Here is a 115,343-nt window from a genome sequence, read left to right on the forward strand (position 1 = left end):
TAAAAGTCTGAGAATTAAGAACTAACAAAGATGTTTTTGTATATTCTGTTTTTCCTACAATGGGATAAATTATTCCATTCTTTTCCTTATAGCCACTACATGTAGAATCTATTGTATCTGATAATAATAATTCATAAAATAGAGGTAAGATCACTCTAACACCATGTCTATATGAATTTTGAGTATCTTTTAAGTAACTGTTTATGTTGTTATTCTCACATTTGTATCTTGTTTCTCTAAATAAATATAATGGAATATCTATCTGTAATAAATCAGATAATATATCTCTACTTGTTCCTCTAGCTCCAAGATCAAATATAGCTACTTTTTTATTTTTAATGATATTTTTGAAATATCTTTCTATATTTTCTTTTTCTGAGTTTTCTTTATATCTTTCATAAAATTTTTGAATAAAAATTGATATTTTTTGTTTATTTTTATTACTATCTTCCCAGAGGTTTAAATTAATCTCTTTTATTAAATTCATAGTGTCTTTGTTATCAACATCAATATCAAATAGATATTTCAAATAGTCTTTTGTGCTTAACTTAGAATTATATAAAGATAACAAAGTCATCCTATGGGCTTGATTCGTATATGCAGGAAGGGTTGATGTTCTAGATAAATATATATATTCTTCTTCTGGTAAATTATGATTATAAATAGTTTGATTAATATATTTATAAACATCAAAAACTACCCTTGCATCTCTTGATGAGAATAGCAGTTTATCAATATTATCTTTTTTAGAATTAGAAATTAGCCATTCAGTTAAGCTCAATGCTAGTGGGCCAAATATAAAGTAACCAAATAGAGATGAAGAATTATTTATTGATGTATTATAATCAAATTCAACAAATGGATTATCAAAGATTTTATTTGCTATCAATCCTATATGGAATGAGAAATTATTACTAATAATATTACCAAGAATATCCATTCTGAATAGAGTTGTTTTTTTCAATTGTTCTATTGCTCTAGGATAATGAAATGCTATTAAGTTAGAGTTAGTTGCTTGAATTACATCTGATTTTTCATTGTCTCCGATAAATACAGTTTGGTTAGGAGTATATTTTTCCTTATGTAAAATGTATTTAAAAAGAGAACCATTATATTTTACCTTATTTACCTCAGAGGATATATAGACTTTTACATTACTAAGATCAAATCCTTTCTCTGTAAGAATGTCACATAAAATATTTTTAGATAAATACATATCAGATGCAATAAAAATATTTTTCTCAAAGTATTTTGTTAAATTAAAATATTCTAATAAAGTTTCTCTAGCACAAAGAATTTGTTTCTCTATATTACATTCTATATGTTTAATTTTATTGATAATTTCTTTACTAAATCCAGTATTTCTCTCTAGTTCATTATATATATCATCTAAGGTAACTTCTATTTTTCCATATCTTGCTAACATTTCAGCTGCAATTCTACTCTTTGAGAAATTAAAACTTCTTAATTTAGTTAATTTAAATACATCTTCCTCGATAAGATCAAATACATCTGTTGGTTTAAGCGTTGGGCGGTATAGCAATGTATCAAAAATATCAAATCCAATATTTTTAATGTCATTGTTTAGCAGATGCCCAATCATTATTTCTAATTTTGTTTGAGTATAGCTAGTATTAACACTATTATTTAGTAATCGTTGATTAAAAAATCTATTAGTATACCCTCTGATTGTACCTAATAAAGGTAGGTAATCTAGATATGACTTTCCTTGATTAATATTATTTTTAATATTTTTTAAATATAAATAACTATTTCTGGAATTACGTAATAACCTTGTATTAATTTTATGTGTTAAAACATATTTTAATGTTTTATTACATAAATCTAAGTAATGAGACGGTAGTTTATTTTCTCCTTGTAGCCATTCACTAATATTTTCTAGATTTCCTAGTGCAAATTTTGCATTAGGGCTAGTACCAAAACTAAAAATTGGAGTTTTTGTTAACATAGTAGGCATAAAAATATTTGAATAAATATTTACTACAGCATCTACATATGGGAGTATTTTAATTGACAGATCAGCATCTACTTTTGCTAACTGATCTAGTAGTATTATTCTTGGGTTAGAGTTAATGTAGTAATCATCTTTAATAGAATCAAATGCATGTTTAGTGTATACTATTCCATAATCTTCGGGGAGAACTTCTAGAAGATATTGTAAAAATTCTGAGTTGGTAGAAAAACCGGAATATTGTTTAAACCTTAGTGATGGAAAATTTCCAGGATAAAAAATTAATTTATTAAACTTTCTTTCTGGATCTAAATATTCTCTATCAATTTGAGTTTTAAATAGAACCGTGTCGTGAAATAATTGTCTAAAATCGTCTATATCTTTCTTATCTTCTTGGGAAATTATAAGTTTATTTATTTCTTCAAAGAATATTTCATGGTGTTTTTTATCTTTAGTAGAGATATTAAATAGGATATCTGAATTTTTCTCTAGACGCCAAAAACCTGAATGTTGTCCCTCTAAATAGATGCTATTAGGATATATTGATGAAAATATCTCTGAGCAGTACTCCCAATAAATAATAAATTCTGGATTTAAATTTTTTAATTTTCTTTTAAAATACCCAATAAAATGATTTCTAGCTTTTTCTGAAGCATTTTCAGTGATAATCATTTCAATCGTAGTATTATAATAATCAAGTATTCCTTGGATTTCTTGATCTGGAATAGCAATTATTTTTACATTATTTTCTTGTAGATGATTTTTTATATTTCTTTTTTCTAGAATAGATTCTAATGCCACAAAAGTTACTTGTAAATCTTTCTCTGTTTTAGAATATCGACCTAAAAAATCTGCATTTAGATCCATTTTAGCAATAAAACTACGTTCATCTAGATCTTTCTTCAAATCAATGAATGGATCCATATAATATAAAACTTGCATATAATTTCCTTTATGTTAATTAGATTTTTTTGTTATTTTTATAGATAGAATAAATTTCAGATGCTAATTTAAAATCCTCCGGAGTATCAATATCTACAGTAGTAGCTTGAGAAAGATAAAGGTAAGGATTCACTCCAATATGATATTTGTATTCTTGTATAGCTTCTTTTTTTAAAATAAAACAAGACCATAAAACCTCATACCAACTTGGTAATTTTTGAGAAACTTTATGCCAATGTCCAAACGAATAATTAATTGGATTACCATTACTATCTAACAAATGACCTTTGTATTTCTTTACGGCGACCATAGAATCATATTGATCTTTTATTTCTCCCCATTTGGATATCATTTGCGAGAATTCATTAAAAAGGGGATTGGTTACTTGAACCCACATTACATCATTTACATCTTTTAAATTGATTTGATTTAATATTCCAGAAATTAAGTCTGGTTGTTTTACATTGTTACCAGTCAATTTCATATCGCGTAGTAAAAAGTTAAGATTTTTATCTTTACACAATGTTTCTACTTCTAACGATTCTGATGATACATAAATATCATCACTCCTAATACCAATTTCAAGCAATTGTTCAATTTTTATATCAAATAAAGATTTCCCCTGATAGAATTCAATGATATTTTTCTTAGGTACTCGTGTTGAGCATGTTTGAAGAGGAATTATAATTTTCATAGTTCAATTTCCTTAACTTTCTATTAAATAAACTTAGCTTAATATAGTTTTTATATATTAGTAAGGTGCAACACTCCGACTACATCACTATTTCTCATCACAACTAAAAAGTTAATTTTTTGTTGTTTCATATAAATTTCAGCCTCACTAAATTTTGCATTTTCATCAATAGTTTTAGGAGAGGTGGACATAAAATCTTTTGCTGTAATTTTAGTAATATTCTCAAATTTATCAAATGCTCGTCTTATATCCCCATCTGTAATGATTCCTTTTAGTTTATCATCCAACATGACCAAAGTAACACCTAAACATCCTTTGTTTATTGAATGAACAACCTCCTTAAAAGATGAATTGGGAGTACAAATTGGTAAATCATCTCGTTTCATTACATCTGAAACTTTGGTTAATAATTTTTTTCCTAAGTTACCGCCGGGATGAAATCGCGCAAAATCTTCTGGTGTGAATCCTCGTTCAGCCTGAAGAACCATTGCTAGCGCATCTCCCAGTACTAAAGTACAAGTCGTTGAAGATGTTGGGGCTAAATTATTAGAACAAGCCTCTCTAGAAACACTGATATCAAGAACGATATTAGCATGTTTAGCCAAAGTAGAGCTCAAATTTCCTGTCATTGCAATAATTTGATTATTTTGTTCTTTAAGGAAAGAAAGTATTCTAATTACCTCTTCTGTTTCACCAGAGCTAGAAATAAGTAAAGCCACATCAATTGGTTTAATCATTCCTAAATCACCATGGAATGCTTCTCCAGGATGAACGAAAAATGCTGGCGTTCCTGTGGAGGCTAATGTTGCGGTAATTTTTTGACCAATGATACCTGATTTTCCCATGCCAATAACGACAATTCTCCCTGACATTGCCATTATGGTATGAACTGCCTGTTCAAAATTTTCATTAATTCGCTTGGTCATTGATTCAAGCTCATTTATTTCAATTCTGCAGGTGTTTATAGCCGTAGCAATAATTTTGGATTCCATAGTAATTCCTGCTTACTAAATCAATAATTAGATAATGTGGTAAATCGTTGTATTATATCACAGTAGCTTAAAAAACAGCATATTATAACCTAAGCATTATTGATTATATTAGTTATCTCTTTTAAGATACTATACATTACCTATTTTTTGAATAACTATGAATTCAATTATCTTTTCCTCCGGAATAAAAAAAATCCCGAACCTATCTAATTTTCTAAAGGATAGCGCAACATTTTCTTTTGAGAATTCGGTGATAGGTTGGGGATTTCGCCCAACGGCAAACAAGGCGCGCGATTATGCTGTAAAGCATAATCTTCGCTATATTGCACTTGAAGACGGCTTTCTCCGTTCTATCGGATTAGGGGTTGAAGGATACCCACCATTTTCTTTGGTTGTGGATGATGTGGGTATTTACTATGCGGCAGAAAAACCTTCACGGCTGGAAAAATTGATTGCTGATTGCAACTTAAATGATGAGCAAGTCGAGCAGTCCCATCAAGCAATGACATTGATTCGTGAATGGCAATTATCCAAGTATAATCACGCACCTTGTGAACCAATAGCTACAGAACATAAAAATCACATTGTATTAGTTATTGATCAAACATTTGGTGATATGGCGGTGCAATGTGGCTTGGCTGATGAAAATAGCTTCCGTCAGATGTTGCAATCAGCTTTACAAGAAAATCCCAGTGCTGAGATTTGGGTGAAAACCCATCCTGATGTGATTGCAGGAAAAAAACGTGGATATCTAACTGATTTATTAGATCAACCGCGTGTGAGAATTATTAGCCAAGACATCAATCCACCAACCTTGTTATCGCAGGTAGATAAAGTGTATTGCGTTACATCCCAAATGGGATTTGAAGCATTACTACAAGGCAAAGAAGTCGTAACCTTTGGTGTGCCTTGGTTTGCCGGCTGGGGATTAACAGATGATCGCCACCCTTTTATTACTGAACTGATCACACAACAACGCCGCAAGTCCCGTGCGTTAAATGAAGTGTTTTATGCCGCTTATTTTCAGTATAGTCGCTATATTAATCCGTTTACGGGTGAAACTGGCGATATTTTTGATGTCATTCATTATCTAAGTTGGGTTAAGCATTGGCAATCTGTATTAGTAGGCGATTTTTATTGTATTGGACTTTCTTTGTGGAAAAAAACGGTATTAAAACCTTTTTTTCACTTGCCAAATTGTCAATTGCATTTCGTCCGTTCATTTTCTAAATTTAAGAAAATCCCGCTGGGTGAAAATGCAAAATTATTGTTATGGGGACAAGGTAAAGATGAATTTATTACCTACGCTGAACAAAATAATATTCCAATTTGGCGAATGGAAGATGGCTTTATTCGTTCCGTTGGACTGGGTTCTAACCTTGTTGCACCACTTTCTTTAGTGGTGGATCCTTTGGGGATTTATTTTAATCCGCAACAACCTTCGCAATTAGAATCTATTTTGCAAAATGCAGATTTTTCAGAAAAAGATGAATATGTAGCACGAGAAATACAGCAACAATTAATCCAAGCGAATATCGGTAAATATAATGTAGGTTCTGCGGGATTTGTCCGTCCAAACAGTAGTAAAAAACTTATTTTAGTGCCGGGGCAAGTAGAAGATGATGCCTCTATTCGTTTTGGTTCACCAAAATGTCAATCAAATCTCACCTTATTACAACAGGTTAGAAAAGCTCATTCTGATGCTTATATTATTTATAAACCACATCCAGATGTATTAAGTGGAAACCGAAAAGGTAATGTCACACAAGAGCAAGCATTAATTTACGCTGATCAAATTGTTACTGATGCGAATATTTTAGATTGCATTCAAGCGGTCGATGAAGTACATACAATGACGTCATTAGCCGGTTTGGAAGCGCTATTGCGGGGTAAAACGGTATATTGTTACGGTTCACCTTTTTATGCCCATTGGGGATTAACCATTGATGCTTATACGTTACCGCGCAGAAAAAGAAAATTAACATTAACGCAGTTAATCGCTGGAACTCTGTTATACTATCCACTTTACCTTAACCCTAATACAATGCAATTAACCAATGCAAGCACCGCAGTTAAGATATTGTTTGAACAAAAAAATCAATTGAAAGATACGGGCTTATATAAAAGTTGGTTAAGCAAAAAAATAGGGAAATATTGTTACTTTTTACGCACATTTTGGCTGAAATAGCTATTTTATACCTAAGGGAGCACAATGGTTGTAAATAATTTAAACGAATTAGTGGTAAGCTCAAAACGGATTTTATTATTACAAGGACCTGTTGGACATTTTTTTAAAGAGTTTGCTGATTGGCTGTCTGAAATACAGCAAAAAACAGTGTATAAATTAAATTTTAATGCAGGGGATAAATTCTTTTTTTCCACCGCACTTAAAAATCAATTTATTTTTGATTATTCCGATACCTTAGAAAATTTTGAATCCTTTCTTTGCCAATTTTGCCAAGAATATCAAATTGATACTATCGTATGTTTTGGAGATAATCGTCCCTATCACAAGGTGGCTAAATCCGTTACAAAATCATTAACTTGCGCTTTTTGGGTATTTGAAGAAGGGTATTTTCGTCCACATTATGTTACCTTAGAAAAAGAAGGCGTAAATGCCTATTCACCATTGCCACGAGATAAACAATTCTTTTTACAACAAGTTAAAGATTTATCCCAAAATCTTCAACCTATTCCTGTTGCAAACGGGTTTTTCCCAATGGCGAAACTTGCCACACAATATTATGTTGTCGCAAGAAGTAAAGCAAAGCACTTCCCTCACTATAAACACCATCGTATTTATAATCTTAATTATTATATAAAGTTATGGCTTATTTCAGGAATAAAGCATATTTATTATGCTACAAAAGAAAAATTTTTTATCCGTAGAATTGAGCAAAATAAATTAGGTGATTTTTATATTTTACCGCTGCAAGTGTATGATGATAGCCAAGTAAAAGTACATTGTGATTTTGAAAGTGTGGAGCAGTTTTTAATTTACGTATTAGATTCTTTTGTAAAGCACGCCCCTCATTCACTCACGCTGATTGTAAAACATCATCCGATGGATAGAGGATTTATCAGTTATAAGCATATTATTGCACGTTACCTCTCTGAATATCCCGAATTAAAAGAGCGGTTGTTTTATGTCTATGATATTCCAATGCCCGTGTTACTTCGCCACGGGAAAGGTATGGTAACACTCAACAGCACAAGTGGTTTATCGGCGTTAATCCATAATATGCCCGTGCTTACACTCGGACGTGCTCATTACGACATTCCTGATATCACTCATCAAGGGACATTGGAAGAATTTTGGCATAATCCGCAAAAACCTGATGCAGAGGCATTCCAAGCTTATCATCTTTACCATTTACATAAAACCCAACTTAACGGCAGCTTTTACAATAAAGTTATTTTGCCTGAAGAAAAAATTGGTGGATAGCGATATGAGGCTATCAAAGTTGACGGGAAGGAAGTTAAATATTCTTTCTCTTTTAATCGTACATTGTATGATATATAATTTTATTGTTATAGCCCCTAAGTAAAATTTGATATGTATACAATTATTGAGCAAGAAAGCTTTAAGAAAAAAGCAGATCAGCTATGGAGTGAAGAAGAAAGATCGATATTTTTTACTTTTATCGCTAACAATCCATTAGCTGGTGATGTTATTCCTAATGCTAACGGTTTACGCAAAATTCGTTGGCGTATTTTAGGAAGAGGTAAGCGAGGAGGATTAAGAGTAATTTATTTTAACCTCTTAAATGATGGTATCATTGTTATGCTTGATATGTATGCTAAGAATACAAAGGAAAATGTTTCTCAAGCTGAATTAGGCAAATTAAAGCGAGGAAGAAAATGAGTGATATTCAAGAAAAAATTGCGTTTGCAACAAAAGGTTGGAATGTTGATGAAATTGTAAATGCGGTCATTGCTGATGACCCAGAAGCTGTGGTAATTAAGGATAGTTTAACGGACGCATTGGAGCAGACTAAGAAAGGCTATATAGCGAGAGAGAGAAAAATAAACTTATCTTCCATTGTTGAAACCCGAATAAAATCAGGACTTACACAAGATAAATTTGCTAATACATTAGGTATTTCAGTAAATACATTGCGATCTTGGGAGCAAGGTGTACGCAAACCTAGTGGTGCTGCAGCAACATTGCTTCGATTACTAGAAAAACGACCTGAATTAGTCGCTGAATTAAGTTTTTAATTGAATAAAAATCTTATAAAAAACCACCGCATTTTAGAAAGTGCGGTGGTTTTTTACAAATTTTATCCCCTTGGGTGATATCTTTCGTGTAAGTGTTTTAAACGTTCTTTGGCAACGTGGGTGTAGATTTGTGTTGTGGAGAGATCGCTGTGGCCTAATAGCATTTGTACGACACGCAGATCGGCACCGTGATTCACTAAGTGTGTGGCGAAAGCGTGGCGTAAGACGTGTGGGGAGAGGGCTTCGCTGTCGATATTCGCTAAAATCGCATAATGTTTAATGCGATGCCAGAATGTTTGCCTTGTCATTTGTGTACCACGTCGGCTGGGGAATAACACATCTGAGCGTAATCCATCAAGTAATGCCATTCTGCCATAAAGGATAAATTGTTTTACCCAATAGGTTGCTTCTTCGCCGATGGGGACAATGCGTTCCTTGTTACCTTTACCAATAACACGCACAACGCCTTGTTGTACGCTGATGTTATCAAGAGTCAGTGAAACCAGTTCGGTAACCCGTAAACCTGTGGCATAAAGCAATTCTAACATCGCTTTATCACGTAATTCTAAGGGGACTTCCACACAAGGGGTGTTAAGTAAATCCGTAACCTGTTGTTCCGTTAAGTATTTGGGTAATCGGCTCGGTAATTTTGGTGAAGTTAAGAGGACACTTGGATCGTCCGCACGGTATTTTTCTCGATATAAATATTGAAAGAATTTCCGCAATGCACTCAATAATCGTGCGGTGCTTGTGGCTTTGTAACCCGCTTCCAATCGCTCTCCAAGAAAACCTTGTAAATCAATGGCGTCTAAGGTTTCAAAGGTGAGATTTTGTTTTTCCAGCCAATTTGATACCGCACTGAGATCTAAGCGGTAGGATTGAATGGTATTCTCCGAAAGCCCTTTTTCTAGCCATTGTTCGTTAAGAAAAAGATCGATTAATGCACTGTCTTTCATTACGAATCCTATTCTACTCTTCGCACTAAAAAGGCTTCCACTTTACGTGGAATAATGGGTAGGGCAAGTAAGGCAAAAATCATCATTGAAGTAAAGGCCATTTGTGGCGAAATCGGGTATAACACGCCAGCCAACGCGGTGAGCAAGGCAATCACCGCCGAACCTGAAATACCATTATAAAGCCCTTGTAATTTAGCCATCGTATTTTGTGGCTGTGTGGTGATGTAACGCACCATAGCATAATGTCCGAGCGCATAGGTTAAGCTGTGCAATAATTGCACTAAGGCAATTAACCAAAGGCTTGTCGCATTTCCTAACACGCCCCAACGCACCACGCAGGCGATAGCGGCGCAGTAAAACAGTGTACTGACTTTCCAGAAACGGAATAATTTGGTCGAAAAGAAAAAGAGCAAAATTTCTGCCACCACACTTAAGCCCCACAGCAAACTGGTTGTTTGCACAGAAATGCCGATACTTTGCCAATACAGCACGCTATACGCATAATAAGCCGCGTGCGAACCTTGAATGAGCGAAATGGCAATAATTAAACGTAGCGTGCATTTATTCTTTAATAATTGCAAAAATCCAACGGAATTTTCCACCGCACTTGCTTGGGTATCTTGCGGCAAAACCTTAGGCGTTGGCATTTGCATTATGGCATAAAGGGCTAACAGTGCGGTTAAAATCCATACCGTAGAATGTTCACCAATAAAGCCAATGAGATTACCAAACAATGTTACGCCTACGACAAAGGCGGCTGAGCCGATCAATCGTGCTTTGCCATAATCTAAATTGATTTGCTGTTGCCAAGTGGTTGCAAGGGTATCACTTAATGGCATTCCCGCCGCATTAATCATTGCAAATAAGGCAATGCCAAGGCAGAGCAAAGGGAAACTTTCCGCCACAAAGCTTATATAAAGCATTACGCCACAACTTGCCCAAGCGAGATAACGTAAGGCATTGAGCAAATGTCCTGCTTTTTTAATCATTGCGGAAAAGCCGATCCCGCCTAAAAAGCGGAAGACATAAGAGCTGGCAATAATAAAGCCAATAATTTCCTCGTTGTAAGATTGAGATTTTAACCACGCAGGAAAAAATGGCACAAACACGCCATAGGCACAGTAATAGCCAAAAAAGCTCAAGGCTAACCAATTAAAAGGGCTAATTTTCATTAAAATAATTTTTCCATTTCTTGTGAGCGTTGCACGCACGCTTCAATGGCTTGTTGCACCGTGTGCGATAATTGCTGTTGCTGGAAGACATTTAGTGCCGCTGCCGTTGTGCCACCTTTTGAGGTAACATTTTCCCGTAAGGTCGAAATTGCCATATCAGGCTGTTGTTGCACCATTTTTGCCGCGCCCAATGCCGATTGTTGTATCAATAGGCGAGCGGTTTGTGCCTTTAACCCTAAGTTTTTTAAGGCGTGTTCCATTGCTTCCATAAACAGAAAAAAATAAGCGGGGCTACTCCCAGAACCTGCGGTAACAAGATGCATTTGTGCTTCATTTTCTACCCAGCAAGATTTTCCCACTGCATTCATCAGATCTTGAGCAAAGGTTTTGAAAGGGGCAGGAACGTTCTTGTCTGCAAATAAGCCTGCCATTCCTTCAGAAACGAGCGCCGGCGTATTCGGCATTACACGAATAATATGCTGTGCAGAAGGTAAAAGTGCGGTCAGTTTTTGCACGGAAATTGCTGCCACAATAGAAATCACTAATTTTTCACCAAAATCCACCGCACTTAAGGGCTGGCACACTTCCGCAAGGGATTGTGGTTTCACGGCTAGCACCACGACTTCCGCATTTTGTATGGCTTGTAGATTATTTTGCGAAATATTGACTTGGCGCTCAGCAAACAATGCCAGTTTATCTGCGTTAGGATCGCTCACGGTAATTTTATCCGCAGGATAGCCATTTTTCAGTAAACCAAACACAATCGCTTGTGCCATATTTCCGCCACCGATAAATGTAATCAATTTCTGTTGCATATTTTTGCCTTAGATCAGTTACAATAAGTTTTTATCTGCTCATTTTACCTGAATAAGTAAGGAATGCCTATGTGGTTTAAGAACGTTATGACCTATCGTTTAACAAAAGAATTAGATTGGTCAGCTGAATATTTACAAGCCCAGCTTGCGCAATGTGAGTTTCATCCTTGTGGACAGGGAGATATGCAAAAGTTTGGTTGGATTTCTCCATTAAAAACCAGTGAATTGTTGCATTTCTCTGTGGGAAAACAGATTTTATTCGTTGCACGTAAAGAAGAAAAAATGCTCCCAGCGCAAGTGATAAAACGGGAATTAGCGCAACGTATAAATGAACTTGAGCAAAAAGAAAATCGCAAATTAAAGAAAGTAGAAAAGCAAGCGCTAAAAGATGATGTGGTAGCAATGTTGCTGCCACGTGCTTTTAGCAAGTATCAGGAAACGGCGATTTGGGTGGATAGTGAAAATCAGCTAATTTATGTCGATGCTGCCTCCAGCAAAAGAGCAGAAGATGCCTTAGCTTTATTGCGAAAATCTCTCGGCTCTTTGCCTGTTGTGCCACTTGCTTTTGCTTATGAGCCAAGTGCAGTAATGAGTAAATGGGTGAGCGAGGAAAATACGCCAGAATGGTTAATTCCTTTAGAAGATGCAGAATTACGGGGCGATCAAGATAATGCCGTCATTCGTTGCAAACAACAAGCATTAGATGCACAGGAAATTTTGTCGCTTTTACAATCAGGTAAAGTGATTACAAAGCTGGCTTTAGAATGGGAGGCGCATCTTATGTTTGTACTCAATGAAGATGGCACCTTAAAACGTTTGAAGTTTGCCGATGAAGTGCGGGAAAAAAATGACGATATTTTGAAAGAAGATGTCGCACAACGTTTTGACGCTGATTTTGTATTAATGACCGGCATTTTAGCCAAGCTGACAGAAAATCTACTTGATGAGTTTGGTGGTGAAAAAGAGCGGTTGTAAATTGAAGCGTTTTATGAGTCACTAGGAGGCAAATAGGGATACCCCGAATAATATAAGAGAATAAGTTCTAAAGGGCGCAGTGGCATTTACCAATTTTTACAACCGCACTTTTATAATGGGGAACGTTCCTATCAAACGGATTATGCTTCCCTACGAGAAAGTGGATTGGAGAAAGTAAAAGAAGGAATTACCGATATGGCTGAATTGGAGCGGGTTTTAGGCAAAGAAATGATTAACTAATTTGATCTTTAGATCGTGTATCAAATAACTAGATAGGGAAATTATGTAAGTTTTCCTACATAAAACGTGATACTATTTCTAGTATATTAGGGCTAGCAAAATAAAGGATGGCACTTTGTCTAACTCAACTCAAGAAATGTTTACGTTATCACCGCAAGATAATACACGTCTACAAGCCTTATGTGGCGCTTTTGATGAAAATATTCGGCTCATTGAAAAAGAATTTCAATTGGATATTGTAAGACGTAATTTTACTTTTACGATTATGCCAAAACACAATGGTAAATTGCCTCATCAGAAGCTATTGGCTCAAGTGGCTGATTTAATTCAGCATTTATATGCAGAAACAGCCACTGTTCGTGGCAAGGTAAAAGAGATTGATTTAGCGGATGTTCATTTAGCGATTCAAGAAAAGCGTATGTTAGTGCAAGAAGATTGTGCTAGTGCAGAAAAAGAGGCGATACCTAATGTTTTTCAAACCACCATTAAAACAAAACGTGGTTTGATTAAACCGCGTGGCGCAAATCAAATTCAGTATTTGCATAATATTTTACGTTACGACATTAGCTTTGGGATTGGGCCTGCTGGAACCGGAAAAACATTCTTAGCTGTCGCAGCGGCGGTAGAAGCCTTAGAACGACAAGAAGTTCGCCGTATTTTGCTCACTCGTCCAGCAGTGGAAGCTGGGGAAAAATTGGGGTTTTTACCCGGCGATTTAGGGCAAAAAATTGAGCCATATTTACGACCGCTCTATGATGCCTTGTTTGAGATGTTAGGCTTTGAAAAAGTACAAAAGTTAATGGAGCGCAATGTCATTGAAATTGCACCGCTTGCCTATATGCGTGGACGTACGCTAAATGATAGTTTTATTATTTTAGACGAAAGCCAAAACACCACAACAGAGCAAATGAAAATGTTTTTAACCCGTATTGGGTTTAATTCTAAAGCGGTAATTACGGGCGATATTACGCAAATTGATTTGCCACGTAGCCAAAAATCAGGCTTACGCCACGCCATTGAAGTGCTAGAAAATGTGCCGGAATTGAGCTTTAATTATTTTGATAGTAAAGATATTGTGCGTCATCCAGTGGTCGCTAAAGTGGTACAGGCGTATGATAAATGGGACGAACAAGAAGAAATTCGCCACCAAGAACGCACCTTACAGCGTCAGCAAGAACAATCCAAACAACAAGCTTTAGAATGAGAAGAAACAGAATGAAAGATGTGATCGTTGATTTACAAATTGCCTCACAAGAGCTAGAAAATTTGCCGACAGAACAGCAATTTCAACAATGGGCAACGGCGGCAGTACAAGCAGAAAACCTACAACCAGAGATCACCATTCGTGTGGTGGACGAAGCCGAAAGCCAAATGTTAAACGCTACTTATCGTGGCAAAGATTATCCCACTAACGTGCTTTCTTTTCCTTTTGAATGTCCTGAAGAAGTGGAATTGCCATTGCTCGGCGATTTAGTGATTTGCCGTCAAGTGGTGGAACGTGAAGCCAAAGAACAGGACAAACCTTTAATGGCTCACTGGGCGCATATGGTGGTTCACGGTTGTTTGCATTTACTTGGTTATGATCATATTGAAGATGATGAGGCAGAAGAAATGGAAAGCCTTGAAACGGAAATAATGCAAGAATTGGGCTTTGCCGATCCTTATTTAATGGAAAAAGGCTAGCCTTGCAACCCCGTCAGCTTTGTTTCTTGGTTGGAGAAGATGAGTGGTTACAGGCACAACTTTCTCCTTTATTCTCTTATTTAGAACGCTTTGAAACGCAAAGTGCGGTGCTTTTTTTCGATGAAAATTCTAGCGCACTTTTCGCCATTGAAAAGATTAAGTTAATTCCTTTTAGTAAAGCGAAAAATCAGCTTGGACGTGAACATTCGCTGATTATTTATGATGCTAGACAAAGCCTAAATTTGGATACGCTTGCGATTGCAGCTGGCACCCTACAAGCAGGAGGACGGCTTTATATATTGTGTCATCATTGGCAACATTTAGCCTCCCAAATTGATTTAGATAGCCAACGTTGGAGCGGGGTTCCACAAGGTATTCCCACGCCAAATTTTGTGCAATTTATGCAACAAAAAGTGCGAGAGTATGGCTTTCCTGTTTACCAGCAGTACAATAACGCGTTATTTTTACCAGAACCCTATAAGCCAGTGAGCGAAGTGCTAGAACCTGTTTATTCAGCCACCCAAGATCAACAACATATTTTGCAGCGGTTATTGGATCAACCAAAAGAGATCAATGTCATCACCGCCAAACGTGGACGAGGAAAATCGGCATTGGCGGGATTATTTGCTACTCATTTAGACAAGGTCATTCTCACCGCACCGAATAAAAGTGCGGTGCAAATTTTACAAGATTTTGCTCAGAAGAATTTACCTTTTATTGCTCCAGATGATCTCGCTCAACAAGTGCAACAAAATCCGGATAAATTTACCCAATATTGGCTGATCATTGATGAAGCCGCAATGATCCCTCTGCCGTTATTAATGCAGCTAACCTCTCATTTTCACGCGATTTTATGCACGACGACAATCCAAAGCTATGAAGGAACAGGACGTGGTTTTTTGCTTAAATTTATGCAAAAAAATTACCGCACTTTGCAACATTTCGAGCTAAACACGCCGTTACGCTGGCGTGAAGATGATCTTATTGAGCCTTTTATTGCCGATCTTCTTTTATTAGAGGCAGAAAACAACTTAGTACAGCTAAATTTCCACCCAAATTCAGCGTTACAGTTTTATTGGCATCACAGTTCAAGCCTTTTCCAACAAACACAATATCAAGCGCTCTATGGCTTGCTTACTCTTGCGCATTACAAAACCTCTCCCACTGATTTGCGCCGTTTACTTGATGGTAAAGATCAGCAATTTTTATTGGCGAAAGCAAAGGACGATTTGTTGGGGGCGGTTTGGTTATTGCAGGAAGGCGGAATACAAGATAGGGCAGTGCTTGAAGGGATAATGCAAGGTGTTCGTCGTCCAAAAGGGAATTTAGTGGCGCAAATATTGTGTCAAGCTAGTTTGAATGAAGCCGCCTGTAAACTGACTTCTACCCGCATTTCACGCATTGCGGTACAACCAAAATGGCAACATCAAGGGATCGGTACGAGATTAATTGCACAAGTGATAGCGCATAGTGCGAGCGATTTTCTTTCCGTAAGTTTTGGTTATTCAGCAGAATTAGCTTATTTTTGGCAAAAATGTGGTTTTGAGCTGGTTTATTTAGGCGAGCATAAAGAGGCGAGTAGCGGTTGTTATACCGCAATAGCGCTAAAAGGAAAGAGTGCGGTAGGAAAACAGTTTTGTAACGAATTGGTGCTAGCATTTCAGCGTAATATTGGGCTATCTTTTCACCCTTTAGCAGCGCAATTTATAAGTGTAGAACAGGATAAGAAATTAACGGAAGCAGATAAGAAAGCATTATATTATTTTGCTTATTACCAGCGAAATCTTGCCAGCACAGTACCAGCTATTCAGCGTTTACTTGCACAAGTTAGCCCACAAAATATGCCATTGTTAGCGCATTATTGTGAAATGAAAACGTTGCCTTTAAGCGCTAAAAAACAATGGTTGCAAGGTTGTCGGGAAGAAATAAAACGGTTATTGCAAAAGCAAAAAATTCTTTTATGATAAGAGATAAATCACATCAAGGAATAATAGCGATATAGGAGGAAAAATGGATAATCAGCCAAAAGGCGTGTTACGCAGATTATGGGATAAATATAGCGAATTTTGCAAAGAATTGGGGGTTGATCAAGGGGCTTGTCGTAGTTGTGTGCCGGTGGTGAAATTTGATGATGAACCACCGAAAAAAGTAGAAAAGGATCAGAAAACCAATTCTTAAGATCCGATCGCGATCTTGCATTTTTTACAATGCCATTTGGGGCTTTCTCAAATGGCTTTGTTTTTGCCTGAAATAGACAAATCTTTACATAAGGTAGGATCAAATTGCTTGCAACTTAGTCAAACTAATACTAAACTTACGCATAAGTGGTAAAAAGTGGTGTTTTGTGGTAAAAACTGCAAAAAATCCGTAAAAAACAACCGCACTTATTTTTAACCAAGAGATCTCAAACAATGTTTCGTGGCGCATCATCGGTAAATTTGGATTCAAAGGGACGGCTTGCCATTCCTACCCGTTATCGCGCAGAGATCCTAGAAAAAAATAATGGTCAAATGGTTTGCACGGTGGATATTCGCCAACCTTGCTTGCTACTTTATCCTCTAGATGAATGGGAAATTGTTGAGCAAAAGTTATTAAGTTTGTCGAATTTTGATCCTGTGCAACGCAGTTTGCAGCGTGTGATGCTCGGTTATGCCACAGAATGTGAGCTTGACAGCGTAGGGCGAATTTTGATTAGCGCGCCATTACGCCAGCATGCAAAACTGGAAAAAAGCACAATGTTAGTGGGTCAGTTAAATAAATTTGAAATTTGGAGCAATGTAGAATGGCAAGCTCAAATTCAACAAGATATGGCCCTTGGTGCAAGTGGGCAGCTTGCTCAATCCCCTGAATTAATTACGCTGTCGTTATAAGAGAAGATGAACTTCCAGCAAGCGCAGCGGCACTAGCAGAGATAAGCGGTGTACTTGAGTACACCGCATTATCTCATTTTAATATTTAATTTTTTATTATTTTACAACGAGTTATGAACGCGCAGAACCTTTTTTCTTCACCTGAACATTTTACCGTTTTATTGAATGAAGCGGTGGACGGCTTGGCATTGAAAGAAAAAGGCATCTATATTGATGGTACCTTTGGGCGTGGTGGTCATTCTCGTCTGATCTTATCTCGCTTATCACAAGATGGCAGATTAATTGCCATTGATCGCGATCCCCGTGCCATTGCTGTAGCACAGCAAATTCAAGATCCACGTTTTCAGATTGAGCATCAGAGTTTTTCAGCGATCCCTGAGATCTGCGAGAAACTCGGTTTAGTTGGGAAAATTGATGGGATTTTGCTCGACCTTGGTGTTTCTTCACCGCAATTGGATGAAGCAGAACGCGGTTTTAGCTTTATGAAAGATGGGCCACTTGATATGCGAATGGATACTACGCAAGGTTTATCAGCGGCTCAGTGGTTACAACAGGTTTCAGAACAAGATCTTGCTTGGGTACTGAAAACCTTTGGTGAAGAGCGATTCGCTAAGCGTATTGCGCAAGCTATTGTTAATTATAATAAAAACGCACGTCAAAATGGCACAGAGCCACTGCATCGTACCTTGCAATTAGCTGAATTAATCGCTCAATCAGTGCCTTTTAAGGATAAACATAAACATCCTGCAACACGCAGTTTTCAGGCCATTCGTATTTTTATTAATGCCGAATTGGAAGAGCTAGAGCGTGTTTTAGCCGGGGCTTTACAAGTGTTAGCGCCACAAGGGCGTTTGTCAATCATCAGTTTCCATTCCCTTGAAGATCGTATGGTGAAGCATTTTATGCGTAAGCAAAGCAAGGGGGAAAGTTTACCAAAAGGCCTTCCATTACGCGAAGATCAAATTCAGCGTAGCCAAACCTTAAAAACCATTGGTAAAGCAATTATGCCAACAGAACAAGAAATTACACAAAATGCACGCTCTAGGAGTGCAGTGCTGCGCATTGCGGAGAGGGTATAAAAATGATTGAAAATTCAGAACGCTATCCATTGCGTAGCATTATTGTCGAGGATCTTTTTGCCTCAAACAAACTCTTGATGGCGTTAATGGCATTAGTGATTGTGAGTGCGCTAAGCACAATTTGGATTACTCACCAAACGCGTGGGCTGATTGCAGAAAAAGGCGAATTAGTCCTACAACACCAAGCCTTAGAAAATGAATTTTTAAACTTAAAGTTAGAAGAAGCAACCCAAAGTGATAATACTCGTGTTGAGGCGATTGCAACTGGGAAATTACAAATGCAACATATCTCGCCAGAACAAGAAATTTTATTATTAGAATAATTTGAGGGGCAAGGATGATTAAGAAAAATAATAAAGCAAAGCGTAGCACTAGCACAGGCAGTGCGATTAAACGCAATAAACCTAAAATTTCTTACGATAGTAGTTTTTTGCTGGTACGTTTTCGTGTTGCTGTTTGTGCCACTATGGTTTTGTTAACTGCATTGATTGCCCGAGCGGCTTATGTGCAAGTGGTAAATGCGGATCCTCTTGCTGATGAGGCAGATAAGCGTTCAGTGCGAACACAACAGGTGCTTTCAGTTCGAGGTTCAATTTTAGATCGTAATGGACAATTACTTTCTGTAAGCGTGCCAATGTATTCCGTGGTGGCTGACGCAAAATTTGTGTTTGAAGAGAATTCTTTACAGGATAAAGATCGTTGGCAAGCCTTAGCCAAAGCCCTTGGTGTTTCTTATAGCCATTTAATTAAACGCGTGGAAAAAGATCCTTCTTCGCGTTTCGTGTATTTATCTCGTCAGGTTTCACCAACCGTCGCGGATTATGTTAAGCAACTAAAAATTAAAGGCGTTGTACTGAAAACAGAGGCTCGCCGTTTTTATCCTAGAGTCGAGGAAACGGCTCATTTAATTGGTTATACCAATATTGATGGTGAAGGCATTGAAGGGATTGAGAAAAGTTTTAACGCGTTATTGGTGGGAAAATCGGGTTCTCGTACTTACCGCAAGGATAAATTTGGACACGTTGTAGAAGACATTGCAGATGTCAAAAAATATGATGCCCACGACGTTACCTTAAGTATTGATGAAAAACTGCAATCAATGGTTTACCGTGAAATCAAAAAAGCGGTGGCAGAGAATAAAGCAGAATCAGGTACCGCAGTGTTAGTGGATATTCGCACTGGTGAAGTGTTAGCGATGGTCAATTCCCCTTCCTATAACCCAAATAACCGTGTTGGTGTGAAAGCGGATTTAATGCGAAACCGAGCGATTACAGACACCTTTGAACCCGGTTCGACAGTAAAACCTTTCGTTGTTTTGACCGCACTTCAAAACGGTGTGGTAGGGCGTAACGAAGTGATTAATACAGGGCCTTTGGTGTTAAATGGACACGAAGTGAAAGACGTCGCTCCGAGAGATCGCCAAACCCTTGATGAAATTCTCGAAAATTCCAGTAACCGAGGGGTAAGTCGTTTAGCTTTGCGTATGCCACCGAGTGCATTAATGGAAACCTACCAAAATGCGGGCTTAGGGAAGCCAACAGAGTTAGGGTTGATTGGTGAACAATCAGGCATTTTAAATGCAAATCGCAAACGCTGGGCAGATATTGAACGCGCTAACGTGGCTTATGGTTACGGGATAAATGCGACACCACTACAAATTGCGCGTGCTTACGTAACGTTAGGAAGCTTTGGGATTTATCGTCCACTTTCCATTACTAAGGTTGATCCGCCAGTGATTGGTCAGCGCGTATTTTCCGAAAAAATAACCCGTGAAGTGGTCAATATGATGGAAAAAGTGGCAATTAAAAATAAACGCGCAATGGTAGAAGGTTATCGTGTTGGGATAAAAACAGGGACGGCAAAAAAACTGGAGAAAGGTCGCTATGTGGATAAATATATTGCTTATACCGCAGGCATTGCCCCAATTTCTGATCCTCGTTATGCCTTGATTGTACTGATTAATGAACCAAAAGCAGGACAATATTACGGTGGTGCGGTTTCTGCCCCATTATTCTCAAATATTATGGGATATGCACTACGAATGAATAATGTTACGCCGGATGGCATCGCGCAACAAAAAGTCGCAAAACGCACTGTTCGTTTAAGTGATCAGAAAAAAGATGAAAAAACCAACTAGCTTCTGGTAGAGGAAAAAAGAATGAAAAAACTCACCGCACTTTTGGGGATAAACTATTTACCTCAAGAGGTTGAGCTGACCGAAATGACCTTAGACAGCCGCTCTGTAAAGACTGGCTGTCTTTTCGTTGCGATAAAAGGGCATCAAACAGACGGCAGAAATTATATTCCACAAGCTATTGCCAATGGCGCAAGTGCGGTGCTTTTTGAGGCAGATTTTCCGCAACAACATTTAGCCGTCAAAATGGAACAAGGTATTCCGCTTATCGCTTATTATGAGTTAGCATCACATTTATCTCATCTTGCAGGGCAATTTTATGATGATCCTTCTCATCATTTAACATTAGTCGGTGTAACAGGCACGAATGGTAAAACTACGGTAGCTCAGCTTTTGGCGCAGTGGGCGAACTTGCTTGGACATCATAGCGCGGTAATGGGGACAATTGGGAATGGGTTGCTTGGGCAGATAAAGGAAGCGGCAAACACCACCGGTTCAGCCATTGAAATTCAATCTACGTTGGATCATTTTGTGCAAGCTGGGGCAGATTTTGCAGCGATTGAAGTATCTTCACACGGCTTAGTACAACATCGTGTTGAAGCCTTGCAATTTGCTGTGGCGATTTTTACCAATCTGAGCCGTGATCATCTTGATTATCATCATACAATGGAAAATTATGCGGCGGCGAAATATCGTTTATTCAGCGAATTAGCGACTCAGCATAAAGTGATTAATGCTGATGATCCCGTTGGCGCACAATGGTTGCAGGCATTGCCAAATGCCATTGCAGTAAGTATGAAAGCGGATTATCAACCAACGCATCAACAATGGTTAAAAGCAGAGCAAATCCAATTTCATCATCAAGGCGCGGTAATTCATTTTGCGTCCAGTTGGGGCAAGGGAGAATTACACAGCCCATTGATCGGTGCATTTAATGTCAGCAATTTATTATTCGCTTTTGCAAGCCTCCTTGCTTTAGGTTATTCCTTAACCGAACTTTGCCAAAGTGCGGCAAAATTACAGGGCGTTTGTGGTCGAATGGAGCGTTTGAATGCCCCAAACCAAGCAACCGCTATCGTGGATTATGCCCACACGCCAGATGCATTAGAAAAAGCGTTGCAAGCCGCACGCTTACATTGTGATGGCGTGCTTTATTGTGTTTTTGGTTGCGGTGGCGATCGAGATAAGGGCAAACGTCCACAAATGGCACGCATTGCAGAACAGTTTGCTGATTTCGTGATTGTTACTGATGACAACCCACGCACTGAAGATGCAACGAAAATTATGCAAGACATTCAAGCTGGATTTGTTGATTTAACCAAGGTGAAGATTATTCATCAGCGTGATCAAGCAATTAGACAAGCACTTACAATGGCGCAACCACAAGATGTGGTGCTGATTGCGGGTAAAGGCCACGAAGATTATCAAATTATTGGCACAAGCAAATTGCCATTTTCCGATCAAGCCACAGTAAAACAATATTTTAGTGAAACAAAATGATTAAATTAACGACACAACAATTGGCGAATATTCTCAATGGCACACTTTCTGGTGGAGGTAGTGTGGTGATTGAAAATATCAGCACGGATACCCGTCAAGCCAATCCACAAGGCGTATTCTTTGCCTTGAAAGGCGAGCGATTTGATGGCCATCAATATTTAGCCAATGCCGTAGAACAAGGGGCATTGGCGGTGATTGTGGATCACCTATGTGAAATTAACGTACCACAGATCATTGTGGCTGATACTCGTCTTGCTTTAGGACAATTGGGCAAATGGTTAAAAGCAGAAATTAACCCTTTAACTGTGGCAATAACAGGATCATCGGGCAAGACCACGGTAAAAGAAATGACGGCTGCCATTTTGCAACAAAGTGCGGGGGATTTTTCTCAGGTTTTATTTACCAACGGTAATTTTAATAACGATATTGGCGTGCCATTAACCCTATTACGTCTTACGCCACAACATAAATTTGCGGTGATCGAATTAGGCGCGAATCATCTTGGTGAAATTGCTTACACCACCGAATTAGTGCGTCCTAACGTAGCAATGGTCAATAATGTTGCCGCCGCACATTTAGAAGGTTTTGGTAGCCTTGCTGGGGTAGCACAAGCTAAAGGGGAAATTTATCAAGGTCTAGCGCCACGAGGCATCGCATTAATTAATTTAGATTGCAATTATTTATCTGATTGGCAAAAGAATATCGCCGATCATCAAGTGCGGTCGTTTTCTTTAACAAATTCACAAGCTGATTTTTACGCCACAGAAATTCAGCTCAACGAGCAAGGATCGCAATTTGTCTTACACAGTCCGCAAGGGGATATTGCAATTCAGTTACCTTATTTAGGTGAACATAATATCAGTAATGCCTTAGCCGCTGCTGCTTTGGCAATGAATGTGGGGGCAACGCTTTCTGATGTGCAACGAGGTTTGGCAACAGGGACAAAAGTGAAAGGGCGTTTATTCCCCATTCAGCCTTGCAAAAATTTATTGTTACTTGATGATACATACAACGCCAATGTGGATTCTTTGCAATCGGCGATTCAAGTGTTACAAAAATATCCCGCTTTTCGCATTTTAATTGTTGGCGATATGGCAGAATTAGGCGAAAATAGTCAGTTTTGTCATCAGCAAGTGGCAGAGGCTGCACAAGCTGCACAATTAGATTTTGTCGCAAGTTATGGTAAGGAAAGTGCGGTAATTTCAGCCCAATGTGGCGGAACGCATTTTTCTCAACAAAATCAATTAGCTGATTTTGTTATTGAATTAGTTAAAGAAAAATTAGCACAAAATCAATCTGTCGTGGTGTTAGCCAAAGGCTCTCGCCGAATGCAATTAGAAAATGTGATTGAATTATTAAAGGATAGCTTCCAATGTTAGTTTGGCTCGCAGAATATCTGCAACAATACCATAGTGGTTTTAATGTTATTTCTTATATTACCGTACGTGCGATCTTGGCATTATTAACGGCATTGTTAATTTCTTTATGGATTGGACCAAAAGTGATCCGCCGTTTACAAATTCTAAAATTTGGGCAAGAAGTGCGTAATGACGGGCCAGAAAGCCATTTAAGCAAAAAAGGTACCCCAACGATGGGGGGGATTATGATTTTATTCGCCATTACCGTCAGTACATTACTTTGGGCGAATTTAGCCAATCCTTATATCTGGTTTAGCTTACTTGTTTTGCTCGGTTATGGTGTTGTGGGTTTTGTGGATGATTACCGCAAGATCACCCGCAAAAATACAGACGGCTTAATTGCACGCTGGAAATATTTTTGGCTTTCTGCGATTGCCTTAGTGGCGGTGTTTGGTATGTATGCAGTTGGCAAAGATACCGATGCAACACGCCTTGTTGTGCCATTTTTTAAAGAAGTGATGCCACAGCTTGGCTTATTCTATGTTGTGTTAGCCTATTTTGTTATTGTTGGCACAAGTAATGCGGTAAATTTAACCGATGGCTTAGATGGACTTGCCATTATGCCAACGGTATTTGTTGCTGGTGCATTTGCCTTGATTGCGTGGGCAACGGGTAACATAGAATGGGCGAATTATTTGTATATTCCGCATATAAAATATACTTCTGAATTGGTCGTGTTTTGTACTGCGATTGTGGGGGCGGGATTAGGTTTCCTTTGGTTTAATACTTACCCAGCACAAGTTTTTATGGGCGATGTGGGATCACTTGCGCTAGGTGGCGCATTAGGCGTGGTTGCAGTGCTTGTGCGACAAGAATTTCTATTAGTGATTATGGGCGGGGTTTTTGTGATGGAAACGCTGTCAGTGATTTTGCAAGTGGGTTCTTACAAACTGCGTAAACAACGTATTTTTCGTATGGCACCCATTCATCACCATTTTGAATTAAAAGGCTGGCCTGAGCCGCGTGTGATTATCCGCTTTTGGATTATTTCCTTAATGCTTGTATTACTTGGCTTGGTTACGTTGAAATTACGTTAGAAAAGGGTGAAAGCAAACAATGAATCAATATCAATATAAAAATATCTGTGTGGTTGGCTTGGGGAAAACCGGTCTGTCTTGTGTGGAATATTTACTTGCTCAAGGAGCAAAGGTTCGTGTGATGGATACCCGCCAATCACCTGCTGGTGTAGAGCAGTTGAGGAAAAATGTTCTCGTGCATACAGGGAGCCTGAACTCACAATGGTTGCTGGAAAGCGATATGATTGTGATAAGCCCCGGGCTTGCGGTAAAAACACCAGAAATTTACACCGCACTTCAAGCTGGCGTTGAAGTGGTGGGCGATATTGAATTGTTTTGCCGTGCCGCAGATAAACCGATTATTGCGATTACTGGTTCAAATGGAAAAAGTACCGTTACCACACTGGTAGCTGAAATGGCGAAAGCAGCGGGCTTGAAAGTGGGAATGGGCGGTAATATTGGCATTCCAGCGCTTTCTTTACTTGAACAACATCACGATATTTATGTATTGGAGCTATCAAGCTTTCAATTAGAAACCACTTATAGCTTAAAAGCCGTTGCTGCCACTGTGCTGAATGTGAGTGAAGATCATATGAATCGCTATGTGGATTTAGAAGATTATCGCCAAGCAAAGTTAAAAATTTATCATCATTGCCAAACTGCAGTAATTAACGCCGAAGATCCACTCACTCAACAAGAAGGGAGCTTGCGAGCGAGAAAACAAGTCAGTTTCGCCGAACATAATGCGGATTATTGGTTAAAAACAGAAAACGGTAAACAATATTTGATGGCATACGATGAGGTGATATTACCTTGCGATGAAATCAGATTGACAGGTCGCCATAATTATATGAATGCGCTTGCTGCCATTGCCCTTGCACAAAGTGCGGGGATAAATTTGCAAGGAATTTGCACCGCACTGCGTGAGTTTACCGGTTTAGATCACCGCTTTCAATTAGCTCATTTGGCACAGGGGGTACGTTGGATTAACGATTCCAAAGCCACTAATGTCGGTAGCACCGTTGCCGCACTCACTGGCTTGCAAGTGGCGGGTAAACTTTATTTATTGCTCGGTGGAGATGGAAAAGGGGCTGATTTTTCTGAACTCGCTGCGCTGATTAATCAACCACATATTGAATGTTATTGCTTTGGGCAAGATGGTGCAAAACTGGCACAACTTTCTACGCAAAGTCATTTATTTGACACAATGGAACAGGCGATAGAGGATTTTCGTGCAAAACTAAAAGAGGGCGATATGGTGTTACTTTCCCCTGCTTGCGCGAGTCTTGATCAATTTGCCTCGTTTGAAAAACGCGGTGAGGAATTTACTCGTTTAGCGAAATTAAGTTAGAGAATCATCAATGCAGTTTATTGAAAAGTTAAAAGCCCAGTTAAGAATCACACCAAATAATTTGCTCTACGATAGAGCATTATTATGGTTGTTTTTGAGTTTGCTCGTGATTGGATTGATCGCCGTATCCTCAGCATCTATTCCTGTGGGGGCGAGATTATTCAATGATTCTTTTTATTTTGCAAAACGTGATGCCATTTATGTGGTGTTGTCTATTTTTGCTTGCTACACCGTCTTAAATATCCCAATGACGTTTTGGGAAAAATATTATGGCTATATTTTTTGGATCGCAATCATTTTGCTCGTAATGGTGCTTATTCCGGGGATTGGGGCAAGAATTAACGGTGCGAGACGCTGGATTCCAATGATTTTCTTTAATTTCCAACCCGCTGAATTTGCGAAGTTGGCACTCACTTGTTTTTTGGCGAGCTATTTTACTCGTCGTTACGATGAAGTGCTCAGCCGCAAACTTAGTGCCCTCAAACCATTCATTGTAATGGGAGTATTGGGCGCTTTATTATTGTTGCAACCCGATTTTGGAAGTACTTTTGTATTATTTGTGATTACTTTTGGCTTGCTTTGGATGGTAGGGGCAAATCGCTGGCAATTTATTGCCTTGGCGTGTTCTGGTGGATTGCTTTTTTTGTGGCTTATTTTTTCTACTGCTTATCGTTCAAAACGTGTAACTGGATTTCTGGATCCCTTCAAAGACCCTTATGGTACGGGATTTCAGCTTTCAAACTCATTAATGGCATTTGGTCGAGGCGAAATTACAGGGGAAGGATTGGGAAATTCCATTCAGAAATTAGAATATTTACCCGAAGCTCATACTGACTTCGTGATGGCAGTAGTCGGAGAAGAATTTGGTTTAATCGGCATTTTATTTGTCATTGCATTGTTAGCATTATTGGTGTTTAGGGCAATGAAAATTGGGCGAGAATCATTACAACTAGAGCAACGTTTCAAAGGGTTTTTCGCCTTCGGTATCAGTTTTTGGATTTTTTTGCAAGGCTTTGTGAATCTAGGAATGGCATTAGGTTTATTACCGACCAAAGGATTAACCTTCCCCTTGGTAAGTTATGGGGGATCAAGTTTGATTATTATGTCGGTGTGTATCGGCATTTTATTGCGCATTGATCACGAAAATCGACTGATGCGAAGTGGACACGCACGCTTGCGTGATGATTAAGACAAAAGGATAAATTGTGGCACAACAAAAAAAACGTTTATTGGTGATGGCGGGGGGGACTGGCGGACACGTTTTCCCAGCTATTGCGGTTGCACAATATTTACAGCAACAAGGTTGGCAGATCTGTTGGCTTGGTACGCAAGATCGTATGGAAGCCCAATTAGTGCCGAAGCACGGTATCCCGATTAAATTTATTCAAATTTCTGGTTTGCGAGGTAAAGGAATAAAAGCCTTACTTGCCGCGCCATTTAAAATTGTGCGGGCAATTTTCCAAGCGAAAAAAATTATTCAAGATTATCAGCCTAATGCCGTACTTGGTATGGGGGGGTATGTTTCTGGCCCGGGTGGTGTGGCAGCAAAATTGTGTGCAGTTCCCATTGTGTTACACGAACAAAACGCGGTGGCGGGATTGACCAATTCTTGGCTGGCTAAAATTGCAACGCGCGTATTGCAAGCCTTTCCTAACACTTTCCCGAATACTGAAGTCGTGGGCAATCCTGTTCGTCAATCTTTATTTGCGATGCCAAGCCCTGCTGAGCGTTTTGCTGCGCGTTCAGGAAAATTAAATGTGCTTGTGGTGGGGGGAAGTCAAGGCGCACGCGTGTTAAATCTCACTTTACCAAAAGTGGTGGAGGCATTACGGGATAAATTGACCGTTCGTCACCAAGTTGGGGCAAATATGTCAGAAAAAATCACCGCACTTTATCCGCCAGGGGCTGATGTACAAGTAACAGATTTTATTGATGATATGGCGGAGGCCTATGGCTGGGCGGATATTGTTATTTGCCGTTCCGGTGCTTTAACCGTGTGTGAACTTGCAGCTGTCGGAACACCAGCGATTTTTGTGCCATTCCAACATAAAGATAGACAGCAATATTTGAATGCAAAATATTTAGCTGATGTGGGCGCAGCCAAAATTATTGAACAAAAAGATCTCAGCGCAGAAGCACTTATTGAGATGTTGAACCAATTTGATCGTAGCCAATTATTAACAATGGCAGAAAAAGCCAAAGCAATGGCCACACCTCAATCTGCTCAGCAAGTAGCCGAGGTGATTATGGCGGTGGCAAAATAAGAATAAAAGCAAGAGGCAGAGCAATGAAAGAATTTCAAAAACGAGTAAGACAAACCGTGCCAGAAATGCGTCGCGTGAAACAAATTCATTTTGTCGGTATTGGTGGTGCGGGAATGGGCGGTATCGCGGAAGTATTATTAAATGAAGGCTATCAAGTCACGGGATCGGATATTGCGGAAAATGCGGTAACCCAACGCCTAAGTGCATTGGGGGCAAAAATTTATTTTTCTCACCAACCCGCTAATGTAGATGGCGCCAGCGTGGTGGTGGTATCCAGTGCGATTAAAGAAGATAATGTTGAGGTTGTGGAAGCGCATAATAACCGCATTCCCGTTATTCAACGTGCGCAAATGTTAGCGGAGATTATGCGATTCCGTCACGGCATTGCTATTGCAGGAACACACGGAAAAACCACAACAACAGCAATGATTTCAATGATTTATGCACAAGCAGGACTTGATCCTACCTTTGTAAATGGCGGATTAGTGAAATCAGCAGGGACAAATGCACATTTAGGGGCAAGCCGTTATTTAATCGCTGAAGCAGATGAAAGTGATGCCTCTTTTTTACACTTACAGCCAATGGTTTCTGTGGTAACAAATATTGAACCCGATCATATGGAAACCTATCACGGTGATTTTGAAGAAATGAAACAAACCTATGTTAATTTCTTACATAATTTACCGTTTTATGGCTTAGCGGTAATGTGTGCAGATGATCCTGTGTTACTTGAACTTATTCCAAAAGTGGGGCGTCAGGTGATCACTTATGGCTTTAATGAAAATGCCGATTATCGCATTGAAGATTATCAGCAAACAGGTTTTCAAGGCCATTACACGGTTGTTACACCGCAAGGTGAACGGGTGAATGTATTGCTTAACGTCCCGGGTAAACATAATGCGCTAAATGCAACGGCAGCCTTTGCCGTGGCAAAAGAAGAAGGGATTAGCAATGAGGCTATTTTAGCCGCCTTAGCCGATTTCCAAGGGGCAGGACGTCGTTTTGATCAGCTTGGTCAATTTATTCGTCCAAATGGAAAAGTAATGTTAGTGGACGATTATGGACATCATCCGACTGAAGTGGGCGTAACCATTGAAGCAGCGAAAAAAGGTTGGGAAAATAAGCGAATTGTGATGATTTTCCAACCGCATCGTTATTCGCGTACTCGAGATCTGTTTGATGATTTCGTGCAAGTATTATCGCAAGTGGATGTGCTATTAATGCTTGATGTGTATGCTGCAGGTGAAGCACCTATTGCAGGAGCTGATAGTCGTTCATTGTGTCGTTCGATTCGTAATTTAGGTAAAGTCGATCCGATTTTTGTCGCTGAACAGGAAAGCCTTGCGGAAATTTTAGATCAGGTGATTCAAGATGGAGATCTGATTTTGGCGCAAGGGGCGGGTAATGTGAGTAAGTTATCCCGTCAATTAGCAACAAATTGGGCAGAAAATTAATTGGAAGCAGTATGAAGAAAACATTAAAACAAGAAAAAATTGCCGTATTACTTGGGGGAACTTCTGCAGAGCGTGAAGTATCGCTTAATTCCGGTGAAGCGGTGCTTAATGCCTTAAAAAATCTAGGTTATGATGCTCACCCAATTGATCCTAAAACGTTTCCCGTGGCGGAATTAAAACAACAAGGGTTTGAGCGTGTATTTAATATTTTACACGGACGTGGTGGCGAAGATGGCACAATGCAGGGATTGCTTGAGCAAATAGGTCTTCCTTACACTGGCTGTGGGGTAATGGCATCCGCTTTAACAATGGATAAAATGCGTACTAAGATGCTGTGGAAAGCTTTTGGTTTACCTGTGGCGAATATGGAAATCGTAACAAAATCAACAGTATCTGAACTAAATCCTGTCGCTGTTGTCGAAAAATTAGGTCTGCCATTAATGGTGAAACCTTCGTTGGAAGGGTCAAGTGTAGGTTTAAAGAAAGTCAATCATCTTGATGAATTACAAAGTGCGGTGGAATTTGCGTTAGGTTTTGATGAGACGATTTTGATTGAAGAATGGCTTGCTGGCGATGAATTTACTGTGCCTGTTTTAGACAATGAAGTGCTCCCAGCTATTAAAATTGTTCCTGAAGGCGAATTTTATGATTATGAAGCAAAATATGTTTCTGATAATACGCAATATTTTTGTCCAGCCGGTTTAACCGATGAGCGTGAACAGGAATTACGTCAATTAGTCAAGCGTGCTTATGATGCAGTAGGTTGCCGTGGGTGGAGCCGTATTGATGTAATGATGGACGGTGAAGGGCAATTCCGCTTAGTGGAAGTCAACACTAACCCGGGAATGACGAGCCATAGTTTATTCCCGAAATCAGCGGCGAGCGTTGGTTATTCTTTTGAACAGTTAGTAGAGAAAATTTTGGAGCTGAGTGTTTAATGAAGTTATGGCGGCATAAAGCGATACAAAGCATACGCACGGGGGAGCCAAGATCTCGCTTTTTTATGCAGGTCAAGCCATTAATTGTGCTATTATGTCTAGGGTTACTGTTTTATGTTTACTCAAATTGGCAAAACTGGCTGGAAAAATTAGATGATCGTCCAATTAGTGCTTTTAATCTGGTAGGAACGCCAGCATTCACCACCGATGAAGATGTGCGTGATATGCTGATAAAAATGGGCGATCTTAAAGGTTTTTTTGGACAAGATGTAAGTTTAGTTCGTGAGCAAATTCAAAAAATGCCTTGGGTCAAACAAGCCGTAGTGAGAAAAATTTGGCCTGATCGCCTTAATATTTTAGTGAGTGAATATACACCTGTCGCAGTTTGGAACGATAATGAATTTTTATCTAGTGATGGCGTGGTGTTTAAATTGCCAATGGATAAGTTGCAAGATAAAAACTTACCGCATTTAGCAGGGCCTGATTATCAAAGTTTAGTCGTACTGGATGCCTGGAAAAAGATTTATCAAGATCTTAAAACAAAAGGCTTAACGTTAAAATCTGTTGCGATTGATGATCGCGAAGCTTGGCAATTAGAACTTGATAATGGCGTATTATTAAAATTAGGACGCGGAGAATGGAAAAGCAAACTTGATCGTTTTGCTACCATTTATCCGCAAATTGAAGTTCCTGAAAATAAAAAGTTATCCTATGTTGATCTACGCTATAAAGTAGGGGCAGCAATAGGAATGATTGATATAAATGAATAATTTTACCTGATAAGAAGTTAGAAAATGGCAAAGATTGTGGAATCAAAAACGATTGTCGGATTGGAAGTCGGTACTTCTAAAGTCGTCGCTGTTGTGGGTGAAGTGTTGCCAGACGGCGTAGTAAATATCTTAGGTGTAGGAAGTTGCCCTTCTAAAGGGATTGATAAAGGCAGCATTACTGATCTCAATGCAGTGGTGACCTCTATTCAACGTGCGATTGAGGCAGCCGAATCAGTGGCAGATTGCCAGATTATGAGCGTTACTTTAGCAATTACGGGCGATCACATCCAAAGTCTGAATGAAAGTGGCTTTGTTCCTATTGCCGAAGGAGAAGTTACGCAAGATGAAATTGATTCCGCAATGCACACTGCTAGCTCAGTGAGAATGGGCGAAGGGCTTTCCTTATTGCACATTATTCCACAAGAATATGCGGTAGATAAGCAGGTAAATATTAAAGATCCCCTTGGTTTACAAGGTGTACGTTTAAAAGCGCAAGCGCATTTGATTGCTTGTCACCAAGATTGGCAAAACAACCTTAAAAAAGCCGTAGAGCGTTGTAAATTAAAAGTGGATAAAATCGTTTATTCAGGCGTTGCATCAGGTTGCTCTGTGTTAACCGAAGATGAGAAAGATCTTGGTGTTTGCTTAATTGATTTTGGTGCAGGCACAATGGATATTGTCGTTTACACTAATGGGGCATTACGTTTTAGTAAAGTCATTCCTTATGCAGGAAATCGTGTTACCGATGATATTGCTTATGCTTGTGAAACATCAAGAACAGAAGCTGAACGGATCAAAGTGAATTATAGCAGTGCGTGGAATCCCCCTTCTTCACACCCAGAAAAACGGATTGAAGTAGCGGGAATTGGCGGACGAGCGCCACGCGTGCTAACCAAAGAACAATTATCTGTTGCCACCTCAGCGCGTTATGAAGAATTACTCGGCTTAGTTCGCCAAGAATTAAACCAATTGCAGTATGAACTTGAAAGCAAACAAATGAAGTTTGAATTAATTGCTGGTGTTGTGATTACCGGTGGGGGCGCACAAATTGAAGATTTAAAACAATGTGCCACTAAAGTATTTGGAATGCAAGTACGTGTCGGTAGCCCATTAAATATAACTGGGCTAACGGATTATGTAAATAAACCCCAATATTCTACCGTTGTTGGTTTGTTACAGTATAATCATAATGATGAAGATGAAAGCCCTATTAATGATCAATATGGCTCAGGAGAAAGCTTTTTAGGCGCTGCTTGGGCTGGGGTGAAAAAAATTATGAATAAAGTGCGGTCTGAATTTTAATCAATTTTTATTTAAGCTGAGAGGAAAGAAAAGTGGGTGATAAATTATTGATTAGTGTGCTGGGTGTTGGAAGTTATGGTACAAAAAAACTCCAGATGATTATGGATAAAATGCAAAAAAATGCTCAAGACGATACGTTCATTAGTTCCCCCCATAGCAATGAGTTTGCTTTTTATGCTATAGATAACGATAAAGATGTACTCAATACGAGCAAGGCACAAGATAGCTTGCTGCTAAGTGATGAGTTAAATCAAGAAACATTAGTTGCTCAACAAGTAGAAGAAAAATTACGCCAAATGGTTGGTAATAGTGATTTGGTTATCTTAGTTTCAGCTGCTGGTGGTAACACATCCTCAATGGTGATTCCTGCGATTGTAGAGAGTCTTAATGAGATTAAAATCCCATTGGCAGCAGTGGTAGTGAAGCCTTTTGATTTTGAAGGAAGCAAACGTAGTGTAAATGCAGAAATTGCGATCAGCAAAGTGGAAAAATTAGCTACAACGCTTAAGGTATTAGATAATAATAACTTGATCTCAGTACTAAATCATCAGCCTTTGAATGAGGCATTTGCACAAATGGATCGTGAAGCGGTTGAGTTCGTATTGAGTTTTGCTGAAAAACATTTTGTTGCCTAAAATAGAGTGCGGTGAAAAATTTACGATTTTTTGGTTTCTTTTATTATTTTTTTGGAATTTTTATTAATAAAGTGCGGTCTGAATTTTGAGAATTTGCATTTTTCATCTACAATAAGAGCAATTTAGGTTTTAATTTTGTGCCAGCAAAACCCTGGCATTAACGGAGAATAACTATGTTTGAACCAGTGGATTATGATCTTGGTGATATGAACGGCGCACTTATTAAAGTCGTTGGCGTTGGCGGTGGTGGCGGTAACGCTGTGGATCATATGGTTGCTAATATGATAAAAAACGATATTGGCGGCACATTAGTGGGGGCTGATGAATTAGCTTTCCCAACTGCAAATGACGAACACGATAGAATTATTTTCTATGCGGTAAATACTGATGCACAAGCCTTGCGTAAAAGCAAAGTACAACAAACCGTTCAAATTGGTGGTTCAACAACCAAAGGACTGGGAGCAGGTGCTAATCCAAATGTTGGTCGTAAAGCCGCAGAAGATGATCAAGAGGCGATTCGTGCAATGCTTGAAGGGGCGGATATGGTATTTATTGCCGCAGGTATGGGCGGTGGTACAGGAACAGGTGCCGCTCCAATTGTTGCGCAAATCGCAAAAGACTTGGGTATCCTTACTGTTGCTGTAGTAACCAAGCCTTTCGCATTCGAAGGTCCAAAGCGTATGCAATTTGCCGAAATGGGAATTAAAGAGCTTTCTAAACACGTTGATTCTTTGATTATCATTCCAAATGAAAAATTATTAAAAGTATTAGGTAAAAACATCAGTTTAGTAAATGCCTTTGCTGCTGCAAATGATATTCTCCGTAATGCAGTAACGGGTATTTCCGATATGATTACTTCTCCCGGCTTAATTAACGTGGACTTTGCAGACGTTCGTACCGTAATGTCTGAAATGGGGCGCGCGATGATGGGATCTGGTGTGGTTGAAGGTGAAGCGGGTGATGGACGTGCAGAGAAAGCTGCACAGGAAGCGGTTGCTAGCCCATTATTGGAAGATGTGGATTTATCTGGGGCAAGAGGCGTGTTAGTTAATGTCACTGCTGGATTTGATTTAACCTTAGATGAATTTACCATAGTGGGGGATACGATTAAAGCCTTTGCATCAGAAGAGGCAACGGTTGTGGTAGGAACAACGTTAGTACCAGATATGTCGAATGAAATCCGTGTAACCATTGTCGCAACGGGGATTGGTGATATTGATGCACCAGATATTAAAATTGCACCACGTACCGTACCATTAGGTCAGCCAATGCAAAAAGTTAATCAAGAACCATTTGGACAACAGCAAGCAACAGGCTATCAGACGCATAATTCACAAGTGGGGCAAATGCCAAATCGTCCTGCTGATTTAACACATAGAAATATTTTAGATACGCCAATTACTGATCGTTTAAATTCACTTAAAAGAGAAGAAGGCTTAGTGAATGCGAACAGTTTTATGCGTAAACCGGAAGATAAATAAAGGAATAAATCTTATTGTTATTCAATGGATTTAGGAAATATTATGATTAAACAAAGAACCTTAAAACAAAGTATTAAAGTAACGGGTGTTGGGTTACATAGTGGAAACAAAGTCACACTAACTTTACGCCCAGCAATGGCAAATACCGGTGTTATTTATTGCCGTACGGATTTAAATCCGCCAGTAACTTTCCCTGCCAACGCCAATGCAGTGCGTGATACGATGCTTTGTACCTGCTTGATAAATGAAGAAGGAATTAGAATTTCCACGGTTGAGCATTTAAATGCCGCATTAGCAGGATTAGGGATTGATAATGTGATTATTGAGGTGGACGCACCTGAGATTCCAATTATGGACGGTAGTGCTAGCCCATTTATTTATCTTTTATTAGATGCTGGTATTGAAGAACAAAATGCCGCGAAAAAATTTATTCGCGTGAAAAAGCCAATTCGCGTAGAAGATGGTGATAAATGGGCAGAATTTAAACCTTATAATGGTTTCCGTCTGGATTTCACCATTGATTTTAATCATCCAGCGATTAGCAAAGATGTGCGTAATTATGTGATGGATTTTTCAGCTCAAGCATTCGTGCAACAGATTAGCCGTGCAAGAACCTTTGGTTTTATGAAAGACATCGAATATTTACAATCACAAGGTTTAGCACTCGGTGGTAGCCTAGATAACGCGATCGTGCTTGATGATTATCGCATTTTAAATGAAGATGGTTTACGTTTTAAAGATGAACTCGTTCGTCATAAAATGTTAGATGCGATTGGTGATTTATATATGTGTGGTTATAACATCATTGGCGATTTCAAAGCCTATAAATCAGGACACGGTTTAAATAATAAATTATTAAGAGCCTTGCTTGAAGATCAAGAGGCGTGGGAGTTTGTTACCTTTGAAGATAAACAGCAAGTACCACAAGGTTATCTCGCACCAAATCAAGTATTTATCTAAATATTAAAAGGAATAAAGCCATATTGAAAAATATGGCTTTATTTTTTACCGCACTTTTTATTTTATTTGCTTTTTTTCATTTCTATCTGATGGACAATACTTTTTAAAATAGTACTTAATTTTTCAAAAACAAATAATACTCGCTCACTCACCACACTTTGATAAGGTCGATATAAATAAAGTTGCCATTTTTGTTTTTCTATTTCAGGGAAAAGCTCTACTAATTTTCCTTGCTCAATATAAGGTTGGCATAAAATATCAATTAACTGTGAGCAAGTGCGTCCAACTAAGGCGGATTGTAATTCACTATACATATCAGAGGCCAAAAATTTTGGGTGGGTTGGAATAAAATGTTGTTGAGAGTTAATTTGCCAGTGCCAAATACGTTTAAGTTTGGGGTTGATCAAACCGCTGAGTGGGTAGTTTAATGCAAGATCTTGCAGATTTTCAGGTGTTCCTAAACGCTGTAATAATTTTGGCGAAGCAACAATTTTTTCTTGTATAGTAAAGATGTGATGAGCAATCCAATCTTGTTCTGGTTCAAGGCATACGCGCAACCCAATATCAATTTGATCATCAATCGTTTTTAGCTTATCTAAGGATACACGCCAATCAATCACCAAATCAGGATAAGGCTCGAGGGCAAGCAATAATTCATACAAAAGTTGATCGTTATAAGGCATTGGTGGCAGAGTAATTCTCACAATGCCTTGCATTGCTTTATCATTAATTTTTTGTGAAGAAAACAATCGTTCGCTATCTGCTAATAATTGTTGTGCTTGAGGGAGAAACTGTTCGCCAAATTCTGTCAGTTTAATGCTACGTGTATTACGTTGAAATAAGGGTTCGCCTAGCAGATTTTCTAGCTCGGCTATTATGCGTGTTACCACTTGTGGCGATACGGCAAGCCGTTGTGCTGTTTCACGAAAATTTAAGGTTTCACTCGCGACACTAAAATAACGAAGCGCATCAAGTTTATTCATATTATTCCTTTTTTGCGAATAGTCTATTCCAATTTTATTCCTTTTCAACCCAATTATCTAGGGGTAAAATGCACGCCAGAAAAAACGCTAAAACGGTTTTTCATTGTGAACTTTATACAATATAAATACTTTTGGAGAGTAAATAATGACAGATTTAAGTAAAAATCCAGTAGCAGATCGCGCTGAACACAATGCATTCTTCCCATCAGAATATTCTTTAACCCAATATACCAGCAAAAAAACGGATTTCGATGGCTTCAAATTCGATAAACCATATACGGGCGGTAAACACAAAGTATTAATGATTGGTACTGATGAACGCTATATTGAAATGCAAAACGGCAAATTATTCTCAACAGGTAACCACCCCGTTGAAATGTTATTACCGATGTTGCATATGCACCACGCTGGTTTTGAAATTGATGTGGCAACGTTATCAGGTAACCCTGTGAAATTAGAAATTTGGGCAATGCCAGAAGAAGACAAAGCCGTTATGGATTTATATAATCAATATTTGCCAAAATTAGTGAATCCTAAAAAATTAGAAGAGATTTTACCTGAGGTATTGGCTGAAAATTCACCTTATATCGCCGTATTTATCCCGGGAGGTCACGGTGTATTAGCTGGTGTGCCACACAGTAAAGAGGTGAAGAAAGTATTAGATTGGGCATTAGCGAAAGATAAACACGTGATTACTTTATGTCACGGACCAGCTTCTTTGCTAGCAGCAGGTGTCGGCGAAAAAGCAGAAGATTTTCCATTTAAAGGCTATGAGCTTTGTGTTTTCCCTGATGCATTAGATGAAGGTGCAAACCAAGCAATTGGTTATATGCCGGGTAAATTACAATGGTTAGTGGGTGAAAATTTAGCTAAATTAGGTGTGAAAATTATGAATGAAGGCATCACAGGACAAGTTCATAAAGATCGTAAATTGCTTACTGGTGATAGCCCATTAGCATCAAATAATTTAGGGATTTTAGCTGCTGATGAATTATTGAAAGCAGTGAAATAATTTCTAAAAGAGCGGTGTAAAATGATCTGTACCTCAAAAGTTGAACTAAATAATCCGCAGATTAAGGTACAGATTTATGCCTTAAGATTAAGATCGCCAAATATTAACTTCAGCCCCATAGATTTTTTATATTGAATGTAAGGCATTTTCCATCATTTTTTATCCCCATCTTATCCATTAATTATAGCGTAAGCTAAAAAAGTGCTGAGCCTCCTGAATTGAGAACTCAGCACATTAACGCAATAAACCTAAGCTTTTGAAAACAGATTATTTTCCATCACACTTTGGTACGGTTAAAAAATAATTTCATTAATGCGTACTCGTACTGGTTGTGGTACGGCTAGCACGTTTGCGTTCCATTTCAGTCAGTAATTTTTTACGAATACGTACTGAAGTTGGGGTTACTTCCACTAATTCATCGTCATCAATAAACTCAATGGCTTGCTCAAGAGAGAAACGTACTGGTGTGGTTAAGGCGATCGCATCATCTTTTCCTGAAGCTCGCATATTGGTGAGTTTCTTCCCTTGTAAGCAGTTTACTGTGAGATCGTTTGAGCGGCTGTGAATACCAATAATTTGACCTTCATACACTTCCACACCGTGATCGATCATCAGTTTACCACGTTCTTGTAAGCCCCATAGTGCATAAGCAAGAGCTTTCCCTGTACCATTTGAAATCAATACACCATTTTTACGCTGACCGATTTCACCGGCTTTTACGTCATCATAATGGCTGAATGTGGAATAGAGTAGCCCTGTTCCTGAGGTCATCGTCATAAATTCATTACGGAAACCAATTAAACCACGGCTTGGGATAATATATTCTAAACGGGTACGTCCTTTGCCGTCTGGGATCATATCTTTCACTTCACCTTTACGGATACCTAAGGCTTCCATTACCGCACCTTGATGTTGTTCTTCAATATCAATGGTAACTTGCTCGAATGGCTCTTGTTTACGACCGTCTTCTTCTTTAAAGATAACTTTTGGACGAGATACCGCAAGCTCATAGCCTTCACGGCGCATATTTTCAATTAACACAGAAAGGTGCAATTCACCACGTCCTGAAACACGGAATTCATCAGGGTTTTGGGTCTCTTCTACACGCAATGCCACATTATGTACAAGCTCTTTGTTTAAGCGTTCTAAAATTTGGCGAGAGGTAACAAATTTCCCTTCTTTTCCACAGAATGGCGAGGTGTTTACGCAGAAGAACATTGTTACTGTCGGCTCATCAACACTTAATGCTGGTAAGGCTTCTACATTGTTCACATCGCAAATGGTGTCGGAAATATTGAGTTCACCTAATCCGGTAATTGCCACAATGTCGCCCGCTTGCGCAAGATCTTCTTCATAGCGTTGTAAGCCTAAATGCCCTAATACTTGACCAATTTTGCCATTACGTGTTTTACCTTCACTGTCAATAATGGTAACCGCTTGATTTGGTTTGACTTTACCACGTTTGATACGCCCAATGCCAATTACGCCTACATAGTTGCTATAATCAAGCTGTGAAATTTGCATTTGGAATGGGGCATCAAGCTCGACTTTTGGTGGTTCAACGTGTTCTACAATGGCTTCAAATAATGGCGTCATATCTTCTGCCAGCTCTTCGTGTTCTAAGCCCGCTACGCCATTTAATGCTGAGGCGTAAATAATTGGAAAGTCAAGTTGTTCATCTGTTGCCCCAAGATTGACGAAAAGATCGAAGACTTGATCCACCACCCAATCAGGGCGCGCGCCCGGTCTATCTACCTTATTAATCACCACAATGGGTTTTAACCCGTGAGCAAAGGCTTTTTGGGTAACAAAACGTGTTTGTGGCATCGGGCCGTCAAAGGCATCAACAACGAGTAATACGCTATCCACCATAGAAAGCACGCGTTCTACTTCACCGCCAAAATCAGCGTGTCCCGGGGTATCAACAATATTTATACGGTAATCGTTCCAGTTAATTGCGGTATTTTTTGCAAGAATGGTAATGCCACGTTCTTTCTCAAGATCGTTGGAGTCCATTACACGCTCATCCGCGTCCGCACGGCTTGCTTCAAGGGTGCCTGATTGTTGTAATAATTTATCAACAAGGGTCGTTTTTCCGTGGTCAACGTGAGCAATAATTGCGATGTTACGCAATTTGTTAATATCAATGGTATCTGTCATTTGAAAAGTCTTTTGTTATCAATAATGATGTTTGAATAATATGCAATCTTATTCGCAAGATTGCACGAAAAGGTTGCAGATTATACAACGTTTTGTCCACGTGAGCTATGAATAATTAGAAATAAGTGGTGTGCTGTCTTTTGGAGAGCATTTTATAAAGTGCGGTGTAAAAATGTCGAATTTTTTCCCCGCACTTGAGTAAAATTAAAATCTCACTCGCCCCTTGAATTTTGCAAGTGATGTGATATTTTAGCCAACGTGCATTGCACACCCATTATCTCAACTCTAGCAATCATATTTATGAGGATTATCACTATGTCAAATGAAGCGGCCGTTGCCAATGTGTTTAAATTAATTGAAGAAAATGACATTAAATTCGTTCTTCTACGTTTTACGGATATAAAAGGAAAAGAGCACGGCGTATCTTTACCAGTTAGTCTCATTGATGAAGACTTATTTGAGGATGGTAAAATGTTTGACGGCTCCTCGGTAGAAGGCTGGAAAGCGATTAATAAAGCGGATATGTTATTAATGCCAATTGCTGAAACCGCCGTAGTTGATCCCTTCGCACAAATTCCAACCTTATCCCTTCGCTGCAGTATTTATGAACCCACCACAATGCAAAGCTATGATCGTGATCCACGTTCTATTGCAATCCGTGCAGAAAATTATATGCGTTCAACAGGTATTGCAGACGATGTCTTTTTCGGCCCAGAACCTGAGTTTTTCTTATTTGATGATGTGCGTTTTGGCTCAGCAATGAATGGTAATTCTTATGTTGTAGATGATATTGAGGGTGCTTGGAATACGAATAAAGCCTATGAGGGGGGCAACAATGGTTATCGTCCCCTAACCAAAGGCGGTTACTGTGCCGTTGCACCAAATGATACCGCGCACGATATTCGCTCTGAAATGTGCTTGATTTTAGAAGAAATGGGATTAGTCGTTGAAGCGCATCACCACGAAGTGGCGACCGCAGGACAAAATGAAATCGCGACCAAATTTAACTCACTTACCCTAAAAGCGGATGAAACCCAAATTTATAAATATGTCGTACAAAATGTCGCATTAGAACACGGCAAAACCGCCTGTTTTATGCCAAAACCAATCACAGGCGATAATGGATCAGGTATGCACTGTAATATGTCTTTAAGTAAAGACGGCAAAAATATTTTCCAAGGCGACAAATATGCAGGGCTTTCTGAAACCGCACTTTACTACATTGGTGGCATTATCAAACACGCTAAAGCATTAAATGCCTTTACTAACCCTTCAACCAACTCATATAAACGTTTGGTACCGGGCTTTGAAGCGCCTGTATTATTGGCTTATTCAGCAAGTAATCGTTCAGCTTCAATTCGTATTCCGGCGGTAACTAGCCCGAAAGCAATTCGTATTGAGGCTCGTTTCCCAGATCCAATGGCGAACCCATACTTAGCTTTCTCAGCATTATTAATGGCTGGATTAGACGGTATTGTGAATAAAATTCACCCTGGCGATGCAATGGATAAAAACCTTTATGATCTTCCACCAGAAGAATTAAAAGAAATTCCTGCGGTTGCAGGTTCGTTAGAAGAAGCATTAAATGCCCTCGAACAAGATTATGGCTTCTTAACCCAAGGTGGCGTATTCAGTAAAGAATTTGTGGATGCCTTTATTGCAATGAAACGTAAAGAAGTAGAACGTTTAAATATGACCCCACATCCAGTGGAATTTGAAATGTATTATGCTTAAATCTAAATAAAAGTGATCTGCCCCCAAAAAGTTGGACAGGTTGTTAAACTATAAATACTGAGTTCTGTATCGAACAGGACTCAGTCCTTTTAACGCCATTTTAATACGCTTTTGGTTGTCATACACCACATATTTCTCAAGTTCAGCTTGCAATTCTGCTATCGACGTATAGCTACGCGTATAAAAACACTCGGATTTCAAAATCGCAAAGAAACGCTCAATCACCGCATTATCATAGCAATTCCCGCGTCAGCTCATACTCGGTATCGCGCGCCCCTCCAGCATTTTTCGCCAAGCGTTTGTACGATAAAGAACGCCTTGGTCGCTGTGAATAATGGGGCAATCCGTCGCAATTAATTGGCTTAACCCTTGCTCCAGCATCTTTTTTACCAAAGGAAAATTGGGGCGCCTCGCAAACTGATAGGCGATAATTTCGAGATTCGCCAAATCTATTAACACTGAAAAATACAGCTTCTCCCGCCCAATATGAAATTCGGTCACATCCGTCACCCATTTCTAATTCAGTTTTGTCGCAGTAAAATCACGATTCAGCACATTTGGCGCAATCAAAGCCGTCTTACCTCGCTTTCCGTGCCTTTTCTGGCGAACAATCGACTGAATTTGCAACACCCTCATTAATTTCAGTACGGTTTTATGATTCAACATAAACCCGATTTGACGTAATTTGAACGTTAAAGGGCGGTAGTCATCTCGCTGTTGACTCGCTTGATACAGCGAGAATATTGCCGCTTTTTCTACCGAGTAATCGCGCTTAACTTCTTGATAATAAAAGGTAGAGTGCGCCATTTTCCGCGTTCAGTAAATCATCTAACGCGTGCGTTTGCTTTAAATCGTGAATGGCGGCTATTTTTTCTGCCGTCGTTTTTGCCGGTCTAATTCCTCCAACTTTTTTAAATAAGCAATCTCTGCACGGGCGAGAGCCAGCTCACGTTGCAATTTTTTAACGGCTTTAGGGGATAAATCTGTGGGGTTCAGGAATCTTAATCTCTTTTTTCTTCATTTTGGGCTTAACTCTTTTAGGTTGAATAAAGGGGGATTTTACCCCCCTCTAAGCCTTTTCGTGAAAGGCTTTTAACCATTTAATCACAAGAGAATGAGAAATCTGATAACGTTTAGCCACTTCTCGGATACCGACATCCTGTTCGGTGACTTGTTTAATAATTTCTAAACGAAATTGATAAGGATAGGACATAATCTGCATCTCTAATTAGGTGTCCAGTTTTTGGGAGGCAGATCAAAGTGCGGTGTAAATTTTACAAAATTTTCCACCGCACTTTTTATTTTTAACGAGTAGGACGTTTTTTCAGTTCCCACCCTTGCGTGGTTTTTATAATGCTGAGACTTTTATCTTTTGCCGTATAGCCACCTTTTACTGCATCAAGGATCAAATTAGGCGTTGAATGTGCAGAAAAAACCTCTGCTTTACCTTGATCTTGTGCCAAAATCACATAGATAGCGAGGGTCGAATCTTCAGGATCGGTAAAGTGAAGATCGGCAATATCAAAAGGTTGAACACATTGCTGTTTTAATTCAGACCAATGATAACCAGCAGAGGAAATACAGCCTTTTTCATCAACGTCACCGCCTAAAAGGTGGTTTGCTGAATGGGCGGTACAGCCTAAGGTCAGCGTGGTACTAAAGCATAATGCAGCAAGTTTTTTCATCATTAACGTCTCGGTAAATAACGAATAGGATCAACAGACTTGCCTTTATAGCGAATTTCAAAATGAAGTTTCACGCTATTTGTGCCAGAATTCCCCATTTTCGCAATTTGCTGTCCGGCTTTCACTTCTTGCTGATCTTTCACTAAAAGACTTTCATTGTGTGCATAAGCACTCAAATAATCATCATTGTGCTTAATAATGATAAGGTTACCGTAACCGCGCAATGCATTACCTGCATATACTACGCGACCAGCCGCTGCCGCATTAACTGCCTGTCCACGTGAACCGCTAATATCAATGCCTTTATTTCCGCCATCAGCGCTAGAGAACCCTTGTACAATTTTGCCATTGGTTGGCCATTGCCAAGCCACATTTGAAGCAATTGGGGTAGAAGAAACCGGTTGCACAACAGGCTGTGTTTTAACTGGTGCAGAAACGATTGGCGTTGATGAAGGAGTACCGACCGAAGATTTAATCGGCCCGATGATCGAACCATCAGAACCATATTGTGTACCATTTGGCCCCGGCGTGTAAGTAACTGCAGGTTGAGCAGGTTTTTCCACCGGTTTAGCCGTACTTGGCGTAGTATTGGTCGCGACAGGGGCGGTTTCATTAGAGACTTTCAAGGTTTGTCCAACACTTAAGGTATAAGGTTCAGACATATTATTCATCGCCGCCAGTTCTTTCACATCAAGCCCACAAATATAAGCAATCAAGAACATTGTATCGCCTTTGCGAACGGTGTAAGTGTTCCCTTTGTAGAAGCCTTTATCAATTTTACTGTAATCAGGGGCATTGGTTTCTGGGTTACGCGGAATCTCAAAGTTTTGTGAAACTTGTTTTGCTTTCGCAGTGGTATTTGCCACCGCTTTTTTGCTTTGTTGCACCGCTTGATTGACTGGTTGTGGTATTTGTGGTGCCTGTACTTGAGGTGCTTGATAAGTGGGTTGTGGCGCAACAGGTGCAGTCATTGTAGCCGGCATACTCTGTTGCTGAATTTGGGGTTCCCAAGTGCTACCAGCATTGCTATCTACCGGTTGCATCGTTCCCGGTGGTAACGCACCATCGGCATTTTCTACCGGTGCAGGTGAAGTGGATGAACAAGCTGATAATACCGCCATCGTAATAGGCAAAAGTAAAAAAGATTTTTTCATTATTGTTCCTTTATTAATCAGTAAATTCAGGCATAGATTCCTTCTCAGTATAAGGTACAGTTGGAACTTCCTCAAATTCTTCGCTTCCCGAAACTGGAGTAATTGAATCAGTATCCTTATTAAAAGATGGAGGCTGAGAGGTACAGGCTCCTAACAGCAACGACATAAATAGTAGTGAAATAAATTTTTTCATTTTTATAAACCTTACCTAAGTATTAAGTAAATTAATATAGCAATAACAATTGCTACCCAGCCAATCCATTCAATGGATTGACGTAATTTATGCGCAAATTTCTGACCGCCCCAAGCGGCTAATTTCGCCACTAAAATAAAACGTGCAGCACGAGAAATCGTTGATGTAATTAAAAATGGTAAAAATGCCATTTGCATTACGCCCGCACAAATAGTGAACACTTTATAGGGAATAGGGGAAAATCCAGCAATAAACACCACTAAAATTCCCCATTGTTTAAACCAAGACATCGCTGTGTCTAAGTGAGATTGATAGCCCCATTTAATAATATATTCTTGAATATAATCAAAAGCATAATAACCCAATCCATAGCCCACTACGCCACCGAGTGCAGAGGCAATCGCGGTATAAATTCCCAACTTTAAGGCTTGTTTAGGGCGATTCATTGCCATTGGTACAAGCATCACATCAGTGGGAACAGGAAAAAAAATGGATTCGATAAAGCTGGTAAAAATCAACCACGCCGTCGCATAGCGATGAACCGACCACTGCATCACTTTATCGTACATCGCACCAAATATTTTCAATGGCATACCCTCAATAATTTGCAAAGCGGAATATTATTCACTTTTTAACCAATCTTGTAAAGATTGGAGCGAATGATAAGCGGTCATATCCGCTTGAATCGGTGTAATAGACACATAGCCATTTTTCACTGCGTGAAAATCTGTACCTTCTTGTTCATTTTCTGCTAAACCCGCAGGACCAATCCAATAAATGGCTTCACCACGGGGATCTTGTTGTTTAATGACTTCTGCAGCCGCTGCACGATAGCCCAAATGGCAGACTTTGATTCCTTTAATGTTGTCGTAAGGTAAATCAGGCACGTTAATATTCAGAATTTCACGGCTTTTTACTAACTGATTGTGCAATTTCGGTACAAGTTCACAGACAATACGCGCTGCTGTTTCATAGTGTTGGCGACCATCTAATGAAACGGCAATAGCCGGTAAACCGAGATGGCGACCTTCAAAAGCTGCCGCCACTGTCCCCGAATAAAGCACATCATCTCCTAAATTCACCCCTGCATTAATACCTGATACAACAAGATCGATTTGTCCTGAAAGAAAACCGTTCAAGGCTAAATGCACACAATCAGCGGGTGTGCCATTAATGCAGTAATCACCGTTATCTAATTTCATTGGGCGTAATGGTTCTACTAGGGTTAGCGCACTTGAAGCGGCACTACGATTGCGGTCTGGTGCAACAACGGTAACCTGTGCAATTTTACGTAATTCGGTGGCAAGGGTTTTAATTCCCTCAGCGTGAATGCCATCATCATTTGATAATAAAATATTCATTGTATTCCTTATTCAATAATCTGTATTAATTCACGAATCAATGCCGTGGCATAGCAACCTGCTGGTAAATAAAAGGTTAATTTCAATCCTTCAGGCAAAAATGCCCAATCTAAGAATTGCGGGCATATCAATAAGGGACGGCGACTTGGTTTCATTCGTTCTTTATGCATTAAATTTAAGATCTCTTGATGTTGCTGAACAATCTCCATTTCACGCGCATTCGCCGCTTGAATATGTTCTCCAACCAATGGGGCGGTTAGTAAAATATCTTGATTTTTTAACCGCACTTTTAATTGCTCAAGATCCTCTGCTTCATTCACCGTAAACCAACTGTGTGAGCCATTTAATTGCACAATATCACCGAATAAAATAGCTTGCGTAAGTTGTTGCTGAATACGATCTGAAACCACCAAATTAAAGATTTCACTCCGTGCGGCAGATAAGTAGAAGCTTCGTTTTTTACGATCTTTCACGTTAATTTCACCTTTTGCCCAACGCATTGCTTGTGTGAGATTATGCCCATCACGGCCAAAACGTTGTTCGGTAAAATAATTAGGAAACCCTAACTGCTTCAGATTTTCTAATCGCAGGTTTAAATCGTCAGTTTGTTGTGCGCCACGCAATAAAATCTCAAAATGGTTACCGTCCAAGCTGCCTGTCCGAATTTTTCGGTTATGCCTTGTTACTTTAAGAATTTCCACGCCGTCTAAATGAAATTGACTAAAATCAGGCGTTTCTTGCCCCGCCATATGCAGACAGAACCATTGCTCAGTAATGGCTTTGCGATCTTTTAAGCCGGCATAGCTCATATTACGTGGCGAAATTCCCGCAAATTCAGCTAATTTTTCACCAACGAAAAGGGTATTGGCATCGGTTTTACGCACATAAAGAGCGACAAATTCCCCTTCACCAGCCATTTCATAGCCCAATTCTTCTTTCACGATAAAATCAGCACATTCCGCTTTTAAGTGAGCGTGTTGTTCGGGGGGATTGTATAAAAAGGCGAGTTCTTGCATAAATTAAGCCTTCAATAGCAAAGCGACAGCTTCACAAGCAATGCCTTCACCACGGCCGGTAAAACCGAGTTTTTCACTGGTAGTGGCTTTTACGTTCACCTGTTCTATTTCACAATCTAACACCTGTGCAATGGCCGCACGCATATTATCAATATACGGACGCATTTTCGGTGCTTGAGCAATAATGGTAATATCAACATTGCCGATTTTATAGCCTTTGCCCTGCACTTGACGATAAGCTTCTTGTAGTAATCCCTTGCTGTCTGCCCCTTTATATTGTGGATCGGTATCTGGGAATAATTTCCCAATATCCCCTAACGCCACCGCACCGAGCAATGCATCTGTTAATGCGTGCAATGCCACATCGCCATCGCTGTGTGCCAGCAAGCCTTTCTCATAAGGTATCGCGACACCACCAATAATAATCGGCCCCGCCCCACCAAAGGCGTGTACATCAAACCCGTGTCCAATTCGTATCATATTCTTTCCTGATCTCTGCTGAAAAATAGTGCAAGATTATAGCATCACCAGCGTTATTCAAAAATGGCTAATTTAAGTGCGGTGGGATTTTTATCATTTTTCTTATTTACTTATCATAAAAATGCGTTACTGTATCACCACCTTGTTATGTGGAGAACCATACAATGATGAAACACCTCTCACTGCTCCCGGGTTTATTCTTAACTATATTAATTAGCTTGTTGGCAAGCTCGCTTGCGCAAACCCCCTTAGCGCTGTCGTGGCACATTAGCGCCCTGACATTAGCCATTTTGTTAGGGATTTTAGGTGGAAATACGTTTTATCATCGTATTGAATCCGTAATGAAATCGGGAGTAACCTTTGCAAAAGGAATATTATTACGTTGCGGTATCGTATTATTTGGTTTTCGTTTAACCTTGCAAGACATTAGTCAGGTTGGCTTAAATGCGTTTTTTTCTGATTTAACGATGCTAATTTTGACTTTCTTACTGACTTGTTGGATCGGCATTAAATGGCTTAAGATTGATCGCCAAATTGTACAGCTTACCGCTTCAGGTTGCAGTATTTGTGGCGCTGCCGCCATTATGGCAACTGAGCCAATCCTAAAAGCCCCTTCTTATAAAGTGTCTGTTGCGGTGGCATTAATTGTGATTTTCGGCACAGTGAGTATGTTCCTTTATCCGCTACTTTACCCTTACTTGCAAGCTTACTTACCAGATCATTTATTCGGTATTTATATTGGCTCAACGGTACACGAAGTCGCACAAGTGTATGCCGCTGGGGCAAATATTACACCTCAAGTGGCAGATACCGCGGTGATTACTAAAATGCTACGTGTAATGATGCTCGCCCCGCTTTTGCTCGTCTTATCCTATTTTTTACGCAAAGAAAATAACCCACAGCAAGGTAAAATCGTCATTCCTTATTTTGCTTTATTATTTATTGGCGTCGCAGTTTTTAATTCTTTCAATGTATTACCTCCATTTATCGTAGATTTTCTGGTTCAATTAGACCGCTTTTTATTAATGATGGTGATGGCGGCATTAGGACTCACCACGCATATTAACTCACTGAAAAAAGCGGGAACAAAACCCTTATTATTGGGGGCAATAATTTGGATTTGGTTAATGGTGGGGGGATTAGGCGTTAATTTAATCTTTGCTTATTTATGTCGTTAATTCGTTTATCATTGTTTGAAAGTACGGGCTAGAGAAGTAGATTAAATGATATTTAATGAGCTAGTATGCCTCCAACTTCACGGTGAAGTATTCGCAAACTTACGTCTTATCGTAGTTGCTGAATAATCATAAGCCTGAATTGCCAATCTAAATACAACAAATAAAAAAGTGTTCATAAGGAAATCGACGATAATTTGTTTGACACAACAAAATCATTGGTGAGAACTTATGAACACCTATAAACACCTCACATTGTGTGAAAGTGAACAGATAATGTTTTTTTATTAGGCAAAACGATTACATAAATTGCCCAGCAGTTATAGCCTGCTTAAGACGCTCACCAAACTTTTCTTGTTCTGTTTTTATTTTCAAGAGACAAATTATGCTGATTGCATTATTACTTTTGTTAGCATTCTGTAAGTACAACTTATGCAGAAATTGTGATTATTCTTGGCAAAGAACTAGAGATGACTCTCAATGTGGAAAACGTGCATCAAATAGCAGATACTAAAATATTGGGGCTGTCCTAGATAACTAGACTAAACTCCCTTTAACCAGTTGTTTTAAAATGGAAATTTGAGTTTTTATGTCACTGTAATTAAAACGCCATTCGCATTCCTTTAAATAAAGCTCAAAATGGGCTTTAGGAATACCATTAAATTTGCGTAAATGGCGTTTTGCTTGGCTCCAAAAATTCTCAATTCCATTAATATGGTTATGATTTTCAGCAAAATGTGTGCTGTGGTTGATACGAAAATGGCTAAATTCACTCACATCAAGCACATCATAACTACGATAAGTATCGGTGTAAACAATACTATCAGGCTTTACTTTCTCTCGAATAATAGGTAACAAGGTGGCTGATTGAGTATTCGGAACCGCAACGGTATAAACCTTGCCATTGCGTTTAAGGAGCCCGAATACCGCGATTTTCCCTGCCGCGCCACGACCACGTTTACCTGTGCGGGCACTACCAAAATAACTTTCATCGGCTTCAATTTCACCTTCAAACATTTCTAAGTGTAGGCTATTTTGATAGATGAGCAGGCGTAAACGATGAAAGTAGTATGCTGCTGTTGTTTTGTTTACATTGACCAACTCCGCAGCAGTCCTTGCTGTAATCCCTGCGACAAATAACTCAATGAGTTTATTTTGTTTATGCTGACTTAGACGACTTTTTCTCATTGGTTCATTCTAACCTAAATAGAGTTTTTAGTCGTTATCTAGGACAGCCCCAAAATATTTAATGTCATTAAAACAAAAAAACCCAGCGACTGCTGGGTTTTTTATCTTATAAAAAGCGGCGATTATTCAGCAACTACGATAAGACGTAAGTTTGCGAATACTTCACCGTGAAGTTGGAAGCGTACTTCGTGTTCACCTGTAGTACGGATTAATCCGTTTGGTAAACGAACTTCACTTTTCGCAACTTCAACACCACGAGCTGTGATTGCATCAGCAATATCACGAGTACCGATAGAACCGAATAGACGGCCTTCATCACCCGCTTTACTTGCGATAGTTACAGACTCAAGGGCTTCAAGACGCTCTGCGCGATCCATTGCAGCCACAAGTGCTTTTGCTGCTTTTTCTTCTAATTCTGCACGACGTGCTTCAAAATATTCAACGTTAGCTTTGGTTGCCATAACCGCTTTCCCTTGTGGGATTAAGAAGTTACGAGCATAACCAGATTTAACATTAACTTGATCACCAACATTACCAAGGTGAACAACTTTATCTAAAAGAATTACTTGCATTACCGTATTCTCCTTAATTACTGATTATCAGTGTACGGAAGTAACGCTAAGAAACGCGCGCGTTTAATTGCACGAGCTAATTGACGTTGATACTTCGCACGAGTACCGGTAATACGGCTTGGAACAATTTTGCCGCTCTCTGAAATATAGTTCTTTAACGTTGCGATATCTTTGTAATCGATTTCTTGAACGTTTTCCGCTGTAAAGCGGCAGAACTTACGACGACGGAAATAACGTGCCATTTGGCTAGTCTCCTAATCTATAAATTCGATTTGCTCGGCGTGTAATACTAATTGACTTAAACCATTTGCTGATTTATGTGAAGTAATAAACCCCACTATCAATAAGTTACTGCCGACCGTAATGCTTTGAGTTTTTGCAATTAACTGATGACCACTAACTTGAACAGCGATTTTGCACCAAGCTTGGCGAGGTAATCCTGCCTCTTGTTGTTCGGAACGGTGTTCCAAATAAAAACGACAATGTTCAATTCCGTTAGGGCTTTTGCTTCGCTTGGGAAAGCCGCTGACTTGCCCTATCAATGAGAAGCGATTATCAATTTTTGAATTACTCTTCAGCATCCTCAAAATCGTTGTTTTCAACTTCAGCTAAAGGTTTACGCTCTTCGCGTGCTTTAACCATTGGGGACGCTTCTGTTACGGCGTGCTTAGTACGAATAATTGCGTTACGAAGAACTGCATCATTGTAACGGAATGTTGTTTCTAGCTCGTCGATGACTTCTTGAGGCGCTTCTACATTCATTAGCACATAATGTGCTTTGTGTAATTTGTTAATTGGGTAAGCTAATTGACGGCGACCCCAATCTTCTAAACGATGGATTTGACCGCCCGCTTCTTTAATAGAATTGGTATAGCGCTCAATCATCGCTGGTACTTGTTCGCTTTGGTCCGGATGAACCATAAACACGATTTCGTAGTGACGCATTACTGCTCCTTACGGGTTAATCAGCCTCCGACTGTAAGACCAGCTACCAATCTTGCGGAAGCAAGGAACGAAAATGATGATGTAGCTGTAAGGCGTGCGATTATACAGGATTAATGAAAAAGCACAAGGGAAAATGAGGTTATTTTATGAGGAAATATTAGTCGCAAACGGTAAATTTTTTAATGTGGATGAAAATGGTGAATTATCCCAAACAAATTTAGAAAAAAACAACCGCACTTTTTAAAAGCGTAACAGAGATTAACCGTAAAGCTTCAAGATAACTTATGCAGTGAACGCTATCGTGAACCGAGATGGGTAAATCAAAGTGCGGTGTAATTTTTTTAATGTTTAATGGCTAGAATGTAAATAAGTTACATCCACGCATTATTACGAATAATCCCCACGGCAATACCTTCAATCTCAAAACTTTCGGTTTGTGTGAGATCGACAACAATTGGGTCAAATTCTTCATTTTCGGCGTGAAGATAAACCATTGAACCTTTGCGTTCAAGGCGTTTTACAGTAACTTCATCTTCAATTCTTGCGACGATCACTTGCCCATTTCGCACATCTTTGGTGCTATGTACCGCGAGGAGATCACCGTCTAAAATACCGATATCTTTCATTGATTGACCATACACTTTTAGTAAGAAATCTGCTTGCGGTTTGAACATATTGGCATCAACTTTATAAGTGCCTTCAATATGTTGTTCGGCTAAAATCGGTTCGCCTGCGGCTACGCGTCCGATGAGTGGTAAGCCTTCAGGCTCTTCTTCCGCATTTTCTTCAAGTAGTAATCGAATACCGCGCGATGCACCGGGAATAATTTCAATTACCCCTTTTCTTGCAAGGGCTTTTAGATGTTCTTCCGCCGCATTCGGTGAGCGAAATCCCAATTCACGAGAAATTTCCGCACGGGTGGGCGGCATTCCGGTGGTTTCCAAATGCCGTTTTAATAGGTCATAAACTTCTTGCTGACGGGCTGTGAGGGCTTTCATCATTGTCATATCTCTCCCCTGTTTTTATATCCATATTTACTGGTATTATATACAGAAAGAGAATTGTTGCAATCTTCTTTTGTTCTCTCTGTGATATTTGTTTGATTTTTGTTAGATTTATGCGAAATTTTCGCTTGAATTAATTTATATCAGGCTAAATTGAAAAAAAATGCCAAAAATTTGTGGTAAGATGGCGTAACTTTTTATCTGGATAAATAAATTACGGAATTTATATGGCAAGTATGCTTAATTTATATAGAAAATTATTAGAATTCCCCCTTTCTGTATTAGTTAAAAATAATCCGATTCCTCATCATCCTATTGAAGAATTAGCTTTAAATGTACAGCAACCTATTGTGTATGTGCTGCCTTACACCTCGCAAACGGATTTAGTGATTTTCCGCAAAAATTGCTTAAATGTTGGCTTGCCTGATCCTTTCGAGAAAAATGAAATTGGCGGTATTTCATTACCTCGTTTTGTATTTTTAGATGAAGGGCGTCGCATTTTTAAATCTAAAGGGGCAAAAAAGGAAACCATCACAATTTTTAATAAATACCTAGAATTACACCGCACTTTCTTGGATCTTGATGTGCAGCTTATTCCTGTTTCGGTATTATGGGGACGTTCACCGGGACACGAAAATAAATCAGGGTTGCCAAATTTACGTTTATTAAATGGTCTTCAAAAATTTGCCGCGGCAATTTGGTTTGGGCGTGATACGTTTGTGCGTTTTTCACAAGCGGTTTCGCTACGTTATATGGTGAATGAACACGGTTCAGATGAAAAAATTGCGGCGAAATTAGCGCGCGTTGCTAAAATTCATTTTTCTAAACAACGTATTTCTGCAACAGGACCACGTTTGCCAAATCGCCAAGCGATGTTTAATAAATTGCTGCAATCTCCGGCGATTCTCAAAGCTATTGAAGATGAAGCAAAAAGTAAGAAAATGCCCATTGAAAAAGCACAAAAAGAGGCGTATAAAATTTTAGATGAAATTGCTGCAAATGTGAGCTATGAAGGGTTACGTGTAGCAGATCGTTTCTTACGTTGGCTATGGAATAAACTTTACCAAGGGATTGATGTGCAACACGCGGATCGGGTACGCAAGCTGGCACTTGAAGGTCACGAAATTGTTTATGTGCCTTGCCACCGTAGTCATATTGACTATTTGTTACTTTCTTATGTGTTATATCATCAGGGCTTGGTTACACCACATATTGCAGCGGGAATTAATCTTAATTTCTGGCCTGTGGGGGCTATGTTCCGCCGAGGAGGGGCATTTTTTATTCGCCGAACCTTCAAAGGCAATCGCCTCTATTCAACGATTTTCCGTGAGTATTTAGCAGAATTATTCCATCGTGGTTATTCGGTTGAATATTTTATTGAAGGGGGGCGTTCGCGCACCGGACGTTTACTTGCCCCTAAAACGGGGATGATGTCGATGACCTTGCAAGCATTACAACAACGCCAAACACGTCCTATTTCTGTCGTGCCTGTTTATGTGGGCTACGAACACGTTTTGGAAGTGGATACGTATGCCAAAGAATTGCGTGGTGCGGCAAAAGAGAAAGAAAATGCAGGGCTTGTGTTACGCGTCATTAAAAAATTGCGTAATTTAGGTAAAGGCTATGTGAATTTTGGTGAGCCAATCGTATTAAGCAGTTATTTGAACCAACATTTTCCAGAATGGAAAGAATTGCATTTAGACGATGAGCGTTCACAATGGTTTAATAAAGCCGTTGATGCGGTGTCAAACCAAGTTATGGTGAATATTAATAATGCCGCCGCAGTCAATGCGATGAATTTAACAGGAACTGCATTGCTATCATCTCGCCAGCGGGCATTAACGCGAAAACAGTTATTAGAGCAGTTAGCAAGTTATCAACAATTTTTACAGAATGTCCCTTATTCTGATGATGTCATTGTACCAAGCGAAACACCAGAAGAAATGCTCGATCACGTTTTAAATTTAGATCGTGTGGGCGTCTTGGTTGAAAAAGATAATTTTGGCGAGATCATTCGTTTAGAGCGTAATTCAGCGGTGTTGATGACTTATTATCGCAACAATATTCAGCATTTATTCGCCTTGCCTTCTCTGGTGGCGAGCATTGTGTTGCACTATGGTGCAATGCAAAAAGATCTTGTCCTTGAGGCGGTTGAAAAAATTTATCCGTTCTTGCGTGGTGAATTATTTTTACATTTCAGCGATGGTGAATTAAAAGATTATGTCGAAAATATTATTCAGGAATTGCAACGGCAAAATATTATTCAATGCAATGAGAATTTGCTCGCGATCCACAAACCTCAAGTCAGAATGTTACAGCTTTGGTCATCGGGCGTGAGAGAAATTTTGCAGCGTTATTACATTACGGTAAGCATTCTACAAAATGATCCAACGATTTCTCGAGCCACATTAGAAAAAGAAAGTCAATCTGTGGCACAACGTTTATCTGTGCTGCACGGTATTAATGCTCCAGAGTTTTTTGATAAAGCCGTGTTTTCTGCGTTTGTTGGAAATCTAAAACAATATGGTTATTTTGATGACAACAATCAAGTGAATGCCTCCTTGCTTGATGAACTCAGTGAAATTCTTGCGCAGATGATTTCTGCCGAAGTCAGACTTACAATTAAAAGTGCGGTGGAAAAAAACGAAGAAATTGACTAATGTTTTGATTAAGTATTTTCAAATGAGCTAAAGAACCTTAGCTAAATCGCGAAGGTTCTTTTTATTTTTTAAATGATAACCCTATCTACTAAAAATCATCTAGATGAGCGTTGTCAGCAATTTTTCCCTATTTGCCTAGCTCGAGTAACCCGATTACTTAGATAGAGCCATAAACCTCATAAACAGTGCCTAGAAAAAGTAAAAGAAGCAGATTTTTTACGTCATCATTTCAAAAATAGCTTGCAATAACCTTTCGCGGAACGCGAAAGGTTTTAGAGAAATTTAGGCAATTAAACGGAGCATTTCTTCTGCGTTTGCTAAGGCACTTTCAGTGACTTTGGTTGAGCCAAGCAATTTAGCTAAGGCTTTCACACGTTGTTGCTGGGAAAGTGCGGTCATTTTTGTTTCCGTTTTTCCATCAATGGTTTGTTTTTCGACAGAAAAATGTTGATGCCCACAACAGGCGACTTGTGGTAAGTGGGTAACGCAAATCACTTGGCATTTTTTGCCTAATTTGCGTAATAATTTTCCCACTACGCTTGCGGTTGCACCACTGATTCCCACATCAATTTCATCAAAAATGAGGGTTGAAATCGCGGATTTATCAGAGGTCAGCACTTGTAACACCAAGGCGATACGTGAAAGCTCACCACCCGATGCCACTTTTGCTAATGGCTGAGCGGATTGTCCGAGGTTTGCTTGTAGAATAAATTGCACCTGATCCATACCTTGGGCAGTCAGTTTACTTTCCGCCTGTACCACACTAATAGAGAATTCGGCATTTTCCATTGCCAGTTGTTTAATGCCTTTAGTCACTTGTGCTGAGAGTTTTTCAGCCCCTTTTTGACGGCTTGCACTCAAGGTCTGTGCATTTTCTAACAACTGTGCATAAGCCACTTTTTCTTGTTCAATCAGTGCATCTTCGCTGTCAGCAAAATCTACAAGCTGATGGAGTTCTTGTCTTAAAGATTGATGCAATGCAACCAATTCTTCCGCTTTTACATTGTGTTTACGTGCAAGTTGTAGTGCTTGGCTCATTCGGCTTTCCACTTCCTGTAAACGATACGGATCGGGGTCAATGTTGCTGGATAAATGTTGGATCTCAGAGCTTGCTTCCTGTACTTGGATCAATGCTTCTTGTAACATTGTGAGTGCATCATTGTAGTGCGGATCAAGGCTGTGTAGTTCTTCTAAATTTTGCACCGCACGATAGAGCAAGCTATCCACATTCAGTTCATCATTCTCACTTAATAAATTTAAGACAGATTGAGAAAGTGCGGTGAGTTCTTCGCTGTTAGCAAGTCGGTTATATTCTTCCTCTAGCTCACTAAATTCATTTTCTTGTAAATTAAATTCATCAAGCTCTTCAACTTGATATTGTAGTAGTTGTTTTTTCGCCTCATTTTCGGCACATTTTTGTTGGAAATTCGCGACTTGTTGTTGCAACGCTTTCCATTGACGATATTGCTTTTGTACCTTGGTAAGCAGATCAGTATGCGCGCAATAGTCATCTAATAAGGTGAGCTGATAGTCATTTTTTAATAAACGTTGTGAGGAATGTTGCCCATTGACTTGAATTAAATATTGCCCTAGTTCTTTGAGTTGGCTAGCAGAGACAGGAATGCTATTAATAAAGCCTTTGGAACGTCCATCAGCGTTGATTACTCGACGTAAAATACAGTTTTCTGGATTATCTTCATCTTGCAATTCTTGAACTTTAAGCCATTCATCAGCGGGGCTGTTTGGTTCAATCTGGAATGTGGCACAAATATCTGCACGGTTTTGCCCTTCACGTAACATCGCGCTTTCTGTACGTTGTCCTAAGCATACGCCAAGGGCGTCAATGGCAATAGATTTACCTGCCCCCGTTTCACCAGTAATGGCAGACATTCCCTGCGCAAATTCAATATCAAGGTGATGAACAATCGCAAAATTATTAATCGTAAGTTGAGTAAGCATAATACACTCCTGTTTAACTGTATATATATCAGTTTATAACTGATTTTATATACAGTAAAGGGGGTTATGCAAATTTTTTACGCGGAATTTCTCAACCAGCCCAATTTTGTGCTTAACACATTGTAATAATTATAACTTTTTAAGTGAAGTAAACGCAGTTTATGTTTGCTTTTATAAATATGTACCACGTCATCAGGGGTGAACGGCAGCGCGACTTGACTATCGCAACCCGCTTCTAATTGCGGGGTGTTGTAGTCTGCAAAACGAATAGAGATTTTGCTTTCGCCATCAATGACCAAAGGGCGAGAAGAAAGGGTGTGTGGAAACATTGGTACTAGCGCGATTGCATTAAGTTGCGGGGTAAGAATCGGGCCACCAGCGGAAAGCGAATAGGCCGTTGAGCCTGTCGGTGTAGAAATAATTAAGCCATCAGAACGCTGTGAAAAGGCCAATTTATCATCAATATAAACGTGGAAATCGATCATATGAGCAATTTTGGCAGGGTGAATCACCGCTTCATTTACTGCATTGCTGGTGGCAATAATTTGTCCTTCTCGTTCAATGGCTGTTTCTAATAAAAAGCGTTCTTCCACAAAAAATTCACCACGATCTAAGCAAGCCTCAAGTTGGGCATAGGCATTTTTCGGATCAATATCCGTCAGAAAGCCTAAATTACCTCGGTTAATACCAATTAAAGCAATATCATATTTAGCTAAGATTCTTGCTCGCCCAAGCATATTGCCATCACCACCGATAACAATGGCTAATTGCGCCTGTGTACCAATCTCATCTAATTCTGCAAGATGTTGAATAGGTAAGCCTAAACGCTCGCCCACACTTTTTTCCACAAGTACCTGATAGCCTTTTTCTAAAAGCCATTGAAATAAATTTTTGTGCATTTGCAAATTTACATCATTGCGCGGACGCCCCACCAATCCGATGGTATGGAAGGAATTATGCAAACTTTTGTTGTCGATTAAATGGGTTGTGGACATCATATTTATTTTTATGCGGAAAACAGACCGCACTTGAATTCAAGAAATTTATGGCTATATTACACATAAACTATGTCAGTGGCTAGCCAAGTTTAGCAACTGTCAATTTTTACGTTTTTTGTTACAATAACGCAAATTTTTGAACAGATGGAGAAAACGATGTCAGAACAAGAACAACAAGTGGAAAAAACAGAAGTAAAACAAGAACAAGTAGAACAGGCAGAGAATGTGCAAGAAACAGCACAACAGCAAGAAAATGCTGAAAACCTTGAAGGCGATGCGTTAGAAGAAGCCATAGCCCGTGTTCAAGAACTTGAAGAGCAACTTGTTGAAACGGCGAAGAAAGAACAAGATATTTTATTACGCAGCCGTGCAGAAATTGATAATATTCGCCGTCGTGCCGAACAAGATGTGGAAAAAGCACACAAATTTGCTTTAGAAAAATTTGCCAAAGATTTGCTTGAAACCATTGATAATCTTGAGCGAGCCTTGGCAACCCCAGTTAGCACGGAAGACGAGAGTTTAAAAGGCGTGTTAGATGGTGTGGAATTAACCTTAAAAGGATTGTTGGCAACAGTAGCACGTTTTGGCGTAGAAGCGGTTGGGACGGTGGGAGAAACCTTTAATCCCGATTTACACCAAGCCATTTCAATGCAACCGGCAGAAGGTTTTGAAAGCAATCAAATCACCACTGTATTGCAAAAAGGCTATTTGCTGAATGGTAGAGTGATTCGCCCTGCAATGGTGATGGTGGCTGCGTAATCAATCAAATGCAATAAGTCTCATAAAAATAGGCGAGTGTATCGCCTATTTTTTTGCTCTAAATTTGAAGGGAATTTTTTTGCGTCAGCTTTTGCTGCTTTTTCTGTTCACGCCTTTTGCGGAAAAATTCGCTAAGTTTTTGGCTACATTCTTCTTGCAGTACACCGCCAGTAATTTCAAGATTGTGATTCATTTTATAATCATCAAAAAAGTGAAAACGCGAACCTACCGCCCCTGTTTTTCGATCATAAGCACCGAATACTAAACGCTTAATTCGGCTATGTAAAATTGCGCCTGCACACATTGTGCAAGGCTCCAGGGTAACGTACAGGGTGGTATTGAGTAAGCGGTAGTTTTGTTGCACTTGTCCTGCTTGGCGGAGTGCGACAATTTCTGCGTGAGCGGTGGGATCGTGCTGAAGAATAGATAGATTCCAGCCTTCTGCCACAATATTTCCTTTATCATCAACTAACACGGCACCTACAGGAATTTCCCCTAAGGCTTCTGCTTTATCAGCAAGGTTTAGGGCGTAACGCATCATTTTTTCATCAAAATCTGACCGCACTTTTATTCCCTCAATATTTAATTCGTGTGAAAAATCAGCCACAAATTGGCTGATTGGTAACATAAAGTGCGGTGCTTTTTGTGGAAGTTTTTCATTTTGTTATTTTTTATGCTTACACCGAGAAAGGATATTTAATCGCAGGGTGAGATTCATAGCCAATAACCTTGAAATCCTCCATTGTTACCCAAGTTTCGAGATCTTCAAGGGTTTTGATGTCAGGATTAATTTCTAATTTTGGTAGAGACAATGGCTCTCGTTTGAGTTGTACATTTTGCATTAGCTCAAGCTGATCTTCATAAATATGTGCATTGACGATTTTATGATACGCCATTCCTGCTTTTTTCCCTGTAATTTGAGCCATTAATGCCAAGAAAGTAAACACTTGAATTTGGTTGAAATTTAACCCTAATGGTACATCGCAAGAACGTTGATAACTGGTTAAATAAAGGGTATCGCCAAGTAAAGAAAAGGTGTGGGTGTGCATACAAGGACGCAAACAGCCTAGCTCAATTTCTCCGGGATTGTAAAAGGTGATGATTTCGCCACGATCGTCTAGCCCTTTGGTTAAATCATTCACCACTTTACGCAATTGGTCGAGGGTTTCACCATTTGGTTTACGCCAAGCACGCCCTTGCACACCATAAACGCGCCCCATATCATCAGTGCCTTTACGGTGTGGGTTATTCAACCACGCTTGATTTTCATTTGCATTGGCATCCCACGTTTTAGTGCCAAGCTTACGGAAATCAGCGGCATTGTCATAGCCACGAATGTAGCCTAAAAATTCTGCAATTGCGGCTTTCCAGTAACTTTTTCGGGTAGTGATTAAAGGAAATTTATTGTCCGCGACATTATAAGTGAGATCTGCATTAATCAGGGTTAAACAACGTTTTCCTGTCCGTTCATTTTCTACCCAAGTGCCGTTATCAATAATGTTTTGGCATAAATCTAAATATTGACGCATTATAAATTTCCCCTATTTTTTCACCGCACTTTTATAAGCGATCAGCATAATCAATGCCCCCAGCAGAATCATTGGCAATGAGAGAATTTGCCCCATTGAAATGTGCTGTTGGAAGAATAAGCCAAGCTGCGCATCAGGTTCACGAAAATATTCAATAATGAAACGGAATGTGCCATAACCGACTAAAAATAATCCTGCCACTGATCCCGTAGGGCGTGGTTTTTTGATAAACAGATTAAGAATGACAAATAGCACGAGCCCCTCTAACACGGCTTCATAAAGTTGCGAAGGGTGGCGAGGTAAATAACCGCCAGAGGGGAATAGCACTGCCCAAGGTACGTCTGTTACACGTCCCCAAAGTTCATCATTGATAAAGTTACCAATTCGCCCCATTCCTAAACCAAAAGGAATAAGCGGTGCAACAAAATCTGCCGTTGCCCAAAAGCCACGGTGTTGTAATTTGGCAGTGATAAACATAGCTAAAATCACACCAATTAATCCGCCGTGGAAAGACATTCCCCCTTCCCAGACACGAATTAAATACATCGGATCTTGTAAGAAATAATCAAATTGATAGAACAGCACATAACCGATACGCCCACCTAGGAATACACCAAGAAAGCCGTTAAATAAGAGGTTGTCCACTTGTTCTGTTGTCCAGCCACTATTTGGGCGATTGGCTCGGCGAACGGCAAGCCAACGTGCAAAGACAAAACCGATTAAATACATTAATCCGTACCAACGCAAGGCAACAGGACCTAACTGAAAAATCACAGGATCAAAGTGAGGAAAAGGGATAAAGCTAGAATTCATATATTTCCTTTTATTTCATAATCATATTGATAGCAATCACAATCAATAATACAGCAAAATAACGTTTTAGGGTTTTTACAGGCAATTTATCCGTGGTGCTTGCCCCTAATTTAGAGGTGAAAAATGACGTTGCAGTAATTGCCACTACAGCGGGTAAATACACATAACCTAATGAATAGCTTGGCATATTCGGTTGTCCCCAGCCACCCACGATAAAACTTAGCATTCCAGAGAGACCCAGTAACATTCCACAGAATGCAGATGAACCAATGGCTTTTTTCATCTCGATCCCACGTGCATTAAGAAACGGCACAATAAAGCCACCACCGCCAATGCCTGCAATGCTAGAGGCAATGCCAATCAAGATACCGCCAATGACAGAAGAAGTCGTGGTTAATGTTTTTGTCGCTTCTTTTGGTTTAATGGAAAGCAACATTTTCAATGCAAGATACACCACCAAACAGGCGAATAATTTGCTCGAAATGCTTTTATCTAAATGACCTACAAAAAGCCCTGAAATGAACGTGGTTACCATAATCACAGGGGCTAGCACTTTTACCGCATTCCATACAATATTGCCGAGTTTTTGATGGCGTTGTGCGGAAGAAAATCCAGTTACCACAATTGTGGCGAAAGAAGTACCTAATGCTGTGGACATCAAAAGTTCACTAGGCACATCAACCATTGGCAATAAATAAACCAATACCGGGACAATAATCAGTCCGCCTCCAATGCCAAATAAGCCTGCTAAAAAGCCGACCACACAGCCGACAATTAAACAAATAAGAAAAAAACTCAGCATTATGCTCCCCTTGTTCGATGAAATGAACGCTTATAATATTTGCCTGATGAATATTTTTTGCCAGAATGTTTGTTCGGTGTATTAGTTGCAGAATGTGTGAGCGAAGTTTTCTGCTCTTGAGGCGCCGCATTTGGCTGATTTTTCGGATTAAACAATACCCCCGCAAATTCTTTCATCGCTTTGCGGTACACTTCTTTTTTAAAAGGAACAACCTGACGCACAGGATACCAAAAATTCACCCAACGCCAACCATCAAATTCTGGCGATTTGGTGGTTTGCATATTAATATCTTTTTCGTCCGAGACTAATTGTAATAAGAACCAACGCTGTTTTTGCCCAATGCACATTGGCTTGCTGTCGTAGCGTAATAAGCGTTTAGGAAGTTTATAGCGAAGCCATTGTTTTGATACATAAAGTAATTTAACATCTTTACGAGTTAAACCCACTTCTTCAAAAAGCTCACGATACATTGCTTGTTCAGGCGTTTCATTATCATTTATACCGCCTTGTGGAAACTGCCACGAGTTTTGCCCATAGCGTTTCGCCCACAAAACCTGACCTTTACGATTGCAAATGACAATTCCCACATTCGGACGGTAGCCATCGAAATCGATCACTATCGTTTACCTTCATTTTAACTATTTTAAATTCTGAATTGGTGAATTGTTTCACAAACTTAAGGTTTTAACAACCGAAAACAAGCATTAAGCCGCTTTTCTATGAGAATTTTACAAATATGAAATCGTTATCATCTGTTAATAAATTGAATAAAAACCACAAGGCTGTGCATAACCTTGTGAACAGTGCGGGAGTAATATCAAATTATTTGTGTATAAAGATAACAAAATCCTTATTTCAAAATAAGTTAAAGAAGATCATTGCATCTTATTAAGATCTAAAGTTGAGATCCGAGATCGCATTATTTTGTTACAATTCTCGCCTATAAAAAAATCACACTGTATTTTTATCAGGATTTTAACCCCATTTCTTCTCTCAAGCTGTGAGTTATTCAGTATTTTTGTGGATAAAATTGTGGTTTTATGCAGAATAGGTGGGAATTAAATAGTAAACTTGGTGTGTCTGTATTGGCTCAGAATAATAAAATTATTTAAAATCAAAAAGATAGACAAAAAAGAAGCGTTGTTATATTGTGAATTACAGCGGATAAAAAGAGTGGTTATTAATTAATCAAAGACAAAAGTGCGGTGCTTTTCTCTCGTTTTTTTCATAAAACTTGACCTTAACCACCCGTTAAACTTTATACTATGGCAAATTTTCTCTAGGAACCGCGCTCACAGTTAGAAAAATCCTTTATCTATAAATGTGTTATCAATGCTAGTGTGGCTGTTATGGGATTATTGGTGAATATCATTGTGGCGTGGTTAATGCTGAAAAGTGATCAAGAAAACCTGAATATTCATGCAGCTTATTTACAGGTTTTGGCAGATTTATTTAGCTCTGTCATTACAGGGGTAAGCGAGTATTTATAGCAAATTCAGTGATCAGAATGTGGCGGTGAATGAAATTACTGTTCGCCCCACTGTACAGGAGCTCTAAATTAAGGAATAAAAGATGACAATGCAACAAATCGCGATGCGAGAAGCGGGAGCACCCGACGTTTTATTTATTCAACAAGCTACCATTCCAACACCACGAGCGGGTGAATTGTTAGTAAAAGTAGCTTATGCTGGGATAAATCGCCCTGATATTATGCAGCGTCAAGGATTGTACCCAATGCCGAAAGGGGTAACCCCCATTATGGGGTTAGAGCTTTCAGGTACGGTCGTTGCCATTGGCGAAGGCGTAAGCGGATTTCAGCTAGGTGATAAGATTTGTGCCTTAACTGATGGAGGCGCTTATGCCGAATATTGTCTTGTACCAGCCAGCCAAGCCTTACCTATTCCGAAAAATTATTCTTTAGTAGAGGCGGCTGCTTTGCCTGAAACATTGTTTACTGTATGGGTAAATTTATTTATGCAACAACAGGTTAAAGCTGGAGAACACTTATTGGTTCACGGTGGGACAAGTGGTATTGGCTTAACTGCCTTAGCGATTGCAAAAAGTCTTGGTATCAAAACCTACGCAACTGTAGGTAATACAGAAAAATGTACTATTGTTGAACAATATGGTGCGGTTGCGATTAATTATAAAACGCAAGATTTTGCAGAAGTCATCAAACAGGCAGGCGGTGTTGATGCCATTTTAGATGTGGTTGGTGCCAGTTATTTCCAACGCAATTTAGATTGCTTAAAACAAAATGGCAGATTATTTTTGATCGGCTTTATGGGCGGGGCAGTGGCATCAAACGTGGATTTATTGCAAATCGCGTTAAAGCGTGTTCATATTACAGGTTCAACAATGCGTAGTCGCACCAAGGAAGAAAAAGCTGAAATCGCACAATCGTTAAAAGAGAATGTGTGGCATCAATTCGAAAACGAGCAAATTGGCAAACCCATTATTCATCAAGTGTTTGATTTTAAAGAGGTTAAACAGGCACACCAAGAAATGGATAAAGGAACGCATATTGGCAAGATAATGCTTGCATTTGATAAAACGCAAACTATTTAACTATAAAATAAAGTGCGGTGAAAATGATTTAGGCTTTTCACTCTCAAAAAATGAGAGATATTTAATTTAACAACTTAGCCTTGTCTTACTCAAGGCTAAGCCCTTTTAGTTTTACTTATATACACCTATGGTGATATAAACAGAATATAAGCCATCACGCTTTGGGTTTAGATGAGATACCACAGTAAGCTAAGCAGAAGTATGGCAAGTCAAAGGAACCAACATTCAATAGCTTTATTTTGTCAATGTGACTAACCAACAATTGTGAATGTGTTTATTGCGTTCAAAATCCAGTGGTAAAGTTTTGGCAGAAATTTCTACCGCACTTAATCCGAGTGCAGCCATACCGTCAAAATCCATCTTGAATTTTTGCTTATTGTTAGAAAATACAATTGTGCCATTGGAACGTAAAATCCGTTTTAAATGAGTGAATAATTGAAGATGATCGCGTTGCACGTCCCAGCTGTTTTCCATTCGTTTAGAATTGGAAAAAGTGGGTGGATCAACAAAGATCAGATCAAATTGACGATCGCATTTTTCTAACCATTGTAAACAATCACTTTGAATTAATTTATGCTGTTTACCTTCAATATCATTAAGCATTAAATTTTGTTCTGCCCAGTTCAGATAAGTGTTAGACATATCTACGGTAGTGGTGGATTTCGCCCCCGCTAAGGCAGCGTGAACCGTCGCGGAGCCTGTGTAAGCAAACAAATTTAGAAAGTCTTTGCCCTTTGCCATTTCACCTACCATTTTGCGTGTTAAGCGGTGATCTAAAAACAGTCCCGTATCTAAATAATCCGTTAAATTGACCCACAATTTTGCGCCGTATTCTTCAACATAGAAGTAATCCCCTTTGTTCGCCAATTTCTCATATTGATTTGTCCCTTTTTGTTTTTGGCGAACTTTTAACACGAGTTTATTGGTTTCCACACCTGTTACAGCAAGGGTGGCGGTTACGGCATCAAGCAAACGCTGACGCGCTTTATTCTCATCAATATTTTTCGGTGCTGCGTATTCTTGCACCACAATATGATCGACATAACGATCTACGGCAATATTATATTCTGGCAGATCCGCATCATATAAGCGATAAGCGTTAATGCCTTGCTGTTTTGCCCATTTTTCAATTTTCTTGATATTTTTTTGTAAGCGATTGGCGAAGTCTTGTGCAACGCCTTGATGTTGAGGGCAAAATTCTTGCAGATTTTGTACCGCACTTTCTTGTTGGGCAGTTTCAGCAATTTGATAATTTTTCTGTACGCAATCTAATGGGCCATTTTTTGCTTTAAACTGACGGTGAGAACGTAAGCGTAGGCAATCAAGTAATGCGGGTTCACCACTAAAAACGGAGGCATTCCAACCGCCAAATTGCTGTTTTAAACGTTGCCCAAACACGGAGTAAAGCGCAATTAATGCTGGTGTTGTCCCTAAACGCTCACCATAAGGTGGGTTGCAAATAAGCGTGCCTTTTTCTTCCGTTGGATTTTTTAGTGTGGCAATATCCCCTTGTTTCCATTGAATTAAATGAGCAACACCTGCATTTTGGGCATTGCGTTGTGCTTTTTGTAATACACGGTGATCTAAATCAAAACCATAGAAATGGGGCTGAGCTTGTTGTGAACCTTGTTGGGCAAGGGTGATGGCTTCCTCTTTCACTTTTTCCCAAGCTTGCGGATTATGCCCTTTCCAGAAATCAAACCCCCAATGTAAGCGGTGTAACTGCGGTGCAATTTTGGCTTCCATTTGGGCGGCTTCAATGAGCAATGTACCTGAACCACACATTGGATCAATCAAAGGCGTGCCTTGTTGCCAACCTGAACGTAATACAATGGCGGCGGCTAAGGTTTCACGTAGTGGCGCAGCCCCTGTATCTTCACGATAGCCACGCAAATGTAAGGCATTGCCACTGAGATCAAGAGAAAGAATAAAATCGTCACGATTTAAATAGGCGTGAATGCGAATATCAGGGTTGTCTTTATCCACACTTGGGCGCGCTCTGCCTTGTCGTTCAAAATAATCGACAATGCCATCTTTCACGCGCATTGCACCAAATTGCGTATGACGAATTTCACGGTTAGTGCCATTAAAATCCACAACAAATTGGCAACGCTCATCAAAAATATCTAACCAATTTTGCCCAATTACCGTAGAGTAAAGATCTAAATCGCTATAAATTTTACTTTGTACCAAAGGCAGTAAAATACGTGAGCTGAGCCTTGACCATAAGAGCGTGCGGTAAAGGGTTTCCTCGTCAGCTAAATAATGCACGCCTCCCTGTGCGATTTGACATTCTTGTGCGCCAAGTTCGAGGAGTTCGGTTTTTAATAATTCTTCAAAGCCACGCGCAGTGGTGGCAAATAATTTTTTCATCATAAATTCATTGATACTTTCAAAGCGTAATGGGGCAGATTATAGCAAAGCCAGTAAGTGCGGTCGATTTTAATTCTGTTTTTTATCTAAAAGAAAGAGCGAACAAGACGTTCGCTCTGAGTAGGAAGGTAATTTATTTCAGACAGTTATAATAACTATCAGCGGTATATTGTAAGAAATTCGCATAAGAATCTTTACCTAATGATACCGCATAGCCCATCGGATCTAAACGCCCCACATTAACGCCTGTCGATTTATGTAATGTTTCAATCACTTTTGGCGTAAATTGTGGCTCTGCAAATAAGCAACCGACTTTATGTTCTTCAATTTCTTCTTTGATATGAGCCAATTTTTTCGCACCCGGAGCAACTAATGGATTAATCGTAAATGCCCCCACCTGATTTAAGCCGTAAGCCTTATTAAAATAGGTGTAAGCATCATGGAAAACATAAAATCCTTTTTTCTGTACGGGGGCAAGTTGTTGTTTAATTTTTTCATTTTGCGCCGTTAAAGTGCGGTCGAATTGTGCAAGATTTTGCTCAATAAGTGCTTTTTTATCAGGATATTGTTGAATTAATTTTGCCGCAAAATCTTTTGCCACAACTTGGCTAATTTGTGGTGAATACCAAATATGCCAGTTTGTTTCTAAATGGGCATTTTCATCGTTATCATGATGTTCATGTTCATGTTCATGTTCATCGTTATGTTTGTGATGATCACTGTCGGCAGTATGTTCGTGAGCGTGTTCATGCTCATGTTCGTGTTCTTCGCCATCATGATGGTGGTGATGGTGATGATGTTCACCTTTTTCTAGCATATCCGCCGTAATGTCAGGTAATGTTGCGATAGTAACCACTTTCTCTGGATCAATATATTTTTTCAAGGAAGAGGCTAGAAAGGCATCCGCATCTTCGCCAACCCATAAAACAAGATTAGCCGCTTTTAATTTCTGCACATCTGATGGCTTCAAATTATAGTCGTGGGGAGAGGCACCAGCTGGAACTAATACTTGCGTATCTGTTACCCCGTCAGCAATAGAAGAGGCAATAAATCCTAATGGTTTAATGGAAGTAACCACACTTGCAGAAGCTAGTGTAGAGAAAGAAAGCAATGCGGCTGCAATGGCAGTTTGTTTAAAAAACGGGTTTAACTTCGTCATATATACTCCTATTATCAAGAATGATTATCATAATTCGATGACTTAGCTTAGATCGTTTTATTAAAAATAGCTATCTTTTTTTTTATTAAAAAATAAGATAGCTATTTTATAGATGCCAATAATTTTTCAATCACACGGGATACCGCAAAAAAGCCAAAGGTGGCAGTAATCATTGTTGCCGCGCCAAAGCCATTGGCGCAGTTCATTGTGGCAGAAACCGCACAATTTCCATCTTGTTGTGGGAAAATCAATGGTTGCGTGGAAAACACGCAATCTACGCCAAATTTCCGTTTAGGATTTTGACTAAAATGAAAATTTTTACGTAAAATTGACCGCACTTTTGCTGCGAGAGGATCTTGAATTGTTCGACTTAAATCGGCAATTTGAATCTGGCTTGGATCGGTCTGTCCGCCCGCACCACCAACAGTGATAATTTTAATTTTCTGCCGTTTACAATAAGCAATAAGTGCTGCCTTGGTTTTGACACTATCAATGGCATCAATCACATAATCGTAATCCGCGGTGATATAATCCGCTAAATTCTCGCTAGAAAGAAAGTCATCAATAATATGTACTTGGCAATCTGGGTTAATTAAAGCAACACGTTCTGCCATCACTTCTGTTTTTAGCTTGCCGATATTGCCTGAAATAGCGTGAATTTGGCGATTAATATTGGTAACACAAATATCGTCCATATCAATCATTGTGATCTTGCCAATGCCGGAGCGAGCAAGCGCCTCAACAGCCCAAGAACCTACCCCGCCAATGCCGATCACGCAAATATGTGCTTGGCGTAAACGTTGTAAGGCAGCTGGGCGATAAAGCCGCCCAATGCCACCGAAACGCTGTTCATAATTATCTATGCGTTCACTCATTATTGTAATAACCACACACGTCCGTAATGTTTGGATAAGCCTGCGATATGCCCTGCGTCATCACCGATGCCACGATATAAATCGAAATGTTGCCCTTTTACCGCTCCTCCGACATCTAACGCAATCATCAAATGCAGTTTATGCTCTCCCGTCCATCTACCTTGTTTATCTATTTGTGGGACTTCGACTAAAACGATAGAACCAGAAGGAATAACAGAACGATCAGAGGCAATCGACGCCATTGGCACAAGTGGCACGCCCGCCGAGCCTTTTACTTTGCCCGTTGGATCATTTTTAAAATACACGTAAGAAGGATTACGTTCTAGCAAGGCTTGTAAGCGAGAAGGATTGGCTTTCGCCCAGTCCTTAATAGCTTGAATAGACATTTTTTCTTTGGCGATTTCACCGTCTTCCACTAATAAACGACCAACTGCCACATAATCTAAGCCATTTTGCCCAGCATAAGCGAAATAATTTAACTCACCGTGGCCAAAATCCACATAACCACTACCTTGAACACCAAGTAGGAAGTTGTCGATCATCGAATCGCTATAAGCTAATTCTAAGCCTTTCCCCTTTAGTGCGCCTGCATAAATTTGCGCACGGCTTACACGTTTTTGTGAAGGGCTTGGCATTGCATAAATTGGTTGATTATATTTGCCTTGCGGTGTGCGACGCGCGTGGATTACTGGGGAATAATATCCTGTCATTAAGACATTTTGATAACCATCTTGCCCCTTCATTATCATTGGGTGAATACCAAAATTTGCTAATTCATTCACATTAGCGCCAGATAACACCCAATTCGTTACTTTACCGTAACTCACCGCAAATTTATTGGTTAAGCGAGAAGAATATTGACGTACATTAGAAAGTTGAGTTAAAAAATCCCCTTGATTTATTACCGCACTTTGATTTTCTACTGCGGAAACAGGCATTAAGAATTGTTGCTGATAAGTGCGTCCATCATATTTCGCCCCAAAGATTTTCGGATCTGCCAAGTGATTACTTGAATTTGCTATTTTGTTGGAATGATTAGAACTTGAACAAGCCGAAAGCACCGCAATCGCTAAAAGTGCGGTGCATTTTTTGAAAATTTTTGCTGACATTCGCAATGGATTCCTTAATAAAATAATTCGCAATGAAACGGCGTAAAATAACAAAAAATCACTTAAAGTGATAGCGATTTTTTATATTCTTTCTTCTTTTGATAAAAAACGTGCGGCAGAAATTTTGTACATTTTGCGTTGAAAGACAGCAAATTGCCGATTTTTATATCAGTTAACACATTTTTTTAGGATTAAGGCTTGCATTACAAATAAAATCGCGTATAGTACGCTCCCACAGACGCGGGGTGGAGCAGCTTGGTAGCTCGTCGGGCTCATAACCCGAAGGTCGTTGGTTCAAATCCAGCCCCCGCAACCAAATGCTTAACCGTCGATTTTATCGGCGGTTTTTCTTTATCTAAATATACGAAATCATCTCAAGAACATTATTTTTTACATAAAACTATGTGAATAAATAAAAAATAGCGGTTAACTTATTAGATAATGTAATTTTACACTAAAAGATTATGGAACATTGACGCTATTAATATATACGAATATTATTTTTTCTAATAGTGATTGATACGTCAATGCTTCTAAAAAATATAAATAATTTAATTAAAGTTACATTTTTTATTGAAAGAAAAAAGGCATTTATCGTTTAATATTAAACGATAAATAAATTTGCTATAAGTCATAAAAAGTGAATATGATATAAAGGCTATTTTTATTAACAGTTATTTTTCTCTTCCGAATAATTCAAATTTAATCATATAATGATTATTAAATCATATTCTGTTATATCACAGCACTCTATTTTTCATATCGTTTTTAGATATTTAAATTTGAAATTCCCTTGATTAAATCAGATAAAAAAGGCGATGGTTGATCGCCTTTTATTTTAATTATTTCTTTGATTTCTTTATAAATTTCATCAAACGTTTACGCTTACGCAACTGATTTGGGGTCAATTTATTGCGTTTCCCTGCAAATGGGTTACTGCCTTCTTGGAACAGTAAGCGAATTGGTGAGCCAATGATTTTTAGACTGCGACGATAATAGTTTGATAAGTAACGCTTATAGCTATCTGGCAGGCGATCAATTTGGTTACCGTGTACCACAATAATTGGCGGATTATAGCCGCCTGGATGAGCGTATTTTAATTTGATTCGGCGACCACTCATCATCGGCGGTTGATGTTCATCAGTTGCCATTTGTAGGATACGAGTGAGCATTGAGGTGGTCATTTTTTGCGTGGCACAAGCATAAGCCTCTTTAATGGAATCAAAGAGATTACCCACACCGCTACCGTGTAATGCGGAAATAAAGTGAACTCTTGCAAAATCAATAAAATCTAGGCGACGATCTAATTCTGATTTTACACGATCTTTAACCTCTTGATCTAAACCGTCCCACTTGTTTACCACGATAACTAAAGAACGCCCAGCATTTAAGATAAAGCCGAGCAAGGAAAGATCTTGGTCGGAAATCCCTTCACGCGCATCAATGGTGAGTAGTACCACATTGGCTTCTTGAATTGCTTGTAAGGTTTTGATTACAGAGAATTTTTCTACCGTTAAATGCACCTTGCCCCGTTTACGCACACCAGCGGTGTCGATGATCGTGTAATGCTGACCATCACGTTCCATCGGAATAGAAATGCTATCTCGTGTTGTACCGGGGAGATCGTAAACCACGACGCGATCTTCACCTAAAATACGGTTCGTGAGGGTGGATTTACCCACGTTAGGACGCCCTACAATGGCAATTTTGATATTTTGCTCTTGTTCGCTTTCTTCTTCCTCAAGGGCTTCATCTAAAAGTTGGCTATCTTCTTCGTTGTTGAAATCAAACTCGTGATCCCATTCATCTTCTTGGTTTTCTTCGTTATTTTTCACCGCACTTTGGTTTTGCGCTGCTTCTTTTTCCGCATTCTGTTCAGCAAGGGGGGCAAGCACTTGTTCCATTAACGCGTTCACGCCACGCCCTTGTGAAGCGGCGATTTGTACAATTTCGCCTAGCCCAAGCTGATAAAATTCAGCACAATGTGAATCGGCATCAATACCGTCAGTTTTATTGGCAACCAGCACGGTGGTTTTATTTTGACGTTGGCGTAAATATTGGGCGATGCCAATATCGGCAGAAGTTAGTCCAGCACGCGCATCAACAAGAAACAATACAATGTCAGCTTCTTCAATGGCAAGTAAGGATTGTTCAGCCATTTTTTCTTCAACGCCTTCTTCGGTACCGTCAATACCGCCCGTATCGATCACGATAAAATCATAACCAGCAATATTGGCTTGACCATATTTACGATCGCGTGTTAATCCCGGGAAGTCGGCAACAAGGGCATCACGAGTACGTGTTAGGCGATTAAATAAGGTGGATTTCCCCACATTTGGGCGACCCACAAGGGCAACAACAGGAGTTGTCATAAAAACCTCTATCTTTGTTAGGGCAAATTTTCACGGCAAAAACAAAGTGCGGTGAAAAAATAACAAGTTTTTTGCAAAATTGGCTAATTATAGCGGATTTTACCCTGAATGAGAAATGGCTTATTGGATAGGTTAAAGGCTAACTAGAAGGAAGTATTTTTAGCAAAATGTTAAAATTTTTTGTGATCGTTGTCATAATTTTTTAACAAATATTTTACTAAATCGATTAAATCAGCATAGAATGACGACCCAGTTAAGTCATAAAATTAATTATTGATGGAGTAGTTTGTATGGCTCTTTTTTTGAGTATTTTTCCTATTGTTTTATTAATTTATTTAATGGTAAAACGTAATGCGTTGCCATCTTATGTTGCTTTGCCGTGGATTGCAGTAGTGGTATTAATTATTCAATTTATTTTCTTCGGTACAGATATTGCCACTGTGAGTGCCAATATTACTGCGGCATTGGTGGCGGTTCAAACGCCAATTACGGTGATTTTCGGGGCGATTTTATTTAATCGTTTTTCTGAAACCTCAGGGGTAACGAATACATTACGCAAATGGTTGGGAAACATTAATCCAAATCCTGTTGCACAAATTATGATTATCGGTTGGGCATTTGCGTTTATGATTGAAGGAGCGAGTGGTTTCGGAACACCCGCTGCAATTGCCGCACCGATTTTAGTGGGATTAGGTTTTCCACCATTAAAAGTGGCGATGTTAGCCTTAATTATGAACTCGGTTCCTGTTTCTTTCGGGGCGGTAGGTACGCCAACTTGGTTTGGATTTGGGCCTTTACACCTTAATGAAGGGCAAATTTTAGAAATTGGTTCAATGTCAGCATTAATTCATTCTTTTGCGGCATTAATTATTCCATTAATGGCATTACGTTTAATTGTCGGCTGGAGTGAAATTCGTAAAAATCTTGTGTTTATTTATATCAGTATTTTTGCTTGTGTGGTGCCTTATTTCTTATTAGCACAAGTGAATTATGAATTTCCATCATTAGTGGGTGGGGCAATTGGCTTGTTGGTGTCTGTATTCGTGGCGAATAAAGGCATCGGTTTAGCAAAAGTGGAAAATAACCTTGACGACAATGCAGTAAGTATGGGGCAAGTGGTAAAAGCCTTATTGCCAACCGGGTTACTCATTGCGATTTTGATTGTAACACGTTTGCAACAATTACCATTCAAAGCAATGATGAACGATGCGACAACTTGGCTTAGCGTGCAATTAGGCTCATTAGGTTTATTTGAAATTAGCCACGGCTTGATTTTCAGCTTAAAACACATTTTTGGCACATCAGTTAATGCAAGCTATAAATTGCTTTATGTGCCAGCATTAATTCCATTTGTGGTAACCGTATTAATTTCTATCCCATTATTTTCATTGTCGGCAAGTAAAACCAAAGAGATTTTTATGGGAAGCTTAAGACAAACTCGCAATCCATTTTTAGCACTCGTTGGGGCATTAATTATGGTGAATTTAATGCTTGTGGGTGGCGATAATTCAATGGTGAAAATTATCGGTCGAAGTTTCGCTGAAGCCACAGGGGAATACTGGACATTATTTGCTTCTTACTTAGGCGCGGTAGGGGCATTCTTCTCTGGCTCAAATACGGTTTCTAACCTGACCTTTGGTAGTGTTCAACTTTCCACCGCAGAAATTACGGGCTTGTCAGCCACCCTTGTGCTTGCCTTACAATCTGTGGGCGGCGCAATGGGGAATATGGTATGTATCAATAATATCGTTGCGGTAAGCTCAGTATTAAATATTGATAAACAAGAAGGCACGATCATTAAGAAAACCATTATACCAATGATTGTTTATGGTATCATTGCCGCACTTGTTGCATTATTTATTATTCCACTTTTCTTTAACGTTTAGTGCGAATTATTACAAATCAGGCAGAGGCAACTTTGCCTGATTTCTTCATTTCTATTTGATTATGTTGGAGTAATTTATGAACGTAAATTTTTACGTTACTTGTATCGCTGATGTTGTGAAAGCCGGCGTTGCAAAAAATACAGTATTATTACTAGAAAAATTGGGCTGTCATATTGTTTTCCTTGAAAAACAAGGTTGCTGTGGACAGCCTGCGATTAACAGTGGTTATACCAAACAAGCCTTAGCAGGAATGAAAAACTTGGTAGAGACCTTTGAAGTGAATGATTACCCTATCGTTGCCCCAGCTGGATCTTGTGTTTACGCAATTAAAAATTATCCTGAATATTTTAACCGTTTTGGTGAGGTTGAGTGGGCTGAACGCGCGCAGAAAGTGTCTGATCGTTTTTATGATTTAACGGATTTTATCGTTAATAAATTAGGCGTAACCAATGTGGGTGCAAGATTAACAGGAAAAGCAGTTTATCACCCCTCTTGTAGTTTAAGCCGTAAATTAGGCATTGTGGACGAACCTTTAACCTTATTACAAAATGTGAAAGGGCTAGAATTATTGCCAATTCATAATCAAAGCACTTGCTGTGGTTTCGGTGGAACGTTTTCCGTCAAAATGGCAGAAATTTCTGGCGAAATGGTTACAGAAAAAGTGGCACATATTACTGAGGTTGAGCCAGACTATTTAATCGGTGCAGATGTGAGTTGTTTGCTCAATATAGGCGGACGTTTAAGTCGTGAAGGCAAAAAGGTGAAAGTGATGCACATTGCTGAAGTATTAATGCAGGAGGAAAAATAAGATGTCATTAAAAACCAGTAATCTTGCATTTAAAAAACGTGTGGATAATGAAATTCACAACGACATTATGCGAAAAGCCATTGTTATGGCGCAAGAACGTATTGGCACAAATCGCCAAAAAATGGTGGACGAACTGGGTCATTGGGAAGAATGGCGTGATGAAGCAAAACATATTCGTAACCACGTTTTAGCTAATCTTGATGCTTATTTATATCAATTAAGCGAAAAAGTGAGCGAAAATGGTGGAAAAGTGTATTTTGCTGAAACGGCAGAAGACGCGACCAATTATATCCGTCAAGTTGCCCTTGAGAAAAATGCCAAGAAAATTGTCAAATCCAAATCAATGGTTACCGAAGAAATCGGTATGAATGAAGTGCTTGAAGCCGAAGGCATTAAAGTGGTGGAAACAGATTTAGGCGAATATATCCTACAAATCGCTGGAGATCGTCCTTCTCATATTGTGGTGCCAGCCATTCACAAAGATCGCCACCAAATCCGTAAAGATTTACACGAAAAATTAGGCTATGACGGGCCAGAAACGCCAGAAGCAATGACCTTATTTATTCGTGAAAAAATCCGCCAAGATTTCTTAGAGGCGGACATCGGTGTGAGTGGGTGTAACTTTGCCGTGCCAGAAACGGGCAGCCTTTGCTTGGTCACCAACGAAGGAAACTTGCGTCTTACCACCACGGTACCGAAAACGCACATTGCCGTGATGGGAATGGAACGTATTGCGCCTACCTTTGAGGAAGTGGATGTTTTAATCACAATGCTTGCCAGAAGTGCAGTCGGCGCAAAATTAACTGGCTATAATACTTGGCTAACAGGTCCGCGTCTTACAGGGGAAACAGATGGCCCTGAAGAATTCCACTTAGTTATCGTGGATAATGGCCGTTCAAAAATTCTTGAAAGTGAATTTAAAGAGGTATTACGTTGTATCCGTTGTGGAGCCTGTTTAAATACTTGCCCAGCATATCGCCAAATTGGTGGACACGGTTATGGCTCAATTTATCCGGGACCAATCGGATCAGTCATTTCCCCATTACTAGGCGGTTATGAAGATTTTAAAGAACTGCCATACGCCTGCTCGTTATGCACAGCTTGTAATTCCGTTTGCCCAGTGAAAATTCCATTGGCACAGCTTATCCTAAAACACCGTGAGCATATTGCTCAAAGTGGTATGACGCCTGCAGCAGAGCGTTTATCTATCTTTGGCTTCAATTTTGCAAATTCCCACCCAACGTTATGGAAAGTGGGCGTGAATGTTGGGGCGAAAGTTGCTAGTAAGTTCATCAAAAATGGTAAAGCACCACTTGAATTTGGGGCATTAGCAGAATGGACAAAAGCACGCGATCTACCAAGTGCAGATGGCGAAAGTTTCCGTGAATGGTTTAACAAAAGAGAGGCAAAATAATGGACGTACAAAATAGAGAAAACTTTCTGAACAAACTTGCGGAAAAAATGGGGCGTCCACGCCAGCTTGTGCCAGAACCAATGCCTGCACCGCTGAATGATTATGCCACTACACGTTTAACTGATCTTAACCCGCAAGCTTTATGCCAAGCGTTTATCGAATCAGCAAAAGCGATGATGGTTGATGTGATTGAAACAAATGAAGCAGAAATACAAAGTGCGGTGCTTTCTGTGTGTGAAAAATATGGTGGTGGGCCAGTTATTCTCACGGGAGATGAGCGTTTAGTGCAACTTGGTATTACTCAAGCGGTACAAGCACATTACGACACTACGGTCTGGCTACCACAAAATGGCGAAGAAAACCTAAAACGCGCAGAACAAGCGAATATCGGTATTGCTTATGCAGAATATGGCTTAGCTGAGTCAGGGGGAATTGTGTTATTTTCAGGTAAAGATAAAGGCCGTTCAGTAAGTTTATTGCCTGAAAAATCCATTGTGGTAGTACGTAAAAGCCTTGTTTTACCTCGCGTCGCACAACTTGCTAAAATTCTGCACGACAAAGCCGTGTTAGGGGAAAGAATGCCTTCTTGTGTGAATATCATTTCAGGCCCAAGTTCCACAGCAGATATTGAGTTAGTAAAAGTGGTGGGCGTTCACGGACCGACTACCAAAGTGTATGTAGTGATTGATGATTTAGCTTAGTATTTTTTACACTATCATTATAAAAACGAAAAGCTATCAATCAGCCCCTCTTTGTTGGACGAAAAAACCACTGAGTAGGGGCAGATTTTTTATGAAGAATTCTCTTCGTCATCTAGCCAAGACAATAATATTTATAGCCTAAAACCCGCTATATCCCTTTCTGTTTAAGAATATGACAGCCTTTTTTAATCAAATCTTAATAAGATAAAAATATTTTTAGATCTTCATCACACTTCCTTATTTTGTTCTTTGCATTCCCTATTTTTTAGGCGTAAAAAGAAGATACCCAAAATGAGTTATCAAGGAGTGTACTATGCCAAATATTGTGTTAAATCGAATTGATGAGCGTTTAATCCACGGGCAGGTTGGGGTGCAGTGGGTTGGTTTTGCGGGAGCTAATTTGGTGCTGGTTGCTAATGATGAAGTGGCTGAAGATCCAATGCAACAAAACCTAATGGAAATGGTATTGGCGGAAGGGATCGATGTGCGTTTTTGGCCATTACAAAAGGTGATTGATAATATCCATCGTGCAGCAGATAGGCAAAAAATCTTGCTTGTGTGCAAAACACCGAGTGATTTTTTAACCTTAGTGCAAGGTGGGGTACCCATTGACAAAATCAACGTAGGCAATATGCATTATGAGGAGGGCAAAACGCAGATCCATAAAACCGTATCCGTAAATGAGAAAGACAGAGCGGCATTTGAACAGCTACGTCAGCTTGGTGTGCAGTGTTTTATCCAAGGTGTACCAACCGAAGAGGCAATAGATTTATTTAAATTATTGTAAGAAAGAAGAGAGGAAACGATGGAAATTGGACTTTTACAGGCACTCTTATTGGGTGTACTCGCATTTTTTGCAGGTCTTGACCTCTATAATGGTTTAACACATTTTCATAGACCCGTTGTATTAGGACCTATTGTAGGGGCGATTTTAGGGGATTTGCAAACAGGGATCTTAGTTGGCGGTACCCTAGAATTAGTCTGGATGGGGCTTGCACCATTGGCAGGTGCGCAACCACCCAATGTGATTATCGGCACTATTGTGGGAACTGCATTTGCCATCACGACGAAAACCGATCCGAAAGTTGCGGTTGGCGTGGCAGTGCCTTTTGCTATTGCGGTACAAATGGGAATCACCTTTTTGTTCTCCGTTATGTCAGCGGTGATGTCTCGTTGTGATCAAATGGCGGAAGAAGCGAATCTCAAAGGTATTGATTATGTGAACTATCTTGGTTTGTTAGTGCTAGGTACGTTCTATTTCTTTTGTGCGTTCTTACCCACTTATTTTGGGGCGGAATATGCAGGGAAAATCATTGCAATGTTGCCAAAAGAAGTGATTGACGGCTTGGGTGTTGCTGGAGGCATTATGCCGGCCATCGGGTTTGCAGTATTGATGAAAATTATGATGAAAAATGCCTATATCCCTTATTTTATTCTCGGTTTTGTAGGGGCTGCTTGGCTTAAGCTTCCGGTGTTAGCGATTGCTGCAGCAGCGGTTGCAATGGCTCTTATTGACTATATGCGTAAGGGGAATACTGAAACGAAAGCAACGCCAAAAGAGGAGTTTCAAGATGGAATCTAAAGCACGTCAAAACGTACAAAATGATAATGTGTACGAAGATCAAACAATGGGAAAAGAACTGACTAAAGCTGATATTAATACGATGGCGTGGCGTTCTTTATTACTTCAAGCCTCTTTCAATTATGAGCGTATGCAAGCAGCAGGTTGGTTATATGGAATTAGCCCTGCATTGAAAAAAATTCATACTAACAAAGCGGATTTAAGTAAGGCAATGAAAGGGCATTTGGGCTTTTTTAATACCCATCCATTCCTTGTTACGTTCGTTATGGGAATTGTGCTGGCAATGGAGCGCTCTAAACAGGAAGTAAACGCCATTCAAAGTACAAAAATTGCAGTGGGTGCGCCCTTAGGCGGTATTGGGGATGCCTTATTTTGGTTTACCTTGCTACCCATTTGTGGCGGGATCGGTGCAAGCCTTGCTTTACAAGGCTCAATCCTAGGGGCAATTTTCTTCTTTGTCGTATTCAATATCGTGCATTTCGGTTTACGTTTTGGTTTAGCACACTATGCTTACAAAATGGGAGTTGCGGCTATTCCAACCATTAAAGCTAACACGAAAAAAGTGTCGCACGCGGCTTCAATGATTGGTATGACTGTGATTGGGGCATTAGTTGCCACTTACATTCGTTTCCAAACTAGCGCAGAAATCACCGCAGGCGATGCCGTGGTGAAAGTGCAAGCGGATGTGCTTGATAAACTTATGCCAGCTTTCTTGCCGTTGGTGTACACCTTATTGATGTACTACTTGGTGAAACGTAATTGGTCGCCATTACGCTTAATTATTCTCACCGTCGTCATTGGTATTGGCGGACGTTTTGCGGGTATCTTATAAAATGAGTGATGACAAATGCCGAGTATTTGCTCGGCATTTTTTATCAATAAGGAGAAAAAATGACAATCTTGATCGTGAGTGGACACGGACATTTCGCCACAGGACTACAAAGCGCGTTGGAACAAATTATCGGGCAATATCCCAATGTGGCATTTTTTGATTTTGATGATAAGCAAATCACGCCCAAACAGCTACATCAAAACATCGCACAATATCTCACAGCGGAAAATGCAAGTGCGGTACTTTTTTGCTGTGATATTTTAGGTGGCACGCCATTTCGTCAATGTGCAATGATTGCCCAACAGTTTGAGCGCACGGAAGTTATTGTTGGCACGAATTTACAAATGTTGATTGAAACCATAATGGCAAAGGATGAACTGACATTTCCAGAATTGGTGGCGCAAGCCCTAGCCAGTGCAAATCAAGGCATCACGACCCTTTCAGCACAACAAAAAATAAAAAGAACGGCTCGCGTGGAAGATGAGGGGATTTGAGGCTATATCTCATACCAAATTTTATTCACCAATAATGTTACCAAGCCCGATGGCGTATGGACTTTCACTTCATCATCGACTTCTTTGCCAATCAATGCGCGAGCTACGGGGCTGTCGATGGAAATCCAATTCTTAGCTGGATCAAATTCATCGCAGCCCACGATACGGTATTGACTTTCCTCGCCATTTTCATTTTCAAGGCTGACCCAAGCACCAAAAAAAATTTTGCCTTCTTGTCTTGGGTGATAATCCACAATCTGCAACACTTCTAAACGTTTTGTCAAAAAACGCACACGGCGATCAATTTCACGTAAACGGCGTTTACCATAAATATATTCGGCATTTTCACTACGATCGCCTAACGCAGCAGCATCAGAAACCGCTTGAGTAACTTTTGGGCGCTCTTCTTTCCATAGAAATTTTAATTCTTGATCTAATTTATTCCAGCCACTGCGTGTGATGTAGTTTGATTTTGGCATTTTGCTATTCCTTTACCTTTGAATGGATAAAACTTATTTATCAAATGGATTCAATAATTTTACGCCCATACGCGAGAAATTTGCGGTATTTCGTGTAACCAGCGTCAGACCATATTGAATAGCGCTGGCAGCAATCCAAGCGTCATTCTCAGGACAATGATCGGGAATGTGTAAGGTAGCACAAATTTTCGCTGTTTTATCATCAAGATGAAGGATACGATTTGAAAAGCCTGTCTTTATCGTATGTTCAAACCATTGACGGAGTATTTTTCCTTGCCAAGGATCTTTACGTTCTTTGGCTAAAATGCCACGTTCCAATTCCATCATTACGATAATATTCGTATAAATTTGTTGTTCATTAATTCCAGATAACCAATTAATGACCCCTTGGTTCGCTTTACCACTTTTAATTTTACGAATTTCACTTAATACATTGGTGTCAATAAAATACATTTTTCCCTTATTCATCAAACTCAAGCGGCGTGCGTTGCTTTATTGAACGAGGTGGAATGTCTAACTCAATATCCGCCTCATCTTGTGGCGTTAATGCCTCTAAAGCATTACGAGGAGAATGAGATTGCAACATTTTCTGGTAATCTGCATAGCTCATTAGTACATAAGTGGGTTCACCGCGATTTGTTACAATAACAGGCGCGATTTGTGCTGCTTTTTGTGCCTGATTGAGATGCTGGTTAAATTCTCGGCTAGTCATAATCGTCATTTTTATTTCCTTATAGCAACGTTTCTACAATTTAGTGTAAAAGTAAAAAAATAACAAGAAAAATTGTAGGCTAACTTTATGAGCAAAGAAACATTTGAGCAAAGCCCATAAAACCAGTATCCTATGGCGAATTTTTACTTTTACTAATGAATAAACTGAATAAACGCCAATGTTAAATCAACAAATTTCACAGATCATTGCCGCTGAATTAACGGTGCAACCACAGCAAATTCTTGCAGCCATTCAATTATTAGATGAAGGCAATACTATTCCTTTTATCGCGCGTTATCGTAAAGAGGTCACTGGTGGCTTAGATGACACTCAATTACGCCATTTTGAAACGCGCTTGATTTATTTGCGTGAGTTAGAAGATCGCCGTCAAACAATTTTAAAATCTATTGAAGAACAGGGCAAATTAACGGACGAATTACGCAACCAAATCCAACAAACTCAAAGCAAGACGGAGTTAGAAGATTTATATTTGCCGTACAAGCCGAAACGCCGTACCAAAGGGCAAATCGCCATTGAAGCAGGGCTTGAACCGCTGGCTGAGCGTTTATGGAATGATCCAAGCCAAGATCCGGAAACCGCAGCAAGTGCTTATATTGATGCGGAAAAAGGCTTTGCCGATAGCAAGGCGGTGTTAGATGGCGCACGTTATATTTTAATGGAACGTTTTGCGGAAGATGCCCAATTATTGGCGAAAGTGCGTCAGTATTTACAACAAAGTGCGGTGTTAATTTCTAAAGTTTTAGAGGGCAAAGAACAAGAAGGCGAAAAATTCCAAGATTATTTTGATCACCAAGAGCTTTGGCATAATGTGCCTTCTCACCGCGCTTTGGCAATGTTCCGTGGACGCAATGAAGGCATTTTACAGTTAAGTTTAAATGCGGATCCCGAACAAGAAGAAGGGGCGCGTCAAAGTTATTGCGAGGAAATTATTCGTCAGCATCTGGGCGTACATTTTAACCAACAGCCAGCGGACAAATGGCGTGAGCAGGTGATAAGCTGGACGTGGCGGATTAAGGTTTCACTCCATTTAGAAACGGAATTAATGAGCCAATTGCGTGAAAAAGCAGAAGATGAGGCAATCAATGTATTTGCTCGAAATCTTACCGCACTTTTAATGGCGGCACCAGCCGGGGCAAAAAACACAATGGGGCTAGATCCCGGTTTGCGAACAGGGGTAAAAGTGGCGGTTGTGGATAATACGGGTAAATTATTGGCAACGGATACGGTTTATCCACACACAGGACAAACGGCAGCAGCAATGGCGAGCCTTTATCAATTAATCGAACGCCATAATGTGGAACTGATTGCTATTGGTAATGGTACAGCATCAAGAGAAACGGAGCGTTTTGCTAAAGAGGTGGTAAAACAAATCTCAGGGCAAAAACCACAAACAGTGGTCGTCAGTGAAGCGGGAGCTTCCGTGTATTCTGCATCAGAATTAGCCGCACAAGAATTTCCACAGCTTGATGTGTCTTTACGGGGGGCGGTGTCTATTGCGCGCCGTTTGCAAGATCCATTGGCAGAATTAGTGAAAATTGAGCCGAAAGCCATTGGCGTGGGGCAATACCAGCACGATGTCAATCAAACTCAACTGGCGCGTAAATTAGATGCAGTGGTGGAAGATTGTGTAAACGCGGTAGGCGTGGATCTCAATACCGCCTCTGTACCGTTGCTTTCTCGCGTAGCAGGAATGACCAAAACGCTCGCACAAAATATCGTGCAATTTCGTGATGAAAATGGCCGTTTTGAAAACCGCGAAGAGCTGAAAAAAGTTTCTCGTTTAGGGCCAAAAGCCTTTGAACAATGCGCAGGCTTTATGCGTATTTCAGCTGGGCAAAATCCTCTTGATGCGTCAGGTGTTCACCCAGAAACCTATCCTGTGGTGGAAAAGATCTTGCAAGCAACTCAGCAATCCATTCAAGATTTAATGGGCAACGCCAGTGCGATTCGTCAGTTAGATGCAAAACAATTTATTGATGAACAATTTGGTTTACCAACGGTGCAAGATATTTTCAAAGAATTAGAAAAGCCGGGACGTGATCCGCGTGGCGAGTTTAAAACCGCCACCTTTATGGACGGTGTGGAAGAAATCAGTGATTTGAAAGCAGGAATGATCCTGGAAGGTACGGTAACCAATGTAACCAATTTTGGGGCGTTTGTGGATATTGGTGTTCATCAAGATGGGCTTGTGCATATTTCTTCGCTTTCCAATAAATTTGTTGAAGATCCGCACGATGTGGTGAAAACCGGTGATATTGTAAAAGTGAAAGTCTTGGAAGTGGATGTAGCCCGCAAGCGTATCGCTTTAACGATGCGTTTAGATGAACAAGCAGGGGATAAAGCAGAAAATAATGAAAAAAATCACCGCACTTTAGTAGCAAGAAATCCTCGTAGCCCACAGCCACAGCGTAAACCACAAAATAATAGTGCAATGGGTAATGCCTTTGCCGATGCGTTGAAAAACTGGAAAAAATAAAGGGAAAGTTGAATGACAAAAAATACCTTTATTATTGGGTTTATGCTTTTTGCCATTTTTTTTGGTGCGGGAAATCTGATTTTCCCGCCTAAATTAGGCTTTGAAACAGGAACGGCATTTTTGTCTTCTATTTCAGGCTTTGTACTAACTGGCGTGGGCTTGCCATTGCTTGGTATTATTGTGAGCGCTTTTTACCATGGTGGATATATTGTGGCATTAAGACAAATTCATCCGTGGTTTTCTGTGCTGTTTTTGGTCTCCATTTCCCTTGCAGTTGGGCCTTTTTTTGCCGGACCAAGAACCGGCGCAATGTCTTATGAAATGGTGATGATTCCCTTTCTTAAAGAAGCTGATAGCCTTTCTCAATTGTTATTTACTTTTGTATATTTTATGCTCAGCTTATGGTTGAGCCTAAATCCGTCTAAAATGGTGGAACGTATTGGCTCTATTCTCACGCCAGTATTGTTGCTTGCGATAATTGCTTTAGTGGTAAAAGCGGGGATAATGCTGGTTGGGAAAACACCTTTGCCAATGCCGACTGTTGCAAGTCATACGGATTTTTTCAATGGAGCAATTAACGGCTATTTAACGATGGACGCATTGGCTTCCATCGCATTTTCTACGATGGTGTTAGGGGCGATCAAATCCAGTGCGGTAAAAACCGTTTCATTACAAAAACAAACCATTTTTGCCGCAATAATCGCCGGTATTGCCTTAGCATTGATTTATATTTCCCTTGGCTGGGTAGGCAATCACTTAATGATTAGCCCTGACGTGCTGGCACAGTTACAGCAAAATAAGCAGGATCTTGGCACTTATATTTTAAATCAGGTTACGACAATGGCTTTTGGTGAGCTAGGGCGAATGGTGCTGAATATCATTGTATCGTTGGCTTGTTTGACTACCGCGGTTGGGCTGTGTGCTTCGGTTAGTAGTTATTTTCACCAACAATTTCCGCGATTTTCTTACCGCACTTATGCCATCTTATTTTGTCTGATTAGCTTTGTGATCGCCAATCTTGGCTTGAAAGAAGTGATTGGGCTTTCTTTGCCTGTGTTGATGATTTTATACCCTATTACCATTACGGTGATTTTGCTGTTGCTACTGAATTTATTTTTGCCAATGCCGATCTTGGCTCACCGCTTAGCGATTGGTTTGGTGACATTTGTGTCGATTTTATCCGTGCTAGGTTCAGGCAAAATTGATTTGCTCGACCAACTTCCACTTAAGCCTTATTCCATCGAATGGCTACCTTTTGCATTTGTGGGCTTGGTGGCAGGATATTTGTTAGCTAAATCAAAAGAAAAAGTGATTTTTCCGATTAAATCAGAATAAACAGAAGGCGGTATCTCCGCCTTTTTCTTGCTTAATTTTCTGGTACAGCTTCGCCTTCTAGCGGTAAATCAGCTTGTTCCCACCCCATAAAGCCACCCTGCATACTATATACGTTATCGTAGCCTTGCTCGATAAGAAACGCACCTACATTGCGGCTGCTAATACCGTGATAACAGCTCACGATGATAGGATCATCATAATCTACTTTTTGTTGAAATTCGCCATAGCTTTGATTCGTCAAGTGAAAAGCCCCTTTTGGGTGGCTATGCGTAAAACGAGGGAAATCGCGAATATCCACCAACGTGGCATTTTCTTCATTCATCATTTGCCAAGCTTGCTGTGGTGTGATTTCTTTAAGTGCGGTCATTTTTTTCCTTGCTTTTAGCGGTGAATAAAAGAATAAAACGCTATCTTATTGATATAGATCAATTTGTTCAAGACCTTTTCCCTTTTTTCAAGTAAAATAACCGCACTTTTGATTTAGCTAATTTAGGACTATGCCACAACTTTCGGAAAAACTGACTGCTTACGCACAATTAATGCGTTTTGACAAACCCATTGGCACATTATTGTTATTGTGGCCAACACTTTGGGCATTGTTTTTGGCAGAGAAAAGCATTCCGCCTGTTTCGGTGTTAATCGTTTTTGTCCTTGGCGTCATCATTATGCGTGCCGCCGGTTGTGTAATCAATGATTATGCCGATCGCCATATTGATGGCAAAGTGAAACGCACTTCACAACGCCCTTTGGCAACAGGAAAAGTCAGCGAGAAAGAGGCGAAATTACTTTTTGCCGGGCTTATTTTCTGCGCTTTTATTTTGGTGCTATTTTTGAATTATTACGCGATTGGTTTGTCATTTATTGCCGTCTTGTTAGCCTTTATTTATCCCTTTATGAAGCGTTATACCCATCTTCCCCAGTTTTTCTTAGGGGCGGCTTTCGGCTGGTCTATTCCAATGGCTTATGGCGCATTAATTGAACAACTTCCTTTGGAATGTTGGTTATTATTTATTGCCAATCTTGCTTGGACAGTGGCTTATGACACCCAATATGCAATGGTGGATCGTGATGACGATTTACGAATTGGGGTGAAATCCACAGCGATCTTATTTGCGCAATATGACAATAAAATCATTGCATTATTGCAATCTATTGCTTTGGGGCTGTTGGTTATTATCGGCTACCAATCTCATTTGCATTACAGCTATTTTATTGTACTTGCGCTCACCGCACTGCTTTTTATTTATCAATGTAAACTCACCCGTCATCGTCGTCGTGAAGACTGCTTTAACGCCTTTCTTAATAATAATTATGTGGGATTAGGCATTTTTCTTGCTTTTCTTATGGGAATCGCTGGGACAGCATTTTTCTAAAAGAAATACAGATTATTATCTTGAAATTTAAATTTTTGCCCTAACTTTATAGCCATCTCTTTTAGCTAAAAAAGGAAAAAGTATGACCACAATAGTAAGTGTCCGTCGCAACGGGAAAGTTGTTGTTGGTGGCGATGGCCAAGTCTCTCTCGGCAATACGGTAATGAAAGGCAATGCCCGTAAAGTTCGCCGTTTATATAATAACAAAGTGTTAGCTGGATTTGCTGGAGGAACAGCAGATGCCTTTACCTTATTTGAATTATTTGAGCGTAAATTAGAAATGCACCAAGGGCATTTACTAAAAAGTGCGGTGGAATTAGCGAAAGATTGGCGGACAGATCGTGCGCTACGCAAGTTAGAAGCGATGCTTATTGTCGCAGATGAAAAAGAAAGTTTAATTATTACGGGGATTGGTGATGTGGTTCAGCCAGAAGAAGATCAAATTCTGGCGATTGGTTCAGGCGGCAATTATGCGATGTCTGCGGCACGTGCGTTAGTACAAAACACCGATCTTTCTGCCCGTGAAATCGTAGAAAAATCACTCAAAATTGCTGGGGATATTTGCGTTTATACTAACACAAATTTCACCATTGAAGAATTGCCATAATGGCGTGGCTTTATTTAGTTTGTGCCGGCTTGCTTGAAATTGGCTGGCCAATTGGACTAAAAATGGCCACTCAACCCAATAAAGTGGTGCTAGGTTCATTACTTGCCGTTGTTTTTATGGTGGGCAGTGGATTATTACTTTACCTTGCACAACGGACTATCCCAATGGGAACCGCCTATGCGGTATGGACAGGAATCGGTGCTGCTGGTGCGTTTATCGTTGGCGTGCTTTGTTACAATGATGCACTCACATTTTGGCGAGCATTGGGAGCAATAATGATTGTAAGTGGTGTTATTGTACTTAAATTAGCATCACATTAATTCCATTTATTCATACTATAAATGGCTTATCAAAAAGGATTAAATTATGTCTGAAATGACCCCTCGTGAAATTGTTTCTGAATTAGATCAACATATTATCGGACAAGCTGATGCTAAAAGAGCCGTGGCAATCGCATTGCGTAATCGCTGGCGTAGAATGCAATTACAAGAGCCATTACGCCACGAAGTAACACCAAAAAATATTTTAATGATCGGGCCTACTGGGGTGGGTAAAACGGAAATTGCCCGCCGTTTAGCAAAATTAGCCAATGCGCCTTTCATTAAAGTGGAAGCCACCAAATTTACCGAAGTGGGCTATGTCGGGAAAGAAGTGGATTCGATCATTCGTGATCTAACCGACAGTGCGATGAAATTAGTCCGTCAGACAGAAATTGAAAAAAATCGTTTCCGTGCAGAAGAAGCGGCAGAAGATCGCATTTTAGATGCACTCTTACCACCAGCGAAAAACCAATGGGGCGAAGTGGAAAATCACGATACCAATAGCAGTACTCGTCAAGTGTTCCGCAAAAAATTACGTGAAGGACAGCTTGATGATCGTGAAATTGATATTGATGTCGCCGCCCCTTCAATGGGCGTTGAAATTATGGCGCCACCGGGAATGGAAGAAATGACAAGCCAGTTGCAATCAATGTTCCAAAATCTTTCCAGTGGCAAAACCAAAACTCGCAAAATGAAAATTAAGGACGCATTCAAAGCCCTTGTTGATGATGAAGCAGCGAAATTAATTAACCCTGAAGATCTCAAACAAAAAGCAATTGAAGCGGTAGAACAAAACGGTATTGTCTTTATTGATGAAATCGACAAAATCTGTAAAAAAGGCGAATACAGCGGTGCAGATGTTTCCCGTGAAGGCGTACAGCGTGATTTATTGCCATTAGTTGAAGGCTCAACGGTTAGCACCAAACACGGAATGGTAAAAACCGATCATATTTTATTTATTGCCTCTGGCGCATTCCAAGTGGCACGTCCTTCTGATCTCATCCCTGAATTACAAGGTCGTTTGCCAATTCGCGTAGAACTCTCGGCACTAAGTGCAGAGGATTTTGAGCGAATTCTTACTGAACCAAACGCCTCTCTAACAGAGCAGTATAAAGCGTTAATGGCAACAGAAGGCGTAAACATCACCTTTACCCAAGATGCAATTAAGAAAATTGCTGAAGCGGCTTTCCGTGTAAACGAAAAAACGGAAAACATCGGTGCGCGTCGCTTACATACGGTGATGGAACGCTTAATGGATAAAATCTCGTTTAATGCCAGCGATATGAATGGTGAACAGGTAGTCATTGATGGCGCTTATGTTGCAGAAGCCTTAGGCGAAGTGGTAGAAAATGAAGATTTAAGTCGTTTTATTCTATGATAATATAAGACAAATTATGGGGGTCTTTATGACAAATAAAAAAAACACAATTATTATTTATATTTTTATACTCTTCACGATTTTAGGAGTGATGGGGGTTTTTTGTAATTTATTGTCAACGGCTATATGTTGTTTCATGTCCTTTGTAGCTATTGTTTTGCATCATAGAAAGAAATACAGGTATTCTCGTCTCATTTGCCTACTATCCATTGTGGGAGTTGTGCTTTGGGTTCCCATTATTTTTTACATCTCTAAAAATACACTTGATACATCCCAATTCTGCCCAGCCTGTTTGGTAGGCGACGATATCCCTAACAATACACCTGATACACTCCTGTCAGGAATAATAATTCCTCTGTTATATATTTTGTTTTCTAATCGCATAAGTAACGCTTTAAAAGCTGTACTTAGAGAGGAACGAAAAAAATTGAAGAATAATAATGCTACAAGAAAATAAGTAATAAGATCAACTAGTTGATTATATTTACTTTTATAAATATTTGCTGAAATAAAGAGCGGTAGAAAATTTCAAGATTTTTTACCGCTCTTTATTATTTTCGGCATAATTAAATTGAATTCGCCATAGCGAGAAATTCTTCTTCGGTTAAAATCTTAACCCCTAATTCAAGGGCTTTGTTGAGTTTTGAACCTGCGTTATCGCCTGCGATCAAATAATCTGTTTTGGCAGAGACACTGCCTGTTACTTTACTGCCGAGTTGTTGCAATAAGGCTTTGGCATCATTGCGTGCCATTTGGGTGAGTGTGCCAGTGAGTACCACGGTTTTACCTTTCAGTGGATTTTTGCCCACTTCTTGCACTTGCACATCGTCCCAGTGTATGCCTTGGTTGATAAGATCATTCACCACATCTACATTATGCTGTTCACGCCAGAAGACAAAAATACGATTTGCCACAACTTCGCCAACATCTGGAACTTCTTGGAGTTGTGCGATCTCTGCCTGTTTAATAGCATCCAGATTTTTGAAATGATTAGCGAGATTTTGCGCGGTCGCTTCTCCAACATCTCGAATGCCTAAGGCAAAAATAAAGCGTGCAAGCGTGGTATTTTTGGCTTTTTCTAAGCTATTTAACGCATTTTCTGCCGATTTTGCCCCCATACGTTCTAAACGCATTAAGGTTACTTCATCTAATTTAAACAGATCCGCTGGGGTGTGAATAAGCTCACGATCTACCAGTTGCTCAATCAGTTTTGCGCCCACACCATCAATATCCATTGCTTTACGAGAAACGAAGTGTTTGAGTGCTTCTTTACGTTGTGCCTCGCAGAATAAACCACCGGTGCAACGCGCTACGGCTTCACCATCAATACGCACGATCACAGAACCACATACAGGACAATGGCTTGGAAAAATAATGGGTTTAGCATCGGCTGGACGACGATCTGCCATTACGCCAATAATTTGTGGGATCACATCACCAGCGCGACGGATAATGACTGTGTCGCCAATAGCGATATTCAAACGTTCGATTTCATCGCCATTATGTAAGGTGGCATTGCTGACGGTAACCCCGCCAACAAAGACCGGTTCAAGTTTTGCCACTGGCGTGATTGCCCCCGTTCTGCCCACCTGAAATTCCACATCATTTAGCACGGTGAGTTCTTCTTGCGCGGGGAATTTATAAGCAATTGCCCAACGTGGTGCTTTGGAAATAAAGCCAAGCTGTTCCTGCAATGCAATATCGTTAATTTTTAGCACCGTACCATCAATGTCGTAGCCTAAATGAGGGCGTTTTTCTGCCATAGTGCGGTAGAATTTCAGCACATTTTCGACACCATTACAGCGTTCAATTTCTTTATTAATAGGAATACCGATAGATTTTAGCCATTGTAGGCGATCAAAATGGGTATTAGGTAGCGACACGCCTTCGGCAACGCCAATACCATAAGCATTCAGCATTAATGGGCGTTGGCGAGTGATTTTGGGATCAAGCTGACGCAATGAGCCTGCTGCCGCATTGCGAGGATTGGCAAAGGTTTTTTCCCCTTTGGCTAACGCCATTTCATTGAGTTTTTCAAAACCTGCTTGTGGCATAAACACTTCACCGCGAACTTCCAAACGTGCGGGGGGGGTATCAGTTAAAAGTTGCAAAGGAATATTGCGAATGGTACGAATATTCGCCGTGATGTCCTCTCCAGTCGTTCCATCGCCACGGGTGGCGGCTTGGGTGAGGATACCATTTTCATACAAAATACTTACCGCTAAACCATCTAATTTGGGTTCACAACAGAAGGTTAATGGATCGGGCAACACGCCCAAACGATCTTGAATACGTTTTACAAAGGCAGTAAATTCCTCATCAGAAAATGCGTTATCTAAGGACAGCATTGGAATTTCGTGGGTTACCTGAGCAAAGCCCGAAAGCGGTTTTGCCCCCACGCGTTGGGTGGGCGAATGGCTATCCGCAAATTCAGGATATTCCTGTTCTAATTGTTTAAGTTTTTTAAATTTTTTGTCATATTCATAATCAGATATTCTTGGGGCATCTAGTACATGATATTCGTATTCTGCACGCATCAATTTCTTTTTTAATAGTTTGATTTCTCTTCTTATACTTTCTAAATTTGCTTTTTTCATTGTAACTTTCCTTCTAAAAAATCATCGCACTGTTGTTTTACCACAAGGCAAATAATTAAGGCGGACACTTTGGCCCGCCATTTGCGATAAAAGAAAGTGCGGTGCTTTTTTCTGTCTTTTTAAGCACTCACTTTGGCGAAATACGTTTTTTCCGCATTGTCATCAAAAATTTCTTGTTTATCGGTAAGTACAAAACCACCCAGTTCTTCGGCAATGGTTTTGGCGGCACGGATCATCATTCGCAAATTGACTAAATCATTACCGTGCGACGGTAGTTGCATAAATAACGCAATGCCGACTGTGTAGAAATCTGCCATATTGTTTGGATCAAACGTACCGGGCTGTTGAATATTTGCTGCACTGAATAGCACAGGGCTTGCAACGCTGAGATCCAAATGGCGGTGGTAAATTTGTTGATGTCCAAAAAGAAAACCAAGGTCATCAAGCACTTTGGCTAACTCCGCCCCATTAAAATCACGATTTTCTGGTGAGACGACATAGAGCATTAGAAAATCTGCTGCTTGCGTGGTCTGTTCTTCTTCCACTTGTGGTGTTGGCGTGTTTTCTGCGACTTCCTCAAATTCGATGGTTGGACGTTCACGTTCAATTTGAAGGTGAGTTTCAGACGCGCTAGCTAGCACCTCAGATAATTTGTGTTCGGCGTGAATTCCTTCATCAGTATTGAGCGTTGCTTCAATTTCGGAGATGGTTGCCGTTGCCAAATGTTGGGGTGTTTGATAGTTCACAACTGGCTCAACACTGGCTTGAATGGGTTCTGGCTCATTTGGCAAGCTAATTTTAATTTGATTAATTGCCTGCTCTACATTTTGAGATTCTTCTCGTTGCGGTGTTGAAAAGGTATATTGTTCAGCCTCAAAATCTAAATGCTGTTGGGCTGGCTGAAGGTTTTCAGGCACAGATTGTGAAGCATTTTCATTCTGAATGTGCTGATTAATATTTTCTTGTGGCTGGCGAACGCGATAATCTTTGCTAAATGTATTTCCATTTTCAAAAATTTGCGATTTTTCACGGCGGTTAGACCATATCCCGTGAGCCACTAAAACGATTAAGGCAATTACCCCTAAAATAATCAAAATAGTATTCAAATCCATTACTTGCATTCTCCCAACATTGAGCTAAAGGGCGGAATAAATTTGCCGATAGCTTACCATATTTTGCAAATTCGGTGATATGTAAAAATTGATTTTTTTTACCGCACTTTGTATGCTACATCGCATTTTATTTGATTAGGAAACAAAAAATGTTACAAGCAAAGGAACTCAGCGAAGGTTTTCATTATTTCGTGATGGGCTGGCATTTGATTACACAAAAAGGCTTAAGACGTTTTGTTATTATGCCGGTTTTGCTCAATATCCTATTACTTTCAGGCTTGTTTTGGCTATTTATCAGTAATATTGGTGGATTAATTGATGAATTGATGAGTTATGTGCCTGATTGGTTAGCGTGGCTTAGTGGGATTTTGTTAGCATTATCCATTTTTATGATTTTAACCCTGTTTTATTTTGCATTTACTATGCTTTCAGGCTTTATTGCCGCCCCGTTTAATGGCTTATTAGCGGAAAAAGTGGAGCAAAGGCTCACGGGGGAAAATCTGATTGATATGAGTACAATTGATTTCCTCAAAGATATTCCTCGAATGTTAGGGCGAGAATGGCAAAAATTATGGTATAGCCTACCCAAAATAATTGCCTTGTTTTTATTAAGTTTTATCCCTGTATTAGGGCAATCCGTGGTGCCTGTGCTAACCTTTTTATTTACCGCGTGGATGATGGCGATTCAGTATTGTGATTATCCTTTTGATAACCATAAAATTCCTTTTCGCATTATGCGTAATGAATTAGGCGAAACGCGTACGCTCAGCTTAACCTTTGGTAGCTTAGTAACTTTTTGTACTTTTGTACCAGTTATTAATTTAGTGATTATTCCCGTCGCAGTATGCGGTGCAACAGCAATGTGGGTGGTAAAATATCGAGATAATGCCTTATTTGAATTTAAACCACATAAGCAGTCAGCGCAAAATCACCGCACCAAAATTGTTAATCATCAACAAGAGCAATTAAAACATCAGCCAAATCGTTTTATTAATTAGTTGAAATGAGTGCGTAAATAGCCGTTGGTTATAAAATATAGCCAACGGCTATTTTTTATCGCAGAAAAACTATGCTAAAACTAACCGCACTTTCAATTAAATTAAATAGGTGAACACAATGACGATTTACAGTGATAATTCTTATTCAATCGGCAATACGCCATTAGTCCGTTTAAAACATTTTGGTAATAATGGAAATCTGGTCGTAAAAATTGAAGGGCGAAATCCAAGTTTTAGTGTGAAATGCCGTATTGGGGCGAATATGATTTGGCAAGCGGAAAAAGACGGCATTCTCACCAAAGAGAAAGAAATTGTTGATGCCACTAGCGGTAATACAGGCATCGCACTCGCTTATGTGGCAGCAGCGCGAGGTTATAAACTGACCCTCACTATGCCTGAAACAATGAGTTCTGAGCGTAAACGTTTATTAAGAGGTTTAGGTGTCAATCTAGTGCTAACAGAAGGCGCAAAAGGAATGAAAGGGGCAATTGCCGCCGCAGAAGAAATTGTGGCCAGTGATCCTAACCGTTATGTGATGCTTAAACAATTTGAAAATCCAGCGAATCCTGATATTCATCGTCAAACTACGGGAGTAGAAATTTGGAATGACACAGAAGGCAAGGTAGATGTTGTGGTAGCTGGCGTGGGAACTGGTGGAACAATCACAGGGATCTCACGTGCGATCAAACTAGATAAAGGGAAACAAATTCTTTCTGTTGCCGTTGAACCCGAAGAAAGTCCAGTCATTACGCAAACCTTAAATGGCGAAGAAGTGAAACCCGGTCCACATAAAATCCAAGGTATTGGTGCAGGGTTTATCCCGAAAAACCTTGATCTTTCTTTAATTGATCGCGTAGAGCAGGTAAACAGTGAAACCGCTATTGCCACAGCTCGCCGTTTAATGGCGGAAGAAGGTATTTTAGCGGGGATTTCATCAGGTGCGGCGGTCGCAGCAGCCGATCGTCTTGCAAAATTGCCTGAATTTGCCGATAAACTGATCGTTGCGATCCTTCCTTCCGCCGCAGAGCGTTATTTAAGTACCGCATTGTTTGAAGGGATTGAGGGGTAATCGTCATTTTACAATGAATAGACTAAGGGATTTATTTTACGGAATAAATCCTTTTTTAATGATAAAAAAGAGCATCTTGAAAGATAGAATTGATCTGCCCCCAAAAGTTGGACAGGTTGTTAAACTATAAATACTGCGTTCTGTATTGAACAGGACTCAGTCCTTTTAACGCCATTTTAATACGCTTTTGGTTGTCATACACCACATATTTCTCAAGTTCAGCTTGCAATTCTGCTATCGACGTATAGCTACGCGTATAAAAACACTCGGATTTCAAAATCGCAAAGAAACGCTCAATCACCGCATTATCATAGCAATTCCCGCGTCAGCTCATACTCGGTATCGCGCGCCCCTCCAGCATTTTTCGCCAAGCGTTTGTACGATAAAGAACGCCTTGGTCGCTGTGAATAATGGGGCAATCCGTCGCAATTAATTGGCTTAACCCTTGCTCCAGCATCTTTTTTACCAAAGGAAAATTGGGGCGCCTCGCAAACTGATAGGCGATAATTTCGAGATTCGCCAAATCTATTAACACTGAAAAATACAGCTTCTCCCGCCCAATATGAAATTCGGTCACATCCGTCACCCATTTCTAATTCAGTTTTGTCGCAGTAAAATCACGATTCAGCACATTTGGCGCAATCAAAGCGGTCTTACCTCGCTTTCCGTGCCTTTTCTTGCGAACAATTGACTGAATTTGCAACGCCCTCATTAATTTCAGTGCGGTTTTATGATTCAACATAAAACCAATTTGACGTAATTTTTTAAATTTTATGAAAAAAGCCCCGCAAGCGGGGCCTTGTCTTACATTTATCGGTCTGTGTTATTCAACAACCAGTTTTTTTCCATCATAACTCATTGTTTGAACTGAGGTGAGGGCTTTTCCTCCTTGACCTTCACCACCGATTAATAGCACTTTGTTGTCATAGCTTACACTCACGCCATAACCAATTGGTTCTGGCAAGTTACCAATGATTTTCCAAGTCCCTTTTTTGGCATTGAGTGCATAAACATCACTATGCCACGTTTTTTTCAACCCACCAGTGCGGTGTGCATCGTTGATACCATTTTGATAATTTGCACGTGCGCCCGGGAAGTTTGCCCCACCTGTTACAATATAGTTACCGTAACTGTAGCCCCCCATTGCGCCCGCAATCCCTTCTTGTTGTTTTTGCCCTTTCGGTGTTGGTAAATCACCCAATTTTTTCCAAGTCACTCCATTTTTACCGATCGTACCAAGCTCCGTGGTTTGGGTTCGCAATCCTGCTTTTACTTCTCCGTTTACAACAAGAAGTTTGTTATCCTTAATTGCCACCGCAGCTCCTGCTCGTCCTGAGTAGGGGAAAATGCCTTCATTACGCCACGTGTTAGTAGCTGGCTCATAGCTGACAATTTCTGGTGAGAAGAAGAAATCTTGTACGCGTAAATTGAAATAAGGATCAAAAATGGCTTTTTCTTTGTCTTTATCGCCACCTGCGGCAGCAATATCTTGGAAAAGCCCATTCCAAATTTCTTGGTTAATGCCACCGACAAAATAAATTTTACCGTTAGTTTCAGCAACACTTGCCCCTACGGCAGAGCGTGGGGAACGGGTTTGCAATTTTGTCCACGAGTTTGTTTCTGGATCATAGCGATAAGCATCATTAATCACTTGATTTTTTGCTACATCCGTATCTTGAAAACCGCCAAATACATAGAGCTTGCCCTCTACGCCCGCAGAAACGGGTTGATTACGTTTTCCACCGGGGAAAGCAGGTAATTCTTGCCATTTAGCATCTTTCTCTTTTAGGTTAAGAGAATAAAATTTATCTCCCCCTGTTCCTAAACCAACATAAACGGTATCGCCAATTAATGCCCCTGTTCCGCTTTTAATCCCGACTGGCAAATCAGGATATTGGCTTGCTTGTGCAGCAAAAGCTGTCATTGCAATTGCTGCAAATAATGCACTGTGTAATGCTGTTTTTTTCATATTGACCTCTTGTCGTTAAGGTTATTGCTTAAAGTGAGCAAGCAAACCGCTTATTTAGCTAACTCAGAGATTTCTTTTACAGCTTGTTTTCCAACTTCACCATTCTTTTTCAAATATTCATCATAGTACGGTTGTAATGCCGCTTTGAAGGGGGCAAGATCGGGTTGTGTGACCGTTACGCCTTTTTCTTTGAAGAAAGCAATTAATTCATTTTCACCGTCCACAAATAATTTAGTGTGATAATCGGCTGCTTTAAGTGCGGCTTCTTTTACTACCGCTTTTAAATCATCAGGTAATTCATCAAGGGTTTCATTACTGATAACGTAAAGTTGATCGTTTAAAATGTGGTTAGTTAATGCTAAGTATTTTTGCACTTCATAGAATTTTTGCGCTTGAATGGTTGGTAATGGGTTTTCTTGCCCATCTACCGCATTAGTTTGTAACGCAAGATACACCTCAGAGAACGCCATTGGTGTTGGCGTTGCACCGACATATTTAGCGAAAGCAAGGTTCGTTGCGGCATTTGGCACGCGCAGTTTTAAGCCTTTCATATCTGCAATGCTATTAATTGGGCGGTTTGACGTGGTTTGACGCGTACCGTTATAACCGATAGAAAGTACACTTACGCCTAATTCTTTATTAATTTTAGCGAATAAGTTTTTACCAAAGTTGGTTTCTAACACCGCTTTTTTCGCCACATCAAAGTTTTTCAACATATAAGGCAGTGCGAATACCTCTGCTTCTGGGTAGAAAATTTGGAAACGTGCAGATTCTGCGAGCGTGAAGTCTAATGCGCCATCTTTAAGTTGCTTAAGCATCACACGGTCATCACCAAGTTGAGCGCTTGGGAAAATTGCTACTTCAATTTTACCTTGAGATTTGTCTTTTACTTCTTTCGCAAAGAACTCAACCGCTTTGTATTCATTGGAGCTTGTACCAGCAACCATACCAAATTTTAGGTTATAGTCTGCGGCAAACACCGAAGTAGATAGACCTAAACATAATGTAGCAAGAGCAAGTTTATTTAATTTCATTGCAATTCTCCTTTCATTGATTTGCAGAGTAGAACATTTCAATCTAAATGGTTAGGGCGTATTCTCTTTGGGGATACGACGAGACCAAATAACGGAGGGAACGACCTAATGGCCATATAATAAATGAAGTAATATTTCATTACTGAGAGCTATATCACAAAATTGAAAAAAGATTAAAAAACTTTTTAAGCATTTTTATCTTGAATTTACTTGAGTTTAAACGTATTGGATATTTTGCAATATGAAATGATACTCCATTTTATTTGGACTTTGCAAAAATATCAGTGCGGTATTTTTTTATCAAATTTTTTAGTTCTTACCATTGAAGTTAAAAATTCAGATAAAGCAGTAATATGAATAAAATAACGAGATAAAGAAATAGAGGGTATTTGGACATCAAATAATGATAAAAAATAGAAAAACAAAAAAGTTAGCTGCGTATAGTTATGAATATATTCAAGCATTTTTCAAGTTACTAAATATTGTTCATCGCTCTGTTATCTAATAATGCCTTTTTTACATCCTACTTTACCTGTGGGCCACTTAGGTCAAATTTTAGAGGGTTGAACAAAAAATGCTTATTTTTCTACCGCACTTTATTTTTTCTATTGCTTTACTAATGTTTATTACCAAATGGCGGTTTGGCAAACCACACCACGATAAAAAGCAACATAAACATTATCGCAGACAACCAGAAAATCTCATTTGCGCCAATAATAAATCCCTGCGCGGTGATGGTTCTTGCGAGAGACATTGAGGTTTGCGTTTCGCTCAAACCTAGCTCTGCCATTGTGTTGTAATAAGCTTGGGCGTTGAGATTATAAGGATTGATCGCTTCTGTAAATTGCGTGTGATGTATTGCCTCACGGTTATACCATAAGAAGGTGGTCAGCGAAGTACCAATTGAACCTGCAAGGGTTCGTAAAAAATTAAATAAGCTAGAAGCTGATGCCATTTTTTCTGCGGGTAAACCGGATAAGGTAATGGTGGTGAGTGGCATAAAAAAGCAAGCCACAGCGATTCCTTGGATAAGCTGTGGTAATGCTACATCAGCAAAGGTCATTGAAGGCTCAAAAGTAACGGCACGCCAATGGAAAGTTAAGGCATACACCATAAAACTGATCGTAACTAAAATTCGCATATCAATTTTGTAGCCAAAACGCCCAATAATAGGCGAAAGTAGAATGGGGAATAATCCTACTGGGGCGGCGGCAAGCCCTGCCCAAGTGGCGGTATAGCCATAAACTTGTTGTAATAAGAGCGGAATTAGGACGACTGAACCAAGATAAATCAAAAATGCGAGGCTAGTACACAAGCAACCCACACTAAAATTACGTGATTTAAATAAGGAAATATCCACAACAGGGTTATCCTCAGTCAATTCCCAAATAATTAAGGCAATTAATGCAATGGCGGAAATCACAGTAAGCACGACAATTTCAGTAGAATTAAACCAATCTTGCTCACGCCCTTGGTCAAGCATTAATTGTAAACAACCCACGCCGATAACAAGCAAGATTAATCCCATCATATCAATAGGTTGCTGATAAGTTTTGGTTTCCCGCTTAGCTAAAATTTTCCAACTTAGAAAAATGACACACAATCCAATCGGCACGTTAATAAAGAAAATCCACCCCCAGTGTAGATTATCACTAATCCAACCACCTAAAATTGGACCAAAAATAGGTGCAACAACCACCGTCATTGACCAGAATGCTAATGCCATACTGCGTTTTTGCGGGGGATAGTTGTTCAATAATAAACTTTGGGAAAGTGGGATAATTGGCCCTGCCGCAAGTCCTTGAAAAATACGGCATAAGATCAACATTTCTAAACTATGAGAAATACCACATAGCCAAGAAGCAAGCACAAATAAGCCGGTAGCAATTAAAAACAAGCGCACTTCGCCAAAACGTTTTGCCAGCCAGCCTGTAATGGGAATTGAAACGGCATTTGCAACCCCAAAGGAAGTAATGACCCAAGTACCTTGGCTAAACGATGCCCCCAGATCGCCTGCAATCGTCGGGATTGCCACATTGGCAATGGTCGAATCTAACACTTGCATAAAGGTGGCAAGGGACAGCGCAATCGTCATTACTGCCAGTGCGGCACCTTGAACAGGTTTTTGCATATTATTCACCTGCATTAGCTTGAATAATTTGTTCTGCTAATGTATTTACAGGACTTAGGTCATAATCTAATGCCTGCGTTTGATACAACACTTCGCTTGCACGAGGTTCGCGCAACACCTTACCGCGCGTATCCGCCACATTCACTTCCACTGTGGCAGAAAGCCCAAGCCGTAATGGATATTTTTTCATTTGGTCAGGATCTAAATCAATCCGCACTGGCACACGCTGTACCACTTTAATCCAGTTACCTGTGGCATTTTGAGCAGGAAGAAGCGAAAAAGCACTGCCTGTTCCCATTTCTATCCCACTCACGGTGCCATCAAATTTTACGTCATCGCCATATAAATCGAAGACTAATTTTACCGGCTGACCAATCCGCATTTTACGCAGTTGGGTTTCCTTAAAATTCGCATCAACCCACATTGTTTGATTGGATACCACTGCCATTAAAGGGCTACCTACTGCCACTTTTTGCCCCACTTGCACATTACGACGTGCAACATAGCCATCAACAGGGCTAACAATTTTGCTACGTTGTAAATTCAACCAGGCGAGGGTTAAGGCACTCACGGCATTCTTCACCGCTGGTTGCTCGCGTAACGGCAAATTCCCTAATAAGGCTTGATTCGCCGCTAATTGGTTCTGCGTAGCTTGTAGATCCGCTTGTGCAATATTCACCGCGTCTTTGGCGTGTTGTAAGGTTTCCTTATCAATAGATCCTGTTTTAGCTAACTGCTCACGGCGTTGTAAATCGCCTTTTGCTTTATTAAGTGCGGTGCTTTTTGCATCTAAAATGGATTGCAATTGCTTCACCGTAAAACCTAACTGCTCAATTTGACGCACACTACTGGCTAAATTATCTTGGGCTTGCTGAAAGTGCAATTTGAGATCCGTATCATCAAGCTCAAGAAGAACGTCACCCGTATGGACAAAATCCATATTATCTACGTTAATTTTGCTTACGTTGCCGTTCACTTGGGACGAAATTATCACTTGGTTACCTGACACATAAGCGTCTTCTGTTTCCTCGTAATTTCTTACAAAGAAAAACCAATAAACGCTGGTAATTATCGCGATGAGAAGTAGTATAGTAATAAAATATCCCAGTGCTTTTTTACGTTTCGCATTTTTACTTAATACCGGTTTTTTATTTTCAGTTTGTTCTGTCATTGACTTCACCTATTAAAGATTTTCTAAACTGGTTAGCAGTTTAAGTAATAATTTTTTTAATTGTTGCTGCTCTTGTTCATCTAACACAGAAAAAAGTTGATCCACTTGCTTCCATTGATTGGGCAAAAGTTGTTCTAAAAATTGTATTCCTTGCGGCGTAAGGGTTAATAAAAAGCCACGCCGATCCCCTTGTACTTCCGTGCGTGCTAACCACGCACGCTTTACTAATTCATCAGCAATACGTGTTGCATTGGTTTTTGAATAACCAAAAATTTCACTTAATTGACTGGGTTGTAAAGCATAGCTGGGCTGGCAATATAGCACAACTAATGCCATAAAAAGGGTATCATTGAGCTGATATTTTTTAAGCAACTGATTTCGTTTTTCCACATAACGACTACTATTATGCAAAAGTAAACGAGCCAAAAGAATTTGTTCTACTGGCATTGCAGGATTATTCTTCGCCGATTGGCGAATCAACATTTCTTGATCCGAAAAAGAGAGTGGCATAAAACAATTGATTAGTAGAAAATAAACTGCGTAATAGTAACGCACGTAACTATTTGTGTCAAAAAATACCGCACTTTCTTTTTCCTTAATGTATAAAGTGCGGTGCTTTTTACTTAAATAAAAATAGCCTTACTCTTCCATATATCCTAGACTACGCAATGCTCTTTCATCATCAGCCCAGCCGGATTTTACTTTCACCCAAAGTTCTAGATGCACTTTGTTGTCAAATAAACGTTCCATATCAGCACGCGCTTCTGTGCCAATGACTTTGATTTTTTGTCCCTTATTTCCAATCACCATTTTTTTCTGACCTTCTCGCTCAACGAGGATGAGTCCATTGATTTCATAAGTGCCACGTTCATTTGTTTTGAATTGTTCAATTTCTACCGTAACCGAATAAGGGAGTTCTTCGCCCATAAAACGCATTAATTTTTCACGAATGATTTCTGATGCCATAAAGCGTTGCGAACGGTCGGTAACGTAATCTTCAGGGAAGTGATGAACTCCTTGACGTAATGATTGGCGTACAATTTTCTCTAGTTCTTGTACGTTATTGCCACGTTGTGCAGAAATAGGAATAATGGCTTTAAAGTCAAATTTTTGGCTGATTTCTGTAATGAAAGGCAGCAAGGCCTCTTTATCTTTGATGTTGTCAATTTTGTTTATCGCTAACACCACTGGCGCTTTAGCTCGGCGAAGTTTATTCAATACCATTTCATCATCGTCGTTCCAGTGCGTGCCATCTACCACAAAGATAATTAAATCCACATCGCCAATTGCACTGCTTGCTGCTCGGTTCATTAAGCGGTTAATTGCACGTTTTTCTTCAATATGTAATCCGGGGGTATCAACATAGATAGCTTGATAAGCGCCTTCAGTGTGAATTCCCACAATACGATGACGTGTTGTTTGTGCTTTTCTTGAAGTAATGGAAATCTTTTGCCCTAAGATTTTATTCAATAAGGTTGATTTTCCAACGTTTGGACGCCCTACGATAGCAATAAATCCACAATAAGTGGGATGTTCGTGCTGATGTTCTGTTGTTTGTGTCATTTTATATCCAATATTTTTAAGATTTGTTGTGCGGCGGCTTGTTCGGCTTTGCGACGGCTAGAACCAACGCCAATAAAAGTGCGGTCAATTTTTTTTACGTTTTCCACACGGCATTCAACGGTGAAAGTTTGATTATGTGCTTCACCTCTGATATTGACGACATTGTAGCTAGGAAGTGGCAGATGATCTGCTTGCAAATATTCTTGTAAGCGAGTTTTTGGATCTTTCTGATTTTCACCCGGCTTAATCTCACGTAATAACCGTTGATACCATAAATGTGTTACTTCGGTACTTGTGGTAAGATCGCGATCGAGTGAAATTGCGCCAATAATCGCTTCCATACAATCAGCAAGGATAGAGGCTCGACGAAAACCGCCGCTTTTTAACTCGCCAGAGCCTAATAGCATATACTCGCCTAATTCAAATTCTTTGGCGAGTTGAGCCAACGTTGGTTCACGCACAAGGGTTGCACGCATACGTGTGAGTTCGCCTTCATTGCATTGAGGAAATTGTTGATATAAAGCATTGGCGATAGTGTAGTTCAAAATTGCATCACCTAAAAATTCCAAGCGTTCATTATGGTTTTTTGCGGCACTTCGGTGAGTCAGTGCTTGTTTGAGCCAATTGATATCTTGGAATTGATAGCCGATGTTACGCTGTAAGCGATCTAAGTTTTTTGTCATTGTGTTGATTATTCAATTTTTTATTTAATTGTGCTAAACATTCTGTCAAAACGCAGACCCGTTGGCCATTCGCCTTGTTTTTTATCAAGGCTTAACCAAATATATTTTGCTTTGCCTACAATATTTTTTTCTGGCACAAAACCCCAAAAACGGCTGTCTGCACTGTGATTACGGTTATCTCCCATTACAAAATATTCGCCTTGTGGCACAACCCATTCTGTAATGTAATTTTGTTGCTTGTCATAGCCTTGATATAAATAAGTCGCATTCGGTGGCTGTGGATCCCAATGAATTTGATGTGTAACATCGCCTGTTTCGGTTACTTTCAATGGGTGCATATCGCTATATATCGGTTTACCTTGACGGTCTTGCCCAATAATAATGTTGAAATCTGTATCGGGCTGCGGTTCGTTATAGGTAAATTCTTTTGTTACGCAATTTTCTGTACATTCTTTGCCATCTTTGCCATAAGTAATTGTGATGTGGCGATCGACTTCATTATATTTAATGCGATCCCCAGGAATGCCAACAATGCGTTTAATGTAATCTACGCTCGGCTCTGGCGGGGCTTTAAACACGATAATATCACCACGTTGCGGTTTGCCTGTTTCAATCAAGGTGTTTTGAAAAACAGGATCTTTAATGCCGTAAGCATATTTTTCTACTAGTAGAAAATCGCCAACTCGTAAAGTCGGCTCCATAGAACCTGATGGAATTTGGAATGGCTCAAATAAGAAAGAGCGTAAAATTAAGACAAATGCGAGTACTGGAAAAAGTGAAGCTAAAAATTCACCGCCTTCTGAAATCGGTTCAATGCTGGCTTTTTCTTCCTCAGTTAAAGGTTTTCCACTACGTTGCTCTGCACGGGTAATTTGGCGGTGACGTTTTGGTAAAACAGCAAAACGGTAATAGCACCATAAGATCCCGCAAACAGCGGTGAATAAAATAAGTACAATAGTGAACGTATTCGGTAAGGCTAAATGTTCTAAATATCGCCAAATACCATAACCGACTGCGACAAGTAGCACAAAAAATAAATTTGATTTTGACATAATGCTTCCTTATTAGTCTTTACCAACGTGTAAGATAGCTAAAAACGCTTCTTGTGGCACTTCAACGTTACCTAAAGACTTCATTCGTTTTTTACCTTCTTTTTGTTTCTGCAACAGTTTTTTCTTACGACTGACATCGCCACCGTAACATTTAGCTAGGACGTTTTTACGTAATTGTTTCACCGTTGAACGCGCAATAATGTGGTTACCAATAGCTGCTTGAATGGCAATATCAAATTGCTGACGTGGAATGAGTTCACGCATTTTTTCAACCAATTCACGACCACGATAAGGGGCGTTATCTTTGTGTACAATTAAAGCAAGGGCATCAACACGCTCACCATTGATCATAATATCCACACGTACCATCTCTGAGGCTTGGAAACGTTTGAAACCATAATCTAATGATGCATAGCCACGAGACGTAGATTTAAGACGATCAAAGAAATCAAGCACCACTTCTCCCATTGGGATTTCATAAGTCAGCGCCACTTGGTTGCCGTGATAGACCATATTGGTCTGCACACCTCGTTTTTCAACACAGAGCGTGATGACATTACCTAAATAAGTTTGTGGCAAGAGCATATTACATTCTGCAATCGGCTCACGAATTTCACTAATATTATTAAGTGGGGGTAATTTTGATGGACTATCCACATAAATCACTTCACCATTGGTTTGCAACACTTCATACACTACTGTTGGGGCAGTGGTAATTAAATCAAGATTATATTCACGTTCTAAACGCTCTTGAATAATTTCCATATGCAATAAGCCTAAGAATCCGCAACGGAAACCAAAGCCCAGAGCGGTAGAATTTTCTGGCTCATAGAATAGAGAGGCATCATTTAGGCTCAATTTACCTAAGGCATCACGGAATGCTTCATAATCATCTGAACTAATTGGGAATAAGCCCGCATAAACCTGTGGTTTGACTTTTTTAAAGCCCGGTAACGCGGTGCTTGCTGGATTATTATGTAGGGTTAAGGTATCCCCTACTGGCGCGCCTAAAATATCTTTAATCGCACATACAACCCAACCAACTTCACCACAATTTAATACTTGAGTATCCACTTGTTTCGGGGTGAAAATGCCTAAGCGATCTACGTTGTAAGATTGCCCTGTGGACATCACTTTAATCTTATCACCTTTGCGTAAGGTACCATTTTTAATACGTACAAGAGAAACCACGCCAAGGTAATTATCGAACCAAGAATCAATAATTAAGGCTTGTAGTGGGGCATTAGGATCGCCTTCAGGTGCGGGGATTTTTTTTACGATTTCTTCTAGTACATCTTCAATGCCTTGCCCGGTTTTGGCAGAACAACGTACCGCATCCAGTGCATCAATACCAACAATATCTTCAATCTCTTCCGCAACACGCTCTGGCTCAGCCGCAGGCAAGTCAATCTTATTGAGGATTGGCACGACTTCCAAATCCATTTCAATGGCGGTATAACAGTTTGCCAAGGTTTGGGCTTCCACGCCTTGTCCCGCATCAACCACTAACAATGCGCCTTCACAAGCCGCAAGAGAACGCGATACCTCGTAAGAAAAATCCACGTGTCCCGGCGTATCAATAAAATTCAGCTGATAGGTTTCGCCATCTTTCGCTTTATAATTGAGTGTGACGCTTTGCGCTTTAATGGTGATCCCACGCTCACGCTCTAAATCCATTGAATCTAACACTTGCTCTGCCATTTCACGGTCAGACAGCCCCCCACAGGTCTGAATTAAACGATCTGAAAGGGTTGATTTCCCGTGGTCAATATGCGCAATGATTGAAAAGTTACGAATGTTTTTCATATTATTCTAAATAAACTAAACTCTAAAATTTGACAAAATTTAACTGGTCGATTGTACCTGAATATCGGTTTTTACGCTATATGAAAGAAAAGGATTTCTGTTTTTATTAGAGCTATCTAAGCTAGATAATAGCAGTCTTTTTGTCTTAGGCTTTATTTTTCAACTTAAATTAAAAAAGCCAATACCTTATAAAAACTCTAACCACTCAATTTTAGGATTACACAAAGGGCTTTTCCTTATCCAACTATCTCAACGTTGAATAGGAATTTAGTCGTTATCTGTGATAGCACCAAAAAGAAAGCGAGGTAAAAACAATTCTTTAATCTGTAATCCATAGCCTTTCAACTCAAAATCTGAATAACGTGCATATAAGCCAGTTTCAGGATCTTGTCGCCAATAAAGAGAGGTGCGTTGTATGGGTTGTTTGAATAACCACAGGCCAATAGGTTCATTATCTAGTTGCAATACATATTGTGCGACGTTATCAACGGTATCTTTAGGCAGGCGTGTTTGTGCAAAAATCCAAGGGATGCCATCTCCTTTCAGCAATACTTCACGTAGCCAGATATCATTAAGTGCGATGCTTTTTTCGGAAGTTTTTGTCGAGGAATTTGTTTGCCAGCCCTGATGAATGACCTCCACGGAAAGTTGCTGGCAGGCTTGTTGCAATTTCTGCGTTAGCGAACCTTGATGCTGTATCCATTGCGCTATTTCAGGTGTGGCAAAATGCCCTGATGTTTGCCAATCAGGGCGAGAGAGTAATTGACGGTAGTGTGCAAAATCCATTTTTTAGACTTATTTTTGATGCCGTTCTTTCAGCTTCGCAATCACATCTGCCCAGCTTAAATTCGCGTCTTGCAGTAACACGGTTAAGTGATAGGCTAAATCTGCTGCCTCGCAAATGGTTTCCTCACGATCTTTTACTGTTGCTGCCAGTGCGGTTTCCACTCCTTCTTCCCCCACTTTTTGTGCGATGCGTTTTGTGCCGCGTGAATACAAATGGGCGGTGTAAGAACTTTCAGGATCAGCCCCTTTGCGGTTCGCAATTAAACGTTCTAATTTACTAAAAAAGATCCAATCTGGCTCATCTTGTTTTTCAAATTGATGAAAACAACTTTCCGCCCCAGTATGACACGTTTCGCCAATGGGATTGGCAAGAATTAATAGGGTGTCATTATCACAATCCAAACTCATATCCACCACATTAAGGAAATGCCCTGAAGTTTCTCCTTTTGTCCAAAGACGTTGCTTGGTGCGAGAATAAAAGGTAACCTGTTTTTCTGAAAGGGTTTTTTCTAGTGCTTCAGGGTTCATATAGCCTAGCATTAGCACTTCGCAAGTCGTCGCATTTTGCACGATAACCGGAAGTAAGCCGTCCACTTTTTGCCAGTTGATTTTGGCTTTTAATACTTGATTTGTCATTTTATTCCTCACCTCTCACTTCAACTTTTTCATTGCGTAAATAACGTTTTAATTCATCAATATCAATAATCCGCTTATGAAACACGCTTGCTGCCAATGCACCGTCCACATTCGCTTCAATAAAGGCATCGCGGAAATGCACCATTTCGCCAGCACCGCCAGAGGCAATCAGTGGCACGTTGCATACTTCACGCACTTTTTTAAGTTGCATTAAATCATAGCCATTACGTACACCGTCTTGGTTCATCATATTTAGCACAATTTCCCCCGCTCCGCGTTGTTGTACTTCTTTGACCCAATCTAATAACTGCCAATTCGTTTGGCGTGTACGTTTTTCATCGCCGGTATATTGATTAACCCAGTATTTTCCGGTTTCTTGCTCAAACCAACTATCAATACCAACCACAATGGCCTGAACACCAAATCGCTCCGCTAACCGTGTAATTAATGTGGGATCAGCAAGTGCGGGGGAATTTATTGAGATTTTATCCGCACCAAAAGTAAAAATTTGCTCCGCATCTGCAATGGTTTTAATTCCTCCTGCGACACAAAACGGAATATTGATTTCTTTCGCTACCCGTTCCACCCAGCTTTTATCCACTGTGCGCCCGTCTGATGAGGCCGTGATGTCGTAAAACACCAGTTCGTCCGCCCCCTCTTCTGCATAGCGTTTTGCCAAAGGAACAATATCCCCAATAATTTCGTGATTGCGAAATTGCACACCTTTTACCACCTGTCCATCACGCACGTCTAAACAAGGAATTATCCGTTTTGCCAACATTGAATCGCCTCCGCTAGGTTAAATTTTCCTTCTAATAATGCACGCCCGACAATCACGCCTGAGACGCCAGTGCCTTTTAATGCGGCAATATCTGCCAGTGAGCCAATACCGCCAGAAGATTGAAATTCAATCTGTGGGAAAGCGGCGCAAATTTCTTGGTATAAGGCGACATTGGAGCCTTGCAATGTACCATCACGGGAAATATCCGTACAAAGGACGTGTTGTAAGCCCACTTGATGGAACTCCTCAATGACTTGTTCTAAAGTAAGTGGGCTAGTTTCTTGCCAGCCGTGAATGGCAATGCGTTTTTTACCCTCTACAATATGAATATCTAAGGCAAGAACAAATTTTTCTGCGCCATATTGAGTGAACCATTGTTTCACCATTTCAGGTTGTTTTACTGCCGTTGAACCAATCACCACGCGATTAGCACCGACGGAGAGTAAATCTGCCACATCTTGCTCCGTGCGGATACCGCCTCCCACTTGAATATTGGCTTGGGTTGCCGCAATGATTTCACCAATAAGCTTGGTTTGACGTTTGCTTGGATCTTTCGCTCCCGTTAAATCTACCAAATGCAACTGCTTCGCACCTTGCGATAAATAATGCTGAAATTGAGCAATGGGGTCATCGCTATATTGTGTTTGCTGCGCGTAATCCCCTTGATATAAACGCACCACTTTGCCGTCAATGAGATCAAGTGCGGGGATAATTTGTGATGTTTTTTTCATTGTTATTTTCTCTTTTGGGTTTATTAACTAAGCCATAAACGTAATTTTAAGCCCCAAGGACTACTTAATCCTGTGGTGGTATGCACAATTTTACCATTTTTAATAATGATAATACTTGGTGTTACCTGAATTTGCCATTGGGCGGAAAGCTCGCCTTGTGGATCATTTATCGTTAAAAAATCATATTGATGGTGTTGTAAATAGGCTTGTACCGCCTGATCATCGCCCGATTTTAACGCCACGCTAATGACTTGTATGCCCTCCTTGGCAAGGCTTGCGATGCTTGGTGAAGTCAGTGAACAAATACTGCACCAACTTCCCCAAAAGTAAAGTAGCACGGGCTTTTCTTTACTGAGTTTGGCTAACTGAATGCGTTCTCCCGCCAACGTTATCAATGGTTGTTGCAAGGCATTTTCAGGGGCATTGGGACGACGCCAATAATCTATTGCGAGAGAGATAACGCCAAACAATAAGACAAAAATGAGCAGATTTTTCACCGCACTTTGGATTTTGTTCATTACAGATTTTCCATAAAATTGCGCAATAATTGTTCGCCTACTTTGCCTGAGCGCTCAGGGTGAAATTGCACGCCATAGAAATTTTTTCTCGCAATCGCTGCAGAAAATGGCACGCCATAATCGCAGGTAGCAATCGTATTTTCATTTGGCAAAACGGCATAGCTATGCACAAAATAAAAATAGCTGTCTTGCGGAATGTTTTTAAATAATGGGTGATTATCCTGATAATTTACCTTATTCCAGCCCATATGGGGTAATGGTAACCCTTTATTTGGCAAACATTGCGTGTTACCGCGAATAAGTTTCAGCGTTTCCACATCACCTTCCGTAGAATAATCTGTCATTAGCTGCATTCCCAAACAGATGCCTAAAACCGGCTGCGTAAGCTGAGTTAAAACGTGGGTTAATTGACGGGCTTGCATACTTTGCATTGCGGCTAATGCCGTTCCCACTCCCGGTAAAATAAGCTTTTCAGCACGCTGAATTTGGGCAAGATCATCGGTAATATCCGCTTGATAGCCTAATCGCTCAAACGCAAATTTCACCGAAGAAAGATTAGCACAGCCTGTGTTGATGATAGTAATGGTTTGCATTGTTTTCTGAGTATCCTAGTTTTCTTGTTGTTTTTGTTCAAAATTTTCAATTTCTTTGCGTATTTCTGTCAGCAATAATTCTTCCGACGGTAGATAAAGTTGATATTGACTAGCAAAAATTTGCTGTTGATTTTCAGGTAAGGAAAATTTCACTACGCTATCATTTTTATCTGCACATAATAAAATTCCAATAGTTGGATTTTCTCGTGGCAGCTTTTCAACACGATCAAAATAATTGACATACATTTGTAACTGTCCTAAATCCTGATGGGTTAATTTATGGGTTTTGATTTCGATAATCACAAAACATTGCAGTAAGCGATTATATAAAACGAGATCCACGAAAAAATCATCCCCCTCAAGATGTAAACGTTTCTGCCGTGCAACAAAAGAAAAACCATTACCTAATTCAAGCAAAAATTCCTGTAAATGGGTAATAATCGCTTGTTCAAGATCTTTTTCATAATAGGCACTTTCACGTTGCAGCCCGAGAAATTCCAACACCATAGGATCTTTAATAATCTGTTTAGGATCATTAGGGATAAGCTGATTATTCGCCACTGCAAGCACGGTTTCTTTGTCATTACTTAACAGTAAACGTTCATATAAACTGCTATTAATTTGACGTTCTAACTGACGAGAACTCCAATTATTCTTGATACTTTCGGCAATGTAAAATTCGCGTTTATCAGGATCATTAATGCGTAAAAGCAGGCGATATTGTGTCCAGTTCAATTGTGAACGCAGTGCGTTCACAATTGGAAAGGTACGATAGAATTGGCGATACCAATTAAGGTTACGATAAGAAAACGTATTGCCAAACTCTGGTTCAAGCTGCTTTGCCAGATATTTAATTAAGTAAGTTCCATAATCCGCCCGGGCTTGCCCCTGCTGTTCTTCCTCGAAAATACGTTTACCAATGTGCCAATACATCTGCACTCGTTGGAAATCCACCGCGCGCACTGCATTTTCACGAGATTGCGCGATGATTTGTTTAATATCAGTAATGATGGTTGTGTTACTTAGCATAGTCATTTCCCTTCAGATTTTACCCATAAGAATTAGAGTACCCCCTTACTACTCGGCAATTCATTCCCTTCAATTTTAATCGCTTGTCTTAATGTTCGTCCAAACACTTTAAACAAACTTTCAATTTTATGGTGATCATTATCGCCTTCAGCGTTTAAATGCAAGGTTGCTAACAGGGTAAATGCGATAGATTGGAAGAAATGTTCCGTCATTTCAGTACTGAAATCACCAACTTTTTCACGTTTAAATTGTGCATTAAATTTAATAAATGGGCGACCGGAAAGATCCATTGCACATTCGGCTCGACATTCATCCATTGGCAATACGAAGCCAAAACGGGCGATGCCACGTTTATCACCAATGGCTTGTTTCAGTGCCGTGCCTAAGGCAAGGGCGGTATCCTCAACCGTGTGATGTTCATCAATCCAAAGGTCGCCTTTGCAATACACATTCATTCTAAAACCGCCGTGCGTGGCAATTTGATCAAGCATATGATCAAAAAAACCCACGCCTGTTTTGATGTCATTATGTCCTGTTTCGTCTAGCCATACTTGAACTTTAATCTCTGTTTCTTTCGTTTTTCGTTCTACTTCAGCATAGCGTGGCTGACGGTTTCCTATGTTAGTAACAGGTTCGCCTAATAATTTTTCACTGATTAGATCCCAGTTTAATTTTTCAGGATGATATTGTAAGGCTCGAATGCCTAAATTTTCCGCCAATTGCACATCGGTTACACGATCGCCAATGACAAAACTGGTGGCGGGGTCAAATAATTCACGGTCGATATATTTTTGCAATAATTTGGTTTTTGGCTTACGGCAATCACAGTTATCTTCAGGCTTGTGCGGACAAATCAGCACATCGTCAAATTCAATACCTTGCGAGTTAAACAACGTCATCATTGCATTATGAGGGGCATCAAAATCAGCCTGTGGAAAAGAGGCAGTACCTAAACCATCTTGGTTACTGACCATAACAAAGCGATATTTGTTTTTTAATTTGAGTAAGGCTGGGATAACGTTTTTTTCAAATTTTAATTTTTCTAGGCTATCAATTTGAAAGTCTGTTTTCGGTTCATCAATTAAGGTTCCGTCTCGATCAATAAATAAAATAGATTGTTGTGTCATTGGTGTTTCCTTATAAAGTAAAGTTGCGTGTTTAATATTATCATCAGAAAATAAGATAAACGCGTATTTTTTCTTGTTACGGGTTTAAATGGCTAAAGTGCCTTTAACGCATTGATTACACGTTGATTTTCGACCGCACTTCCCACCGTCATTCTCACGCAATTTTGCAATCCTAGCGCAGTGTGTTGGTTACGTAGAATGATGCCTTGCTCCCATAATTGCTGAAAGACGTTTTGCCCCTCTTTAAATTTAATTAACAGATAATTTGCTTCACTCTCAAAAATCTGTTCCACCAAAGGCAAATCGCCTAATTGCTTAACTAGCCATTGGCGTTGCGTGATGACTTCATCTACATTTGCTCGCATTGTCGCGACTCCTTCCTTGCTTAAGGCTTGTACGGCAATATCTGATACCAGAACAGGAATTGGGTAAGGCGCGATCACTTTTTGTAAGACATCAATCAGCGCCGTATTCGCTAAGGTGAAACCACAACGTAATCCCGCAAGTGCAAAGGCTTTTGATAAGGTTCGGATAATCGCAAGGTGAGGATAATGGGCGAGTTCATTAGCCATTGTCGCTTCTGGGCAGAATTCAATATAAGCTTCATCAACGACGACAATGGCTTTGCCTTGAGTCATTCGTAATAAGGTAAGTAAATCTTCCCGTTTCAACAAACCGCCTGTCGGATTATTTGGGCTACATACAAAGATAACTTTAACGCCATCAAGTTGTTGCGCAATTTCGGCAAGATTAAGTTGAAAATCAGCCGTGAGAGGAACGGTTTTCGTTGCGATACCACAGGTTTGCGCACTCACCGCATACATTCCATAGGTCGGTGGGCAATATAACACGCTATCTTGCTCTTCACAAAACGCTCGAATGATTAATTCAATCCCTTCATCCCCTCCTCGGCTTACTAGCACATTTTCTTTTTTTACCCCCGCGTAATCAGCATACGCTTGAACCAATGCTTGTGGTTGCGCTTCGGGGTAGCGATTAAAATTCTGCTGAGTCAAATTCAGTTGAGGAGATGAGTGAAATTCATTGGCATTTAACCAAATATCCCCTTTCCCACCTAAACGGCGCGCCGATTGATAAGGCGTGAGGGCTTGAATATTTTTGCGTGATAAGGTTGTGATTGTCATTGTTGTTCTCTCTAAAAATTTTCGTTTTTTTGACCGCACTTTTATTTGATCAAAATAAAATGTTCGATCAGTTTTATCATTAATTCTTTTTGTTCTGGCAAACTTTCCGCTACCAAAAGTGCAAGTGCGACTAACGTGTTATCATTAATCAGTCGCTCTACAGGTTTAGCGAGTAAATGTTGATTTAATCGTAAGTACCAAAGGAATAGAAATGCGCCTGTGCGCTTGTTTCCATCAGTAAGTGGGTGATTTTTAATGATGAAATATAACAAGTGAGCAGCGCGACTAGCAACATTCGGATAAAACAGTTCCTCACCAAAACCTTGTTCAATAGTATGAATCGCAGAAGCTAAACCCTCATTACGCGGATTTGCAAAAAGTGGCGTGGCTTCACCTTTTTCGATGAGTGTTTGCTTTAAATGAGCGATAGCTACTGTAACATCTTCCATTAATAATGGGCGCATTTCATTTTGTTTTTGCTGTTTAGAATCAAGGCGTTGTTCGTCATAAGCCTGTAACAAGCTCCAACTGCGTGAATATTCTTGTACAACATTAAGCACTGCTTTTCCTTCCTCATTGACTAAGGTTTGATTACTTAATGTACGATCCAATAAGGCAATCACTTGGCTAAATTCCACGCCTTTTTCTGTTAAACGCTTTTGATTCAGCGTATAACCTTGAACAAGGTATTCTTTTAAGCGTTGTGTTGCCCAACGGCGGAATGACACACCTTCTGGCGATTTTACTCGATATCCCACAGAAATCACGGTATCCAAATCATAAAAGGTGACTGGACGGTCTGCAAAAGCAATATGCATTTTTTGCATATTGCTTTTTTCTGAGATTTCACCATCTGTTACTGCATTACGAATATGACGTGAAATTACAGACTGATTTCTACCAAAAAGTTTCACTATTTGGGCTTGAGAAAGCCAAACCGTGTCATTTTCAAATTTCACTTCAATTTGAGTTTCGCCGTTTGCTAATTGATAAATTTCAATTTGGTTATTACCTCGTTGATCTTGCATTTTTCTAGCCTCTCATTTTAATGTATAAAAACACAGTAATCCTTAATGGAAAGCACAGAATGTGCAAGCGGTTTCCCTCAATTTTACGATCTTCATCACAATTTATTGCCCGTTTCGATACAAAATGTAACAAGTAGCTAGCTTGAGGATTGTAGTTTTGCCAAACGAATAGAAACCGCTTGCTTATGGGCATCTAGTTGTTCCGCTTCTGCCATAATTTCCACTGTTTTTGCCAGATCTTTAAAACCTTGTGGCGTCAATTCTTGCACTGTCATTCGTTTACTAAAATCGGCTAAGCCAAGGCTTGAAGTTGTACGGGTATAGCCATAAGTAGGTAGAACGTGGTTAGTGCCGCTGGCATAGTCGCCCATACTTTCAGGGCTATATGCGCCGAGGAAAATCGATCCTGCATTATCAAGCTGATCGAGCAATTCACGGGCGTTGTTTACCTGCACCACAAGATGTTCTGGCGCATACTCGTTACTAATTTCAATGGCTTGTGCTAAATCTTCCGCAAGAATAATTCGGCTATGGCTGAGCGCCTTACGGGCAGTTTCAGCACGGGGAAGTTGAGCAAGCTGGCGTTCAATAGCAAGTGCGGTGCGTTTTGCTAAGGTTTCGCTAGGAGTAACTAAAATCACTTGGCTGTCAGCACCGTGTTCAGCTTGAGAAAGCAGATCGCTGGCAACAAAATCAGGATCGGCATTTTCGTCCGCTAACACCAATACTTCGGAAGGGCCTGCTTGCATATCAATCGCCGCGCCATTTACAGCTTGGCTTACTTGACGTTTTGCTTCTGTCACAAAACTATTACCGGGGCCAAAAATTTTATCAACTTTAGTGACGCTTTCTGTGCCGAATGCCATTGCGACAATGGCTTGTGCGCCGCCAATG

The 115,343-nt window shown here is 39.9% G+C and carries 111 protein-coding genes, 1 tRNA gene and 4 pseudogenes (2 of these 116 cut by a window edge); 51 read left to right on the forward strand and 65 right to left on the reverse strand.

The genetic code is table 11. The features are described from left to right. The 3 genes in view from L5B83_RS05200 to L5B83_RS05210 are tightly spaced (at most 50 nt apart) and all read right to left on the reverse strand, a layout consistent with a single transcriptional unit that may run on beyond the window. Positions 1-2,914, reverse strand: partial view of a hypothetical protein gene (locus tag L5B83_RS05200; RefSeq protein WP_265777792.1) — the 5' portion only. 395 nt of this gene lie to the left of the window's left edge; the window shows 2,914 of its 3,309 coding nt (coding positions 1-2,914); it begins with the start codon at positions 2,912-2,914; its stop codon lies beyond the left edge, outside the window. A 19-nt stretch (positions 2,915-2,933) separates the two neighbouring features. Beyond that, positions 2,934-3,608 (reverse strand): acylneuraminate cytidylyltransferase family protein, encoded by a 675-nt coding sequence (locus L5B83_RS05205; protein WP_265777793.1) that lies wholly within the window; start codon positions 3,606-3,608, stop codon positions 2,934-2,936. A 50-nt stretch (positions 3,609-3,658) separates the two neighbouring features. Continuing rightward, positions 3,659-4,600, reverse strand: coding sequence for a KpsF/GutQ family sugar-phosphate isomerase (locus L5B83_RS05210; protein WP_442780625.1), 942 nt, complete (start codon positions 4,598-4,600; stop codon positions 3,659-3,661). Positions 4,601-4,757: 157 nt separating this feature from the next. Here L5B83_RS05210 and L5B83_RS05215 point away from each other — a divergent pair, with 157 nt between their 5' ends. The 4 genes from L5B83_RS05215 to L5B83_RS05230 all read left to right on the forward strand — a co-directional run bounded on the left by L5B83_RS05215 (position 4,758) and on the right by L5B83_RS05230 (position 8,821). After that, on the forward strand, positions 4,758-6,788 hold the full coding sequence (locus tag L5B83_RS05215; protein ID WP_265777794.1) for a capsular polysaccharide biosynthesis protein: 2,031 nt from the start codon (positions 4,758-4,760) through the stop codon (positions 6,786-6,788). Between the two features lie 24 nt (positions 6,789-6,812). After that, positions 6,813-8,045 carry a capsule biosynthesis protein gene (locus L5B83_RS05220; protein WP_265777795.1) on the forward strand — a complete coding sequence of 411 codons (1,233 nt, stop codon included), beginning with the start codon at positions 6,813-6,815 and terminating at the stop codon, positions 8,043-8,045. A 111-nt stretch (positions 8,046-8,156) separates the two neighbouring features. Beyond that, positions 8,157-8,465, forward strand: a complete 309-nt coding sequence (locus L5B83_RS05225; RefSeq protein WP_265777796.1) for a DNA-binding protein — start codon at positions 8,157-8,159, stop codon at positions 8,463-8,465. Next, entirely contained in the window at positions 8,462-8,821 is a 360-nt protein-coding gene (locus L5B83_RS05230; RefSeq protein ID WP_265777797.1) for a helix-turn-helix domain-containing protein, read from the forward strand. Before L5B83_RS05225 ends, L5B83_RS05230 begins: the two co-directional genes overlap by 4 nt. A 62-nt stretch (positions 8,822-8,883) precedes the next feature. On the opposite strand, the gene xerD is transcribed toward L5B83_RS05230, so the two are convergent. The 3 genes from xerD to proC are packed head-to-tail and all read right to left on the reverse strand — an operon-like array spanning position 8,884 to position 11,764. Further along, positions 8,884-9,777: a site-specific tyrosine recombinase XerD gene (gene xerD / locus L5B83_RS05235; RefSeq protein WP_265777798.1), complete on the reverse strand. Its 894-nt coding sequence runs from the start codon at positions 9,775-9,777 to the stop codon at positions 8,884-8,886. A gap of 8 nt (positions 9,778-9,785) precedes the next feature. Then, complete coding sequence (locus L5B83_RS05240) at positions 9,786-10,949, reverse strand: 3-phenylpropionate MFS transporter (RefSeq protein ID WP_250364244.1); 1,164 nt, start codon at positions 10,947-10,949, stop codon at positions 9,786-9,788. After that, on the reverse strand, positions 10,949-11,764 hold the full coding sequence (gene proC / locus L5B83_RS05245) for a pyrroline-5-carboxylate reductase (protein ID WP_250364245.1): 816 nt from the start codon (positions 11,762-11,764) through the stop codon (positions 10,949-10,951). Before proC ends, L5B83_RS05240 begins: the two co-directional genes overlap by 1 nt. A 69-nt stretch (positions 11,765-11,833) precedes the next feature. Between proC and rdgC the strand changes: the two genes are divergently transcribed. The 22 genes from rdgC (at position 11,834) to lpxC (ending at position 35,834) form a co-directional block, all read left to right on the forward strand. Further along, positions 11,834-12,739 carry a recombination-associated protein RdgC gene (gene rdgC, locus L5B83_RS05250; protein ID WP_250350723.1) on the forward strand — a complete coding sequence of 302 codons (906 nt, stop codon included), beginning with the start codon at positions 11,834-11,836 and terminating at the stop codon, positions 12,737-12,739. 376 nt (positions 12,740-13,115) lie between these two features. Next, a complete protein-coding gene (locus L5B83_RS05255) occupies positions 13,116-14,183 on the forward strand; it encodes a PhoH family protein (protein ID WP_265778385.1) in 1,068 nt (355 codons plus the stop codon). Between the two features lie 11 nt (positions 14,184-14,194). Beyond that, positions 14,195-14,662 (forward strand): rRNA maturation RNase YbeY, encoded by a 468-nt coding sequence (gene ybeY, locus L5B83_RS05260; RefSeq protein ID WP_250349625.1) that lies wholly within the window; start codon positions 14,195-14,197, stop codon positions 14,660-14,662. 2 nt (positions 14,663-14,664) lie between these two features. Further along, a complete protein-coding gene (locus tag L5B83_RS05265) occupies positions 14,665-16,626 on the forward strand; it encodes a GNAT family N-acetyltransferase (protein ID WP_265777799.1) in 1,962 nt (653 codons plus the stop codon). A gap of 46 nt (positions 16,627-16,672) precedes the next feature. Next, entirely contained in the window at positions 16,673-16,840 is a 168-nt protein-coding gene (locus L5B83_RS05270; RefSeq protein WP_250349627.1) for a DUF5363 domain-containing protein, read from the forward strand. Between the two features lie 233 nt (positions 16,841-17,073). Further along, on the forward strand, positions 17,074-17,532 hold the full coding sequence (gene mraZ, locus L5B83_RS05275; protein WP_265777800.1) for a division/cell wall cluster transcriptional repressor MraZ: 459 nt from the start codon (positions 17,074-17,076) through the stop codon (positions 17,530-17,532). Between the two features lie 113 nt (positions 17,533-17,645). Continuing rightward, on the forward strand, positions 17,646-18,611 hold the full coding sequence (gene rsmH / locus L5B83_RS05280; RefSeq protein WP_265777801.1) for a 16S rRNA (cytosine(1402)-N(4))-methyltransferase RsmH: 966 nt from the start codon (positions 17,646-17,648) through the stop codon (positions 18,609-18,611). 2 nt (positions 18,612-18,613) lie between these two features. Further along, a complete protein-coding gene (gene ftsL, locus L5B83_RS05285) occupies positions 18,614-18,934 on the forward strand; it encodes a cell division protein FtsL (RefSeq protein WP_250349629.1) in 321 nt (106 codons plus the stop codon). Positions 18,935-18,948: 14 nt separating this feature from the next. Further along, complete coding sequence (gene ftsI, locus L5B83_RS05290) at positions 18,949-20,748, forward strand: peptidoglycan glycosyltransferase FtsI (protein WP_265777802.1); 1,800 nt, start codon at positions 18,949-18,951, stop codon at positions 20,746-20,748. A 21-nt stretch (positions 20,749-20,769) separates the two neighbouring features. Next, the gene (gene murE / locus L5B83_RS05295) at positions 20,770-22,245 is read left to right on the forward strand and encodes a UDP-N-acetylmuramoyl-L-alanyl-D-glutamate--2,6-diaminopimelate ligase (protein WP_265777803.1); all 1,476 of its coding nucleotides are present in this window, start codon (positions 20,770-20,772) and stop codon (positions 22,243-22,245) included. Beyond that, a complete protein-coding gene (gene murF, locus L5B83_RS05300) occupies positions 22,242-23,624 on the forward strand; it encodes a UDP-N-acetylmuramoyl-tripeptide--D-alanyl-D-alanine ligase (RefSeq protein WP_265777804.1) in 1,383 nt (460 codons plus the stop codon). Before murE ends, murF begins: the two co-directional genes overlap by 4 nt. Next, positions 23,618-24,700, forward strand: coding sequence for a phospho-N-acetylmuramoyl-pentapeptide-transferase (mraY, locus tag L5B83_RS05305; protein WP_265777805.1), 1,083 nt, complete (start codon positions 23,618-23,620; stop codon positions 24,698-24,700). Before murF ends, mraY begins: the two co-directional genes overlap by 7 nt. A gap of 19 nt (positions 24,701-24,719) precedes the next feature. Next, a complete protein-coding gene (murD, locus tag L5B83_RS05310; RefSeq protein WP_265777806.1) occupies positions 24,720-26,030 on the forward strand; it encodes a UDP-N-acetylmuramoyl-L-alanine--D-glutamate ligase in 1,311 nt (436 codons plus the stop codon). A 10-nt stretch (positions 26,031-26,040) separates the two neighbouring features. Continuing rightward, positions 26,041-27,219, forward strand: a complete 1,179-nt coding sequence (ftsW, locus tag L5B83_RS05315) for a putative lipid II flippase FtsW (RefSeq protein ID WP_265777807.1) — start codon at positions 26,041-26,043, stop codon at positions 27,217-27,219. Positions 27,220-27,235: 16 nt separating this feature from the next. Further along, complete coding sequence (gene murG, locus L5B83_RS05320; protein ID WP_265777808.1) at positions 27,236-28,294, forward strand: undecaprenyldiphospho-muramoylpentapeptide beta-N-acetylglucosaminyltransferase; 1,059 nt, start codon at positions 27,236-27,238, stop codon at positions 28,292-28,294. Positions 28,295-28,317: 23 nt separating this feature from the next. Beyond that, positions 28,318-29,748, forward strand: coding sequence for a UDP-N-acetylmuramate--L-alanine ligase (gene murC / locus L5B83_RS05325; RefSeq protein ID WP_250349637.1), 1,431 nt, complete (start codon positions 28,318-28,320; stop codon positions 29,746-29,748). Between the two features lie 11 nt (positions 29,749-29,759). Next, positions 29,760-30,686: a D-alanine--D-alanine ligase gene (locus tag L5B83_RS05330; RefSeq protein ID WP_265777809.1), complete on the forward strand. Its 927-nt coding sequence runs from the start codon at positions 29,760-29,762 to the stop codon at positions 30,684-30,686. Beyond that, complete coding sequence (locus L5B83_RS05335) at positions 30,686-31,456, forward strand: cell division protein FtsQ/DivIB (protein ID WP_395895920.1); 771 nt, start codon at positions 30,686-30,688, stop codon at positions 31,454-31,456. The genes L5B83_RS05330 and L5B83_RS05335 overlap by 1 nt, the downstream gene beginning before the upstream one ends. A 24-nt stretch (positions 31,457-31,480) precedes the next feature. Then, positions 31,481-32,758, forward strand: coding sequence for a cell division protein FtsA (gene ftsA, locus L5B83_RS05340; protein ID WP_250349639.1), 1,278 nt, complete (start codon positions 31,481-31,483; stop codon positions 32,756-32,758). A gap of 32 nt (positions 32,759-32,790) precedes the next feature. After that, positions 32,791-33,393: a hypothetical protein gene (locus L5B83_RS05345; protein WP_250349640.1), complete on the forward strand. Its 603-nt coding sequence runs from the start codon at positions 32,791-32,793 to the stop codon at positions 33,391-33,393. A gap of 173 nt (positions 33,394-33,566) precedes the next feature. Then, positions 33,567-34,874: a cell division protein FtsZ gene (gene ftsZ, locus L5B83_RS05350; protein WP_250349641.1), complete on the forward strand. Its 1,308-nt coding sequence runs from the start codon at positions 33,567-33,569 to the stop codon at positions 34,872-34,874. A gap of 42 nt (positions 34,875-34,916) precedes the next feature. Beyond that, entirely contained in the window at positions 34,917-35,834 is a 918-nt protein-coding gene (gene lpxC / locus L5B83_RS05355; RefSeq protein ID WP_250349642.1) for a UDP-3-O-acyl-N-acetylglucosamine deacetylase, read from the forward strand. Positions 35,835-35,896: 62 nt separating this feature from the next. Here lpxC and L5B83_RS05360 read toward each other — a convergent pair whose 3' ends face one another. Beyond that, positions 35,897-36,817, reverse strand: a complete 921-nt coding sequence (locus L5B83_RS05360) for a LysR family transcriptional regulator (RefSeq protein WP_250349643.1) — start codon at positions 36,815-36,817, stop codon at positions 35,897-35,899. Between the two features lie 145 nt (positions 36,818-36,962). Here L5B83_RS05360 and hchA point away from each other — a divergent pair, with 145 nt between their 5' ends. Beyond that, a complete protein-coding gene (gene hchA / locus L5B83_RS05365; RefSeq protein ID WP_250349644.1) occupies positions 36,963-37,829 on the forward strand; it encodes a glyoxalase III HchA in 867 nt (288 codons plus the stop codon). A gap of 309 nt (positions 37,830-38,138) precedes the next feature. On the opposite strand, the gene typA is transcribed toward hchA, so the two are convergent. Next, complete coding sequence (typA, locus tag L5B83_RS05370; protein WP_250349522.1) at positions 38,139-39,989, reverse strand: translational GTPase TypA; 1,851 nt, start codon at positions 39,987-39,989, stop codon at positions 38,139-38,141. A gap of 315 nt (positions 39,990-40,304) precedes the next feature. On the opposite strand from typA, the gene glnA reads away from it, so the two are divergent. Beyond that, positions 40,305-41,723, forward strand: coding sequence for a glutamate--ammonia ligase (gene glnA, locus L5B83_RS05375; protein WP_250363554.1), 1,419 nt, complete (start codon positions 40,305-40,307; stop codon positions 41,721-41,723). Between the two features lie 48 nt (positions 41,724-41,771). On the opposite strand, the pseudogene L5B83_RS05380 reads toward glnA, so the two are convergent. From L5B83_RS05380 to ispF, 11 genes and pseudogenes are all read right to left on the reverse strand, one after another. After that, a pseudogene (locus L5B83_RS05380) lies at positions 41,772-41,957 on the reverse strand (IS3 family transposase); the annotation flags it as partial. 15 nt (positions 41,958-41,972) lie between these two features. Then, positions 41,973-42,233 (reverse strand): DDE-type integrase/transposase/recombinase, encoded by a 261-nt coding sequence (locus L5B83_RS05385; protein WP_326938360.1) that lies wholly within the window; start codon positions 42,231-42,233, stop codon positions 41,973-41,975. A gap of 6 nt (positions 42,234-42,239) precedes the next feature. Then, entirely contained in the window at positions 42,240-42,530 is a 291-nt protein-coding gene (locus L5B83_RS05390) for an IS3 family transposase (protein ID WP_265777811.1), read from the reverse strand. 57 nt (positions 42,531-42,587) lie between these two features. Next, positions 42,588-42,936: pseudogene (locus tag L5B83_RS05395) on the reverse strand (transposase). Between the two features lie 91 nt (positions 42,937-43,027). Then, positions 43,028-43,411 (reverse strand): hypothetical protein, encoded by a 384-nt coding sequence (locus tag L5B83_RS05400; protein WP_265777812.1) that lies wholly within the window; start codon positions 43,409-43,411, stop codon positions 43,028-43,030. Beyond that, complete coding sequence (gene nlpD / locus L5B83_RS05405) at positions 43,411-44,562, reverse strand: murein hydrolase activator NlpD (RefSeq protein WP_265777813.1); 1,152 nt, start codon at positions 44,560-44,562, stop codon at positions 43,411-43,413. Before nlpD ends, L5B83_RS05400 begins: the two co-directional genes overlap by 1 nt. 13 nt (positions 44,563-44,575) lie before the next feature. After that, positions 44,576-44,755 carry a hypothetical protein gene (locus tag L5B83_RS05410; protein WP_265777814.1) on the reverse strand — a complete coding sequence of 60 codons (180 nt, stop codon included), beginning with the start codon at positions 44,753-44,755 and terminating at the stop codon, positions 44,576-44,578. Positions 44,756-44,766: 11 nt separating this feature from the next. After that, complete coding sequence (locus L5B83_RS05415; RefSeq protein ID WP_265777815.1) at positions 44,767-45,342, reverse strand: YqaA family protein; 576 nt, start codon at positions 45,340-45,342, stop codon at positions 44,767-44,769. A 33-nt stretch (positions 45,343-45,375) separates the two neighbouring features. Beyond that, positions 45,376-46,116, reverse strand: coding sequence for a 5'/3'-nucleotidase SurE (surE, locus tag L5B83_RS05420; RefSeq protein WP_265777816.1), 741 nt, complete (start codon positions 46,114-46,116; stop codon positions 45,376-45,378). An 8-nt stretch (positions 46,117-46,124) separates the two neighbouring features. Beyond that, positions 46,125-47,132, reverse strand: coding sequence for a tRNA pseudouridine(13) synthase TruD (gene truD, locus L5B83_RS05425; RefSeq protein WP_265777817.1), 1,008 nt, complete (start codon positions 47,130-47,132; stop codon positions 46,125-46,127). A gap of 3 nt (positions 47,133-47,135) precedes the next feature. Next, entirely contained in the window at positions 47,136-47,612 is a 477-nt protein-coding gene (gene ispF, locus L5B83_RS05430) for a 2-C-methyl-D-erythritol 2,4-cyclodiphosphate synthase (RefSeq protein ID WP_265777818.1), read from the reverse strand. A gap of 167 nt (positions 47,613-47,779) precedes the next feature. Between ispF and L5B83_RS05435 the strand changes: the two genes are divergently transcribed. Next, positions 47,780-48,790 (forward strand): YeiH family protein, encoded by a 1,011-nt coding sequence (locus L5B83_RS05435; protein ID WP_265778386.1) that lies wholly within the window; start codon positions 47,780-47,782, stop codon positions 48,788-48,790. 534 nt (positions 48,791-49,324) lie between these two features. Here the strand turns inward: L5B83_RS05435 and L5B83_RS05440 are convergent. The 6 genes from L5B83_RS05440 to lexA all read right to left on the reverse strand — a co-directional run bounded on the left by L5B83_RS05440 (position 49,325) and on the right by lexA (position 52,499). Next, positions 49,325-49,975: an IS1595 family transposase gene (locus L5B83_RS05440; protein ID WP_265777819.1), complete on the reverse strand. Its 651-nt coding sequence runs from the start codon at positions 49,973-49,975 to the stop codon at positions 49,325-49,327. A 122-nt stretch (positions 49,976-50,097) separates the two neighbouring features. Then, positions 50,098-50,547: a 50S ribosomal protein L9 gene (gene rplI / locus L5B83_RS05445; protein WP_126371816.1), complete on the reverse strand. Its 450-nt coding sequence runs from the start codon at positions 50,545-50,547 to the stop codon at positions 50,098-50,100. A gap of 17 nt (positions 50,548-50,564) precedes the next feature. Then, the gene (rpsR, locus tag L5B83_RS05450) at positions 50,565-50,789 is read right to left on the reverse strand and encodes a 30S ribosomal protein S18 (RefSeq protein ID WP_035687245.1); all 225 of its coding nucleotides are present in this window, start codon (positions 50,787-50,789) and stop codon (positions 50,565-50,567) included. A gap of 12 nt (positions 50,790-50,801) precedes the next feature. After that, a complete protein-coding gene (gene priB / locus L5B83_RS05455; protein ID WP_265777820.1) occupies positions 50,802-51,128 on the reverse strand; it encodes a primosomal replication protein N in 327 nt (108 codons plus the stop codon). Then, entirely contained in the window at positions 51,115-51,492 is a 378-nt protein-coding gene (rpsF, locus tag L5B83_RS05460) for a 30S ribosomal protein S6 (RefSeq protein ID WP_103854031.1), read from the reverse strand. Before rpsF ends, priB begins: the two co-directional genes overlap by 14 nt. 371 nt (positions 51,493-51,863) lie before the next feature. Beyond that, positions 51,864-52,499: a transcriptional repressor LexA gene (gene lexA / locus L5B83_RS05465; RefSeq protein ID WP_250363490.1), complete on the reverse strand. Its 636-nt coding sequence runs from the start codon at positions 52,497-52,499 to the stop codon at positions 51,864-51,866. Positions 52,500-52,723: 224 nt separating this feature from the next. Here lexA and plsB point away from each other — a divergent pair, with 224 nt between their 5' ends. Continuing rightward, positions 52,724-55,156 carry a glycerol-3-phosphate 1-O-acyltransferase PlsB gene (gene plsB / locus L5B83_RS05470; protein ID WP_250349613.1) on the forward strand — a complete coding sequence of 811 codons (2,433 nt, stop codon included), beginning with the start codon at positions 52,724-52,726 and terminating at the stop codon, positions 55,154-55,156. Positions 55,157-55,438: 282 nt separating this feature from the next. On the opposite strand, the gene recN is transcribed toward plsB, so the two are convergent. Both recN and L5B83_RS05480 read right to left on the reverse strand, forming a co-directional pair. Further along, on the reverse strand, positions 55,439-57,115 hold the full coding sequence (gene recN / locus L5B83_RS05475) for a DNA repair protein RecN (RefSeq protein WP_265777821.1): 1,677 nt from the start codon (positions 57,113-57,115) through the stop codon (positions 55,439-55,441). Between the two features lie 77 nt (positions 57,116-57,192). Then, on the reverse strand, positions 57,193-58,110 hold the full coding sequence (locus tag L5B83_RS05480; protein ID WP_250364590.1) for an NAD(+) kinase: 918 nt from the start codon (positions 58,108-58,110) through the stop codon (positions 57,193-57,195). A gap of 159 nt (positions 58,111-58,269) precedes the next feature. Here L5B83_RS05480 and grpE point away from each other — a divergent pair, with 159 nt between their 5' ends. Next, positions 58,270-58,872 carry a nucleotide exchange factor GrpE gene (grpE, locus tag L5B83_RS05485; RefSeq protein ID WP_250349615.1) on the forward strand — a complete coding sequence of 201 codons (603 nt, stop codon included), beginning with the start codon at positions 58,270-58,272 and terminating at the stop codon, positions 58,870-58,872. 58 nt (positions 58,873-58,930) lie between these two features. On the opposite strand, the gene tadA is transcribed toward grpE, so the two are convergent. The 5 genes and pseudogenes from tadA to rppH all read right to left on the reverse strand — a co-directional run. Then, positions 58,931-59,452: a tRNA adenosine(34) deaminase TadA gene (tadA, locus tag L5B83_RS05490; RefSeq protein ID WP_265778387.1), complete on the reverse strand. Its 522-nt coding sequence runs from the start codon at positions 59,450-59,452 to the stop codon at positions 58,931-58,933. Positions 59,453-59,549: 97 nt separating this feature from the next. Next, entirely contained in the window at positions 59,550-60,401 is an 852-nt protein-coding gene (locus tag L5B83_RS05495) for a thymidylate synthase (protein ID WP_265777822.1), read from the reverse strand. A gap of 12 nt (positions 60,402-60,413) precedes the next feature. Then, positions 60,414-61,214, reverse strand: a complete 801-nt coding sequence (gene lgt, locus L5B83_RS05500) for a prolipoprotein diacylglyceryl transferase (RefSeq protein WP_250349617.1) — start codon at positions 61,212-61,214, stop codon at positions 60,414-60,416. Positions 61,215-61,224: 10 nt separating this feature from the next. Next, entirely contained in the window at positions 61,225-62,016 is a 792-nt protein-coding gene (locus L5B83_RS05505) for a sulfite exporter TauE/SafE family protein (RefSeq protein WP_265762617.1), read from the reverse strand. Positions 62,017-62,161: 145 nt separating this feature from the next. Continuing rightward, a pseudogene (gene rppH, locus L5B83_RS05510) lies at positions 62,162-62,633 on the reverse strand (RNA pyrophosphohydrolase); the annotation flags it as partial. A gap of 732 nt (positions 62,634-63,365) precedes the next feature. On the opposite strand from rppH, the gene L5B83_RS05515 reads away from it, so the two are divergent. Then, positions 63,366-63,506: a hypothetical protein gene (locus L5B83_RS05515; protein ID WP_265777823.1), complete on the forward strand. Its 141-nt coding sequence runs from the start codon at positions 63,366-63,368 to the stop codon at positions 63,504-63,506. Positions 63,507-63,588: 82 nt separating this feature from the next. Beyond that, positions 63,589-64,584 carry an NAD(P)H-quinone oxidoreductase gene (locus L5B83_RS05520; RefSeq protein WP_265777824.1) on the forward strand — a complete coding sequence of 332 codons (996 nt, stop codon included), beginning with the start codon at positions 63,589-63,591 and terminating at the stop codon, positions 64,582-64,584. A 234-nt stretch (positions 64,585-64,818) separates the two neighbouring features. Here the strand turns inward: L5B83_RS05520 and rlmKL are convergent, their stop codons facing one another. From rlmKL to mltA, 4 genes are all read right to left on the reverse strand, one after another. Beyond that, positions 64,819-66,957: a bifunctional 23S rRNA (guanine(2069)-N(7))-methyltransferase RlmK/23S rRNA (guanine(2445)-N(2))-methyltransferase RlmL gene (rlmKL, locus tag L5B83_RS05525; RefSeq protein WP_265762545.1), complete on the reverse strand. Its 2,139-nt coding sequence runs from the start codon at positions 66,955-66,957 to the stop codon at positions 64,819-64,821. Positions 66,958-67,090: 133 nt separating this feature from the next. Beyond that, the gene (gene znuA, locus L5B83_RS05530) at positions 67,091-68,116 is read right to left on the reverse strand and encodes a zinc ABC transporter substrate-binding protein ZnuA (protein ID WP_265777825.1); all 1,026 of its coding nucleotides are present in this window, start codon (positions 68,114-68,116) and stop codon (positions 67,091-67,093) included. 101 nt (positions 68,117-68,217) lie between these two features. Next, entirely contained in the window at positions 68,218-68,991 is a 774-nt protein-coding gene (tcdA, locus tag L5B83_RS05535) for a tRNA cyclic N6-threonylcarbamoyladenosine(37) synthase TcdA (protein WP_265777826.1), read from the reverse strand. Then, the gene (mltA, locus tag L5B83_RS05540; protein WP_250364304.1) at positions 68,991-70,100 is read right to left on the reverse strand and encodes a murein transglycosylase A; all 1,110 of its coding nucleotides are present in this window, start codon (positions 70,098-70,100) and stop codon (positions 68,991-68,993) included. Before mltA ends, tcdA begins: the two co-directional genes overlap by 1 nt. 239 nt (positions 70,101-70,339) lie before the next feature. On the opposite strand from mltA, the gene L5B83_RS05545 reads away from it, so the two are divergent. Then, a tRNA-Met gene (locus L5B83_RS05545) sits at positions 70,340-70,416 on the forward strand. A 526-nt stretch (positions 70,417-70,942) separates the two neighbouring features. Here L5B83_RS05545 and der read toward each other — a convergent pair. Beyond that, positions 70,943-72,472 carry a ribosome biogenesis GTPase Der gene (gene der, locus L5B83_RS05550; protein WP_265777827.1) on the reverse strand — a complete coding sequence of 510 codons (1,530 nt, stop codon included), beginning with the start codon at positions 72,470-72,472 and terminating at the stop codon, positions 70,943-70,945. Positions 72,473-72,762: 290 nt separating this feature from the next. Between der and L5B83_RS05555 the strand changes: the two genes are divergently transcribed. The 8 genes from L5B83_RS05555 (at position 72,763) to agaF (ending at position 80,189) form a co-directional block, all read left to right on the forward strand. After that, positions 72,763-74,358 carry a lactate permease LctP family transporter gene (locus L5B83_RS05555; RefSeq protein ID WP_250349518.1) on the forward strand — a complete coding sequence of 532 codons (1,596 nt, stop codon included), beginning with the start codon at positions 72,763-72,765 and terminating at the stop codon, positions 74,356-74,358. Positions 74,359-74,434: 76 nt separating this feature from the next. Beyond that, the gene (locus L5B83_RS05560) at positions 74,435-75,166 is read left to right on the forward strand and encodes a (Fe-S)-binding protein (RefSeq protein WP_265762579.1); all 732 of its coding nucleotides are present in this window, start codon (positions 74,435-74,437) and stop codon (positions 75,164-75,166) included. 1 nt (position 75,167) lies between these two features. Beyond that, a complete protein-coding gene (locus L5B83_RS05565; RefSeq protein ID WP_265762580.1) occupies positions 75,168-76,580 on the forward strand; it encodes a LutB/LldF family L-lactate oxidation iron-sulfur protein in 1,413 nt (470 codons plus the stop codon). Further along, positions 76,580-77,281, forward strand: a complete 702-nt coding sequence (locus L5B83_RS05570) for a LutC/YkgG family protein (protein WP_265777828.1) — start codon at positions 76,580-76,582, stop codon at positions 77,279-77,281. Before L5B83_RS05565 ends, L5B83_RS05570 begins: the two co-directional genes overlap by 1 nt. 313 nt (positions 77,282-77,594) lie before the next feature. Then, positions 77,595-78,068 carry a PTS N-acetylgalactosamine transporter subunit IIB gene (gene agaV, locus L5B83_RS05575; RefSeq protein WP_250350949.1) on the forward strand — a complete coding sequence of 158 codons (474 nt, stop codon included), beginning with the start codon at positions 77,595-77,597 and terminating at the stop codon, positions 78,066-78,068. An 18-nt stretch (positions 78,069-78,086) separates the two neighbouring features. Further along, positions 78,087-78,863 carry a PTS N-acetylgalactosamine transporter subunit IIC gene (agaW, locus tag L5B83_RS05580; RefSeq protein WP_250350948.1) on the forward strand — a complete coding sequence of 259 codons (777 nt, stop codon included), beginning with the start codon at positions 78,087-78,089 and terminating at the stop codon, positions 78,861-78,863. Next, positions 78,853-79,695 carry a PTS N-acetylgalactosamine transporter subunit IID gene (agaE, locus tag L5B83_RS05585; RefSeq protein ID WP_250350947.1) on the forward strand — a complete coding sequence of 281 codons (843 nt, stop codon included), beginning with the start codon at positions 78,853-78,855 and terminating at the stop codon, positions 79,693-79,695. The genes agaW and agaE overlap by 11 nt, the downstream gene beginning before the upstream one ends. Before the next feature lie 59 nt (positions 79,696-79,754). Beyond that, positions 79,755-80,189 (forward strand): PTS galactosamine/N-acetylgalactosamine transporter subunit IIA, encoded by a 435-nt coding sequence (gene agaF / locus L5B83_RS05590; RefSeq protein WP_265777829.1) that lies wholly within the window; start codon positions 79,755-79,757, stop codon positions 80,187-80,189. Between the two features lie 2 nt (positions 80,190-80,191). Here agaF and greB read toward each other — a convergent pair whose 3' ends face one another. The 3 genes from greB to L5B83_RS05605 are packed head-to-tail and all read right to left on the reverse strand — an operon-like array spanning position 80,192 to position 81,389. Then, entirely contained in the window at positions 80,192-80,668 is a 477-nt protein-coding gene (gene greB, locus L5B83_RS05595) for a transcription elongation factor GreB (protein ID WP_265777830.1), read from the reverse strand. Between the two features lie 33 nt (positions 80,669-80,701). Continuing rightward, positions 80,702-81,121 carry a type II toxin-antitoxin system VapC family toxin gene (locus tag L5B83_RS05600; RefSeq protein WP_250364073.1) on the reverse strand — a complete coding sequence of 140 codons (420 nt, stop codon included), beginning with the start codon at positions 81,119-81,121 and terminating at the stop codon, positions 80,702-80,704. 7 nt (positions 81,122-81,128) lie between these two features. Then, complete coding sequence (locus L5B83_RS05605; protein WP_250350943.1) at positions 81,129-81,389, reverse strand: type II toxin-antitoxin system Phd/YefM family antitoxin; 261 nt, start codon at positions 81,387-81,389, stop codon at positions 81,129-81,131. Positions 81,390-81,558: 169 nt separating this feature from the next. Between L5B83_RS05605 and L5B83_RS05610 the strand changes: the two genes are divergently transcribed. Together L5B83_RS05610 and brnQ are read left to right on the forward strand one after the other, a co-directional pair. After that, complete coding sequence (locus L5B83_RS05610) at positions 81,559-83,877, forward strand: Tex family protein (RefSeq protein WP_265777831.1); 2,319 nt, start codon at positions 81,559-81,561, stop codon at positions 83,875-83,877. Positions 83,878-83,889: 12 nt separating this feature from the next. Then, a complete protein-coding gene (gene brnQ / locus L5B83_RS05615) occupies positions 83,890-85,212 on the forward strand; it encodes a branched-chain amino acid transport system II carrier protein (RefSeq protein WP_265777832.1) in 1,323 nt (440 codons plus the stop codon). 31 nt (positions 85,213-85,243) lie between these two features. Here the strand turns inward: brnQ and glpE are convergent, their stop codons facing one another. Beyond that, on the reverse strand, positions 85,244-85,579 hold the full coding sequence (glpE, locus tag L5B83_RS05620; protein ID WP_250364076.1) for a thiosulfate sulfurtransferase GlpE: 336 nt from the start codon (positions 85,577-85,579) through the stop codon (positions 85,244-85,246). A gap of 130 nt (positions 85,580-85,709) precedes the next feature. Between glpE and ubiA the strand changes: the two genes are divergently transcribed. The 5 genes from ubiA to L5B83_RS05645 all read left to right on the forward strand — a co-directional run bounded on the left by ubiA (position 85,710) and on the right by L5B83_RS05645 (position 89,347). Continuing rightward, positions 85,710-86,585 (forward strand): 4-hydroxybenzoate octaprenyltransferase, encoded by an 876-nt coding sequence (gene ubiA, locus L5B83_RS05625; protein WP_250350939.1) that lies wholly within the window; start codon positions 85,710-85,712, stop codon positions 86,583-86,585. Positions 86,586-86,667: 82 nt separating this feature from the next. Beyond that, a complete protein-coding gene (gene hslV, locus L5B83_RS05630) occupies positions 86,668-87,192 on the forward strand; it encodes an ATP-dependent protease subunit HslV (protein ID WP_017805350.1) in 525 nt (174 codons plus the stop codon). Next, on the forward strand, positions 87,192-87,512 hold the full coding sequence (locus tag L5B83_RS05635) for a DMT family transporter (protein WP_250364077.1): 321 nt from the start codon (positions 87,192-87,194) through the stop codon (positions 87,510-87,512). Before hslV ends, L5B83_RS05635 begins: the two co-directional genes overlap by 1 nt. Before the next feature lie 46 nt (positions 87,513-87,558). Further along, positions 87,559-88,890: an HslU--HslV peptidase ATPase subunit gene (hslU, locus tag L5B83_RS05640; protein ID WP_250350937.1), complete on the forward strand. Its 1,332-nt coding sequence runs from the start codon at positions 87,559-87,561 to the stop codon at positions 88,888-88,890. 28 nt (positions 88,891-88,918) lie between these two features. Further along, positions 88,919-89,347, forward strand: coding sequence for a hypothetical protein (locus L5B83_RS05645; RefSeq protein WP_265762293.1), 429 nt, complete (start codon positions 88,919-88,921; stop codon positions 89,345-89,347). Between the two features lie 109 nt (positions 89,348-89,456). Here the strand turns inward: L5B83_RS05645 and ligA are convergent, their stop codons facing one another. Further along, positions 89,457-91,487 (reverse strand): NAD-dependent DNA ligase LigA, encoded by a 2,031-nt coding sequence (gene ligA / locus L5B83_RS05650; RefSeq protein WP_265777833.1) that lies wholly within the window; start codon positions 91,485-91,487, stop codon positions 89,457-89,459. Positions 91,488-91,606: 119 nt separating this feature from the next. Continuing rightward, complete coding sequence (zipA, locus tag L5B83_RS05655; RefSeq protein ID WP_250364080.1) at positions 91,607-92,599, reverse strand: cell division protein ZipA; 993 nt, start codon at positions 92,597-92,599, stop codon at positions 91,607-91,609. 149 nt (positions 92,600-92,748) lie between these two features. Here zipA and cysZ point away from each other — a divergent pair, with 149 nt between their 5' ends. Together cysZ and cysK are read left to right on the forward strand one after the other, a co-directional pair. Then, positions 92,749-93,597 carry a sulfate transporter CysZ gene (cysZ, locus tag L5B83_RS05660; RefSeq protein WP_250364081.1) on the forward strand — a complete coding sequence of 283 codons (849 nt, stop codon included), beginning with the start codon at positions 92,749-92,751 and terminating at the stop codon, positions 93,595-93,597. 118 nt (positions 93,598-93,715) lie between these two features. Further along, positions 93,716-94,666, forward strand: a complete 951-nt coding sequence (gene cysK, locus L5B83_RS05665) for a cysteine synthase A (RefSeq protein ID WP_250364082.1) — start codon at positions 93,716-93,718, stop codon at positions 94,664-94,666. A gap of 124 nt (positions 94,667-94,790) precedes the next feature. Here the strand turns inward: cysK and L5B83_RS05670 are convergent. From L5B83_RS05670 to hisD, 22 genes and pseudogenes are all read right to left on the reverse strand, one after another. Further along, positions 94,791-94,976 (reverse strand): annotated as a pseudogene (locus L5B83_RS05670) (IS3 family transposase); the annotation flags it as partial. Between the two features lie 15 nt (positions 94,977-94,991). Beyond that, on the reverse strand, positions 94,992-95,252 hold the full coding sequence (locus tag L5B83_RS05675; protein ID WP_326938360.1) for a DDE-type integrase/transposase/recombinase: 261 nt from the start codon (positions 95,250-95,252) through the stop codon (positions 94,992-94,994). Between the two features lie 237 nt (positions 95,253-95,489). After that, a complete protein-coding gene (locus L5B83_RS05680; RefSeq protein WP_265762610.1) occupies positions 95,490-96,635 on the reverse strand; it encodes an N-acetylneuraminate epimerase in 1,146 nt (381 codons plus the stop codon). Between the two features lie 50 nt (positions 96,636-96,685). Beyond that, positions 96,686-97,669, reverse strand: a complete 984-nt coding sequence (locus L5B83_RS05685) for a sialic acid TRAP transporter substrate-binding protein SiaP (protein ID WP_250363498.1) — start codon at positions 97,667-97,669, stop codon at positions 96,686-96,688. 616 nt (positions 97,670-98,285) lie between these two features. After that, positions 98,286-99,800 (reverse strand): DHA2 family efflux MFS transporter permease subunit, encoded by a 1,515-nt coding sequence (locus L5B83_RS05690; protein WP_250363606.1) that lies wholly within the window; start codon positions 99,798-99,800, stop codon positions 98,286-98,288. A 1-nt stretch (position 99,801) separates the two neighbouring features. Continuing rightward, on the reverse strand, positions 99,802-100,971 hold the full coding sequence (locus L5B83_RS05695; protein WP_265777834.1) for an EmrA/EmrK family multidrug efflux transporter periplasmic adaptor subunit: 1,170 nt from the start codon (positions 100,969-100,971) through the stop codon (positions 99,802-99,804). A 12-nt stretch (positions 100,972-100,983) separates the two neighbouring features. Beyond that, the gene (gene mprA / locus L5B83_RS05700; RefSeq protein WP_265748353.1) at positions 100,984-101,481 is read right to left on the reverse strand and encodes a transcriptional repressor MprA; all 498 of its coding nucleotides are present in this window, start codon (positions 101,479-101,481) and stop codon (positions 100,984-100,986) included. A gap of 129 nt (positions 101,482-101,610) precedes the next feature. Next, entirely contained in the window at positions 101,611-102,534 is a 924-nt protein-coding gene (gene era / locus L5B83_RS05705; RefSeq protein WP_250350763.1) for a GTPase Era, read from the reverse strand. After that, on the reverse strand, positions 102,531-103,217 hold the full coding sequence (gene rnc, locus L5B83_RS05710; protein ID WP_265777835.1) for a ribonuclease III: 687 nt from the start codon (positions 103,215-103,217) through the stop codon (positions 102,531-102,533). Before rnc ends, era begins: the two co-directional genes overlap by 4 nt. A 20-nt stretch (positions 103,218-103,237) precedes the next feature. Then, positions 103,238-104,269: a signal peptidase I gene (gene lepB, locus L5B83_RS05715; protein WP_250350761.1), complete on the reverse strand. Its 1,032-nt coding sequence runs from the start codon at positions 104,267-104,269 to the stop codon at positions 103,238-103,240. A gap of 12 nt (positions 104,270-104,281) precedes the next feature. Next, entirely contained in the window at positions 104,282-106,075 is a 1,794-nt protein-coding gene (lepA, locus tag L5B83_RS05720) for a translation elongation factor 4 (RefSeq protein ID WP_250350760.1), read from the reverse strand. A 267-nt stretch (positions 106,076-106,342) separates the two neighbouring features. Further along, positions 106,343-106,861: a chorismate--pyruvate lyase family protein gene (locus tag L5B83_RS05725; RefSeq protein ID WP_265777836.1), complete on the reverse strand. Its 519-nt coding sequence runs from the start codon at positions 106,859-106,861 to the stop codon at positions 106,343-106,345. Positions 106,862-106,870: 9 nt separating this feature from the next. Beyond that, complete coding sequence (gene hisIE / locus L5B83_RS05730; RefSeq protein WP_265777837.1) at positions 106,871-107,497, reverse strand: bifunctional phosphoribosyl-AMP cyclohydrolase/phosphoribosyl-ATP diphosphatase HisIE; 627 nt, start codon at positions 107,495-107,497, stop codon at positions 106,871-106,873. A 1-nt stretch (position 107,498) separates the two neighbouring features. Further along, positions 107,499-108,278 (reverse strand): imidazole glycerol phosphate synthase subunit HisF, encoded by a 780-nt coding sequence (hisF, locus tag L5B83_RS05735; RefSeq protein WP_265777838.1) that lies wholly within the window; start codon positions 108,276-108,278, stop codon positions 107,499-107,501. After that, positions 108,260-109,009, reverse strand: coding sequence for a 1-(5-phosphoribosyl)-5-[(5-phosphoribosylamino)methylideneamino]imidazole-4-carboxamide isomerase (gene hisA, locus L5B83_RS05740; RefSeq protein WP_265777839.1), 750 nt, complete (start codon positions 109,007-109,009; stop codon positions 108,260-108,262). Before hisA ends, hisF begins: the two co-directional genes overlap by 19 nt. 23 nt (positions 109,010-109,032) lie before the next feature. After that, positions 109,033-109,527 carry a protein disulfide oxidoreductase gene (locus L5B83_RS05745; RefSeq protein WP_265777840.1) on the reverse strand — a complete coding sequence of 165 codons (495 nt, stop codon included), beginning with the start codon at positions 109,525-109,527 and terminating at the stop codon, positions 109,033-109,035. Then, entirely contained in the window at positions 109,527-110,120 is a 594-nt protein-coding gene (hisH, locus tag L5B83_RS05750) for an imidazole glycerol phosphate synthase subunit HisH (RefSeq protein WP_265777841.1), read from the reverse strand. The genes L5B83_RS05745 and hisH overlap by 1 nt, the downstream gene beginning before the upstream one ends. A 15-nt stretch (positions 110,121-110,135) precedes the next feature. Then, a complete protein-coding gene (locus L5B83_RS05755; RefSeq protein WP_265777842.1) occupies positions 110,136-111,149 on the reverse strand; it encodes a PDDEXK nuclease domain-containing protein in 1,014 nt (337 codons plus the stop codon). Between the two features lie 32 nt (positions 111,150-111,181). Next, positions 111,182-112,276 carry a bifunctional histidinol-phosphatase/imidazoleglycerol-phosphate dehydratase HisB gene (hisB, locus tag L5B83_RS05760; protein ID WP_265777843.1) on the reverse strand — a complete coding sequence of 365 codons (1,095 nt, stop codon included), beginning with the start codon at positions 112,274-112,276 and terminating at the stop codon, positions 111,182-111,184. Between the two features lie 92 nt (positions 112,277-112,368). After that, complete coding sequence (gene hisC, locus L5B83_RS05765) at positions 112,369-113,421, reverse strand: histidinol-phosphate transaminase (RefSeq protein ID WP_265777844.1); 1,053 nt, start codon at positions 113,419-113,421, stop codon at positions 112,369-112,371. A 41-nt stretch (positions 113,422-113,462) separates the two neighbouring features. Beyond that, complete coding sequence (rhuM, locus tag L5B83_RS05770) at positions 113,463-114,449, reverse strand: virulence protein RhuM/Fic/DOC family protein (RefSeq protein ID WP_265777845.1); 987 nt, start codon at positions 114,447-114,449, stop codon at positions 113,463-113,465. 137 nt (positions 114,450-114,586) lie between these two features. After that, positions 114,587-115,343, reverse strand: partial view of a histidinol dehydrogenase gene (gene hisD, locus L5B83_RS05775; protein WP_265777846.1) — the 3' portion only. 539 nt of this gene lie beyond the right edge of the window; the window shows 757 of its 1,296 coding nt (coding positions 540-1,296); its start codon lies off the right edge, out of view — the gene reads right to left on this strand; it ends in the stop codon at positions 114,587-114,589.

Origin of the sequence: Avibacterium sp. 21-599 (genome assembly GCF_026226765.1) — a bacterium.
GTDB lineage: Bacteria > Pseudomonadota > Gammaproteobacteria > Enterobacterales > Pasteurellaceae > Avibacterium.

Excerpts from the sequence above, each read along its gene's own strand:
- L5B83_RS05680 (WP_265762610.1), bottom strand. The coding sequence starts at position 96,635 with ATGAAAAAAACAGCATTACACAGTGCATTATTTGCAGCAATTGCAATG.
- L5B83_RS05725 (WP_265777836.1), bottom strand. The coding sequence starts at position 106,861 with ATGGATTTTGCACACTACCGTCAATTACTCTCTCGCCCTGATTGGCAA.
- L5B83_RS05240 (WP_250364244.1), bottom strand. The coding sequence starts at position 10,949 with ATGAAAATTAGCCCTTTTAATTGGTTAGCCTTGAGCTTTTTTGGCTAT.
- nlpD (WP_265777813.1), bottom strand. The coding sequence starts at position 44,562 with ATGAAAAAATCTTTTTTACTTTTGCCTATTACGATGGCGGTATTATCA.
- truD (WP_265777817.1), bottom strand. The coding sequence starts at position 47,132 with ATGCAAGAACTCGCCTTTTTATACAATCCCCCCGAACAACACGCTCAC.
- ftsW (WP_265777807.1), top strand. The coding sequence starts at position 26,041 with ATGCAGTTTATTGAAAAGTTAAAAGCCCAGTTAAGAATCACACCAAAT.
- agaW (WP_250350948.1), top strand. The coding sequence starts at position 78,087 with ATGGAAATTGGACTTTTACAGGCACTCTTATTGGGTGTACTCGCATTT.
- ftsZ (WP_250349641.1), top strand. The coding sequence starts at position 33,567 with ATGTTTGAACCAGTGGATTATGATCTTGGTGATATGAACGGCGCACTT.
- era (WP_250350763.1), bottom strand. The coding sequence starts at position 102,534 with ATGACACAAACAACAGAACATCAGCACGAACATCCCACTTATTGTGGA.
- L5B83_RS05435 (WP_265778386.1), top strand. The coding sequence starts at position 47,780 with ATGAAACACCTCTCACTGCTCCCGGGTTTATTCTTAACTATATTAATT.
- L5B83_RS05255 (WP_265778385.1), top strand. The coding sequence starts at position 13,116 with ATGTTTACGTTATCACCGCAAGATAATACACGTCTACAAGCCTTATGT.
- L5B83_RS05570 (WP_265777828.1), top strand. The coding sequence starts at position 76,580 with ATGGACGTACAAAATAGAGAAAACTTTCTGAACAAACTTGCGGAAAAA.
- L5B83_RS05520 (WP_265777824.1), top strand. The coding sequence starts at position 63,589 with ATGACAATGCAACAAATCGCGATGCGAGAAGCGGGAGCACCCGACGTT.
- lpxC (WP_250349642.1), top strand. The coding sequence starts at position 34,917 with ATGATTAAACAAAGAACCTTAAAACAAAGTATTAAAGTAACGGGTGTT.
- L5B83_RS05555 (WP_250349518.1), top strand. The coding sequence starts at position 72,763 with ATGGCTCTTTTTTTGAGTATTTTTCCTATTGTTTTATTAATTTATTTA.
- L5B83_RS05505 (WP_265762617.1), bottom strand. The coding sequence starts at position 62,016 with ATGCTGAGTTTTTTTCTTATTTGTTTAATTGTCGGCTGTGTGGTCGGC.
- hchA (WP_250349644.1), top strand. The coding sequence starts at position 36,963 with ATGACAGATTTAAGTAAAAATCCAGTAGCAGATCGCGCTGAACACAAT.
- agaF (WP_265777829.1), top strand. The coding sequence starts at position 79,755 with ATGACAATCTTGATCGTGAGTGGACACGGACATTTCGCCACAGGACTA.
- lepA (WP_250350760.1), bottom strand. The coding sequence starts at position 106,075 with ATGAAAAACATTCGTAACTTTTCAATCATTGCGCATATTGACCACGGG.
- L5B83_RS05330 (WP_265777809.1), top strand. The coding sequence starts at position 29,760 with ATGAAGAAAACATTAAAACAAGAAAAAATTGCCGTATTACTTGGGGGA.
- L5B83_RS05745 (WP_265777840.1), bottom strand. The coding sequence starts at position 109,527 with ATGAACAAAATCCAAAGTGCGGTGAAAAATCTGCTCATTTTTGTCTTA.
- mraZ (WP_265777800.1), top strand. The coding sequence starts at position 17,074 with ATGTTTCGTGGCGCATCATCGGTAAATTTGGATTCAAAGGGACGGCTT.
- hisH (WP_265777841.1), bottom strand. The coding sequence starts at position 110,120 with ATGCAAACCATTACTATCATCAACACAGGCTGTGCTAATCTTTCTTCG.
- proC (WP_250364245.1), bottom strand. The coding sequence starts at position 11,764 with ATGCAACAGAAATTGATTACATTTATCGGTGGCGGAAATATGGCACAA.
- lepB (WP_250350761.1), bottom strand. The coding sequence starts at position 104,269 with ATGTCAAAATCAAATTTATTTTTTGTGCTACTTGTCGCAGTCGGTTAT.
- L5B83_RS05610 (WP_265777831.1), top strand. The coding sequence starts at position 81,559 with ATGTTAAATCAACAAATTTCACAGATCATTGCCGCTGAATTAACGGTG.
- lexA (WP_250363490.1), bottom strand. The coding sequence starts at position 52,499 with ATGACAATGATGAAAGCCCTCACAGCCCGTCAGCAAGAAGTTTATGAC.
- rpsF (WP_103854031.1), bottom strand. The coding sequence starts at position 51,492 with ATGCGTCACTACGAAATCGTGTTTATGGTTCATCCGGACCAAAGCGAA.
- L5B83_RS05400 (WP_265777812.1), bottom strand. The coding sequence starts at position 43,411 with ATGATGAAAAAACTTGCTGCATTATGCTTTAGTACCACGCTGACCTTA.
- L5B83_RS05515 (WP_265777823.1), top strand. The coding sequence starts at position 63,366 with ATGGGATTATTGGTGAATATCATTGTGGCGTGGTTAATGCTGAAAAGT.
- greB (WP_265777830.1), bottom strand. The coding sequence starts at position 80,668 with ATGCCAAAATCAAACTACATCACACGCAGTGGCTGGAATAAATTAGAT.
- cysK (WP_250364082.1), top strand. The coding sequence starts at position 93,716 with ATGACGATTTACAGTGATAATTCTTATTCAATCGGCAATACGCCATTA.
- L5B83_RS05480 (WP_250364590.1), bottom strand. The coding sequence starts at position 58,110 with ATGTCCACAACCCATTTAATCGACAACAAAAGTTTGCATAATTCCTTC.
- lgt (WP_250349617.1), bottom strand. The coding sequence starts at position 61,214 with ATGAATTCTAGCTTTATCCCTTTTCCTCACTTTGATCCTGTGATTTTT.
- cysZ (WP_250364081.1), top strand. The coding sequence starts at position 92,749 with ATGTTACAAGCAAAGGAACTCAGCGAAGGTTTTCATTATTTCGTGATG.
- rplI (WP_126371816.1), bottom strand. The coding sequence starts at position 50,547 with ATGCAAGTAATTCTTTTAGATAAAGTTGTTCACCTTGGTAATGTTGGT.
- hisC (WP_265777844.1), bottom strand. The coding sequence starts at position 113,421 with ATGACAATCACAACCTTATCACGCAAAAATATTCAAGCCCTCACGCCT.
- grpE (WP_250349615.1), top strand. The coding sequence starts at position 58,270 with ATGTCAGAACAAGAACAACAAGTGGAAAAAACAGAAGTAAAACAAGAA.
- zipA (WP_250364080.1), bottom strand. The coding sequence starts at position 92,599 with ATGGATTTGAATACTATTTTGATTATTTTAGGGGTAATTGCCTTAATC.
- hslU (WP_250350937.1), top strand. The coding sequence starts at position 87,559 with ATGTCTGAAATGACCCCTCGTGAAATTGTTTCTGAATTAGATCAACAT.
- L5B83_RS05360 (WP_250349643.1), bottom strand. The coding sequence starts at position 36,817 with ATGAATAAACTTGATGCGCTTCGTTATTTTAGTGTCGCGAGTGAAACC.
- L5B83_RS05635 (WP_250364077.1), top strand. The coding sequence starts at position 87,192 with ATGGCGTGGCTTTATTTAGTTTGTGCCGGCTTGCTTGAAATTGGCTGG.
- L5B83_RS05685 (WP_250363498.1), bottom strand. The coding sequence starts at position 97,669 with ATGAAATTAAATAAACTTGCTCTTGCTACATTATGTTTAGGTCTATCT.
- tcdA (WP_265777826.1), bottom strand. The coding sequence starts at position 68,991 with ATGAGTGAACGCATAGATAATTATGAACAGCGTTTCGGTGGCATTGGG.
- typA (WP_250349522.1), bottom strand. The coding sequence starts at position 39,989 with ATGACAGATACCATTGATATTAACAAATTGCGTAACATCGCAATTATT.
- L5B83_RS05645 (WP_265762293.1), top strand. The coding sequence starts at position 88,919 with ATGACAAATAAAAAAAACACAATTATTATTTATATTTTTATACTCTTC.
- xerD (WP_265777798.1), bottom strand. The coding sequence starts at position 9,777 with ATGAAAGACAGTGCATTAATCGATCTTTTTCTTAACGAACAATGGCTA.
- L5B83_RS05225 (WP_265777796.1), top strand. The coding sequence starts at position 8,157 with ATGTATACAATTATTGAGCAAGAAAGCTTTAAGAAAAAAGCAGATCAG.
- murC (WP_250349637.1), top strand. The coding sequence starts at position 28,318 with ATGAAAGAATTTCAAAAACGAGTAAGACAAACCGTGCCAGAAATGCGT.
- L5B83_RS05440 (WP_265777819.1), bottom strand. The coding sequence starts at position 49,975 with ATGAGAAAAAGTCGTCTAAGTCAGCATAAACAAAATAAACTCATTGAG.
- mltA (WP_250364304.1), bottom strand. The coding sequence starts at position 70,100 with ATGTCAGCAAAAATTTTCAAAAAATGCACCGCACTTTTAGCGATTGCG.
- L5B83_RS05335 (WP_395895920.1), top strand. The coding sequence starts at position 30,686 with ATGAAGTTATGGCGGCATAAAGCGATACAAAGCATACGCACGGGGGAG.
- murF (WP_265777804.1), top strand. The coding sequence starts at position 22,242 with ATGATTAAATTAACGACACAACAATTGGCGAATATTCTCAATGGCACA.
- L5B83_RS05410 (WP_265777814.1), bottom strand. The coding sequence starts at position 44,755 with ATGAAAAAATTTATTTCACTACTATTTATGTCGTTGCTGTTAGGAGCC.
- L5B83_RS05270 (WP_250349627.1), top strand. The coding sequence starts at position 16,673 with ATGGATAATCAGCCAAAAGGCGTGTTACGCAGATTATGGGATAAATAT.
- ubiA (WP_250350939.1), top strand. The coding sequence starts at position 85,710 with ATGCCACAACTTTCGGAAAAACTGACTGCTTACGCACAATTAATGCGT.
- L5B83_RS05755 (WP_265777842.1), bottom strand. The coding sequence starts at position 111,149 with ATGCTAAGTAACACAACCATCATTACTGATATTAAACAAATCATCGCG.
- ftsI (WP_265777802.1), top strand. The coding sequence starts at position 18,949 with ATGATTAAGAAAAATAATAAAGCAAAGCGTAGCACTAGCACAGGCAGT.
- L5B83_RS05690 (WP_250363606.1), bottom strand. The coding sequence starts at position 99,800 with ATGCAAAAACCTGTTCAAGGTGCCGCACTGGCAGTAATGACGATTGCG.
- rpsR (WP_035687245.1), bottom strand. The coding sequence starts at position 50,789 with ATGGCACGTTATTTCCGTCGTCGTAAGTTCTGCCGCTTTACAGCGGAA.
- mraY (WP_265777805.1), top strand. The coding sequence starts at position 23,618 with ATGTTAGTTTGGCTCGCAGAATATCTGCAACAATACCATAGTGGTTTT.
- L5B83_RS05220 (WP_265777795.1), top strand. The coding sequence starts at position 6,813 with ATGGTTGTAAATAATTTAAACGAATTAGTGGTAAGCTCAAAACGGATT.
- priB (WP_265777820.1), bottom strand. The coding sequence starts at position 51,128 with ATGCTGAAGAGTAATTCAAAAATTGATAATCGCTTCTCATTGATAGGG.
- glpE (WP_250364076.1), bottom strand. The coding sequence starts at position 85,579 with ATGACCGCACTTAAAGAAATCACACCACAGCAAGCTTGGCAAATGATG.
- ftsA (WP_250349639.1), top strand. The coding sequence starts at position 31,481 with ATGGCAAAGATTGTGGAATCAAAAACGATTGTCGGATTGGAAGTCGGT.
- L5B83_RS05600 (WP_250364073.1), bottom strand. The coding sequence starts at position 81,121 with ATGTATTTTATTGACACCAATGTATTAAGTGAAATTCGTAAAATTAAA.
- brnQ (WP_265777832.1), top strand. The coding sequence starts at position 83,890 with ATGACAAAAAATACCTTTATTATTGGGTTTATGCTTTTTGCCATTTTT.
- hisB (WP_265777843.1), bottom strand. The coding sequence starts at position 112,276 with ATGACACAACAATCTATTTTATTTATTGATCGAGACGGAACCTTAATT.
- rdgC (WP_250350723.1), top strand. The coding sequence starts at position 11,834 with ATGTGGTTTAAGAACGTTATGACCTATCGTTTAACAAAAGAATTAGAT.
- recN (WP_265777821.1), bottom strand. The coding sequence starts at position 57,115 with ATGCTTACTCAACTTACGATTAATAATTTTGCGATTGTTCATCACCTT.
- hisIE (WP_265777837.1), bottom strand. The coding sequence starts at position 107,497 with ATGACAAATCAAGTATTAAAAGCCAAAATCAACTGGCAAAAAGTGGAC.
- L5B83_RS05210 (WP_442780625.1), bottom strand. The coding sequence starts at position 4,600 with ATGGAATCCAAAATTATTGCTACGGCTATAAACACCTGCAGAATTGAA.
- mprA (WP_265748353.1), bottom strand. The coding sequence starts at position 101,481 with ATGCCACTCTCTTTTTCGGATCAAGAAATGTTGATTCGCCAATCGGCG.
- ftsL (WP_250349629.1), top strand. The coding sequence starts at position 18,614 with ATGATTGAAAATTCAGAACGCTATCCATTGCGTAGCATTATTGTCGAG.
- rnc (WP_265777835.1), bottom strand. The coding sequence starts at position 103,217 with ATGACAAAAAACTTAGATCGCTTACAGCGTAACATCGGCTATCAATTC.
- L5B83_RS05565 (WP_265762580.1), top strand. The coding sequence starts at position 75,168 with ATGTCATTAAAAACCAGTAATCTTGCATTTAAAAAACGTGTGGATAAT.
- hisF (WP_265777838.1), bottom strand. The coding sequence starts at position 108,278 with ATGTTGGCAAAACGGATAATTCCTTGTTTAGACGTGCGTGATGGACAG.
- ligA (WP_265777833.1), bottom strand. The coding sequence starts at position 91,487 with ATGAAAAAAGCAAATTTAGAAAGTATAAGAAGAGAAATCAAACTATTA.
- rlmKL (WP_265762545.1), bottom strand. The coding sequence starts at position 66,957 with ATGAAAAAATTATTTGCCACCACTGCGCGTGGCTTTGAAGAATTATTA.
- glnA (WP_250363554.1), top strand. The coding sequence starts at position 40,305 with ATGTCAAATGAAGCGGCCGTTGCCAATGTGTTTAAATTAATTGAAGAA.
- hslV (WP_017805350.1), top strand. The coding sequence starts at position 86,668 with ATGACCACAATAGTAAGTGTCCGTCGCAACGGGAAAGTTGTTGTTGGT.
- agaV (WP_250350949.1), top strand. The coding sequence starts at position 77,595 with ATGCCAAATATTGTGTTAAATCGAATTGATGAGCGTTTAATCCACGGG.
- ybeY (WP_250349625.1), top strand. The coding sequence starts at position 14,195 with ATGAAAGATGTGATCGTTGATTTACAAATTGCCTCACAAGAGCTAGAA.
- ispF (WP_265777818.1), bottom strand. The coding sequence starts at position 47,612 with ATGATACGAATTGGACACGGGTTTGATGTACACGCCTTTGGTGGGGCG.
- murE (WP_265777803.1), top strand. The coding sequence starts at position 20,770 with ATGAAAAAACTCACCGCACTTTTGGGGATAAACTATTTACCTCAAGAG.
- surE (WP_265777816.1), bottom strand. The coding sequence starts at position 46,116 with ATGAATATTTTATTATCAAATGATGATGGCATTCACGCTGAGGGAATT.
- L5B83_RS05230 (WP_265777797.1), top strand. The coding sequence starts at position 8,462 with ATGAGTGATATTCAAGAAAAAATTGCGTTTGCAACAAAAGGTTGGAAT.
- L5B83_RS05215 (WP_265777794.1), top strand. The coding sequence starts at position 4,758 with ATGAATTCAATTATCTTTTCCTCCGGAATAAAAAAAATCCCGAACCTA.
- znuA (WP_265777825.1), bottom strand. The coding sequence starts at position 68,116 with ATGACGAAGTTAAACCCGTTTTTTAAACAAACTGCCATTGCAGCCGCA.
- hisA (WP_265777839.1), bottom strand. The coding sequence starts at position 109,009 with ATGAAAAAAACATCACAAATTATCCCCGCACTTGATCTCATTGACGGC.
- L5B83_RS05560 (WP_265762579.1), top strand. The coding sequence starts at position 74,435 with ATGAACGTAAATTTTTACGTTACTTGTATCGCTGATGTTGTGAAAGCC.
- L5B83_RS05695 (WP_265777834.1), bottom strand. The coding sequence starts at position 100,971 with ATGACAGAACAAACTGAAAATAAAAAACCGGTATTAAGTAAAAATGCG.
- rhuM (WP_265777845.1), bottom strand. The coding sequence starts at position 114,449 with ATGCAAGATCAACGAGGTAATAACCAAATTGAAATTTATCAATTAGCA.
- L5B83_RS05495 (WP_265777822.1), bottom strand. The coding sequence starts at position 60,401 with ATGCGTCAATATTTAGATTTATGCCAAAACATTATTGATAACGGCACT.
- plsB (WP_250349613.1), top strand. The coding sequence starts at position 52,724 with ATGGCAAGTATGCTTAATTTATATAGAAAATTATTAGAATTCCCCCTT.
- murD (WP_265777806.1), top strand. The coding sequence starts at position 24,720 with ATGAATCAATATCAATATAAAAATATCTGTGTGGTTGGCTTGGGGAAA.
- der (WP_265777827.1), bottom strand. The coding sequence starts at position 72,472 with ATGACAACTCCTGTTGTTGCCCTTGTGGGTCGCCCAAATGTGGGGAAA.
- L5B83_RS05390 (WP_265777811.1), bottom strand. The coding sequence starts at position 42,530 with ATGGCGCACTCTACCTTTTATTATCAAGAAGTTAAGCGCGATTACTCG.
- rsmH (WP_265777801.1), top strand. The coding sequence starts at position 17,646 with ATGAACGCGCAGAACCTTTTTTCTTCACCTGAACATTTTACCGTTTTA.
- L5B83_RS05205 (WP_265777793.1), bottom strand. The coding sequence starts at position 3,608 with ATGAAAATTATAATTCCTCTTCAAACATGCTCAACACGAGTACCTAAG.
- agaE (WP_250350947.1), top strand. The coding sequence starts at position 78,853 with ATGGAATCTAAAGCACGTCAAAACGTACAAAATGATAATGTGTACGAA.
- L5B83_RS05605 (WP_250350943.1), bottom strand. The coding sequence starts at position 81,389 with ATGACGATTATGACTAGCCGAGAATTTAACCAGCATCTCAATCAGGCA.